General features: G+C 70.0%; 118 protein-coding genes, 1 tRNA gene and 1 pseudogene (1 of these 120 running past the window's edge). 81 read left to right on the forward strand and 39 right to left on the reverse strand.

What is annotated here, in order from left to right; genetic code table 11:
- Positions 1-430: pseudogene (locus JAV51_RS10410) on the reverse strand (hypothetical protein); the annotation flags it as partial.
- 155 nt (positions 431-585) lie between these two features.
- Positions 586-1746, reverse strand: coding sequence for a pyridoxal phosphate-dependent aminotransferase (locus tag JAV51_RS10415; protein WP_197320498.1), 1161 nt, complete (start codon positions 1744-1746; stop codon positions 586-588).
- A 29-nt stretch (positions 1747-1775) separates the two neighbouring features.
- On the opposite strand from JAV51_RS10415, the gene JAV51_RS10420 reads away from it, so the two are divergent.
- The 10 genes from JAV51_RS10420 to JAV51_RS10465 all read left to right on the forward strand — a co-directional run bounded on the left by JAV51_RS10420 (position 1776) and on the right by JAV51_RS10465 (position 8463).
- Positions 1776-3071, forward strand: coding sequence for a DUF445 domain-containing protein (locus tag JAV51_RS10420; protein WP_197320499.1), 1296 nt, complete (start codon positions 1776-1778; stop codon positions 3069-3071).
- A gap of 248 nt (positions 3072-3319) precedes the next feature.
- Positions 3320-3700 (forward strand): VOC family protein, encoded by a 381-nt coding sequence (locus JAV51_RS10425; protein ID WP_197320500.1) that lies wholly within the window; start codon positions 3320-3322, stop codon positions 3698-3700.
- A gap of 71 nt (positions 3701-3771) precedes the next feature.
- On the forward strand, positions 3772-4173 hold the full coding sequence (locus JAV51_RS10430) for a zf-TFIIB domain-containing protein (protein ID WP_197320501.1): 402 nt from the start codon (positions 3772-3774) through the stop codon (positions 4171-4173).
- A 4-nt stretch (positions 4174-4177) separates the two neighbouring features.
- On the forward strand, positions 4178-4828 hold the full coding sequence (locus tag JAV51_RS10435; RefSeq protein ID WP_197320502.1) for an AAA family ATPase: 651 nt from the start codon (positions 4178-4180) through the stop codon (positions 4826-4828).
- Between the two features lie 57 nt (positions 4829-4885).
- Entirely contained in the window at positions 4886-5326 is a 441-nt protein-coding gene (locus tag JAV51_RS10440; RefSeq protein WP_231641888.1) for a helix-turn-helix domain-containing protein, read from the forward strand.
- A 6-nt stretch (positions 5327-5332) separates the two neighbouring features.
- Positions 5333-6079 carry a hypothetical protein gene (locus JAV51_RS10445; RefSeq protein WP_197320503.1) on the forward strand — a complete coding sequence of 249 codons (747 nt, stop codon included), beginning with the start codon at positions 5333-5335 and terminating at the stop codon, positions 6077-6079.
- Between the two features lie 47 nt (positions 6080-6126).
- Positions 6127-6423, forward strand: a complete 297-nt coding sequence (locus JAV51_RS10450; RefSeq protein WP_197320504.1) for a DUF2516 family protein — start codon at positions 6127-6129, stop codon at positions 6421-6423.
- A 28-nt stretch (positions 6424-6451) separates the two neighbouring features.
- Positions 6452-6991, forward strand: a complete 540-nt coding sequence (locus JAV51_RS10455; protein WP_197320505.1) for a YbaK/EbsC family protein — start codon at positions 6452-6454, stop codon at positions 6989-6991.
- A 30-nt stretch (positions 6992-7021) separates the two neighbouring features.
- Entirely contained in the window at positions 7022-7465 is a 444-nt protein-coding gene (locus tag JAV51_RS10460) for an SRPBCC family protein (RefSeq protein ID WP_197320506.1), read from the forward strand.
- Positions 7465-8463: an NADP-dependent oxidoreductase gene (locus JAV51_RS10465; RefSeq protein ID WP_197320507.1), complete on the forward strand. Its 999-nt coding sequence runs from the start codon at positions 7465-7467 to the stop codon at positions 8461-8463. Before JAV51_RS10460 ends, JAV51_RS10465 begins: the two co-directional genes overlap by 1 nt.
- A gap of 17 nt (positions 8464-8480) precedes the next feature.
- Here JAV51_RS10465 and JAV51_RS10470 read toward each other — a convergent pair whose 3' ends face one another.
- On the reverse strand, positions 8481-9431 hold the full coding sequence (locus JAV51_RS10470) for a methionyl-tRNA formyltransferase (protein ID WP_197320508.1): 951 nt from the start codon (positions 9429-9431) through the stop codon (positions 8481-8483).
- 166 nt (positions 9432-9597) lie between these two features.
- Between JAV51_RS10470 and JAV51_RS10475 the strand changes: the two genes are divergently transcribed.
- Together JAV51_RS10475 and JAV51_RS10480 are read left to right on the forward strand one after the other, a co-directional pair.
- Positions 9598-10971: a lysine N(6)-hydroxylase/L-ornithine N(5)-oxygenase family protein gene (locus JAV51_RS10475; RefSeq protein WP_197320509.1), complete on the forward strand. Its 1374-nt coding sequence runs from the start codon at positions 9598-9600 to the stop codon at positions 10969-10971.
- A 32-nt stretch (positions 10972-11003) separates the two neighbouring features.
- Positions 11004-11198 (forward strand): MbtH family protein, encoded by a 195-nt coding sequence (locus JAV51_RS10480; RefSeq protein ID WP_197320510.1) that lies wholly within the window; start codon positions 11004-11006, stop codon positions 11196-11198.
- A gap of 127 nt (positions 11199-11325) precedes the next feature.
- Here JAV51_RS10480 and JAV51_RS10485 read toward each other — a convergent pair whose 3' ends face one another.
- Positions 11326-12060 carry an alpha/beta fold hydrolase gene (locus JAV51_RS10485; protein ID WP_197320511.1) on the reverse strand — a complete coding sequence of 245 codons (735 nt, stop codon included), beginning with the start codon at positions 12058-12060 and terminating at the stop codon, positions 11326-11328.
- Between the two features lie 87 nt (positions 12061-12147).
- On the opposite strand from JAV51_RS10485, the gene JAV51_RS10490 reads away from it, so the two are divergent.
- The 4 genes from JAV51_RS10490 to JAV51_RS10505 all read left to right on the forward strand — a co-directional run bounded on the left by JAV51_RS10490 (position 12148) and on the right by JAV51_RS10505 (position 15965).
- Positions 12148-12750 carry a TetR/AcrR family transcriptional regulator gene (locus JAV51_RS10490; RefSeq protein WP_197320512.1) on the forward strand — a complete coding sequence of 201 codons (603 nt, stop codon included), beginning with the start codon at positions 12148-12150 and terminating at the stop codon, positions 12748-12750.
- A gap of 175 nt (positions 12751-12925) precedes the next feature.
- The gene (locus JAV51_RS10495) at positions 12926-14005 is read left to right on the forward strand and encodes an iron ABC transporter permease (protein ID WP_197320513.1); all 1080 of its coding nucleotides are present in this window, start codon (positions 12926-12928) and stop codon (positions 14003-14005) included.
- Positions 14002-15099, forward strand: coding sequence for an iron chelate uptake ABC transporter family permease subunit (locus tag JAV51_RS10500; RefSeq protein ID WP_197320514.1), 1098 nt, complete (start codon positions 14002-14004; stop codon positions 15097-15099). The genes JAV51_RS10495 and JAV51_RS10500 overlap by 4 nt, the downstream gene beginning before the upstream one ends.
- Positions 15096-15965 (forward strand): ABC transporter ATP-binding protein, encoded by an 870-nt coding sequence (locus JAV51_RS10505; protein ID WP_197320515.1) that lies wholly within the window; start codon positions 15096-15098, stop codon positions 15963-15965. Before JAV51_RS10500 ends, JAV51_RS10505 begins: the two co-directional genes overlap by 4 nt.
- Here JAV51_RS10505 and purU read toward each other — a convergent pair.
- The 3 genes from purU to JAV51_RS10520 all read right to left on the reverse strand — a co-directional run bounded on the left by purU (position 15918) and on the right by JAV51_RS10520 (position 18127).
- Positions 15918-16775 carry a formyltetrahydrofolate deformylase gene (gene purU / locus JAV51_RS10510; RefSeq protein ID WP_374059030.1) on the reverse strand — a complete coding sequence of 286 codons (858 nt, stop codon included), beginning with the start codon at positions 16773-16775 and terminating at the stop codon, positions 15918-15920. The two genes, JAV51_RS10505 and purU, sit on opposite strands and share 48 nt — an antisense overlap.
- A 69-nt stretch (positions 16776-16844) precedes the next feature.
- Positions 16845-17648 (reverse strand): class I SAM-dependent methyltransferase, encoded by an 804-nt coding sequence (locus JAV51_RS10515; RefSeq protein ID WP_197320517.1) that lies wholly within the window; start codon positions 17646-17648, stop codon positions 16845-16847.
- On the reverse strand, positions 17633-18127 hold the full coding sequence (locus JAV51_RS10520; protein ID WP_197320518.1) for a DUF2505 domain-containing protein: 495 nt from the start codon (positions 18125-18127) through the stop codon (positions 17633-17635). Before JAV51_RS10520 ends, JAV51_RS10515 begins: the two co-directional genes overlap by 16 nt.
- Positions 18128-18152: 25 nt before the next feature.
- Here JAV51_RS10520 and JAV51_RS10525 point away from each other — a divergent pair, with 25 nt between their 5' ends.
- Positions 18153-19208 carry a UDP-N-acetylmuramate dehydrogenase gene (locus JAV51_RS10525; protein WP_307845857.1) on the forward strand — a complete coding sequence of 352 codons (1056 nt, stop codon included), beginning with the start codon at positions 18153-18155 and terminating at the stop codon, positions 19206-19208.
- A 9-nt stretch (positions 19209-19217) separates the two neighbouring features.
- Here JAV51_RS10525 and JAV51_RS10530 read toward each other — a convergent pair whose 3' ends face one another.
- Positions 19218-19949: an SDR family NAD(P)-dependent oxidoreductase gene (locus JAV51_RS10530; protein WP_197320520.1), complete on the reverse strand. Its 732-nt coding sequence runs from the start codon at positions 19947-19949 to the stop codon at positions 19218-19220.
- A 76-nt stretch (positions 19950-20025) separates the two neighbouring features.
- On the opposite strand from JAV51_RS10530, the gene JAV51_RS10535 reads away from it, so the two are divergent.
- The 16 genes from JAV51_RS10535 (at position 20026) to JAV51_RS10610 (ending at position 35060) form a co-directional block, all read left to right on the forward strand.
- On the forward strand, positions 20026-20877 hold the full coding sequence (locus JAV51_RS10535) for an alpha/beta fold hydrolase (protein WP_197320521.1): 852 nt from the start codon (positions 20026-20028) through the stop codon (positions 20875-20877).
- 4 nt (positions 20878-20881) lie between these two features.
- A complete protein-coding gene (gene mshA / locus JAV51_RS10540) occupies positions 20882-22177 on the forward strand; it encodes a D-inositol-3-phosphate glycosyltransferase (RefSeq protein ID WP_197320522.1) in 1296 nt (431 codons plus the stop codon).
- Complete coding sequence (locus JAV51_RS10545) at positions 22174-22713, forward strand: YbjN domain-containing protein (RefSeq protein WP_197320523.1); 540 nt, start codon at positions 22174-22176, stop codon at positions 22711-22713. The genes mshA and JAV51_RS10545 overlap by 4 nt, the downstream gene beginning before the upstream one ends.
- A 533-nt stretch (positions 22714-23246) precedes the next feature.
- The gene (locus tag JAV51_RS10550; RefSeq protein ID WP_197320524.1) at positions 23247-24005 is read left to right on the forward strand and encodes a phosphoglyceromutase; all 759 of its coding nucleotides are present in this window, start codon (positions 23247-23249) and stop codon (positions 24003-24005) included.
- A 170-nt stretch (positions 24006-24175) separates the two neighbouring features.
- Positions 24176-25366: a cell wall metabolism sensor histidine kinase WalK gene (locus tag JAV51_RS10555; RefSeq protein WP_197320525.1), complete on the forward strand. Its 1191-nt coding sequence runs from the start codon at positions 24176-24178 to the stop codon at positions 25364-25366.
- Complete coding sequence (locus JAV51_RS10560; RefSeq protein WP_197320526.1) at positions 25363-26052, forward strand: response regulator transcription factor; 690 nt, start codon at positions 25363-25365, stop codon at positions 26050-26052. Before JAV51_RS10555 ends, JAV51_RS10560 begins: the two co-directional genes overlap by 4 nt.
- 92 nt (positions 26053-26144) lie before the next feature.
- Positions 26145-27113 (forward strand): Ppx/GppA phosphatase family protein, encoded by a 969-nt coding sequence (locus tag JAV51_RS10565; protein WP_197320527.1) that lies wholly within the window; start codon positions 26145-26147, stop codon positions 27111-27113.
- A 52-nt stretch (positions 27114-27165) separates the two neighbouring features.
- Positions 27166-28839 carry a hypothetical protein gene (locus tag JAV51_RS10570; RefSeq protein WP_197320528.1) on the forward strand — a complete coding sequence of 558 codons (1674 nt, stop codon included), beginning with the start codon at positions 27166-27168 and terminating at the stop codon, positions 28837-28839.
- A 2-nt stretch (positions 28840-28841) separates the two neighbouring features.
- Positions 28842-29642, forward strand: coding sequence for a sugar phosphate isomerase/epimerase (locus JAV51_RS10575; protein WP_197320529.1), 801 nt, complete (start codon positions 28842-28844; stop codon positions 29640-29642).
- A 90-nt stretch (positions 29643-29732) separates the two neighbouring features.
- A complete protein-coding gene (locus JAV51_RS10580) occupies positions 29733-30659 on the forward strand; it encodes a proline dehydrogenase family protein (protein WP_197320530.1) in 927 nt (308 codons plus the stop codon).
- Entirely contained in the window at positions 30656-31480 is an 825-nt protein-coding gene (locus JAV51_RS10585) for a thioesterase family protein (RefSeq protein ID WP_197320531.1), read from the forward strand. The genes JAV51_RS10580 and JAV51_RS10585 overlap by 4 nt, the downstream gene beginning before the upstream one ends.
- Before the next feature lie 53 nt (positions 31481-31533).
- Positions 31534-32343 carry a pyrroline-5-carboxylate reductase gene (gene proC, locus JAV51_RS10590; protein WP_197320532.1) on the forward strand — a complete coding sequence of 270 codons (810 nt, stop codon included), beginning with the start codon at positions 31534-31536 and terminating at the stop codon, positions 32341-32343.
- Positions 32344-32552: 209 nt separating this feature from the next.
- Positions 32553-32765, forward strand: coding sequence for a helix-turn-helix domain-containing protein (locus JAV51_RS10595; protein ID WP_197320533.1), 213 nt, complete (start codon positions 32553-32555; stop codon positions 32763-32765).
- An 88-nt stretch (positions 32766-32853) separates the two neighbouring features.
- A complete protein-coding gene (locus JAV51_RS10600) occupies positions 32854-32955 on the forward strand; it encodes a 30S ribosomal protein bS22 (protein ID WP_017986394.1) in 102 nt (33 codons plus the stop codon).
- A 151-nt stretch (positions 32956-33106) separates the two neighbouring features.
- Complete coding sequence (locus JAV51_RS10605; RefSeq protein ID WP_197320534.1) at positions 33107-34078, forward strand: NAD-dependent epimerase/dehydratase family protein; 972 nt, start codon at positions 33107-33109, stop codon at positions 34076-34078.
- A 19-nt stretch (positions 34079-34097) separates the two neighbouring features.
- The gene (locus tag JAV51_RS10610; RefSeq protein ID WP_197320535.1) at positions 34098-35060 is read left to right on the forward strand and encodes a lysophospholipid acyltransferase family protein; all 963 of its coding nucleotides are present in this window, start codon (positions 34098-34100) and stop codon (positions 35058-35060) included.
- Positions 35061-35148: 88 nt separating this feature from the next.
- Here JAV51_RS10610 and JAV51_RS10615 read toward each other — a convergent pair whose 3' ends face one another.
- The 3 genes from JAV51_RS10615 to JAV51_RS10625 form a co-directional block, all read right to left on the reverse strand.
- On the reverse strand, positions 35149-36096 hold the full coding sequence (locus JAV51_RS10615; protein ID WP_197320536.1) for an HAD family phosphatase: 948 nt from the start codon (positions 36094-36096) through the stop codon (positions 35149-35151).
- A gap of 61 nt (positions 36097-36157) precedes the next feature.
- Entirely contained in the window at positions 36158-37231 is a 1074-nt protein-coding gene (locus JAV51_RS10620) for a DUF5667 domain-containing protein (protein WP_197320537.1), read from the reverse strand.
- 87 nt (positions 37232-37318) lie between these two features.
- Positions 37319-37969 carry a sigma-70 family RNA polymerase sigma factor gene (locus tag JAV51_RS10625; protein ID WP_307845861.1) on the reverse strand — a complete coding sequence of 217 codons (651 nt, stop codon included), beginning with the start codon at positions 37967-37969 and terminating at the stop codon, positions 37319-37321.
- A gap of 172 nt (positions 37970-38141) precedes the next feature.
- Between JAV51_RS10625 and JAV51_RS10630 the strand changes: the two genes are divergently transcribed.
- The 17 genes from JAV51_RS10630 to JAV51_RS10710 all read left to right on the forward strand — a co-directional run bounded on the left by JAV51_RS10630 (position 38142) and on the right by JAV51_RS10710 (position 54668).
- The gene (locus tag JAV51_RS10630; protein ID WP_197320538.1) at positions 38142-39710 is read left to right on the forward strand and encodes an AMP-binding protein; all 1569 of its coding nucleotides are present in this window, start codon (positions 38142-38144) and stop codon (positions 39708-39710) included.
- Complete coding sequence (locus tag JAV51_RS10635; protein WP_197320539.1) at positions 39703-39951, forward strand: glutaredoxin family protein; 249 nt, start codon at positions 39703-39705, stop codon at positions 39949-39951. The genes JAV51_RS10630 and JAV51_RS10635 overlap by 8 nt, the downstream gene beginning before the upstream one ends.
- Positions 39952-40142: 191 nt before the next feature.
- Complete coding sequence (locus JAV51_RS10640) at positions 40143-40949, forward strand: redox-sensing transcriptional repressor Rex (RefSeq protein ID WP_197320540.1); 807 nt, start codon at positions 40143-40145, stop codon at positions 40947-40949.
- Complete coding sequence (locus tag JAV51_RS10645) at positions 40949-42280, forward strand: glutamyl-tRNA reductase (protein ID WP_197320541.1); 1332 nt, start codon at positions 40949-40951, stop codon at positions 42278-42280. Before JAV51_RS10640 ends, JAV51_RS10645 begins: the two co-directional genes overlap by 1 nt.
- Entirely contained in the window at positions 42264-43244 is a 981-nt protein-coding gene (gene hemC / locus JAV51_RS10650) for a hydroxymethylbilane synthase (RefSeq protein ID WP_197320542.1), read from the forward strand. The genes JAV51_RS10645 and hemC overlap by 17 nt, the downstream gene beginning before the upstream one ends.
- Positions 43245-43317: 73 nt before the next feature.
- Positions 43318-44853 (forward strand): bifunctional uroporphyrinogen-III C-methyltransferase/uroporphyrinogen-III synthase, encoded by a 1536-nt coding sequence (locus tag JAV51_RS10655; protein ID WP_197320543.1) that lies wholly within the window; start codon positions 43318-43320, stop codon positions 44851-44853.
- Positions 44854-44978: 125 nt separating this feature from the next.
- Complete coding sequence (hemB, locus tag JAV51_RS10660; RefSeq protein WP_197320544.1) at positions 44979-45950, forward strand: porphobilinogen synthase; 972 nt, start codon at positions 44979-44981, stop codon at positions 45948-45950.
- Positions 45951-45960: 10 nt separating this feature from the next.
- A complete protein-coding gene (locus JAV51_RS10665) occupies positions 45961-46506 on the forward strand; it encodes a hypothetical protein (protein WP_197320545.1) in 546 nt (181 codons plus the stop codon).
- Positions 46503-46949 carry a hypothetical protein gene (locus tag JAV51_RS10670; RefSeq protein ID WP_231641936.1) on the forward strand — a complete coding sequence of 149 codons (447 nt, stop codon included), beginning with the start codon at positions 46503-46505 and terminating at the stop codon, positions 46947-46949. Before JAV51_RS10665 ends, JAV51_RS10670 begins: the two co-directional genes overlap by 4 nt.
- Before the next feature lie 61 nt (positions 46950-47010).
- Positions 47011-47367, forward strand: coding sequence for a hypothetical protein (locus JAV51_RS10675; protein WP_197320546.1), 357 nt, complete (start codon positions 47011-47013; stop codon positions 47365-47367).
- A gap of 28 nt (positions 47368-47395) precedes the next feature.
- Positions 47396-48700: a glutamate-1-semialdehyde 2,1-aminomutase gene (gene hemL, locus JAV51_RS10680; RefSeq protein WP_197320547.1), complete on the forward strand. Its 1305-nt coding sequence runs from the start codon at positions 47396-47398 to the stop codon at positions 48698-48700.
- Positions 48697-49347: a histidine phosphatase family protein gene (locus tag JAV51_RS10685; protein WP_197320548.1), complete on the forward strand. Its 651-nt coding sequence runs from the start codon at positions 48697-48699 to the stop codon at positions 49345-49347. The genes hemL and JAV51_RS10685 overlap by 4 nt, the downstream gene beginning before the upstream one ends.
- On the forward strand, positions 49344-49943 hold the full coding sequence (locus tag JAV51_RS10690; protein WP_197320549.1) for a TlpA disulfide reductase family protein: 600 nt from the start codon (positions 49344-49346) through the stop codon (positions 49941-49943). Before JAV51_RS10685 ends, JAV51_RS10690 begins: the two co-directional genes overlap by 4 nt.
- A gap of 114 nt (positions 49944-50057) precedes the next feature.
- On the forward strand, positions 50058-50831 hold the full coding sequence (locus JAV51_RS10695; protein ID WP_197320550.1) for a cytochrome c biogenesis CcdA family protein: 774 nt from the start codon (positions 50058-50060) through the stop codon (positions 50829-50831).
- The gene (locus tag JAV51_RS10700; protein WP_197320551.1) at positions 50828-52459 is read left to right on the forward strand and encodes a cytochrome c biogenesis protein ResB; all 1632 of its coding nucleotides are present in this window, start codon (positions 50828-50830) and stop codon (positions 52457-52459) included. The genes JAV51_RS10695 and JAV51_RS10700 overlap by 4 nt, the downstream gene beginning before the upstream one ends.
- Entirely contained in the window at positions 52459-53439 is a 981-nt protein-coding gene (gene ccsB / locus JAV51_RS10705; protein WP_197320552.1) for a c-type cytochrome biogenesis protein CcsB, read from the forward strand. Before JAV51_RS10700 ends, ccsB begins: the two co-directional genes overlap by 1 nt.
- A gap of 89 nt (positions 53440-53528) precedes the next feature.
- Entirely contained in the window at positions 53529-54668 is a 1140-nt protein-coding gene (locus JAV51_RS10710) for a MinD/ParA family protein (protein WP_197320553.1), read from the forward strand.
- 51 nt (positions 54669-54719) lie between these two features.
- On the opposite strand, the gene JAV51_RS10715 is transcribed toward JAV51_RS10710, so the two are convergent.
- Together JAV51_RS10715 and JAV51_RS10720 are read right to left on the reverse strand one after the other, a co-directional pair.
- A complete protein-coding gene (locus JAV51_RS10715; RefSeq protein WP_197320554.1) occupies positions 54720-54905 on the reverse strand; it encodes a hypothetical protein in 186 nt (61 codons plus the stop codon).
- 137 nt (positions 54906-55042) lie between these two features.
- Positions 55043-55252, reverse strand: a complete 210-nt coding sequence (locus tag JAV51_RS10720; RefSeq protein WP_005443050.1) for a BldC family transcriptional regulator — start codon at positions 55250-55252, stop codon at positions 55043-55045.
- 154 nt (positions 55253-55406) lie between these two features.
- Between JAV51_RS10720 and JAV51_RS10725 the strand changes: the two genes are divergently transcribed.
- Together JAV51_RS10725 and JAV51_RS10730 are read left to right on the forward strand one after the other, a co-directional pair.
- Entirely contained in the window at positions 55407-55823 is a 417-nt protein-coding gene (locus tag JAV51_RS10725; RefSeq protein ID WP_307845862.1) for a DUF4229 domain-containing protein, read from the forward strand.
- On the forward strand, positions 55820-56884 hold the full coding sequence (locus JAV51_RS10730; RefSeq protein ID WP_197320556.1) for a PLP-dependent cysteine synthase family protein: 1065 nt from the start codon (positions 55820-55822) through the stop codon (positions 56882-56884). The genes JAV51_RS10725 and JAV51_RS10730 overlap by 4 nt, the downstream gene beginning before the upstream one ends.
- A gap of 15 nt (positions 56885-56899) precedes the next feature.
- Here the strand turns inward: JAV51_RS10730 and JAV51_RS10735 are convergent, their stop codons facing one another.
- The 3 genes from JAV51_RS10735 to JAV51_RS10745 are packed head-to-tail and all read right to left on the reverse strand — an operon-like array spanning position 56900 to position 59891.
- On the reverse strand, positions 56900-57775 hold the full coding sequence (locus JAV51_RS10735) for a 1,4-dihydroxy-2-naphthoate polyprenyltransferase (RefSeq protein ID WP_197320557.1): 876 nt from the start codon (positions 57773-57775) through the stop codon (positions 56900-56902).
- A 24-nt stretch (positions 57776-57799) separates the two neighbouring features.
- The gene (gene menE / locus JAV51_RS10740; RefSeq protein WP_197320558.1) at positions 57800-58951 is read right to left on the reverse strand and encodes an o-succinylbenzoate--CoA ligase; all 1152 of its coding nucleotides are present in this window, start codon (positions 58949-58951) and stop codon (positions 57800-57802) included.
- A 16-nt stretch (positions 58952-58967) separates the two neighbouring features.
- Positions 58968-59891 (reverse strand): 1,4-dihydroxy-2-naphthoyl-CoA synthase, encoded by a 924-nt coding sequence (locus JAV51_RS10745; protein WP_197320559.1) that lies wholly within the window; start codon positions 59889-59891, stop codon positions 58968-58970.
- 120 nt (positions 59892-60011) lie between these two features.
- Between JAV51_RS10745 and menD the strand changes: the two genes are divergently transcribed.
- The 21 genes from menD to JAV51_RS10850 all read left to right on the forward strand — a co-directional run bounded on the left by menD (position 60012) and on the right by JAV51_RS10850 (position 84917).
- Complete coding sequence (gene menD, locus JAV51_RS10750; RefSeq protein WP_197320560.1) at positions 60012-61688, forward strand: 2-succinyl-5-enolpyruvyl-6-hydroxy-3-cyclohexene-1-carboxylic-acid synthase; 1677 nt, start codon at positions 60012-60014, stop codon at positions 61686-61688.
- 59 nt (positions 61689-61747) lie between these two features.
- The gene (locus JAV51_RS10755; protein WP_197320561.1) at positions 61748-63250 is read left to right on the forward strand and encodes a M1 family metallopeptidase; all 1503 of its coding nucleotides are present in this window, start codon (positions 61748-61750) and stop codon (positions 63248-63250) included.
- Positions 63251-63271: 21 nt separating this feature from the next.
- The gene (locus tag JAV51_RS10760) at positions 63272-63790 is read left to right on the forward strand and encodes a DUF3592 domain-containing protein (RefSeq protein WP_197320562.1); all 519 of its coding nucleotides are present in this window, start codon (positions 63272-63274) and stop codon (positions 63788-63790) included.
- Between the two features lie 65 nt (positions 63791-63855).
- Positions 63856-64554 (forward strand): demethylmenaquinone methyltransferase, encoded by a 699-nt coding sequence (locus JAV51_RS10765; RefSeq protein ID WP_197320563.1) that lies wholly within the window; start codon positions 63856-63858, stop codon positions 64552-64554.
- A gap of 9 nt (positions 64555-64563) precedes the next feature.
- Positions 64564-65838, forward strand: a complete 1275-nt coding sequence (locus tag JAV51_RS10770; RefSeq protein WP_197320564.1) for a geranylgeranyl reductase family protein — start codon at positions 64564-64566, stop codon at positions 65836-65838.
- A gap of 583 nt (positions 65839-66421) precedes the next feature.
- On the forward strand, positions 66422-66841 hold the full coding sequence (locus JAV51_RS10775) for an NADH-quinone oxidoreductase subunit A (RefSeq protein ID WP_197320565.1): 420 nt from the start codon (positions 66422-66424) through the stop codon (positions 66839-66841).
- Between the two features lie 7 nt (positions 66842-66848).
- A complete protein-coding gene (locus JAV51_RS10780; protein WP_197320566.1) occupies positions 66849-67397 on the forward strand; it encodes an NADH-quinone oxidoreductase subunit B family protein in 549 nt (182 codons plus the stop codon).
- A complete protein-coding gene (locus JAV51_RS10785) occupies positions 67397-68164 on the forward strand; it encodes an NADH-quinone oxidoreductase subunit C (RefSeq protein ID WP_197320567.1) in 768 nt (255 codons plus the stop codon). Before JAV51_RS10780 ends, JAV51_RS10785 begins: the two co-directional genes overlap by 1 nt.
- Positions 68161-69546 carry an NADH-quinone oxidoreductase subunit D gene (locus JAV51_RS10790; RefSeq protein ID WP_197320568.1) on the forward strand — a complete coding sequence of 462 codons (1386 nt, stop codon included), beginning with the start codon at positions 68161-68163 and terminating at the stop codon, positions 69544-69546. Before JAV51_RS10785 ends, JAV51_RS10790 begins: the two co-directional genes overlap by 4 nt.
- Complete coding sequence (gene nuoE, locus JAV51_RS10795; protein ID WP_197320569.1) at positions 69543-70415, forward strand: NADH-quinone oxidoreductase subunit NuoE; 873 nt, start codon at positions 69543-69545, stop codon at positions 70413-70415. The genes JAV51_RS10790 and nuoE overlap by 4 nt, the downstream gene beginning before the upstream one ends.
- A 109-nt stretch (positions 70416-70524) precedes the next feature.
- Complete coding sequence (nuoF, locus tag JAV51_RS10800; RefSeq protein WP_197320570.1) at positions 70525-71814, forward strand: NADH-quinone oxidoreductase subunit NuoF; 1290 nt, start codon at positions 70525-70527, stop codon at positions 71812-71814.
- Positions 71811-74303 carry an NADH-quinone oxidoreductase subunit G gene (locus JAV51_RS10805; protein WP_197320571.1) on the forward strand — a complete coding sequence of 831 codons (2493 nt, stop codon included), beginning with the start codon at positions 71811-71813 and terminating at the stop codon, positions 74301-74303. The genes nuoF and JAV51_RS10805 overlap by 4 nt, the downstream gene beginning before the upstream one ends.
- 14 nt (positions 74304-74317) lie before the next feature.
- Positions 74318-75685, forward strand: a complete 1368-nt coding sequence (nuoH, locus tag JAV51_RS10810; protein ID WP_231641956.1) for an NADH-quinone oxidoreductase subunit NuoH — start codon at positions 74318-74320, stop codon at positions 75683-75685.
- Positions 75672-76238 (forward strand): NADH-quinone oxidoreductase subunit NuoI, encoded by a 567-nt coding sequence (gene nuoI / locus JAV51_RS10815; RefSeq protein ID WP_197320573.1) that lies wholly within the window; start codon positions 75672-75674, stop codon positions 76236-76238. Before nuoH ends, nuoI begins: the two co-directional genes overlap by 14 nt.
- A complete protein-coding gene (locus JAV51_RS10820) occupies positions 76235-77122 on the forward strand; it encodes an NADH-quinone oxidoreductase subunit J (protein WP_197320574.1) in 888 nt (295 codons plus the stop codon). The genes nuoI and JAV51_RS10820 overlap by 4 nt, the downstream gene beginning before the upstream one ends.
- Positions 77119-77418, forward strand: a complete 300-nt coding sequence (nuoK, locus tag JAV51_RS10825; RefSeq protein WP_197320575.1) for an NADH-quinone oxidoreductase subunit NuoK — start codon at positions 77119-77121, stop codon at positions 77416-77418. Before JAV51_RS10820 ends, nuoK begins: the two co-directional genes overlap by 4 nt.
- Before the next feature lie 22 nt (positions 77419-77440).
- On the forward strand, positions 77441-79339 hold the full coding sequence (nuoL, locus tag JAV51_RS10830; protein WP_197320576.1) for an NADH-quinone oxidoreductase subunit L: 1899 nt from the start codon (positions 77441-77443) through the stop codon (positions 79337-79339).
- Positions 79336-80937 (forward strand): NADH-quinone oxidoreductase subunit M, encoded by a 1602-nt coding sequence (locus tag JAV51_RS10835; protein ID WP_197320577.1) that lies wholly within the window; start codon positions 79336-79338, stop codon positions 80935-80937. The genes nuoL and JAV51_RS10835 overlap by 4 nt, the downstream gene beginning before the upstream one ends.
- 8 nt (positions 80938-80945) lie before the next feature.
- Complete coding sequence (gene nuoN, locus JAV51_RS10840; RefSeq protein ID WP_197320578.1) at positions 80946-82514, forward strand: NADH-quinone oxidoreductase subunit NuoN; 1569 nt, start codon at positions 80946-80948, stop codon at positions 82512-82514.
- Positions 82515-82819: 305 nt separating this feature from the next.
- On the forward strand, positions 82820-83839 hold the full coding sequence (locus JAV51_RS10845; protein WP_197320579.1) for a polyprenyl synthetase family protein: 1020 nt from the start codon (positions 82820-82822) through the stop codon (positions 83837-83839).
- 13 nt (positions 83840-83852) lie between these two features.
- On the forward strand, positions 83853-84917 hold the full coding sequence (locus JAV51_RS10850) for a hypothetical protein (protein WP_197320580.1): 1065 nt from the start codon (positions 83853-83855) through the stop codon (positions 84915-84917).
- A 63-nt stretch (positions 84918-84980) separates the two neighbouring features.
- On the opposite strand, the gene JAV51_RS10855 is transcribed toward JAV51_RS10850, so the two are convergent.
- The 3 genes from JAV51_RS10855 to JAV51_RS10865 all read right to left on the reverse strand — a co-directional run bounded on the left by JAV51_RS10855 (position 84981) and on the right by JAV51_RS10865 (position 88596).
- A complete protein-coding gene (locus tag JAV51_RS10855; RefSeq protein ID WP_197320581.1) occupies positions 84981-86045 on the reverse strand; it encodes a 2-oxoacid:ferredoxin oxidoreductase subunit beta in 1065 nt (354 codons plus the stop codon).
- On the reverse strand, positions 86042-88003 hold the full coding sequence (locus JAV51_RS10860; protein WP_197320582.1) for a 2-oxoacid:acceptor oxidoreductase subunit alpha: 1962 nt from the start codon (positions 88001-88003) through the stop codon (positions 86042-86044). The genes JAV51_RS10855 and JAV51_RS10860 overlap by 4 nt, the downstream gene beginning before the upstream one ends.
- Before the next feature lie 146 nt (positions 88004-88149).
- Positions 88150-88596, reverse strand: coding sequence for an Lrp/AsnC family transcriptional regulator (locus JAV51_RS10865; protein ID WP_040922090.1), 447 nt, complete (start codon positions 88594-88596; stop codon positions 88150-88152).
- Positions 88597-88670: 74 nt separating this feature from the next.
- Between JAV51_RS10865 and ddaH the strand changes: the two genes are divergently transcribed.
- Complete coding sequence (ddaH, locus tag JAV51_RS10870) at positions 88671-89495, forward strand: dimethylargininase (protein WP_197320583.1); 825 nt, start codon at positions 88671-88673, stop codon at positions 89493-89495.
- Positions 89496-89608: 113 nt separating this feature from the next.
- Here the strand turns inward: ddaH and JAV51_RS10875 are convergent, their stop codons facing one another.
- Genes JAV51_RS10875 through JAV51_RS10890 form a run of 4 tightly spaced genes read right to left on the reverse strand, consistent with a single transcriptional unit; the run spans position 89609 to position 93148 of the window.
- A complete protein-coding gene (locus JAV51_RS10875; RefSeq protein WP_197320584.1) occupies positions 89609-90460 on the reverse strand; it encodes a metal ABC transporter permease in 852 nt (283 codons plus the stop codon).
- Entirely contained in the window at positions 90457-91356 is a 900-nt protein-coding gene (locus JAV51_RS10880; RefSeq protein ID WP_197320585.1) for a metal ABC transporter permease, read from the reverse strand. The genes JAV51_RS10875 and JAV51_RS10880 overlap by 4 nt, the downstream gene beginning before the upstream one ends.
- A complete protein-coding gene (locus tag JAV51_RS10885; RefSeq protein WP_197320586.1) occupies positions 91353-92138 on the reverse strand; it encodes a metal ABC transporter ATP-binding protein in 786 nt (261 codons plus the stop codon). The genes JAV51_RS10880 and JAV51_RS10885 overlap by 4 nt, the downstream gene beginning before the upstream one ends.
- Positions 92135-93148 (reverse strand): metal ABC transporter solute-binding protein, Zn/Mn family, encoded by a 1014-nt coding sequence (locus JAV51_RS10890; RefSeq protein ID WP_197320766.1) that lies wholly within the window; start codon positions 93146-93148, stop codon positions 92135-92137. Before JAV51_RS10890 ends, JAV51_RS10885 begins: the two co-directional genes overlap by 4 nt.
- 246 nt (positions 93149-93394) lie before the next feature.
- Here JAV51_RS10890 and htpX point away from each other — a divergent pair, with 246 nt between their 5' ends.
- Positions 93395-94258 (forward strand): zinc metalloprotease HtpX, encoded by an 864-nt coding sequence (htpX, locus tag JAV51_RS10895; RefSeq protein ID WP_197320587.1) that lies wholly within the window; start codon positions 93395-93397, stop codon positions 94256-94258.
- 12 nt (positions 94259-94270) lie between these two features.
- On the opposite strand, the gene rfbA is transcribed toward htpX, so the two are convergent.
- The 6 genes from rfbA to JAV51_RS10925 form a co-directional block, all read right to left on the reverse strand.
- Positions 94271-95152 (reverse strand): glucose-1-phosphate thymidylyltransferase RfbA, encoded by an 882-nt coding sequence (gene rfbA, locus JAV51_RS10900; RefSeq protein ID WP_197320588.1) that lies wholly within the window; start codon positions 95150-95152, stop codon positions 94271-94273.
- 133 nt (positions 95153-95285) lie between these two features.
- A complete protein-coding gene (locus tag JAV51_RS10905; protein ID WP_197320589.1) occupies positions 95286-95966 on the reverse strand; it encodes a DUF4232 domain-containing protein in 681 nt (226 codons plus the stop codon).
- Between the two features lie 613 nt (positions 95967-96579).
- On the reverse strand, positions 96580-97758 hold the full coding sequence (locus JAV51_RS10910; protein ID WP_197320590.1) for a helix-turn-helix transcriptional regulator: 1179 nt from the start codon (positions 97756-97758) through the stop codon (positions 96580-96582).
- 390 nt (positions 97759-98148) lie between these two features.
- Positions 98149-98811, reverse strand: a complete 663-nt coding sequence (locus JAV51_RS20535; RefSeq protein WP_197320591.1) for a DUF4145 domain-containing protein — start codon at positions 98809-98811, stop codon at positions 98149-98151.
- Positions 98812-99355: 544 nt separating this feature from the next.
- Positions 99356-99886: a GNAT family N-acetyltransferase gene (locus JAV51_RS10920; RefSeq protein ID WP_197320592.1), complete on the reverse strand. Its 531-nt coding sequence runs from the start codon at positions 99884-99886 to the stop codon at positions 99356-99358.
- A complete protein-coding gene (locus JAV51_RS10925) occupies positions 99886-100677 on the reverse strand; it encodes a GntR family transcriptional regulator (protein ID WP_037295266.1) in 792 nt (263 codons plus the stop codon). Before JAV51_RS10925 ends, JAV51_RS10920 begins: the two co-directional genes overlap by 1 nt.
- Before the next feature lie 137 nt (positions 100678-100814).
- Between JAV51_RS10925 and JAV51_RS10930 the strand changes: the two genes are divergently transcribed.
- The 3 genes from JAV51_RS10930 to JAV51_RS10940 are packed head-to-tail and all read left to right on the forward strand — an operon-like array spanning position 100815 to position 103800.
- Positions 100815-101219 carry a hypothetical protein gene (locus JAV51_RS10930; protein WP_231641890.1) on the forward strand — a complete coding sequence of 135 codons (405 nt, stop codon included), beginning with the start codon at positions 100815-100817 and terminating at the stop codon, positions 101217-101219.
- A 2-nt stretch (positions 101220-101221) separates the two neighbouring features.
- The gene (locus JAV51_RS10935; RefSeq protein WP_197320593.1) at positions 101222-102595 is read left to right on the forward strand and encodes a replication initiator; all 1374 of its coding nucleotides are present in this window, start codon (positions 101222-101224) and stop codon (positions 102593-102595) included.
- A complete protein-coding gene (locus JAV51_RS10940; RefSeq protein ID WP_197320594.1) occupies positions 102595-103800 on the forward strand; it encodes a site-specific integrase in 1206 nt (401 codons plus the stop codon). The genes JAV51_RS10935 and JAV51_RS10940 overlap by 1 nt, the downstream gene beginning before the upstream one ends.
- A gap of 28 nt (positions 103801-103828) precedes the next feature.
- Here JAV51_RS10940 and JAV51_RS10945 read toward each other — a convergent pair whose 3' ends face one another.
- A complete protein-coding gene (locus JAV51_RS10945) occupies positions 103829-104320 on the reverse strand; it encodes a YajQ family cyclic di-GMP-binding protein (protein ID WP_197320595.1) in 492 nt (163 codons plus the stop codon).
- A gap of 116 nt (positions 104321-104436) precedes the next feature.
- Between JAV51_RS10945 and JAV51_RS10950 the strand changes: the two genes are divergently transcribed.
- A tRNA-Tyr gene (locus JAV51_RS10950) sits at positions 104437-104518 on the forward strand.
- Between the two features lie 99 nt (positions 104519-104617).
- Here the strand turns inward: JAV51_RS10950 and JAV51_RS10955 are convergent.
- From JAV51_RS10955 to JAV51_RS10970, 4 genes are all read right to left on the reverse strand, one after another.
- Positions 104618-106099 carry an amidase gene (locus JAV51_RS10955; RefSeq protein ID WP_197320767.1) on the reverse strand — a complete coding sequence of 494 codons (1482 nt, stop codon included), beginning with the start codon at positions 106097-106099 and terminating at the stop codon, positions 104618-104620.
- A 118-nt stretch (positions 106100-106217) separates the two neighbouring features.
- Positions 106218-107102: a nuclease-related domain-containing protein gene (locus tag JAV51_RS10960; protein WP_231641891.1), complete on the reverse strand. Its 885-nt coding sequence runs from the start codon at positions 107100-107102 to the stop codon at positions 106218-106220.
- A gap of 238 nt (positions 107103-107340) precedes the next feature.
- On the reverse strand, positions 107341-107637 hold the full coding sequence (locus JAV51_RS10965; protein WP_231641892.1) for a hypothetical protein: 297 nt from the start codon (positions 107635-107637) through the stop codon (positions 107341-107343).
- Positions 107634-108749, reverse strand: a complete 1116-nt coding sequence (locus JAV51_RS10970) for a hypothetical protein (RefSeq protein ID WP_231642037.1) — start codon at positions 108747-108749, stop codon at positions 107634-107636. Before JAV51_RS10970 ends, JAV51_RS10965 begins: the two co-directional genes overlap by 4 nt.
- 233 nt (positions 108750-108982) lie before the next feature.
- On the opposite strand from JAV51_RS10970, the gene JAV51_RS10975 reads away from it, so the two are divergent.
- Complete coding sequence (locus JAV51_RS10975) at positions 108983-109285, forward strand: MarR family winged helix-turn-helix transcriptional regulator (protein WP_197320596.1); 303 nt, start codon at positions 108983-108985, stop codon at positions 109283-109285.
- A 22-nt stretch (positions 109286-109307) separates the two neighbouring features.
- Positions 109308-109799 carry an SgcJ/EcaC family oxidoreductase gene (locus JAV51_RS10980; protein WP_197320597.1) on the forward strand — a complete coding sequence of 164 codons (492 nt, stop codon included), beginning with the start codon at positions 109308-109310 and terminating at the stop codon, positions 109797-109799.
- Here JAV51_RS10980 and JAV51_RS10985 read toward each other — a convergent pair.
- From JAV51_RS10985 to JAV51_RS11005, 5 genes are all read right to left on the reverse strand, one after another.
- Positions 109789-110265 carry a DUF309 domain-containing protein gene (locus JAV51_RS10985; protein ID WP_197320598.1) on the reverse strand — a complete coding sequence of 159 codons (477 nt, stop codon included), beginning with the start codon at positions 110263-110265 and terminating at the stop codon, positions 109789-109791. The genes JAV51_RS10980 and JAV51_RS10985 overlap by 11 nt on opposite strands.
- A 30-nt stretch (positions 110266-110295) precedes the next feature.
- Complete coding sequence (gene ctaD / locus JAV51_RS10990) at positions 110296-112062, reverse strand: cytochrome c oxidase subunit I (RefSeq protein ID WP_197320599.1); 1767 nt, start codon at positions 112060-112062, stop codon at positions 110296-110298.
- A gap of 137 nt (positions 112063-112199) precedes the next feature.
- A complete protein-coding gene (locus JAV51_RS10995; protein WP_197320600.1) occupies positions 112200-112448 on the reverse strand; it encodes a DUF2630 family protein in 249 nt (82 codons plus the stop codon).
- A gap of 59 nt (positions 112449-112507) precedes the next feature.
- On the reverse strand, positions 112508-113152 hold the full coding sequence (locus JAV51_RS11000; RefSeq protein WP_197320601.1) for a response regulator transcription factor: 645 nt from the start codon (positions 113150-113152) through the stop codon (positions 112508-112510).
- A protein-coding gene (locus JAV51_RS11005) for a sensor histidine kinase (RefSeq protein ID WP_197320602.1) crosses the window boundary here: on the reverse strand, positions 113143-113657 show its 3' portion. 631 nt of this gene lie beyond the right edge of the window; the window shows 515 of its 1146 coding nt (coding positions 632-1146); its start codon lies beyond the right edge, outside the window; its stop codon occupies positions 113143-113145. Before JAV51_RS11005 ends, JAV51_RS11000 begins: the two co-directional genes overlap by 10 nt.

The following is a 113657-nucleotide window of genomic DNA, read 5'->3' on the forward strand; positions in this document are numbered from 1 at the left end:
GGTCAGTGGGGTTGCTGGGGTTGGTGGGGTTGGCCGGCTCAGCGGGTTCCGCCGGGGTGGAAGGTGTCTCGGCCGACGGTGGGAGGTCGTCGACGGGCTCGGCCTCGGGCAGCAGGTCGAGGCCCTCGTCGACGGGCGACTCCACCGCGTCGGTGTCCTCGGGGTCGGCCGGTGCGGCGGTGCAGTCCTCGTCGGACGGCGTGCCCGTCCGGTCGTCAGCGCACAGCGCGGCGTGGTCGAGTCGGTCGGCGGGCTCACCGGCGACGGCGGAGGCCGACGTGGTCGCCAGGACGGCCGAGACGACCCACCCCCCGACGGCGAGGCCGAGCACGAGCAGCAGCCGCCGAACGACGACAAGCCGGAGCCGAGCCAGGCGACGCGGGCCGACGGCGCGCAGGCGGGCGGTCGCCCGAGAGCGAGTCGCCCTCATCGCCACCACCTGCCCTTGGCTCGTTCGTGTTTCCGCGTCGGAGTTGTCGATCATTGCGCGAGCGCGCCCCGGCTACCCCGTGCGTGCCATTCTTAGCATTGCGCGCGCTCGTTTCACCCCGTCGGTATGCGATCCGCCCCGGACGGCGCAACCCATCACAAGGTACGCAACCGCTCAATAGCCTCGTCGAGCACCTCCTCACGTTTACAGAAAGCAAATCGGAGGAGGTGTCGCCACTCGTTCGGGTGATCGGTGAAGACGCTGACTGGGACCGCTGCAACTCCGATACGCTCCGGTAGGCGCCAGGCCAGTTCCTCCGCGTCGGTGAAACCGAGCGGTCGGACGTCGGCGCACACGAAATACGTGCCCGCACCGGGACGTACCGCGAAGCCCGCCTCGGCCAATCCCGCGCACAGTCGATCACGCTTGGACTCCAGGGAATCGCGTAACGCCTCCACCCACTCCAGCTCGTGACGCAGTGCGTAGGCGACGGCGGGTTGCAGCGGGCCGGCCGAGGTGAAGGTGAGGAACTGTTTCGCCGCGCGCACGGCGGCGGTCAGTTCCCGGGAAGCGCAGACCCAACCGACTTTCCAGCCGGTGCAATTGAACGTCTTGCCCGCGCTGGAGATGGACACCGTGCGCGACGCCATTCCGGGAAATGCGGCCAACGGTTGGTGGGCGACGCCGTCGAAGACGAGATGCTCGTAGACCTCGTCGGTGATGGCGATCAGATCGTGCTCGACGCACAGCTCGGCGAGCCCGGAGAGCTCGTCCGTCGTGAACACCGTGCCCGTCGGATTGTGCGGTGAGTTGACCAGGATCGCTCGCGTGGCCGGTGTGACGGCCGCGCGGACGGCGTCGAGGTCGAGAGCGAACCGGTCGCCGTCCGGGACCAGCGAGACGACCTTCCGCGTCGCTCCGGACATCGCGACGGCCGCGGCGTAGGAGTCGTAGTACGGCTCGACGACGATCACGTCGTCGCCGGGACCGGTGAGCGCGAGCAGGCTGGCCGCGATGGCCTCGGTCGCTCCGGCGGTGACCAGCACTTCGCCGTCCGGGTCGTACTCCGTGCCGTAGCGGAGGCGGTGGTGCGCGATCGCCTCCCGCAACTCGGGACGGCCCGGGCCCGGAGGGTACTGGTTCGCGCCTCCGAACAGCGCTTTCTGGGCTTCGGCCAGCATCGCCTCGGGGCCGTCGGTGTCCGGGAACCCCTGTCCGAGATTCACGGCCGAGTGTCGGGTGGCCAACGCGGTCATCTCCGCGAAGATCGTCGAGGTGAACGGCCGCAGGCGTTCGACGAGTACAGGTTCACGCACGAGCAAGCATCCTCACGGACAATCACCCCATGGAGCAACCGACGTCCACCGCCGTCCCGCTGGGTCCGCCCGGAGCACTCGATCGTGAGGAGGCCAAGCGGCGGAGCCTGCGCAGGATGAAGCTCGTGGCGCTGAGCTTCCTGCTCGGAGCCACGGTGATCTTCCTGCTGGCGAGCTGGGCGCAGTCGGCGGGTTGGCCGAGCTGGGTGGGCTACGTCCGCGCGGCGGCGGAGGCGGGCATGGTGGGCGCGCTCGCCGACTGGTTCGCCGTGACCGCGTTGTTCCGGCATCCCCTCGGGCTGAAGATCCCGCACACGGCGATCATCCCCAACAAGAAGAGCGTGCTCGGCAACAGTCTCGGGGAGTTCGTCGGCACGAACTTCCTGGCGGAGCCGGTGGTGCGGGACAAGCTCCGCCGGGTGGAGACGTCGCGGCGGACCGGTGAGTGGCTGGCGCGTCCCGAGAACGCGGAGCGGGTCACGGCCGAGCTGGCCACCGTCGTGCGGGGCGCCGTGACGGTGTTGCGGGACGAGGACGTGCAGGCCGTCATGGAGCAGGCGGTGGTCAGGAGGGTCCTGGACAAGCAGTGGGGACCGCCGCTCGGCTCGTTGTTGCAGCAGGTCCTGGCCGACGGCGCACACCACCGACTCGTGGACCTCGTCATCGACCGGGCCTACGAGTGGGTTCGGGACAACCACGAGACCGTGTTGCGGGTCGTGTCCGACCGGGCGCCGTCGTGGTCGCCGAGGTTCGTCGACGCGATGCTCGCCGACAAGGTGTACGGCGAGGTGCTGTCGTTCGCGTGGGCGGTGAAGACGGACGTCAACCATCCGCTGCGGCTGGCCGTGGACCGGTTCCTCGTCGAGTTCGCCGAGGACCTCCAGAAGGACCCGGAGACGATCGCGCGGGCGGAGGCCGTCAAGCAGCAGTTGGTGGAGCACCCCGAGGTGCGCAAGGTCATCGACTCGGCGTGGACGACGGCGAAGAAGATGCTGTTGAGCGCGGCGGAGGACCCGTCGAGCGAGTTGCGCAGGCGGGTGTCCACCGGGCTGGCCGCGTTGGGTGCGCGGCTGCAGTCGGACCCGGCGTTGTCGACGAAGGTGGACGGCTGGGTGGAGGACGCGGCGGCGTACGTGGTGCGGCACTATTCCACCGAGATCACGACGATCATCACCGAGACGGTCGACCGTTGGGACGCCGAGGAAACGTCGCGCAAGATCGAACTGCAGGTGGGTCGCGATCTCCAGTTCATCCGCATCAACGGCACGGTGGTCGGTGCACTGGCCGGGTTGGTGATCTACACCGTGGCGCAGTTGCTGTTCTGAGTTCGACTGCCGGAGAATGCGGCGTGACCCGCCGAGTTATCCACAGGTTGTGGAGTTATCCACCGAGTTATCCACAGGATTGCTCCATGTGGGTGGTGATTTTCCCCGATTTCCACGGATTTCCGTCCGCCCGGGGGAAACGTCGCCGGTGTGAGTGTGCTGTCGCGGCACCGTTTCCGTCGGGCCGGTGTTCACGACCGCGGTGACGCGGGACACTGCTCGCACGGCTCACGAGAAGGAGGCGGCTCATGGCGACCTCGGCGTCGATCAAGCTGGACTGCGTGGTGCTCGACTGTCCCGACCCGGCCGCGTTGGCTCGGTTCTACGGCGAACTGCTCGGCTGGGAGGCGGACGAACCCGAAAACGACGGCCGGTGGATCACGTTGCGCAATCCGGACGGCGGTGTGCACCTCGCGTTCCAGCGCGATCCCGAGTACCGGCCGCCCACGTGGCCGTCCCGGGAGAGGCAGCAGATGCTGCACCTGGACTTCCTGGTCACCGACGTCGAACGAGCCCAGCGCAGGGCGGTCGCGCTGGGAGCGACGTTGCTGCAGGATCCGCCTGCGAACTTCACGGTCTATGCCGACCCGGCCGGGCATCCGTTCTGTCTCTGCACGAACAGTGCGTAGCGGCCCGTTCGGTCACCGTGCGTCGAACGACTCCGCCCTGAGGGTGGTCGATCCTGCGTAAGCTGGTGATCGTGATCTGTCCCAAGTGCCAGAACGTGATGACGACGCTGGACAAGAACGGCGTCCACATCGAGCAGTGCAGTGGTTGTCGCGGCATCTTCCTGGATCGGGGTGAACTCGAACAGATCGTCAGCGCGGAGAACTCGTTCTACGCCTCGGCGCCGCCACCGCCCTACACGCCGCCGTCCCCGCCGCCACCTCCGCCGACCGCGCCGTACCACGGCAATGCCCCCGCGCCCGGCGGCTACTACGGCGACTCGCCGCGTCCGTATCGCGGTGCGCCCACGGCCCCTGGCCACCACGGCGGGTACTACGGCGACTCCCCGCGCCCCTACCACGGCGGTTACCACGACTCGCCGCGCCCGTACGGCCACCGCCGGCGCAAGAGCTTCCTGGAAAGCCTCTTCGACTGACTTCGTGCTCGATCTGAAGATCTGCCCCGCGTGCGGCGACAGGGCGGAGCGGCCGGTCGTCGAGGGGAAGACGCGGGTGTGTGCGCTTTGCGGGCACCGCGCCGAGTTCCGTCGGTTGCCGTTGCTCGCCCTCACCGGTCCGAGCGGGGCGGGCAAGTCCACCGTCGGGCCTGAACTCGCCCGCCGGTTGTCGGGCGAGGTCGTGGTGCTGGAACAGGACGTGCTGTGGACCGGGGCGTTGCGTGACGACGTCGACGGACACCCGGCGTTCCGCTCCACGTGGTTGCGGATGGCCGCGATGATCCATCAGAGCGGTCGTCCGGTGGTGCTGTGCGGGACCGTCGTGCCACCCGAGTTCGAGACGCTGCCGGAGCGGGTGTTCTTCTCCGACATCCACTACCTTGCGCTGGTCGCCGACTCCGCGGTGCTCGCGCGCCGCCTGCGTCGCCGCCCGGCGTGGCGGGGGTGGGACGAGTCCCGTATCGCGGAAATGCTGGAGTTCAACGAGTGGTTGCGGCGCGATGCCGCGTCGCTGGCCCCTCCCGTCGAGTTGTTCGACACCACGACCGTGCCGTTGGCCGCCGCCGTCGCTCACGCGGAGCGGTGGGTGCGCCGGGTGCTCGACGTCGACGCTGCTCGCGCTGGTGCGAGCTGAGCGCTTGCAGCAGCTAGCACCCCGGCGTAGCGTCGAGGTCGGAGGTGTGGGGACGTCATGACACAGGTTCGTGCCGACGAGGAACGGGACGACCACGTGGGCGGGCCGATCGACCGGGTCACCGACCTGGGCAAGGACATCGGCTCGTACATTCGGCAGCAACGCAACAACGCCAAGATCTCGCTTCGGCAGCTCGCGAAACTGGCCGGGGTGTCGAATCCCTACCTGAGCCAGATCGAGCGAGGGCTGCGTAAACCGAGCGCGGAGATCCTGCAGCAGATCGCCAAGGGGCTGCGGATCTCGGCGGAGGCGTTGTACGTGCAGGCGGGAATCCTCGACCAGCCCGTCGGAGGTCCGGTGGTCGACGCCGTCCGTGCCGACACCTCACTCACCGAGCGGCAGAAGCAGGTGCTGCTCGACGTGTACGAGTCGTTCCGGCGGGAGAACCGGACGACGACCGCAAGTGACGCGAGCGCAAGTGCCGACGACGAGGAGTGAGCCACGATGACGAGCACGAACACCGAGAACACCCGTGACCTGACCGCGCTGATGCACGCAGCCAGGGAGGGGGTCCGGACGTCGTTGCTGGCCGCGCTGGGTGCGGGAAGCCTGGCGAGCCAGGCGGTGGCGGACGCGGTGGCCAAGGCCAAGGAGCGGGTGAACACCAGCAGCGAGGCGGCCCGCAAGAACATCGAGGACCTGCCGTCGGAGTGGGCGCACCTGCGTGACCGGCTCGACCCGGCGGAGTTGCGCAGGCTGCTCGACGAGTCCGCCAAGGCGGCCACGACCTGGTACCAGGAACTGGTCTCCTCGGGCGAGCGGACCTGGGAACACGCGGTGGAGCCCCAGGTCAAGCGCGGCGTCGAGCAGTTCGAGGAGGCGTTGCGCACGGCGCAGGAGCGCGTCGACGAGGCGACCTCGGACGCACGGGAGCGGGTCGACCACGTCGTCGCGATGCTGACACGGCGTGCACAGGAGGCCGAGGAAACGGTGGACGCCGTCGCCACCGGCCGGACGGACGAGGCGCCCGGTCCGGTGAAGGCCGAGGCGGAGCGTGTGGCAACGGCGCGCGGGCGGACCGCGGGGAAGGCCACCGACTCCGGCGCGCCGGAGTCCCCGACTCGGTCGCAGCGCTCGGCGAAGGCGGCCTCGGCGCGCAAGAAGGCCATGAAGCCCGACGCGGGCTCTGCGACGTCGTCGGCGAAGCCTCGCCGCACCTCTCGGGAGCCGGGGTCGACCGACAAGGCGTGAGCCTGCGAGCTCTCGGCCTCACCCCCGTCCTGACGTAGGCTGGGGGAGTGCCGCCTCTCGCCTACTACATCGTCATGGTCATCGATTGGGCCGGGACGCTCGTCGGCCTGATCGCGTTCATCCACGCCGTGATGCAGCGGTCGGACGCCTTCACCGCCGCCGACCGGCTGACCAAACCCGCGTGGTTGGGCATCACGGGTGGTGCGACCGTGGCCATGGGACTGTTCCAGTTCTACGGCGCGGGCATGATCTTCTGGCTCGCCGCGCTGGTCGCCAGCCTCGTCTACGTCGTGGACGTGAGACCCAAGTTGATCGAGGTCCAGCGGGGCGGTTCGAGCTGGTGAGCTCCTCCTCCGGGCATAGGCTCGCGGTGTGAGTAGTTGGACGATCGCCGGGACGTTGACGCCTGTCCCGGCCTCCGAGCATCCCGAACTCCTGGCCGAACCGGTGGCCGCCGCTCTTCCCTCGCTCGCCGAGCCTGTCGGTGTCGTCGAGATCGACCCCGACCTGGCCGACACGGCGGCGTTCTGTGAGACGTACTCCTCACCGCTCTCCGCGTCCGCCAACTGCGTGGTGGTGTCGGGCAAGCGGTCGGGCGAGGTGCGGTACGCGGCGGCGCTCGTGCTCGCCACGACGCGGGCGGACGTCAACGGGGTGATCAAGCGCAGGCTCGACGTCCGCAAGGCGTCGTTCGCCCCGATGGACGAGGCCGTCGAGCTGACGGGCATGGCCTACGGCGGGATCACGCCGGTCGGGCTGCCGTCGGGCTGGCCGATCCTGATCGACGAAGCCGTGGCGTCGGCACCCGAACTTGTCGTGGGCAGCGGTATCCGGGGTAGCAAGCTGTTGGTCACCGGAGCCGCGCTGGCCGCGTTGCCTGGTGCCGAGGTCATCGACGGGCTCGCCAGGTGAGCGAGCGACACCACGGGAAGGTGGGGCTCCATGGGTAGCGTCACAGCCACGGCCGAACGACACCTCGACGCACCGGCGGAGACGGTGGCACGACTGCTCGCCGACTACCGGTCGGTGCGACCCCGCATCCTCACCGACGACTATCGCGACTACGAGGTCGTCGAGGGTGGCACGGGTGCGGGCACGGTCGTCCGTTATCTGCTGCAGGCGACGAAGAAGCGGGTCCGCGACGTGCGCGCCACGGTGAGCGAACCGGAGGCGGGAACGCTGGTCGAGACCGACCAGGACTCCAGCATGGTCACGACGTGGACGGTGAGGACGGACGGCGATCGCAGCGTGGTGCGGGTCGAGACGACCTGGCAAGGCGCGGGTGGCGTCGGCGGCTTCTTCGAGAAGACGTTCGCACCGATCGGACTGCGACGAATCTACGACGGCGTGCTCGACAAGCTCGCCGAGGAAGTACGAGGTCAGTGATGGCAGCGACGGAAGTACGGCTCGCGTCCCGTCCGGAGGGTGCGCCGACCCTGGACAACTTCGAGGTCGTCGATGTCGACGTCCCGAAGCCGGGCGACGTCCAGGTGCTGGTCCGCAACACGTGGATGTCCGTCGACCCGTATATGCGGGGCCGGATGAACGCGGGCAAGTCGTACGTGGCGCCGTTCGAGGTCGGCAAGGTGATGGACGGCGGGGCGATCGGTGAGGTCGTCGAGTCGAACGCCGACGGCATCGCGGTGGGCGACACGGTGCTTCACGGGCTCGGGTGGCGTACCCACGCGGTGCTCGACCCGTCCCACCTGCGCCGGATCGACCCCGAGGCCGCGCCGGTGCAGACCCACTTGAGCGTGCTCGGCATGCCGGGCCTCACGGCGTACGCGGGGTTGTTCGACGTGGCGCACATGCGCGAGGGCGACACGGTGTTCGTCTCCGGCGCGGCGGGCGCCGTCGGCTCGCTCGTCGGGCAGCTCGCCAAGCTCCGCGGCGCGGGGCGGGTCGTCGGCAGCGCCGGGTCGGCCGAGAAGGTGCGTTGGCTGACGGAGGAACTCGGCTTCGACGCCGCGTTCAACTACAAGGACGGCCCGGTGGTGGAGCAGCTCAAGCAGGCCGCTCCCGACGGGGTGGACGTCTACTTCGACAACGTCGGCGGTGAGCACCTCGAGGCCGCGATCAGCGTCATCAACCTGCACGGTCGCATCGCCGTCTGCGGCATGATCTCGCAATACAACGCCACCGAACCGACGCCGGCGCCGCGGAACCTCGCGCTGATCATCGGCAAGCGGTTCACGATGCGCGGCTTCCTCGTGGGCGACCACGAGCACCTCCGCCCGCAGTTCGTCGAGGAGATCGCCCCGTTGGTGCGGGACGGCCGCATCGTCCACAGCGAGACGGTGGTCGACGGCATCGAGTCCGCCCCGCAGGCGTTCTTGGACCTGCTCTCGGGCGGCAACACCGGCAAGATGCTGGTCCGGCTCTGACGCCGAGGGCGGTTACCTCAAGCCTCGGGGTGCCGGGTGAGGTAACCGCCCATCGCGCGGAAGTAGTCCGTGGCGGCGTGCTCGACACCGTCGTCGGTGCGGAGTCGCTGGATCGCGAGACCGCGGTTGCGGCCGTGGCGCGCGTCGGCTCCGGCGACGATCACCACGCCGTCGCCCTCGCGGATGAAGACGCGCCCCGGCGTACCGCCGTAGGTCTTCTCGGTGACGAACGCTCGCGTGATCCGCAGCCGCTCACCGCGGTAGTACGTGAACGCGTTCGGGTACGGGTCTGACTGGGCGCGCACGAGCCGTTCGATGTCCTCGGCGGGCCAGGTCCAGTCGATGCGGCTGTCCTCAAGAGACCGCTTGTGGAAGAACGTGGCCTTCGACCGGTCCTGGGGCACCGGCTGGAGGCGTCCCGTGGAGATCAGGTCGAGCGACTCGGCGACGAGCGGTTCGATCAGGTCGACGGTCTTGTGGAAGAGGTCGGTCGCCGTGTCGGTGGGTCCGACCTCGACGGCCTTCTGCGCCACGATCGGACCGGCGTCCAACTCCTCGTCCATCAGGTGTGCGGTGACGCCGACCTCCTGCTCGCCGTTGAGCAGCGCCCAGATGATCGGAGAGAACCCGGCGTAGGCGGGCAGCAGCGAGTCGTGCACGTTGAGCGTGCCGTGCTTCGGCAGGGCGAAGATCTCCGGCGGGATCCACGTGCGCCAGTTGTTGGCGACGATGAGGTCCGGGGCGAGGTCGGCCAGGCGGGCGGTGAGCGCGTCGTCGGGGCGTTGACGGAGTTCGACGGGAATTCCGTGGTCGGCGGCGAGGTCGGCGACCGAGTCGGCCCAGATGCGCTCGTAGGCGTGATCGGACGGTGGGTGGGTCACGACCAGCACCACGTCGTGTTCGGACTCGACCAGTGCGCGTAGGGTTCGATGACCCCACGTCTGGTACCCGAACATCGCGATCCGCATCGGACCTCCACTCGTCGACAGCGAAACGCGGCCAGTTAAGCAAGGCTTGCCTAAGTGTGCAACCCTTCGACGGCGTGGCGGGAATCATCCACGAATGGGCTAACTAAGGTGCGGCTAAGTTAGGTTAGGGTTCCCTACGTCCAGCCTGGCGACCGAGGGGACGTGCATGTCGGAGGTGCTGCGAGGAGAGCGCGAGGTCCTCGACCTGCTGGGGATCGGGTTCGGGCCCGCCAACCTCGCGCTCGCGATCGCCGTGTCCGAGCACAACGACACCGTGGGCGAGTCCGAGCGGGTGCGCGCCTCCTTCCTGGAGCGTCAGGAGACCTTCGGCTGGCACCGGGGGATGCTCATCGACGACGCGACGATGCAGGTGTCCTTCCTCAAGGACCTGGTGACGTTGCGCAACCCCACCAGCAGCTTCAGCTTCCTGTCCTACCTGCACGAACAGGGTCGGCTCGTCGACTTCGTCAACCACAAGACCCTGTTCCCGCTGCGAGTCGAGTTCCACGACTACTTCCGCTGGGCGGCCGATCGCGTTGCCGACCTCGTGTCGTACGGCGTCGAGGTCGTGTCGGTGCGGCCGGTGGTCGAGGGCGGCGAACTCGTGCGGTTCGACGTGTCCACTCGCGACGGCACCGTGCACTCGGCACGCAACCTCGTCGTGGCGACCGGGCTGACTCCGTCGCTGCCCTCCGGGGTCGGCGCGTCGGAGCACGTGTGGCACAGCAGCGACCTGCTGCACAACGTCGACGGGGTCGAGAACCCGTCGCGCTTCGTGGTGATCGGCGCGGGCCAGAGCGCGGCCGAGACGGCGGCCATGCTCCACGACCGCTTCGCCGAGGCCGAAGTGTGTGCGGTGTTCTCCCGTTACGGCTACAGCCCGTCCGACGACAGTCCGTTCGCCAACCGCGTCTTCGATCCCGCCGCGGTGGACGAGTTCCACGGGGCGACCCAGGCGGTGCGCGACCAGCTCCTCGCCTACCACGCGAACACGAACTACTCCGTCGTGGACCTCGACCTCATCGAGGACCTGTACCGCAGGCACTACCGGGAGACGGTGCTCGGACGGCAGCGACTGCGCCTGTTCAACACCTCCCGGGTGGTCGAGGTGGTCGAGACGGGCGACGGCGCACGGGTGACCGTGGAGTCGCTCACCACCGGGCAGCGCACGGTGCTCGACGCCGACGTGGCCGTGTGCGCGACCGGCTACCGGCCCAGCGACGTGACGGCGCTCTTCGGGGAGGACGCGACGATGTTCCGGCGCGACGAGGCGGGCCGACCGCTCGTCGCGCGGGACTACCGCATGCTCACCGATTCCGGCGGCGCGGCTGCCGTGTACGTCCAGGGTGGAGCCACCGAGCACAGCCACGGCATCACGTCGTCGCTGTTGTCGAACAACGCGATCCGTTCGCAGGAGATCCTCGACTCCGTCCTGCGTCGTGCCGCCGACCGAGCCACCGACGGCGACGAGGTGCTGGGCGTCGGGGACGTGGTCGCGTTGGAGACGGCGGTCGGTGCCGGTTCCGCCGCCACGGCCTGACCGGCTGCGGGTCGACCGAGAGGGGAAGGACGATGACGAACCCGTTCGACGACGCCGAGGGGCGCTTCCTCGTGCTCGTCAACGACGAGGGACAACACTCGCTGTGGCCGTCGTTCGCCGAGGTGCCCGCCGGTTGGCGGGTGGTCTTCGGTGAGGCCGACAGGCAGGCCTGCCTCGACTACGTCGAGACCCACTGGACGGACCTGAGGCCCGCCAGCCTGAGGTGACCCCGGGCGTGTCCGCAGTTCCCGCACGCGTGTCCGCCGCTCGCGTACGCATGTCCGCCGTCGGGGTGCGTGTGTCCGCACTTCGCGTGCGTGTACCGGCGCTGGACGGCGCCTCGGCGGCCGACTGTCACGCCACGCCGGAGACCGTGCCGTCGTCCACCTGCTCGGCCACCTCGCTCACGAGTCGGGACACGACGCGCGGCGCGGCGATCGGAACCAGGTGACCCACCCGCGGTACGACGACGAGTCGTGCGCGCTCGCAGACGTCGAGGAATCGCTGTTCGTCGACCCGGAAGTGATCACGGCCGCCGTTGACCAGCCACACCGGCCCGCCGTAGCGCGCCACCTCCGCCAGCGGATCGAACCGGACCAGCTCGTCGAGCGCGTCGGGCATCGCCTCCGTCGCGAAGCCGCGTTCGCCGATCACCGTCGCCGCCCGCTCACCCCACAGCGCGGCGAACAGGCGGTGGTTGAGCCGATCACCGCCGTCGGGGAGTCGGCGCAGCAGCCCGCCGGCCACACGCAGCGGTCTCGTGCGTTCGGGCGTGGGCACGGCGGTGCAGCCCATCGCGACGAGCCCGGCGACCCGGTCGCCCAGCCGGGAGGCCGCCGCGATGCCGACGTACCCGCCGAGCGACAGGCCCACGACGAGGGCTCGGCCGCCGAGGTCGTCGATCTCCTGACGAACGAGATCGACGGCGCCTGCGAGGGTGAAATGCTGTCCGCGTCGATGGCCGTGTCCGGGCAGGTCGGGTGCCGAGACGGGACGCCGTTGACCGACTTCGTGGAGCTGTGGGTGCCACATGGTGCCGCTGACGCGGATGCCGTGCAGGAAGAGCACGGGTAGGGGTGCGTGAGTCATGTCGCCTCCAGTGCAACGCAACGTTGCGTTGTGTTCGAGGCTACTCCACATCGCTGCGGGCGATCGAGACCTGCGTACGCTCGGCGCGTGGACGAGAGGCTCCCGGGAAGTCGACGTGCCGGTCGTGGCCCCCGGCAGGCGCAGGGCATCTACCGCGCGACCCTCGAACTGCTGACCGAGGGCGGCTACGACGGGCTCACCGTCGAGGGCGTGGCCGCCCGATCCGGGGTGAACAAGACGACGATCTACCGTTGGTGGCCCGACAAGGACGCCCTCCTCGGCGCTGCGGTGGTGCAGTCCGACCTGCTGCGAATCTCGGTGCCCGACACCGGGAGTCTGCGCGGTGACCTGCGTGGTCTCGTGCGCGAGCTGGTGCGACTCATGACCGGGCAGGCGACGTCCGGTGTCGTCGCGGCCACGCTGGCGGCGGTCGCCGCGCGGCCGGGGCTGGAGTGGTTGGCGCGCGAGTTCGTCGCCGATCGGCTGTCCGGTGAGCGGGTCGTGTTCGAGCGTGCTCTGGTGCGAGGGGAGCTGCGGGAGGCGGTCGACCCGGCGTTGCTCGTGGACTTGCTGGCCGGTGCGGTGTGGTCGCGGGTGATGCTGCGGCAGGAGTCGATCCCCGACGACTTCGCCGAGCGGGTGGTGGACGTGGTGCTGGACGGCTGCCTGGGCGAGCCACGATCGGGGTAGTCCGTCCGGGGGTAGTGCCCGAGGCGTACGCAAGGTGCGGACACGTGTGCGCAACTGGCGGACACGAGGGCGCAGCTCGCGGACACGAGTGCACAACTGGCGGACACGCGGGTTACGCTGCGGAGATGGTCACGTCGTGTGGACCTGGTTTCGGGGGTTCGGTTAGCCTCACCTTATGTCACCGGCCGCGCCTGCCTCACCCGATTCGGCGACCGAATCGGAGGCTCGCGCCATCACTGCTCGTCGCGGGGCGCACCTGTTGCGGGCGGTCGGACTCGTCGTCGCGCTCGCCGGTCTGGTCCTCGTCTGCCTGCTGAGCGTCTGGCTGGGCTCGCGTGACATCCCGTTCACCGACACCTGGGACGTGCTGCTGAGGCCGGACGACTTCGCCGGTTCCGACACCGCAGTGATCATCCACGACTACCGCATCCCCCGCACGCTGCTCGGGCTCATGGCCGGAATGGCGCTGGGCCTGTCCGGGGCGTTGATGCAGGCACTGACACGGAACCCGCTCGCCGAACCCGGACTGCTCGGCGTGAATACGGGCGCCTCCACGGGCATGGTGCTCGCGATCGCCTTCCTCGGTGTCACGTCCGTGACGGGGTACGTGTGGTTCGCGCTGGTGGGAGCCGCGCTCGCGTCGCTCGTCGTCTACGTGCTGGGGGCGACGGGCCGGGGTGCCGCGAGTCCCGAGCGGCTGGTGTTGGCGGGAGCGGCGATCACGGCGGTGCTGTACGCGTTCAACACGGCCGTGCTGTTGTCCGATCCCGAGTCCTACGACGAGTACCGCTTCTGGATGGTCGGGTCACTGGCCGGGCGTTACTACGACGTGCTGCTGCCGTTGTTGCCGTTCGCGGGGGTCGGTGCCGCGATCGCGCTGCTGCTGATGCGGCCTCTCAACGCGCTGGCCATGGGGGACGACCTGGGTCGGGCGCTGGGGGCGCATCCCGGGCTCACGAGGGCCGCGGGTGCCGTCGCGGTGACTCTGCTGTGCGGGGCGGCCACGGCCGCGATCGGCCCGATCGCGTTCGTGGGACTCGCCGTGCCGCACGCGGCACGCCTGCTGGTGGGACCGGATCAGCGGTGGGTGCTGCCGTACTCGCTGGTGCTCGCGCCGTTGCTGCTGGTGGGGTCGGATGTCGTCGGCAGGGTGATCGTCCCGTCCGCCGAGGTGCAGGTCGGCATCGTGACCGCGGTGGTCGGGGTGCCCGTGTTCTGTCTGTTGTGTCGACGACGGAGGCTGTCGAGCCTGTGAGCGACCAGACCACCACCGACACGCCGACCGACGCTTCGGCGGCTCGACCCGTCACCGGCCGCGTGCTGCGCACGCGCGGCGAGACCGTCGCACTGCGGTTGCCCACGCGGAGCGTGGTCGTGGGGACGGGCTTGGCGCTCGCCCTGCTCGTCACCGCCGCCATCACGTTGACCACCGGCGACTTCGAGGTGCCGCTCGGCGACGTGCTCGCGGTGCTCGTCGGGCAGGGTGACGGTGCCGCGGACTTCATCGTGGGCACCCTGCGGCTCCCTCGGTTGCTCACGGCGATCTTCGTGGGCGCGGGCCTGGCCGTGAGCGGGGCCATCCTGCAGAGTCTGCTGCGCAACCCGCTGGGCAGCCCGGACTTCGTGGGCTTCACCAACGGCGCCTCCACGGGCGCGCTCGTGATGATCGTCGTGGTCGGCGGCACGATGACCCAGGTCGCGGTCGGAGCACTGGTGGGCGGGCTCTCGACGGCGCTGCTCGTGTACGCGTTGTCGTATCGCCGGGGGGTGCAGAGCTACCGGTTCGTGCTCGTCGGGGTGGGGATCAACGCCCTGGCGTTGTCGGTGAACTCCTACCTGATCACGCGTGCCGACATCTACGACGCCGTGAGCGCGCAGGCGTGGCTGGTGGGCAGTGTGAACAGCCGCGGCTGGGAGCACGTCACGGTGTCGGGGCTGGCTCTGGCGGTGTTGCTGCCGCTGGCACTGAGCCAGGTGCGGGCGTTGTCGATGTTCGAACTCGGCGACCACACCGCCGCGGCGCTGGGGGTGGGGGTGCAGCGCAGCCGGACGATCCTCATCGCCTCCAGCGTGCTGCTGGCCGGGTTCGCGACGGCGGCGGCGGGACCGATCTGGTTCGTCGCGCTCGCGGCACCGCAACTGGCGCGGCGGCTGGTGCGGGGCTCCGCGCCGGGGCTCGTCACGTCGGCCCTGATGGGAGCGCTGTTGTTGTCCGTCAGCGACCTGGCGACCGACCGGCTGTTCCCCGCGCAGCAACTGCCCGTCGGTACCGCGACGGGCTGCGTGGGCGGGCTCTACCTCATGTGGTTGTTGGCGTCCGAGTGGCGCGGAAAGGGCAGGTACGCGTGACCGACTCGACCGGGACGCGCAGTGGTGCGGGCAGCAGGCTGCGCGCGGAGAACCTCACCCTCGCCTACGACGACGCCGTGGTGGCGAGGAACCTGGGCATCTCGGTGCCCGACGGGTCCTTCACGGTGATCGTCGGGCCGAACGCGTGCGGGAAGTCGACGCTGCTCAAGGCGCTGGCGCGCATGCTCAAGCCCGACGTCGGTGTGGTGCACCTCGACGGGAAGGCGATCAGCGACTACCGCTCGCGCGAGGTGGCACGACGGCTCGGTCTGCTGCCGCAGAGTTCGATCGCGCCCAGCGGCATCACGGTCGGCGACCTCGTGGCGCGGGGGCGCTACCCGCATCAGCGGTTGCTGCGGCAGTGGTCGTCGCAGGACGAGGCCGTGGTGCTGGAGTCGATGCGGCGCACCGGGGTCGCCGAGCTGGCCGACCGCCTCGTCGACGAGCTGTCGGGCGGGCAGCGGCAGCGGGTGTGGCTGGCGATGGTGCTCGCGCAGCAGACGCCGATCCTGCTGCTCGACGAACCGACGACGTTCCTCGACATCGCCCACCAGATCGAGGTCCTCGACCTCTGTGCCGACCTCAACGCCGACGGCCACACCCTGGTGGCCGTGCTGCACGACCTCAACCAGGCCTGCCGCTACGCCACGAACCTCGTGGTGCTCGCCCCTGGTGGCCGGATCGCCGCGCAGGGCGACCCGAGCGAGATCGTCACCGCCGAGCTGATCGCCGACGTCTTCGGACTGCCGTGTCGGGTCATCGACGATCCGGAGACGGGCACACCGCTGATCGTGCCCGCTTCCCGGAGTCGGCGGAGGTCAGAAGACGACGGTCCGGTTGCCGTGCACGAGCACGCGGCTCTCTAGGTGCCAGCGAAGGCCGCGCGCGAGCGTGACCTTCTCGATGTCGCGGCCCTTGCGCACCATGTCGGCCACGGTGTCGCGGTGGTCGACCCGGATGACGTCCTGCTCGATGATCGGCCCCGCGTCGAGGTCCGCCGTCACGTAGTGGCAGGTCGCCCCCACGAGCTTGACGCCTCGCGCGTACGCCTGGTGGTACGGCCGGGCGCCGATGAACGACGGCAGGAAGCTGTGGTGGATGTTGATCGCCCTGCCGCTCCACGCCTCGCACAGCTCGGGCGGCAGGATGCGCATGAAGCGCGCGAGGACGATCGCGTGCGGGTCGTGTTCGTCGACGAGCTTCGCGATCTCCGCGAACGACGCGGCGTTGTCGCCCTCGAACGGCACGTGGTGGAACGGGATGCCGTGTGCCCGGGTGATGTCGGCGAGGTTCTCGTGGTTGCCGATGACGGCGCGCACGTCGGCGTCGAGTTCCCCGGAGGCGACCCGACCCAGCAGGTCGTACAGGCAGTGCCCGTCCTTGGACACCAAGATCACCACGCGACGGCGTTCACCGGTGTCGTCGACACGCCAGTCGGTCTCCGACCCGAGTGAGCGGGCCACCCCGGCGAACCGGGCCCGCAGCTCGTGGACGTCGAAGGGCACCGAGTCGGCCCGCACCGCCTGCCGGGTGAAGAACCAGCCCGTGTCCGGGTCGGTGTGGTAGGCGGCCTCGACGATCCACCCGCCGATCTCGGCGAGGAAGGACGAGATCCGGGAGACGATCCCCCTGCGGTCCGGGCAACCGAAGGTGATGACGTACTGGCGATCCTGCACGGACACGGATTATCCGCTGGTCGTGCCGGGGTGCGTACGGTGGGCGGCCCGATGGTGACGTCGGAGACGTCACCGGGTGCCGTTGGGGCGCACCGTGTCCCACGGCACGGTGAGTTCACCGAGCCGCCAGCGGCGGGGCCTGCCGAGCACGGGCCAGCCCTGGGCAGCGAGCGCGCGCACGGCCTCGGTCCAGCGGGCGCGGGGGCCGAACGCGCCGTAGGGGGCGGCGGCGGCCCAACAGGCGTCGAGGCTCGACAGCAGGTCGTGGATCGGCTCACCCGTCACGTTGTGGTGGATGAGGGCCTTGGGAAGGCGTTCGGCCAGCGTCGAGGGCCGGTCGAGGCTCGCGGTGCGGCAGGACAGTGTGAGAGTGCGCGGTCCGTCGTGGGTCACGGTCACCCACGTGCACAGGCGGCCGATCTCGTCGCATGTGCCTTCCACGAGCACCCCGCCGGGTGCGATACCCGCGAGCATCGCGTCCCAGGACGGGGCCACGTCGGACTCCGCGTACTGCCGGAGCACGTTGAAGGCGCGGACGACCACGGGCCGGGTCCCCGCGAGTTCGAAGCCTCCCCGCCGGAAGTCGAGCCGGGGCGGGTCGGCGACGAGTTCGCCTGCGGCCACGCGGTCGGGGTCCAGTTCGAGGCCCAGCACCCGGACGTCGGCGCGCACGGCCGTCAGGCGTTGGGCGAGTTCCACGGTGGTGACGGGCGAGGCGCCGTAGCCGAGGTCGACCACCAGTGGGTCGGCCGCGTGGAGCAGGGCGTCGCGCACGAGCGGGTCCCACGTCAGCCAGCGGTCGATCCGGCGGAGCCGGTTGGGGTTGGTGGTGCCTCGGGTCGGCGTGCCGACCGGCTTCAGCGCGCGAGCCATCGCTCCGTCGCGCGCGCCTCGCTCTCCAACAACTGCGTCACCTGGTCGACGACGAACTTCTCGATCTTGCCGCCGACGAGGGGCACGCGCACGGACACCTCGCCGCGCGTGGTCTGGACGGCACCGCTGCCGCTGGGCACCAGTTCGACGTCGGCGGTGATCCGGCCCGGTACGTCGGACACCTCGACGGTGACGGTTCCGGTCGCGCGATCGCCCTCGCGGGTCCAGACGTGCCTGCGCCGCACGCTCAGGTCGCCCGAGCGCAGGGAACGGACGATCGAGGGCAGCTTGTCGGCCGGGATGCCCTGCACGAGCGTGTACCGGGCACCGTGTTCGGTCACCTCGTGGTCGCGGAGTTCCGACTGCTCGCCGCCGACCTGGCGCAGCCGGTCACGCAGCGCGTCCGCCTCGGTCTGGGCGGCGTAGGCGTCGGCGACGCTGTGGGAGAACGTCGCCCGGTGCTCGATACGGGTCGCCATGGCGGGGACAGTACCGTCTGAGGGCGTGAGCAGTGTCGAAGCGGTCGGCCGGAACAACCTGTCCGAGTACACCACCCTGCGGCTCGGTGGGCCCGCGCGGCGGGTGGTCGTGGCCGAGACCACCGACGAACTCGTGGCCCAGGTGCGCAAGCTCGACGAGGAGGGCGAGCCGGTGCTGCTGGTGGGCGGCGGCTCGAACCTCGTCGTGGGTGACGCCGGGTTCGACGGCACCGTCGTGCGCATCGCCACCACCGGGTGGAGCGACGACTTCCGCACGGTCGCGGCGGGTCAGGACTGGGACGCCTACGTGGCGGCGACGGTCGCGGCCGGCCTCGGCGGCTTGGAGTGTCTGTCCGGCATCCCCGGCTGCGCGGGGGCCACGCCGATCCAGAACGTCGGCGCGTACGGGTGCGAGACCAGCCAGGTGCTGGAATCCGTCGAGGTGTACGACCGGCGGGCCGGGGAGGTCCGCACCCTGACCGCCGACGACCTCGGGTTCGCCTACCGCACCAGCGTGCTCAAGGGCACCGACTCGGGCGTGGTGCTGTCGGTGCGGTTCCGGCTGTCGGACGACGGGCTGTCCGCGCCCGTGCGGTATGCCGAGCTCGCGCGCACGCTGGGCGTGGAGATCGGGGACCGGGTGCCCGCAGGGCAGGCACGGGAGGCGGTGTTGTCGCTGCGGCGTGGCAAGGGCATGGTGCTCGACCCGGACGACCGTGACACGTGGAGCGCGGGCTCGTTCTTCACCAACCCGATCGTCGCCGACGCCGACGTGGCGGCCGTGCTCGACCGCATCGCCGACGTGGTGGGCCCGGAGGTCGCCGTCCCGCGGTACCCGGCCGACGGCGGGGTCAAGCTGTCGGCCGCGTGGCTCATCGAGCGTGCCGGATTCGCCAAGGGCCATACCGGACCGGGCGGTCGGGTGTCGCTGTCGACGAAGCACACCCTCGCGCTCACCAACAGGGGCGATGCCACGACCGACGACCTGCTCGCCCTGGCCCGCGAGGTCCGCGACGGCGTGCGGGAACGGTTCGGCGTCGAGCTGCGGCCCGAGCCCCTGCTGGTGAACTGCGCGCTGTGAGGTCCGCGCTCACTCCCGGTGGACGCGGCTGCCGTTGTACTGCGCCCTCGGCTTGAGCACGATCTGGTCGAGGTTCACGTGCGAAGGGCGGGTCGCGGCGAACGCGATGACCTCGGCGACGTCCTCGGCCGTCAGCGGGGTCAGGCCCTCGTAGACCTTGTCGGCCCGCTCGCGGTCGCCGTCGAAGCGGACGAGGGAGAACTCCGTCTCCACCATTCCCGGAACGATCTCGGTGACCCGCAACGGGTCGCCGAGGTGCTCCGACCGCAGGGTCCGGTGCAGCGCCGACTGGGCGTGCTTGGCGGAGGTGTATCCCGCCCCGCCGTCGTACACCTCGTGGCCCGCGATCGAGGTCACGGTGATGACGTGGCCGTCACCGGAGGCCAAAAGCGCGGGCAGCAGCGCCTTCGTCACCCGCATGGTGCCGAGGACGTTGGTCTCCCACATCCAGCGCCAGTGCTCCTCGTCGGCGTCCTCCACGCGTTCGAGGCCCTTCGCCCCGCCCGCGTTGTTGACCAGCACGTGGCACTGCTTCACCTGGTCCGCGAACGCGGCCACGGAGTCGGCGTCGGTGACGTCGAGCGGCAGTGCGGTGCCCGACAGCTCCTCGGCGAGCGGGCGCAACCGGTCGAGTCGGCGGGCACCGAGCACGACGTGGAAACCGGCTGCGGCGAGGGCACGTGCGGTGGCCTCGCCGATTCCGGCGCTGGCTCCTGTGATGACTGCCGTTCGCATGTTCATGACAGCTGATGCTGCCAGGTAATGTGACTGTGCTCGGCCAGGGTGTGGGCGACTGCGAAGGGATCTGACGGAACGGATGAGGTCGGAAGTCGTCGGTGCGTCAGGGGTCCGGATCGGAGTTCGGGTCGGAGGCGATCGGCGTGGCCCCGCCGTCGTCCTCGTCCACGGTTGGGCTCAGTCGTCGCGCGTGTGGGACGCGCAGTTCGCCGACCCGGAGCTGGCGCATTTCCGGCTGCTCGCTCCGGACCTGCGAGGGCACGGCAGCTCCGAGGCGCCCCAGGACGGCTACGACGACCCGGCCGTGTGGGCGGACGACCTCGCGGCGGTGCTCGACCTCGCCGGCGGTGACGCGGTCGTGGTCGGCTGGTCCTACGGCGGCCTCGTCATCACGGACTACCTGCGCGTGCACGGCACGCGCGGGCTGGCGGGTCTGGTCTTCGTCGGCGCCATCACCGAGATCGGCAGGAACCGCCCCGGTGGGCGGGTCGGTCCGGCCATGGCGGGTGCGCTGCCCGCCGCGTTGTCGGACGACCTCGACGTCGCGCTGCCCGCGCTCAGGGCGTTGGGTGAGGGCATGGCCGCGCGAGACGTTCCCGGGGAGGTCTCACAGGCGCTGCTCGGCACGAGCCTCGCCGTGCCGCCGCGGGTCCGCTCGGCGTTGTTCCGGCGCGACGTCGGCAGCGAGGACGTGCTCTCCGCGATCGACGTCCCGACGCTGGTGGTGCACGGCACCGAGGACGCGGTCGTGAACGTCACCGCGGGCGAGTACACGGCCGGGAAGATTGCGGGGGCGTCGACGCGTTGGTGGTCGGGTGTGGGCCATCTTCCGTTCGTCGAGTCCGCGCGCGAGTTCGACACCACACTGCGGGGGTTCGCCGAACGGGCCTTCTCCGACATGAAGGCACCCTCGGTCGAACAGGAAAGGTGAATCGGTGACGATCTCCCGGCACCGGGCGGCCTCGCGGCCGCGCCGGATCGCGGTGCTGTCCGTGCACACGTCGCCGCTGGAGCAACCCGGCACGAAGGACGCGGGCGGCATGAACGTCTACATCTCCCAGACTGCGGTGGAGATGGCGCGCCGTGGCACGAGTGTCGAGGTGTTCACGCGCGCGACGTCGTCCGACCAGCCTCCGGTGGTGGAGCTCGCGCCCGGTGTGCTCGTGCGGCACATCCCGGCCGGGCCGTTCGAGCCGCTGTCACGCGGCGAGTTGCCGTCGCAGCTCTGCGCGTTCACCTCGGGGGTGTTGCGCACCGAGGCGTTCCAGGAACCCGGCTACTACGATTTGATCCACTCGCACTACTGGCTGTCGGGCCAGGTCGGCTGGCTGGCCCGTGACCGCTGGGGCGTTCCCCTCGTCCACACGGCACACACGCTGGCGAAGGTGAAGAACGCGGCGCTGGCACATGGCGACACTCCCGAGCCGCGCACGCGCGTCATCGGTGAGGAGCAGGTGGTGGCCGAGGCCGACCGGCTCGTGGTGAACACCGAGGTCGAGGCCGAGCAGCTCGTGCGCCTCTACGACGCCGACCCGGACGCGGTGCGCACCGTCTCGCCGGGCGTCGACCTCGACCGGTTCCGGCCGGGCAGCACGCGGGCGGCACGAGCGGCGCTGGGGCTGGCCGAGGACGCGGTCGTGCTGGCGTTCGCGGGCCGCATCCAGCCGTTGAAGGCGCCCGACGTGTTGGTGAAGGCCGCGGCGGCGCTGGTGCGTCGACACCCCGACCTGCGGCGTCGGCTGGTCGTGCTCGTCGCGGGCGGGGCGTCCGGGACCGGCGTGGGACAGCCCGCGGCGCTGCGGCGGCTCGCGGCCGAGTTGGGGATCGCCGACCTCGTGCGCTTCCTCCCGCCGCAGGGCGGGCAGGACCTCGTCAACGTCTACCGCGCGGCGGACGTCGTCGCGGTGCCGAGCCACAACGAGTCGTTCGGACTCGTGGCGCTGGAGGCCCAGGCGTGCGGGACACCGGTGGTGGCCGCGCGGGTGGGCGGCCTGCCCGTGGCCGTGGAGGACGGGCACTCCGGCCTGCTGGTGCCCTCGCACGAGCCCGACGACTGGGCCGACGCGCTCGCCCGCGTGGCGTTGCGTCCGGACACACGGGCGACGCTGGCGCGCGGTGCTGCTCGGCATGCGGCACGGTTCTCGTGGCAGCGCACCACGGAGGCGCTGCTGGACACGTACGCGGAAGCCACGGCGGCGTTCCGCAACGCAGCATTGGAGGTGGCGGTGTGAGCACCGAGCCCGAGCACGGTCGTCGGGTGGACGAGCTGATCTCCGCGACGCTGGACGCGGCAGGTCTGGACTACAACCGCCGCCGCGCGGGTGTGTACTTCGTCACCCTGCCCGGGACCAAGAAGCTCCAGACCAACTGCTGGCTCATCGCGCGGGAGCACTCACTGGCCGTCGAGGCGTTCGTGTGTCGACGGCCCGACGAGGCGCACGAGGAGTTCTACCGGTTCCTGTTGCGGCGCAACGCGAAGCTCTACGGCGTGCACTACACGCTCGATTCGGTGGGCGACGTCTACCTCGTGGGTCGGTTCGGTTTGGACACCGTCACCGAGGCCGAACTGGACAAGGTGCTCGGCCAGGTGCTGGAGGCCGCCGACGGCGATTTCAACACGCTGCTGGAGATCGGGTTCGCGACGTCGATCCGGCGGGAGTGGGACTGGCGGGTCTCCCGCGGGGAGTCGCTGGCGAACCTCAAGGCGTTCGAGCACCTGGTGCGGCCGGAACAGGCACACACGCCGGGTTCGTTGACCTCCGACTGACGTCGGCGTCGTCACGTCGTACGGCGGGCCGTCCCCGGAAGAGACCCCGGCGGGAACACGAGAGCCGGGCGAAACGTTGATCGACTAACGGAGTGGTGGACACCCGCGGTGTCGCGGGGCGGCTCGAGGGAGGGGGGAGTCGCGAACTCGAGCCGCCCCGCTGACGTTCCCGCCGCGTGGACCCGGTGGCGAGGGGGATGCCAACGGGGCCGGCGGGTCGCAGCTCGGCAGGGGGGAGACGAGCTGCGCCTACTCCCGCGATCGGTCGGGGAGTGCGTGGTGACCGACCGAGCGGGTTGTAGTCAACTTGTCAGACTCGGGTCTGTAATCACAAGACTACGCAGTACCCCAATAGGGTGAAATTCGCCCCCTTGGTTAACGCGACGCGATTTTGCTCGCGCTCTCGTGAAGTTGTTGGCAGCTTGCCCGTGGGAAGGGTGAAGATCAACAGGTCAGAACGGCACCCTGCGTAGAAACTGCAGGTCGGCGCGCGGCTTGAGAACACCCGTTCGGCGGCATGGCAGGCTGGGGACATGGCCGAACTTGGAACCCTGGTGCTGCTGCGACACGGGCAGAGCACGTGGAATGCGGAGAACCTCTTCACGGGCTGGGTCGACGTCCCGTTGTCCGAGCAGGGGCAGGCGGAAGCGCGGCGGGGCGGCGAACTCCTCGTCGAGGCGGGGCTGCTCCCGGACGTCGTCCACACCTCCCTGCTGCGGCGCGCGATCTCGACCGCGAACATCGCACTCGACGTCGCCGACCGTCACTGGATCGACGTGCGGCGCGACTGGCGACTCAACGAACGCCATTACGGCGCGCTCCAGGGCAAGAACAAGAAGCAGACGCTGGAGCAGTTCGGCGAGGAACAGTTCATGTTGTGGCGGCGCTCGTACGACACCCCGCCCCCTCCGATCGAGGCCGACAGCGAGTACAGCCAGGAGGGCGACCCGCGGTACGCCGGACTGGGCGAGGCGATGCCGAAGACCGAGTGCCTCAAGGACGTGGTCGCGCGGCTGCTGCCGTACTGGGAGTCGGCGATCGTGCCCGACCTCCGTGCGGGACGCACGGTGCTCGTGGCCGCGCACGGCAACTCCCTGCGTGCGCTCGTCAAGCATCTCGACGGCATCTCCGACTCCGACATCGCCGGGCTCAACATCCCGACCGGCATCCCGCTGCGCTACGACCTGCAGGACGTCGACGGCGAGCTGAAGCCCACGAACCCCGGCGGCACCTACCTCGACCCCGAAGAGGCGAAGCGGGCCGCCGCGGCGGTCGCGAGCCAGGGCCGCTGACGCTCATGCCGAGGCCGGTGGCCGACAAGGCGGGAACGGTCCGCCTTGTCGGCCACCAGGTGAACGGCCGGTGACCGTCCGGCGAACTCCCGCCCCGTGGATGTCGTGACCGTCACGCCGACCCCGCGAGTACTAGGCCCTCGGGGCCTTCTCGTGCCTACGATGCAGCCGTGACGGCGTCCGCTTCGTTCGCGCTGGCCATCGCCGCGCTGGTGATCGGCCTCCTCGCCGGTATCGCCGTCGGCCGGTCGAACCTGGCCCGCAGACGATCAGGGGCCCGTGGTCCGACGGCGGCCGAACTGCTCGACCGGTTCGTCCGCTCCTCCAACAACGGCGTACTCGTCCTCAACCGCTTCGGCGATCTCGTGCTGCACAACCGTCGCGCCGAGGCGCTCGGGCTCGTGCGGGCCAATCAGGCCGACGCCCGGGCCCGCAAGGCCGCGGAGCGGGTGGCTGAGACGGAGCAGCCGACCGAGATCGATCTGTCGCCGCTCGCAGCACGCGGTCGGGGACCGGCGGCCGTGCTCGGTGAGGTGCGGCCCCTCGGCGACGGGTTCACGGTGGTGGAGGCCGTCGACCACTCCGAGGCCGTGCGGTTGGAGGCGACTCGCCGTGACTTCGTGGCCAATGTCAGCCACGAGCTGAAGACCCCCGTGGGAGCCATGGCTCTGCTCGCGGAAGCGGTGCTCGACGCGGCCGACGACCCCGAGGAGGTGCGGCGGTTCAGCGAGAAGATCCTGCGCGAGTCGACCCGGCTGGGCAGGCTCGTCACCGAACTGATCGCGCTGTCCCGGCTGCAGGGCGCCGAGAAGTTGCCCGAGCTCACCGTGGTGGACGTGGACGCGGTGGTGGCGGAGGCTCTCGGCCGCACCCGGCTCGCCGCCGAGTCGGCGAACATCGACATCACCACCGACGACGTGAGCGGCCTGCGCATGGTGGGCGACCACACGTTGCTCGTCACGGCGTTGTCCAACCTGCTCGACAACGCGGTCGCGTACTCGCCGGCGGGCAGTCCCGTGTCGATCAGTCGCGCGCTCGTCGACGGCGCCGTGGAGATCGCGGTCACCGACCGTGGCATCGGGATCGCCAAGGCGGACCAGGAGCGGGTGTTCGAGCGCTTCTACCGCGCGGACAAGGCGCGGTCCCGCGCGACCGGCGGTACCGGCCTCGGCCTGGCCATCGTCAAGCACGTGGCCGCCAACCACGGCGGGGAGGTGCGGCTGTGGAGCAGCCCCGGCGTCGGATCGACGTTCACGTTGCGCATCCCCGCCGACGCCGCCGGGGTCCCGGCGTTGCGCGCGAGTGAGCAGATCGTGCCCGCGGCCACGCAGGAGAGCACCGAAAGAGGAGGAACGTCGTGACCAGGGTCCTGATCGTGGAGGACGAGGAGTCGTTCGCCGACCCGCTGGCCTTCCTGCTGCGGAAGGAGGGATTCACGACGGCCGTCGCCTCCGACGGCAAGCAGGCCCTCGACGAGTTCGACCGCAACGGTGCCGACATCGTCCTGCTCGACCTGATGCTGCCCGGCATGAGCGGCACCGACGTGTGCAAGCAGCTCCGGCAGCGCTCCGGTGTGCCGGTGATCATGGTGACCGCGCGGGACAGCGAGATCGACAAGGTGGTGGGCCTGGAGCTGGGGGCCGACGACTACGTGACGAAGCCCTACTCGGCGCGGGAGCTCATCGCCCGCATCCGGGCGGTGCTGCGGAGGGGCGCGGACTCGGCGAACGACGGTCAGCAACCCGAGCCGGTGCTCAGCGCAGGTCCGGTGCGCATGGACGTCGAGCGACACGTCGTGACGGTCGACGGCACGGAGGTGGCGTTGCCGCTCAAGGAGTTCGACCTGCTGGAGTACCTCCTCCGCAACGTCGGCCGGGTGCTCACCCGCAGTCAGCTCATCGACCGGGTCTGGGGTGCCGACTACGTCGGGGACACGAAGACTCTGGACGTCCATGTCAAGCGTCTTCGGTCGAAAATCGAGCCTGACCCCGGTTCGCCGCGGCATCTGGTCACCGTTCGTGGGTTGGGCTATAAATTCGAGGGCTGACACGGCACGTTCGGCGCAGCGCGACGACCGCCGAACGGTTCGGGCCGTATGTCACAGCAGTATCACGCGCCCGGACGGTACCGTAGGGCTTTGTGCGCTTAGGGGTTCTCGACGTCGGGTCCAACACGGTCCATCTGTTGGTGGTGGACGCGCATCGTGGTGCGCACCCGACGCCGATGCACTCCGAGAAGACGGTGTTGCGCTTGGTCGAGCAGATCGACGCGAGCGGTGAGCTGGACAAGAAGGCAGCGGACGAGCTGGTTCTTGCGGTCGCTGCTGCTCGCGACGAGGCCGCGCGACTGGGCTGTGAGGAGGTCATGTCGTTCGCGACGTCGGCGATCAGGGACGCGGTCAACGCCGCCGAGGTGTTGCAGCGGGTCGTCGACGAGACGGGCATCGACCTCCGAGTGTTATCAGGTGAGCAGGAAGCGGAGCTGACGTTCCTCGCGGTGCGCCGGTGGTTCGGGTGGTCGGCCGGAAGGCTGCTCGTGCTCGACATCGGCGGCGGTTCGTTGGAGATCGCTATGGGCGTCGACGAGGAGCCGGAACTGGCCGAGTCACTGCCGCTGGGCGCTGGGCGCCTCACCCGCACCCGGTTCACGAACGACCCGCCGACCCGCGCCGAGGTGATCTCCACCATGGCCTGGCTCGACGAGCAGCTCTCGGATCTCTCCGAGCGCGTCGGGCTGGCAGGCGTGCCCGACCGGGTCGTGGCGACGTCGAAGACGTTCCGGACGTTGGCGCGGCTGACGGGCGCGGCGCCGTCGTCCGCAGGCCCGCGGGTCAGCCGTGTGCTCACCCACGCGGGTCTGCGCCAGCTCATCGCGTTCATCTCGCGGATGTCGTCGGAGGATCTGGCGCAATTGGAAGGCGTGAGCCCCAGCCGGGCCCACCAACTCGTGGCGGGGGCGCTCGTGGCGGAGAGCACGATGCGGGCGTTGTCGCTCGATTCCGTGGAAATCTGTCCCTGGGCTCTCCGGGAGGGTGTCATCCTGCAACGGTTGGACCGCTCCGACGGCACAGAACAGACCTTGTTGACCGGCCGGAGGCGGGACGCATGATGCCTGGCTTCACACTGGACGTATCGAACGGGCGACGGGCACGGTGGAAGGGATGACTCGAGAGAGCGACGGCGGGCGACCGCAGAAGACGGTTGCCGAACTCCTCGCCGAGCACGGCGGGCAGGTCGGCGGCACTCCGCGTCGTCGGCGGCGTCGTGCTGCCGAGGACGACGGCCAGCCGGGCATCACCGACACGGCGCCGCAGGCGATCATCGACCGCATCAGGGCCGAGGGACCGCCGCCACCCGGGGTGGGACGACGCAAGGCGCGGCAGGGAGCCGAGGGCGAGGACCAGACGCCGCCCGGGCACCCGCGTCAGCAGCGCACCGGGCCGCAGCAGGCTCCGTCCCGTCCGCCTCAGAATTCGGGTTCCCTCCCGACGGCCGGCAACACCGAGGCACCGGCACGTCCCCCGCTGCCGCCGCGCGGACAGGCGACGCGCTCGACGCAGCCCCCTGCCGGGCCCCCGTCCAGCCTTCCGCCGAGCAACACGCACAGCACCGGCTACGGCAAGCCGACCACCAACGGCTTCCGCCTTCCCGGGAAGCCGCAGCAGAACAGCGGCCCGAACCCGGTGCCGCCGCCTGCTGGCGCGGCGCCGTCCGGGGCCGGCACCGGAACCTCACCCACCCCGCCGCCTCCGGCCGCGCCGGGCGGACAGCCCCCGCAGTCCCCGCAGTCGCCGTCCTCCGGTCCGCAGGCCGGGCAGCAGGACGCCGCGAGCCGGATGACGGCCACCCGGCGGGTCCCCGCCGCACCGCCGCCCCCGTCCGCACAGCAGGAGGGGACGTTGGCGGCCAGGCTCGACGGCCTCACCGAGGCCGACGAGTCCGAGCAGCCTGCCTCGCCGCCCCCCGCCCAGGGGGCACCCCAGCGTTCGAATCGGTTCCCGATGCCGCCGCGTCGTCGCAGGCCACCGCGGGGTGCGCCGGCTCCCGAGCCCGAGCCGCACACCGAGCAGCTTCCGGCCGTGTCCGCCAACGCGGCGGAGAGTGACAGCGAGAAGACCGCGCTGGCCGAGCCGATCCGGCCCGACGAGCCCCCGGCCGGGCTGAGCGGTTGGCCGGGACGGCGAGGTGCCGTCGACGTCGACGACTCGTCGGTGGAGGAGACCCAGATCCACCCGCCCACCCCGTTGGACGACGACGAGGAGGGGCCGGACACCGGGTACTACGTCCCCGACTTCGACGATGATGACGACGACGAGGTGGACGCCACTCGCATCGGCGGAGCCCTGGACGACGACCCGCTGGGTGAGAGCGCCTACGACGCGCGGTACGGCGTCTACGGTGCCGACCCGTACGCCGACGACCTCTACGACGACGACCCGTACGACGACGCGGACGGCGCTCGCGACTCCGACGACCGTGCCACCGACCGCGACGGGGGCGAGGACGCCGAGGCGGACGACGACCGCCGTCGCGAGGCCCGTGAGGACGACGCCGAGCCGGCCGAGGAGGGCTCGCCCGCGAAGCAGTGGCTCGTGCTCGCCGGGCAACTCGCCCTCGGCGTCGCCGGTGGTGCCGGGGTGTGGTTGGGCTTCAACTGGCTGTGGGGCAAGTTGCCCGCCGCGGCCCTGATCGCCGCCCTCGTGGTGACGGTCGGTCTGGTGTGGATCGTCCGCAAGGTGCGTCGGGCGGAGGACACCCAGACCACGGTGCTCGCCCTCCTGGTCGGGCTGGTGGTGACCGTGTCCCCGGCAGCCCTGCTGCTGGTTTCGCGGTAGCGGTGCCCGGCTCGACTGTTCCGGTGGCGCTGTCGACGGCGTCGGTGTGGCCCCTGCGGGCGCATCGGGCGTTCGAGATCGCCGCCGACCTCGGCTTCGACGGTGTCGAGGTCATGGTGTGGGTCGACCCCGACAGCCAGAACGTCGACGCCCTACGCAAGCACAGTCTCGACACCGGCGTTCCGGTGTTGTCGGTGCACTCCCCGTCGCTGCTCATCACCCAGCGCGTGTGGTCACCGGACCCGGAGGTCCGGTTGCGTCGGTCGGTGGAGGCGGCGCTCGAACTGGAGGCGAGGACGGTGGTGGTGCACCCGCCGTTCCGCTGGCAGCGGCGTTACGGAGACCGCTTCTCCGACCTCGTGGCCGAGCTCGAACAGGAGAGCGGGGTGGTGATCGCCGTGGAGAACATGTTCAAGGTGCGGCCCCCCGGAGGTCGCCGCAACGCCCGGATCTCGGCGTTCCGGCCCTCGATCGACCCGACCGAGGTCGGCTACGCGCACTACACGCTCGACCTCTCGCACACCGCGGCCGCGGGTATGGACGCGTTGGCGCTGGCCGACCGCATGGGCGACGGGCTCGCCCACGTGCACCTGGCCGACGGCACCGGTGTGCCGAAGGACGAACACCTGGTGCCGGGGCGGGGCGGTCAGCCGTGTGGTGAGCTCCTGGAACGACTGGTGGAGCGCGACTACGAGGGCGCCGTGGTGTTGGAGATCAACACGCGGTCGGCTCGCTACCCAGCCAATCGGGTGGCCGACCTCGCCGAGGCGCTGTTGTTCACCCGACTCCATCTCGGACAGTGATCGTCAACGTGCGTAGCGTCACCATCGAGGGTTCCGATGTTCCCCCGGGTAGGCATGGCGTTCACGCTCCGGACCCGTAGAGTTTGCTTCGTGGAGCCGCTGCGATCATTCATCCTCGCCGCCGCCGACAACGACCTGATTCGGCGCGTGGTCGCCACGGCCCCGGGTACGCGGCAGATCGTCGCCCGGTTCGTGCCTGGTGAGACAGTCTCCGATGCCCTGAGAGCCGTGAAGGAACTCGCGGCCGACGGCCGTTGTGCGACGTTGGACTACCTCGGTGAGTACACCCGCGACCCGGAACTCGTCGAGCGGACGGTCGACACCTACCTGCGGCTGCTCGACGCGTTGGCCGCGGAGCGGCTGTCCGGCAGCGCCGAGGTGAGTGTGAAGCTGTCGGCGCTCACCGTGGACGGTGACGAGACGATGGCGTCGCGCAACCTGCGTCGTATCTGTGCGGCGGCGGAGGACTGTGGCACCACCGTGACCGTGGACATGGAGGACCACACCACCACCGACGGCACGTTGCGGGTGGTCGCCGAGGCCCGCCGCACCTGGCCGTGGGTCGGCGCAGTGGTCCAGTCCTATCTGACCCGCACGGAGTCGGACGTCGCCACGTTGGCACACAAGGGCTCCCGGGTGCGCCTGTGCAAGGGCGCCTATGCCGAGCCGGCCGACGTCGTGCTGCCCGACGCCCACGCGGTCGACCTCAGCTACGTGCGCTGTGCCAATCTGCTGCTGGAGGGTGGCGCGTACGCGATGTTCGCGACCCACGACCCGCGTCTGGTCGGGCTGTTGCGACAGCGGACGCGCTGGTACGGCAGGGAGAAGGGCAGCTACGAGTACCAGATGCTGTACGGCGTCCGGCCCGACGAGCAGCGTCGGCTGGCGGCGGAAGGGGAAACCGTGCGTGTGTACGTACCGTTCGGGGAACAGTGGTACGGCTACCTGATGCGGAGGCTGGCGGAACGCCCCGCGAACCTGGCGTTGTTCCTGCGCGCGTTGGCCAGCCGTTCGTGAGCGCGGTGGATTCGGAGCCGCTGCCCTTCTCGGCGGCGTGCGAGGTGCGGTCGCTCGGGGACGGGACGTTCACGGCCGATCTCCGGCTGGAATGGTCGATCGGCAGGCATCCCCACGGCGGGTTCCTGCTCGCGCTCGCGGCGAAGGCCGCCGTCCGCGCGTTGTTCGAGGCGGGTGAACCTCCCACCGAACCGTTGGCGGTGAGCGCGGAGTTCCTCCACGCGCTGGCGTTGGGGCCCGTGCTCTTGCGCACCGACGTCCGCAAGGCGGGCAGGCGCACCACGGTGGTGGCCGTGAGCATCGAGCAGCGGGGACGAAGCTGCGTCGAGGCCCGGGTGACGGCGGGCAGGCTGCCGCTGCGGCCTTCCGTGTGGCACGACGTGCCCGCACTTCCGCCGGAACCGCCGCCGAGCGCGATCGCGCTGTCGGGTCGCACCGCCGAGGGCCTCTTCCACCTGAGCAAGGGCTGTGACGTGCGGGTCGACCCCGCCACCGCGGGGTTCTTGACCGGGCGTCACGACGACCCGCCCCGGATGCGGCTCTGGGCCCGCCCGCGGCAGGCCGACCCCGATCCGTTCTTCCTGCTGGTGGCCGGGGACCTCAACCCACCGGTGGTGTTCAATCTCGGGGCGACGGGGTGGGCGCCGACGGTGCAGCTCACCTCGCTCGTGCGGACCCGACCTCACCCGGGCTGGCTCCGGATCCAGGTCGACTGTCGGGCCGTCCACGAGGGGTGGTTCGACTCCGACGCCGTCGTCGTCGACAGCCACGGCCGCATGGTGTGTCAGGCCCGGCAGTTGGCGTTGGCGTCGCTGCCGTGACACAGCCCTCTCACGGTGCGCCCCGTTCGCGGTGAGTGCATAGGGTTGGCGCCATGGGAACCATCGCGGTACTGGGTGCGGGCAAGATCGGTGAAGCGTTGCTGTCGGGGCTGCTCAACGGGGGACGGTCCCCGGAGGAGCTGCTCTTCACCGAACGGCACCCCGAGCGAGCCGCCGAGCTGGAGGCCAAGTACGGCATCACCGGGGTGACCGTCGAGGACGCGGCCAAGCGAGCCGACCTGTTGGTCGTGGCGGTGAAGCCACAGGACATCGACCCCGTCCTCGACAGCCTCGCTGCGGCGCTGGAGGCCGAGACGCTCGTGGTGTCGTTGTGCGCGGGCCTGCCCACGTCCCTGTTCGAGCGCAGGCTCCCGGCCGGGACGCCGGTGGTGCGGGTCATGCCGAACACCCCGATGCTCGTGGGTGAGGCGATGAGTGCCGTCTCCCCGGGCAGCCACGCGGGGCCGGAGCACGTGCGGACCGTCACCGAGCTGCTGAGCTGCGTGGGCAAGGTCGTGGAGGTTCCGGAGTCGCAGCAGGACGCGGTGACCGCGCTGTCCGGGTCCGGCCCGGCGTACTTCTTCTACCTGGTGGAAGCCATGATCGACGCGGGAATCCTGCTCGGGCTGCCGCGGGCCGTCGCCGAACGGTTGATCGTGCAGTCGGCCGTCGGCGCGGCGAAGATGCTCGACGAGAGCGAGAGTCACCCCGTCCTGCTCAGGGAAGCCGTGACCTCCCCCGCGGGCACGACGATCAACGCGATCCGCGAGTTGGAGAACCACGGGGTGCGGGCCGCGCTGCTGGCCGCCATCGAGGCGGCGCGTGACCGCTCGGTCGAGCTGGGTCGCGCGCACGAAGGCTGAGTCCGCACCACCCCGGTGGGTGCGAAGCGCGCACTCACCCGGGTGGTGACCGGCGAGGTGCCTCCGGTCGAGGTCCCCCGTTCGCCTCTGCAGACGTCGCCCACCCCCCGTCGTTCCCGCTACGCTCGAATGCGAGCACGCGCGTGTCGGTACCGCTCGGTGGGGAAGCCGAGCGGCACGGCGCGTGGCAAGGGACACGGTGAATCGCTATGCCGCCGAACAATCACGAGGACGACTCAGGTGGCCACGTGCATTTCCTGACGGTGGCCGAGGTGGCCGCCCTGATGCGGGTCTCGAAAATGACCGTCTACCGGCTCGTGCACTCCGGTGAGCTGCCCGCCGTGCGGGTGGGCAAGTCGTTCCGGGTGTCCGAGAAGGACGTTCATGCCTACCTCGACAACGCCTACTTCGACGTGGGCTGAGCCTCGACGCGGGGAGGGCCACGCACGCTGCATGGACGTGCCCGGGTAACCTGAGGAGCCGTTCGCGACCGACCGTTAGGAGCGTGGTGTGGGCTCGGTAATCAAGAAGCGCCGCAAGCGTATGTCGAAGAAGAAGCACCGCAAGCTGCTTCGCCGCACGCGTATGCAGCGTCGCAAGCAGGGTAAGTGAGGCCGAAGGCCCGCGGGTGTCGGCACGGCCGCGACGAGGGGTTCGTCCGGCGAGGCGTGCGTAGCTCGCCCCGACACCGAGGTGTCGGGGTAGCGTCCGCCCTGGTCCATGCCGACCGGGGTCGCGACCGCGCCTGTCACACGGGGGTCTGATGCCGTCCCATGTCGTCCTCGTCACCGGGGTCTCCGGTGCGCTGGGTGGACGGCTGCTGTCGAGACTGGGTGCGCGTTCCGACGTCGAGCGGGTCGTCGGTGTCGACACCGCGCCGCCCGACTCGGAGGTGCTCCGCGGGCTCGGCCGAGCGGAGTTCGTTCGGGTCGACATCCGCAATCCTCTGATAGCGAAGATCATGACCTCCGCGAAGGTGGACACGGTGGTCCATGCCGGTGCCACCTGCCATCCCGCGGGCTCTGGTCGCCGTTCGGCGACCAAGGAAGCCACCGTCATCGGCACGATGCGGCTGCTGGCCGCCTGTCAGGGCTCGCCGCACGTGCGCAAGGTGGTCGTCGCTTCGACGACCGCCGTCTACGGCGCCTCGGCTCGGTCGCAGGCCGTGTTCACCGAGGACGCCGAACTGTTCCCGGCCACCGCGACCGGCGAGTCGAAGGACGCCGTCGAGCTGGAGGGCTACGTCCGCGGTTTCGCGCGGCGGCGGCCCGACGTGGACGTCACCACGTTCCGGTTCGCCGACATCGTCGCCCCCGACCTCGACACCGTGTTGCGCCGGTATCTCTCGTTGCCGCTCGTGCCCACCGGCCTGGGTTTCGACGGGCGGCTCCAGTTCCTGCATGTCGAGGACGCACTCGCGGTGCTGGAGCGGGCCGTCGCCGAGGACCGGCCCGGCGTGTTCAACGTGGCCGGGGACGGTGTCCTGCTCCTGTCGCAGGCGATCCGACGTGCCGGACGTCTCGGCGTGGCCTTTCCCCGAGCGACGCTGGGGCCGCTCGCGACCGCGTTGCGGCTCACTCGCCGACTGCACGTATCCGCCGATCTGGTGCGACAGTTGAACTACGGACGCGTGGTGGACACGAGCAGGCTCGTCCACGAGTTCGGATACCTGCCGAGGTGGACCACGCGGGAGGCGTTCGACGACGCCGTCGTCGGGCACCGGTCGACGGCCTGACGAGAGGGGCGAGAGCAGCGTGACGGCACACGGGCGGGCGAAGGTGGTGCCGCTGCAGCGCGACGGCCGAGACGACCACTCCGGCGGAGCCGACGCCGAGGGGCGGGCACCCGTCGTCCCGCTGCCCACGGCCGACACCGCCGAGGAGCCTCGGTCGTTCGACGACCTCGTCGACTTCGTGCGACGGCGACTGCGGGGTGACTTCGAGGTCGACGAGTTCGGCTTCGACCCGGAGCTGACCGAGACCGTGTTGTTCCCGCTGCTGCGCCCGCTGTACGAGCGGTGGTTCCGAGTCACCACGATCGGTGTCGACAACATCCCGGACACGGGGAGCGCGCTGCTCGTGTCGAACCACTCGGGCGTGCTCCCGCTCGACGCCGTCATGACGGCCTTCGCCGTCCACGAGGAGCATCCCGAGCGCCGCTTCCTGCGCATGCTCGGCGCCGACCTCGTGTTCGACACCCCGGTGTTGGGCTCGCTCGCCCGGCGGACGGGGCAGACGCTGGCGTGTCACCCGGACGCCGAACGCCTGCTGCGGGACGGGCAGTTGGTGGGGGTGTGGCCGGAGGGGTTCAAGGGCATCGGCAAGCCGTTCTCGGCGCGCTACAAGCTGCAGCGGTTCGGCCGGGGCGGCTTCGTGACGGCGGCGTTGCGGACGTCGGCGCCGATCGTGCCGTGCGCGATCGTGGGGGCCGAGGAGATCTATCCCAAGATCGGCGACATCCGGCCGTTGGCACGTCTGCTGAGGCTGCCGTACTTCCCGGTGACGCCGTTCTTCCCGCTGCTCGGCCCGCTGGGGACGGTGCCGCTGCCGACGAAGTGGACCATCGAGTTCGGCGAGCCGATCCGCACCGACGGCTACGCCGCCGATGCGCATGACGACCAGATGCTCGTGCTGAGCCTCACCGACCAGGTCCGCGAGAGCATCCAGACGATGCTCTACCGCCGACTCGCCCGCCGCCGAGGAATCTTCTCGGGCTGACCCGCGTGTCCTCGGCCCACGCACGGATGTCCGCAGTTCACGTACGGGTGTCAGCGGTTCCCGCACGTCCCGGCGCGGTCGGGGCTGGTCAGGTGCGGTTGCGGTAGGCGATACCGGCGGCGACGGCACCGGCCAGCGCGCCCGCTCCCAGCACCGAGGGAACGCCGATCTTGGCGGCCTTGCGTCCGGTGCGGAAGTCGCGGATCTCCCAGCCTCGGGCGCGAGCGACCTCGCGCAGGCCGGAGTCCGGGTTCACCGCGACGGCGGTGCCGACCACCGACAGCATCGGGACGTCGTTCTGCGAGTCGGAGTACGCCGTGCAGCGGCGCAGGTTCAGGCCTTCCCTTGCGGCGAGCGCGCGCACGGCGTGCGCCTTCGCCCTGCCGTGCAGCAGATCGCCGACGAGCCGTCCCGTGTACACGCCGTCCACGCTCTCGGCCACGGTGCCCAGCGCGCCGGTGAGGCCTAGCCTGCGGGCGATGATCGCGGCCAGCTCCACCGGGGTTGCGGTGACCAGCCAGACCCGCTGTCCCGCGTCGAGGTGCATCTGCGCGAGCGCCCGGGTGCCCGCCCAGATGCGGTCGGCCATGAGCTCGTCGTAGATCTCCTCGCCGATGGCGACCATCTCCTCGACGGTCCGGCCCGCGACGAACGACAGTGCCTGCTCCCGGCTGGACTGCACGCCTTGGTGGCTCTCCCGGCCCCCGACCCGGAACTTGACCTGCTGCCAGGCGAACCCGGCGAGGTCGGAGGTGCTGAAGTACTTGCGTGCCGCCAGGCCCCGCGCGAAGTGGAAGATCGACGCGCCCATCATCATCGTGTTGTCGACGTCGAAGAACGCGGCGGCGGTGAGGTCCTGGGGGACGGCGGCGCGCTCCGGGGTCTCGGGTTCGCCGGCCGGCTCGGTCGGAGCGGTCGAGGTGGTGTCCATCGCGACGGCGGCTTCGGCCGACGCCTCTCCCGCCAGCGCGGCGAGCCGCTCGCGTTCCCGCCCCTTACCGCGGCTCCGCCACCGAGACACGTACACCGCCTCCATACGTTGGTCCGCCTTCGGCGCTTGGTCACAGAGTAACGAGCGGAGCACCGACACCGGAGAGCTATCCGATGGTGACCTCGGGCAATCCGGGTAGCAACGGTGGGATGTTCACCACGGCCGGAGCCGGTGTCGAGTCGGGGAGCCTCGGTCGCTCGGCGGGTGGTGGGGGGTCGCTCGGGCGCGCCGCGACGTCGGTGGCCTGCAGCGGAGGCCGTGGTCCGGCCTGGGCCTCGGGTTCGTCGACTTCCCCTACGACGTCGGCGACGTCGGTGACGGGGAGGTCGCCCGACTCGTGGGGTGACGGCGGGGACGCCTCCGAGCTGCGAGGCGGCGGCGCGGGGAACTCGGGTGGGACGTCAGGGGCCGGGTCGTTCGGCGGGGTGCACTCGCTGGTGGCGGGCAGGACGCCGAGGTCGTCGGTGCGGGCGGCGGTGATCTCGTAGCACCCCATGCGTTCGGCCAGCCGCGACGCCCGGCGCTCGATCCGGTCGAGCAGCGTGGTGACGTCCGCCTCGACGGAGGTCGGCAGCGCGTGACCGGCGAGCCCGCTGGACTGCTGTTCGGCCCACGCGGCGAGCGTGGTGAGCCCGTGACCGTCGGTCCGGGTGGCGAGGGTGGTGAGTCGCGCGGCACCCGCCGTGGCGTGGCGGGTGAAGTCCTCCAATGCCACCCGGTGTCCTTCGCTGTCGCGTTCGTCCAGCTCGGCCATTTCCTCGATCTTGCGCGCGGCGTAGGAGAGCCTGCGGGTCGCGTCGTGCTCGGCGTCGAACGTCAGCCCGAGGGCGGCGGCCTCCTGCACCCGTTTCAACGGGTAGAGCGGGTGACCGGGCAGTGTGTCGCGGGCCAGGGCGAATCCCAGTCCGACCAGCGCCGCGAGCGTGGCGGCCAGGGCGGTCAGCGCGGCCACGGCACGCGGGCGGGTGCGCGAGGCCCTCGGGGCGGACCGCACGCGTCGGGCCATGCGTTCCCGCAGGTCGGGCTCGACGGCCACGGAGTCACCCAGCCGTCGCAGGGCGGCCACCACTGCGAGTTCGGCGTCGAACCCGGTCGCGTCCGGGGCGCTGGGGGAGTCGACGGCGCGGGCGAACCGCTCGTCGTCGCGTCTGCGAGTGCGGAGCCACGCAGTCCTGGTCACCGCGTCCGCCTCCACACCGGTCGTTCGTCGCTCTTTCGCCGTCGCCGGAGCAACGAGTCACGGGCAGGTGCGGTTACGGTGCGTGGCTCACCACACGCCGCGGGGGAGCAGTTTGGCGAGGCGTCGGACGGCGCGGTGCTGCAGCGCCTTCACGGCGCCTTCGTTGCGTTGCATGATCGAGGCCGTCTCCGACACGGAGTAGCCCTGGATGAAGCGCAGGATGATGCATTCCCGCTGGTCGTCGCCGAGGTCGGCGATACATCGCAGCAGTTCGTCGTTGGTGGTCCTGCTGATGACCTGTTGTTCGGGGCCGGGTGGTGCGTCCGAGCTCACGCCGGGTTCGGCGACGTCGTCCGTGACGACCTCAAGGCGGAAGCGGCTCGACTTGACGTGGTCGAACACGAGGTTGCGCGCGATGGTGGTGAACCAGGCACCCACGTCACGGCCCTGGTAGGAGATCGACGTGATACGTCGCAGGGCGCGGAGGAAGGTCTCACTGGTGACGTCCTCGGCGAGGTGGCGGTCGCCGACACGGAGCAACACGTAGCGGAAGACCGCGTCGACGTGGCGGTCGTACAGCGTCGCGAAGGCGGTGGTGTCGCCGCGTTGGGCGGCGCGGACGAGTTCCCAGTTCTCGGCCACGGTCGGATCGGTGGGCTCGGATCGCGCGGAACTCCGTCTCGCTCCTGCCAGCGTCGAGGGTGCTGGACCAGCAGCAACAGCGATCGGCATGCTCACGTGTCGCACCTCCTCCGGGCCCGTTCCCGGCCTCCGCGTGATCATCGCCACTACGTCGCCCGATGGAGCATACGTGTTGTTACCGCCAAGTAGGTAGTGGTGTTCTTGTTGCGAATCGGAGACGGCTCCGGTTCGTGTCCGGTTCGCCGGTGCGCGCTGGGACACTCTGGGGATGGGAAAGGGGCAGGTTGTGACGGGTGAGAGCAGCAACGTCAGCGACCTCGTAGCGGAGGCCGCACGCACGCGGCCCGACACGCCCGCGGTGATCGACACCGCAACGGGAATCACCCGGAACTGGCGCGACGTCGAGCTCGCCGTGCGGGCGACGGCTCGGCGACTCCGCGGCGCCGGGGTCGAGCCCGGCGACCGGGTGGGAGTGCGGCTGCCGACGTCCCCGGCGTTCGTCGTGTCCTTCTACGCCGTGCTGCGGGTCGGCGCGATCGCCGTGCCGCTCAACCCGTACGACCCCGACCTGGACACGATCCTCGACCACAGCGGGACCCGCGTGGTCGTCACCGACCGCCCGGTCGAGTCGGCGGCCCAGGTGACGCGGGTCGAGCCGGTGCTGGACGCCCCGAACGCCGGGGACGCCGCGGACGAAGCGGGGAGCGTCGGCACCGACCGCGGCGGGGAGGACATCGCCGCCCTGCTGTACACGTCGGGTACGACGGGTGCGCCGCGTGGCGTGATGCTGTCCCATCGGGCGCTGCTCGCCAACGTCGCGCAACTCAGGTCTGTCACGCCACCGCCGGTAGAGCCGTCCGACCGCGTGTTCGTGGCCGTGCCCATGCACCACGTGTACGGGCTCGGATGTGGGGTGCTCACCGCGACGGCGGCCGGGGCGACCCTGGTCACCGCGCCGCGCTTCGAGGTGCGCACCGCGTTGTCGGACTGCCTGTACCACCGTGTCACCGTGATCCTGGGCGTGCCGGGCATGTACGTCGAGCTGGCGGACAGACCCGCCGACGAGCTCGGCGAACACCTCTCGACGGTGCGACTGCTGCTGTCCGGCGCGGCACCGCTGCGGCCGAGGGTGCTGGCCGACATCCGCGAGGCCACCGGTCTGCCGGTGTACGAGGGCTACGGCATGACGGAGGCGTCCCCGGTGGTCACGTCCACGCTCGTCACCGGCTACGCCAAGCCGGGATCGGCCGGCAGGCCGCTGCCCGGGGTGGAGGTCGCCCTGGTGGACAGCGACGGCAGCGCAAGCGGTGCACCGCTCGATCCGGCGGACCCCGACGACACGTTCGACGACGCTGACGGCACCGGCCTGGTGGCCGTGCGGGGCGCCAACCTGTTCTCGGGCTACTGGCCGGACGGCGCCCACGGGCCCGACGCCGACGGCTGGTTCCGCACCGGTGACGTCGGCTACGTCGACACCGACGGCGACCTGCACCTCGTCGACCGCGCGGGCGACGTCGTGCTGGTCAACGGCTTCAACGTGTACCCGCACGAGGTCGAGGACGTGATCCGGGAACTGCCCCAGGTCCGCGAGGTCGCGATCGTCGCGATGCTCGACGAACGCAGTGGGGAGGCGGTCCGGGCCGTGGTCGTGCCCGAGCCGGGTGCGGCGCTGTCCGAGCAGCAGGTGATCGAGCACTGCGCGGGACGGCTGGCCGGGTACAAGGTGCCCAAGGTGGTGACGTTCGCCGACGAGCTGCCCTACTCGGTGACGGGCAAGGTGAGTCGGGTCGGGCTCCGCGACGCGCACCAGGTGAGTCAGGATGGTGGACATGCCTGAGTCCCAACACACCGTCGTGGTGATGACGCGCGTCGGCTGCCCGGCGTGCGAGCGTGCGGAGCAGGACGTGGAACGCATCTGTGGCGAACTCGGCGTCCCGTGGTCGACGGCCGACGTGGACACCGACCCCGAGTGGCGTGCCGAGTACGGCGACCGGGTCCCGGTGATCCTCGTGGACGACGCCGAGCACGGCTACTGGTCGGTGGACGAGCAACGACTGCGGGCCGCACTCGCGTCGTGAGCGGCGACACCCGTCGAGGGGCCGTCAGGCGGTGGGTGTGTCCTGCGTCAACGTCCCCACCAGCCGCTTTGTGCCTACGTTCACAAGTTGGCTACCGTAGGCCCATCGCCGCGCGGCGCCCGGCATCGAACACCAACGTGCCCGCTCGGTCAAGAGTTGATTTTTTCGCTATCTGGTGACAGGAGTCCAGCGTGGTGGCACAAGGCCGGCGCAATGGGTCCGCACCCGCGCCGAGGCGCGCTCCCGAGGCCGAGAACGAGGTCGACGAGGGAGCCGCGGCCGACGTCGCCGCCACGGGCTCCGGTGGTTCCGCTCACTCCGCCCGGGCGATTCCCGAGGCGGCCGTCGCCCGGCTCGCCGTCTATCTGCGGGTGCTCTCCGCGATGGCGGAGCAGGGTGCCACCACGGTGTCGAGCGAGGAGCTGTCGGCGGCGGCGGGCGTGAACTCCGCCAAGCTGCGCAAGGACTTGTCCTACATCGGGTCCTACGGCACTCGTGGCGTGGGTTACGAGGTGCAGGTCCTGGTGGGGCAGCTCGAACGCATCCTGGGCCTGACCCGTCAGCACAAGGTCGCGGTCGTGGGAATCGGTAACCTCGGTCATGCGTTGGCCAACTATGGCGGCTTCCCCGGACGCGGTTTCCCCGTCGAGGCGCTGTTCGACATCGACCCCGATCTGATCGGTGTACCGGTGGGTGGGGTCCCGGTGTCGCACCTCGACGACATCCCCACGGTGTGTGCCGAGCGAGGCATCTCCATCGGGGTCATCGCGACGCCGCCGACCGCGGCGCAGTCGGTCTGCGACCGGCTGGTGGCCGGCGGAGTGCAGTGCATCCTGAACTTCGCCCCCGTGGTCCTGCAGGTGCCCGAACATGTCGAGGTGCGAAAGGTCGACCTGGCGGTGGAGTTGCAGATCTTGTCCTTCCACGTGGCGCGAAGGGCGGCCGACGAGGCCGGTGCCGCGGGCGCGGACGGAACGAAGGATGTGGTGGTGTCCTGATGAGTGTCCTGGCGATCGGCCTCTCCCATCGGACCGCCGACCTGACGACCCTGGAACGCGCTGCGGTTCCCGCCGCCGAGGTGAGCAAGGTCCTGCACGACCTCCAGCAGGCGGACGACGTGTCCGAGGTCATGCTGCTGTCGACGTGCAACCGCATCGAGGTCTACGCCGTGGTCGAGACCTTCCACGGCGGACTCTCGGGCATCTCCGAGGTGCTGGCCCGGCAGGCGGGTCTGGAACCCGCCCAGCTCTACGACAAGTTCTACGTGCACTACGCGGGTGCGGCCGTGGAGCACGTGTTCTCGGTCGCGTCCGGTCTGGACTCGATGGTCGTCGGTGAGACGCAGATCCTCGGGCAGGTGCGGGCCGCCTACGCCGCCGCCAGGGAGGCGGGGACGGTCGGCAGCACGCTGCACGAGTTGGTGCAGACGACGTTGCGGGTCGGCAAGCGCGTGCACAGCGAGACCGGACTGGACCGGCTCGGGGCATCCGTGGTCTCGGAGGCGCTGGCCGCCGCGGGTGAACTCGCCGGCAAGCGGGCGCTGGTCGTCGGCGCGGGCTCGATGGGCGCGTTGTCGGCGTCCCAGCTACGCAAGGGTGGCGTCGCCTCGATCACCGTGGTCAACCGCACGCCCGAGCGCGCTGCCCGGCTCGCTGCCTCGATCACCGAGCAGGGGGTGCCCGCCACGTCCGCTCCGATGGCCGAGCTGGCCGAGCAGGTCGCGGCGGCCGACGTCGTGGTGGTGTGTACCGGCGCCAAGAACCCCGTGCTCCTCGCCGAGCACGTCGCGCCGCGTGCCGACCGCCCCGTGGTGGTCTGCGACCTGGGGCTGCCCCGCGACGTCGACCCGGCCGTGGAGCAGGTGGCCGGTGTGTCGCTGGTGGACCTGGAGACGGTGCGCCAGCGCATGGCCGACGCCGGGACGGCCACCACGGACAAGCAGCTCGCCAAGGCTTCCGGCATCGTGCTCGACGAGGTGCGCGACTACCTGGCCGGACAGCGCAGCGCGGCGGTGACCCCCACCGTGACGGCGTTGCGCAAGCGGGCGGCCGAGGTGGTGGACGCCGAGCTGTTGCGGCTCGACCGGCGCCTTCCCGACCTCGACGACGCCGTCCGCGACGAACTGGGTCGCACGGTGCGCCGGGTCGTGGACAAGCTCCTGCACGCCCCGACCGTGCGCGTCAAGCAACTCGCCGCCGAGAAGGCCGACACCGACTACGCGAACGCGTTGCGGGAGCTGTTCGGCCTCGACCCGCAGGCACCGACCGTGGTGTCGAGCCCGTCGGTGGCGTCCAAGCACGAGCAGATCGACGGTGAACGAAGTGACTGACACGGCTGACACGCACGTCGGCAAGACCTCCAGGACCCTCCGCATCGGCACCCGCGGCAGCAGGCTCGCGATGTCCCAGACGGGCACGGTCGCCGCGCTGCTGGAGAAGGCGGGGTGGACGGTCGAGCTGGTGCCGGTGTCGACCCCGGGCGACCAGTCGACCGCGCCGATCGCCGAGATCGGGGTGGGGGTCTTCACCTCCGCGCTGCGCCAGGCTCTCCTGGACGGCGAGGTCGACATCGCGGTGCACTCCTTCAAGGACCTGCCCACCGCGCCGCAGCCCGGTATCGCGCTGGCGGCCGTGTCGGAACGAGAGGACCCGCGCGACGCACTGGTGGCGCGTGACGGGCTCACTCTGGGAGAGTTGCCACCGGGTTCCACCGTCGGGACCGGATCGCCTCGGCGGATGACCCAGCTCCGGGCACTCGGCCTCGGCCTGAACGTCGTGCCGATCCGTGGCAACATCGACAGGCGACTCGGCATGGTGGAGTCGGGCGAGCTCGACGCCGTCGTGCTGGCCCGAGCCGGGTTGGCGCGCACCGATCGGCTCGGGCTGATCACCGAGACCCTCGATCCCCTGCAGATGCTGCCCGCACCGGCGCAGGGTGCGTTGGCGGTCGAGACCCGTGTCGACGACGTGGACACCGAGCACCTCGTCCACTCGGTCGTGGATCACGAGCCGACCCGGGTGGCCGTGACGGCGGAGCGGGCGTTGCTCGCGACGCTCGAAGCGGGCTGCAGTGCGCCCGTGGGGGCGTTGGCCGAGGTCGTCGAGGACGTCGACGGTGACGGCACCGTGGTGGAGCGCCTCTCGATGCGGGGTGTCGCCGCCACCGCCGTCGAGGGTGACTCGGTGCGAATCCTGCGCGCGTCGGCGGTCGCGGAGAAGAACGAGGCCGAGGAACTCGGCCGCAGGCTGGCCACCGAGTTGCTCGACCTGGGTGCCGGCGCTCTGGCGCGCTGACGGTTTTCCCGAAGAAGGAAGAACGAACGCTCGGCCGCGACGACCGCGGTCGACGACGAGGAGAGACGACGTAATGACCCGCGCACGCAAGACCACGGGGCGTGTCGCTTTCGTGGGCTCGGGCCCTGGTGACACCGGGCTGTTGACGGTTCGCGCTCAGGAGCTGCTCGCGAAGGCCGACCTCGTGGTGACCGACCCCGACGTACCGTCGGGGGTGCTGGCCTTCGCGAACGCCGACGCCGAGGTGCGCCCCGCCGTCGGTGAGCCCGGCGACGTGGCGAAGGACCTGGCCGCCGAGGCGAAGGCGGGCAGGCTGGTGCTGAGGCTGACGGCCGGTGACCCGCTGACGCAGCAGGCGATCGTCGCCGAGGTGCAGGCGGTGTCGCGGACGAGCGCGGTGTTCGACGTGATCCCGGGCGTGTCGGCGGGCACGGCGGTCCCCGCGTACGCGGGTGTCGCGCTCGGTGGAACACACGTCGAGGTCGACCTTCGGTCCGGCGAGGCCGACTGGGCGAAGCTGGCCGCGACCCCGGGCCCCATCGTGTTGCACGCGACGTCGAGCCACCTCGCGGAGGCGGCGTCGGCGCTGGTCGAGCACGGGTTGTCGGCGCAGACGCCGGTGGCCGTGACGTCCAACGGCACCATCAACACGCAGCGCACGCTCGACTCGACGCTGGCGTCGCTCGCGGCCGACGCGGGTGAGCTCGTGGGCCCGCTGGTGGTCACCATCGGCGAGGCGGTGAGCAACCGGCAGAAGCTGTCGTGGTGGGAGTCGCGTGCCCTCTACGGCTGGAAGGTCCTGGTGCCGCGCACCAAGGAGCAGGCCGGTGACATGGCCGAGCGCCTGCGCAGCCACGGTGCGACGTCGCACGAGGTGCCCACGATCTCGGTGGAGCCGCCGCGCAGCCCGGCGCAGATGGAGCGCGCGGTGAAGGGCCTGGTCGACGGCCGTTACCAGTGGATCGTGTTCACCTCGGCCAACGCCGTGCGGGCCGTGTGGGAGAAGTTCGCCGAGTTCGGTCTCGACGCGCGGGCGTTCTCCGGTGTGAAGATCGCCTGCGTCGGCGAGTCGACCGCCGACAAGGTGCGGTCGTTCGGCATCATCCCGGAGCTGGTGCCCAAGGGCGAGCAGTCGAGCGAGGGGCTGCTGGAGGAGTTCCCGCCCTACGACGACGTGCTCGACCCGGTCAACCGCGTGCTGCTGCCGCGGGCCGACATCGCCACGGAGACGCTGTCGGCGGGTCTGCAGGAGCGTGGCTGGGAGGTCGACGACGTCACGGCCTACCGCACGGTCCGGGCCGCTCCGCCGCCCGCCGAGACCCGCGAGATGATCAAGACCGGTGGGTTCGACGCGGTGTGCTTCACCTCGTCGTCCACGGTCCGCAACCTGGTCGGCATCGCGGGCAAGCCGCACGCGCGCACGCTCGTGGCGTGCATCGGCCCGAAGACGGCTGAGACGGCCACCGAGTTCGGGCTCCGCGTGGACGTGCGGCCCGAGCGGCCGAACGCCGTGGAGCTGGTCGACGCGCTCGCCGAGCACGCCGCGCGACTGCGTGCCGAGGGCGCGCTGCCGCCGCCGCGCAAGGCCAAGCGCACGCGCCGTTCCTGACGGCCGACGTCCCGAGTTCGACCGAGAGCCACTCGCCTGCCCGGCGGGTGGCTCTCGTCGTTCGTGAGCAGGGCCGCGTCCCGAGCCACGGCCGGTCGTGCGTACCCGCGAGTAGGCTCGGGAGGGTGTTTCCCGAGCATCGTCCCCGTCGGTTGCGCACCACTCCCGCCATGCGACGGCTGGTGAGTGAGACCACGCTGCGCCCGCGTCAGTTGATCCTGCCCCTGTTCGTCGCCGAGGGCGCGTCGCAGCCCCGGCCCATTTCGAGCATGCCGGGCGTCGTCCAGCACACCCGTGACACGCTGCGCAAGGCCGCCGTCGAGGCCGTGGAGGCCGGAGTCGGAGGGCTCATGCTGTTCGGCGTCCCCGAGACCCGGGACGCGGAGGGCAGCGCCGCCACCGACCCGGACGGCATCCTCAATGTCGCGTTGCGCGACCTGCGGGCCGAGCTCGGCGACTCGACCGTGCTCATGGCCGACACGTGTCTGGACGAGTTCACCGACCACGGTCACTGCGGAGTGCTCGACGCCTCCGGCGTGGTGGACAACGACGCCACGCTGGAGCGCTACGCCGACATGGCGGTCGCGCAGGCCGAGGCCGGGGCGCACCTGCTCGGCCCGAGCGGAATGATGGACGGCCAGGTCGGGGTCATCCGGCGGGCGCTGGACGACGCGGGGTACACCGACACCGGCATCCTCGCCTACTCGGCCAAGTACGCGAGCGCGTTCTACGGCCCCTTCCGCGAGGCGGTCGACTCCCAGCTCCAGGGCGACCGCAACACCTACCAGCAAGATCCCGGCAATGCGCGGGAGGCGTTGCGGGAGATCGAGCTGGACGTGGCCGAGGGCGCCGACGCTGTGATGGTGAAGCCCGCGCTCGCCTACCTCGACGTCGTGCGGGCCGCGGCGGAGGCGTCGCCGGTGCCGGTGGCCGCCTACAACATCTCCGGCGAGTACGCGATGGTCGAGGGCGCCGCCGCCAACGGCTGGATCGAGCGGGAGCGCACGATCCTGGAGGTGCTCACCTCGATCCGCAGGGCCGGTGCCGATCTGATCCTCACGTACTGGGCGGCTGAAGCGGCTGCCTGGCTGGACTAGGCTCGCGGCTGTGACTGAACCAGGCGAATCGGACGGCGCGTCGAAGCGTCGCGAGTCGGACGACGAACGCCGGGCCAAGGGGTTGCCGCCCGAGCCGGGTGGGGCCGGTCGGACGGTGACGCCGCCGACCCCGGTGACGGTGGCTTTCTGGCTGTACGTGGTGGGTGGCCTGCTGCTCGTGGCCGCGTTCGGCTTCACGCTCACGCAGCAGGAGACCGTGTCGAACGCGTTGATCGAGCTGAACACCAACGACGGCCTCGACGAGGAACAGATCCGCACCGGGGTGACCACCCTGCTGTGGACGATGTTCGTCGCCGCCGTGGCGTTCGCGATCCTGTTCGCGCTGTTCGGGTGGAAGGCGCGGGAGGGGGCGCGGTCGGCCCGCACGATCCTCACGGTCCTCGCCGCGATCACGCTGCTCATCCAGCTTCTGCTGTTCCCGACCAGCGTTCCCATCCTCGTCGCGGCGTTCCTGACGGTGGTGGCCACGGCCCTGCTCTACCTGCCGAGCGTCACCGACTACTTCCCACGGCCGGGCGGGGGCGGATTGCGCTGAACCCGGCGGAGGACGTCCGTTACCACGAGCCCGGCGCGAGTCGCTGGCCGCTGACGTGGGGGCCCGCGTTCGCGCTCGTCGGCTACCTGCTCGAATTGCTCTCCGGAGCCCCGGCCAACGCGGTGTTGTGGGCCGGGGTGGGCGTCGGGTTGTTCCTGGCGACGGCGTTGTGGGTCCACGCTCGTCGCCGGTTTCTCAGCGTCCGCGTCACGGCCACCGAGCTGTGGCAGGGCGGTGAGCGCGTGGCCGTCGAGGACGTCGCCGCGGTGGAGGACGACGAGGCCCCGCCGGGCACCAGGGTGCTCGGCGGCGGATTCGACGTGCCCCGCAAGTTCACCGGGGTCCCGTTGCGGCTGACCGACGACACGCTGGTGCTCGCGTGGGCCCGCGACGGCGATGCACTGAGGGACGCCCTGCGGGCGAGCCTGGCCGACCGTGCCTGAGGCCTGCCTGACCGCGCACGACCCGACCGCGCACGACCGCCGACGTGAGAGACTGCCCGCCGTGACCGACGCTGCCGAATCCCTCACCACGCCCGGGTTTGGTGTCCCCGTCGACCACCTGCACCAGCCGTGGCGGCTCGTGGTGGCGGCGGTCGAGCTGGTGTTCGTCGTGGCGGCAGGCTGGGCGGCTGTCTGGTGCTGGAGTTCGGCCACCGTCGACGTGAGGGTGCGGTCGGGCGACGGGGAGTTGCTGGTGTCGCACGTGTACCAGGGCGAGTGGGTCGGTCTGGCGTTCGTCGCGGCGGCGGTGGCGGGGGTGCTGCTCGTGGACGCGTCACGGCAGGTCGTGCTCGGAGTGCGGACGCGGCGGCGTCGGAGGCGACGTGCATCGCACCAGGCCCGGCCGGCCGACACCTGACGAAGTCGGTTTTGCGAGACTGGGAGACGTGACAGGAGCAGTCGAGCAGTCCAAGTCCTGGTTCGAGCGGGCCGCCGCCGTCACGCCGGGCGGGGTGAACTCCCCGGTGAGGGCCTTCGCGGCGGTCGGTGGTACTCCGCGGTTCATGGTCCGTGGTGACGGTGCCTACCTGTGGGACGCCGACGGCAACCGCTACGTCGATCTCGTGTCCTCGTGGGGACCGATGATCCTCGGCCACGCGCACCCCGAGGTGGTGGAGGCCACACGCCGGGCGGCCTCGTCCGGGCTGTCGTTCGGTACGCCGACGTCGGGTGAGGTGGAGCTCGCCGAGGAGATCGCGCGCCGTGTGGAGCCCGTGGAGCGGGTGCGGCTCGTGAACTCCGGGACCGAGGCCACGATGAGCGCGATCCGGCTGGCTCGCGGCTTCACCGGGCGCAGCAAGATCATCAAGTTCGCCGGGTGCTACCACGGACACGTCGACGCGCTGCTCGCTCAGGCGGGTTCGGGCGTCGCCACGCTCGGGCTGCCGACCTCGCCGGGTGTCACGGGTGCCCAGGCGGCGGACACGCTCGTGCTCCCCTACAACGACCTCGACGCCGTCCGCGCGGCGTTCGCCGAGAACCCCGACTCCATCGCGGCCGTGATCACCGAGGCGGCGGCGGGCAACATGGGTGCCGTTGCCCCGCTCGACGGCTTCAACGCCGGGTTGCGCGAGCTGGCGCACGAGCACGGCGCGCTGCTGATCATGGACGAGGTCATGACCGGCTTTCGCGTCTCCGCCGCCGGCTGGTACGGCCGCGAGGGCGTCGCCGGTGACCTCTACACGTTCGGCAAGGTCATGTCGGGCGGGCTGCCCGCCGCCGCGTTCGGCGGTCGCGCCGACGTCATGGAACGCCTCGCGCCGACCGGCCCCGTGTACCAGGCGGGCACGCTGTCGGGGAACCCCGTGGCGGTCGCGGCGGGCCTCACCACGCTCAAGCTCGCGGGCGAGTCCACCTACCGCGCGCTCGACCGCAACGCCGAGCGACTCGGCGACCTGCTGGGGCGGGCGTTGTCCGACGCGGGTGTCGCCCACACCGTCTCGTACGCGGGCAATTTGGTCAGCGTGTTCTTCACCGAGACGCCGGTGCGCGACTACGAGTCGGCCGCCGCCTCGGAGACGTGGCGCTTCAAGCCGTTCTTCCACGCGCTGCTGGAGGCGGGCGTGTACCCGCCGCCGAGCGCGTTCGAGGCATGGTTCGTCAACGCCGCCATGGACGACGCCGCGTTCGAGATCATCGAGGCGGCCCTGCCGAAGGCCGCTCAGGCCGCTGCCGCGGCGGAGCGCCCATGAGCCGCCCCATCGGTCGAGGGACCCGCACCGTCGTCCATCTGCTGCGCCACGGCGAGGTGCACAACCCCGAAGGTGTGCTGTACGGCCGGATGCCCGGGTACCGGCTCTCCGCCCGGGGACGCGAACAGGCGCTGCTCGTGGCGGAGGCGCTGACCTCGCACGACCTCGCCCACGTCGTCGCCTCGCCGTTGGAGCGGGCGCAGGAGACGGCCGCTCCCGTCGCGGCGGCACACCGCCTCGACGTGGCCACCGACGAACGCCTCATCGAGGCCGACAACCAGTTCGAGGGCCTGAAGGTGAGCGTCGGCGACGGCGCGTTGCGTGAGCCCAGGCACTGGCCGAAGCTGCGCAACCCCTTGCTGCCGTCGTGGGGCGAGCCGTACCTGGAGATCGCCCATCGCATGCTGGGTGCCGTGCACGCCGCCAGGGCGGCGGCCGAGGGGCAGGAAGCGCTCTGCGTGTCGCACCAGCTCCCGATCTGGACGCTGCGCCGGTACCTGGAAGGCAAGCGGCTGTGGCACGACCCGCGCCGGCGGCAGTGTTCGCTCGCCTCGCTCACCAGCCTTGTGTTCGAGGACGAACAGCTGGTGGACATCGTCTACAGCGAACCGGCGGGCAGGACCGACCCGAAGGTGACCGGAGCATGAGTTCACGCACGCGCAAGGTCGTCGCCGCGGCGTTCGCCGCGCTGGCGGTGCTCACCGGCTGCACCACCGGCGACGACGCGGTGGTCAGCGGCGGTGGCGAATTCAGCTTCGTCGCACCCGGTGGCCAGAGCGACATCTACTACGAGGGCGAGCAGCGTCAGCAGCTGCCCGAGGTGGCGGGCGAGGACCTGTTCGAGGAGGGCAAGCGCATCGCCGCGTCGGACTACGAGGGAAAGGTCGTCGTCATCAACCTCTGGGGCCAGTGGTGCGGCCCGTGCCGCACGGAGGCGCCCGAGCTGCAGGAGCTCTACGACGACACCAAGGACGACGGTGTCGTGGTGCTGGGCATCGACGTGCGCGACCACGACCGGTCGGCGCCGCAGGACTTCATGCGCGACCGCGGGCTCACCTACCCGTCGATCTACGATCCGTCGGGGCGGTCGCTGGTGAACCTGTCCGGCTACCCGCGCAGCTTCGTGCCGTCGACCATCGTCGTGGACCGGGAGGGCCGGGTCGCGGCGGTGTTCCTGCGGGCACTGCTCGCCGACGACCTGCGTCCGCTGATCGACCGGTTGGTGGCGGAGAAGGCGTCCTGACAGGGTGTGCCGGACTTCGCTGACCTCGGCTGAGTCCGGCAATCCGGTCATCCAGCTCACTCGCCGTACCAGCCAGTGGGCTTCACGGGAACCACATTCCCTACGCTGAGGCGCGTGAATGCGGTAACCGAGCTGGCGGCCTCCGGGCCGCTGCTGCTCGCCGCGGGACTGTCGCTGCTCGCGGGAGCGATCTCGTTCGCCTCGCCCTGCGTGGTCCCGCTCGTGCCCGGCTACCTCGCCTACCTCGCAGCACTGGTGGGCGCCGACGCGCCCGCCGTGAGCGCCGACGAGGGGCGCAAGAAGGGGCGACTCGCCGTCGTCGGTGCGGCCGCGCTGTTCGTGCTCGGGTTCACCGTGGTGTTCGCCGCGAGCGTCGGCGGCCTGGTGTGGCTGGCCGACGCCCTCTGGGTCAACGAGGACTTGTTCCAGCGCATCGGCGGTGTGGTGATCATCGCGATGGCGTTCGTGTTCCTCGGTTTCTTCCCGGCTCTGCAGCGCGACGCCCGCATCCACCGGGTGCCGAAGATGGGTGTCTGGGGTGCTCCGGTGCTCGGGGCGGTGTTCGGGCTGGGCTGGACGCCCTGTATCGGCCCGACGCTGTCCGGCGTGCTCATGCTGGCCACGGCGAGCGGCGCCACGGGCGTGCGAGGGCTGTTTCTCGTCCTGCTGTACTGCCTGGGGCTGGGCCTGCCGTTCATCCTGCTGGCCGCGGGAGCGCGATGGGCCGTCGGCGCCGCCGACTGGCTGCGCCGCCACGGCCGCACGGTGCAGATCGTCGGTGGGGCGATGCTGCTCGTCGTCGGTGTCCTCCTCGTGACGGGCCTGTGGGCCGAGCTCACGGGCTGGATGCGGGACGCCTTCATCTCGGACGTGGTGATGCCGCTGTGAGCCAGACGACCACCGAACCACCGGAGACACCGCGTCCGGTCTACCGGCAGACGCCGCTGCGTCGGGGCTGGGCGTTCGTGCGGAACACGTGGCGTGGGCTGACGTCCATGCGCACCGCGTTGGTGCTGCTGTTCCTGCTGGCGTTGGCCGCCCTGCCGGGGGCGCTGCTGCCGCAGTGGGATCTCAACGCGCAGAAGACCGAGGAGTACATCGCCGAGCACGGTTGGTGGGGCGAGCTGCTCGACCGGCTGCAGTTCTTCGACGTCTACTCCAGCCCGTGGTTCTCGGCCATCTACCTGCTGCTCATGGTGTCGCTCGTCGGGTGCCTCGTGCCGAGGACGGGCGACTACCTCCGCGCCATGCGCGCGGGTCCGGTGTTGACGCCGAGGAACCTGGCGCGGCTGCCGCACCACGTCAGGGCCGAGATCGAGGCCGACCCGGACACGGTGCTGGGCGAGGTGCGCCGCAGGCTGCGCGGCTGGCGGGTCGTCGAGCGGACGGAGGCCGACGGGGTCCGCACCATCAGCGCCGAGCGCGGTTACCTGCGGGAGACCGGGAACCTGCTCTTCCACTTCGGCATGCTGGGCCTGATCGCCACGTTCGCGCTCGGCGCGATGTACTCGTACGAGGGCCAGGTGATCGTCCACGCCAACGGGCACGAGTTCTGCAACTCCGGTGTCTTCGCCTACGACTCGTTCAACCCGGGCCTGCAGGTCGACGGCACCCAGCTCTCGCCGTTCTGCGTGAAGGTCAACGCCTTCGAGGCGGAGTACACCGACGTCGGGCAGCCCGTCAGTTACGAGGCCGACATCCAGTACCAGTCCGGCGAGGACCTGACCACGGGCACGTGGCGCGACCATCACCTGGAGGTCAACGAGCCGCTGCGCACGGCGGGCGACCGCGTCTACCTGCTCGGCCACGGGTACGCGCCGACGTTCACGGTGACCTGGCCGGACGGCGAGACGCGGACGCAGACCGTGCAGTGGCGGCCCACCGACACGACGACGATGCTCTCGCAGGGGGCGACGAAGTTCGACCCGCCCGGGATCACCGACTCGGCGGAGCGCCGGAAGAACCAGCTCGCGATCACGGGGCTGTTCGCGCCCACGGCGTTGTTGCACGGCAACATCCTGTCGTCGTCCTATCCGGAGCTCACCGATCCGGCCGTGGCGGTCGACGTCATGCGTGGGGAGCTGGGAGTCGACTCCGGACGTTCGCAGTCGATCTTCGAGATCGACCAGCGCATGGTCGACTCCGGACGACTGGAGCGGGTGGCCCGCGAGAACCTCAAGGTCGGTGAGAGCATCACGCTCGACGACGGCACCGAGATCAGCTTCGACGGTGTTCGGCGGTGGGTGTCGTTGCAGGTCTCGCACGATCCGACGCAGGGCTGGATGCTCGCCTTCGCCATCGTGATGTTCGCCGGGCTGGGCGCGTCGTTGGCGGTGAAACGCCGCCGGTTCTGGGCGCGCGTGTCTCCGGCCGCCGACTCCGGCGACGGGGATGTCCGACGCTCTGTAGTAGAGTTGGGCGGGCTCGCCCGCACCGACCAAGCCGGGTACGGCGAGGAGTTCACCGCGCTCTCGCGGGACATCCTCGACCTCACGCAGGACAGAAAGGCACGCTGATGCCGGTGAACGAGACGCTGTCTCAGTACAGCGACTGGTCGTACACCACCTCGGTCGTGGTGTACGTGCTGGCGATGATTTTCTTCCTCGTCGAACAGGCATTCGGCAAGCGCGGTGTGCAGGCCGCCGAACGCACGAGGCAGAAGGAGTTCGCCGGCGTGGGGGGCGGCTCGACGGCGACCGCGTCGACCTCGGACACTGCCACCGGGGCGCGGCAGGCCCGGACCCGCACCGAGCGCATCGGTCGCATGGGTGTGGCCCTCACCGTCCTCGGCGTCGGTCTGCACCTCGCGGCACTGGTGCTCCGCGGGCTGGCCACCAGCCGGTTCCCGCTGGGCAACATGTACGAGTACATCACCGCGATCACTCTCGTCACCGTGGTCGCGTGGCTGGTGATGATGGCCCGGCACCCCATTCGTCACCTGTCGTCCTTCGTGCTGCTGCCCGTGGTCATCCTCATGTTCGTCGGCGGCACGCTGCTCTACGCCGTCGCGGCTCCGGTGCAGCCCGCGTTGCAGTCCTACTGGCTCGTGATCCACGTGACCGCCGCCGCCGTGGGCTCGGGCATCTTCCTCGTGCCGGGCGTGGCGAGCATCCTGTACCTGATCCGGTCGGCCTATGACCGGGACCCGGTGAAGTTCGGCAAGCTGGCGCCGAAGCTGCCGAGCGCCGACGTGCTCGACCGGGTCGCCTACCGGACCACCGTCTTCGCGTTCCCCGTGTTCACTTTCGGCATCCTGTGCGGTGCCGTGTGGGCCGAGGCCGCTTGGGGTCGGTTCTGGGGCTGGGACCCGAAGGAGACCGTCGCGTTCGTCGCGTGGGTCATCTACGCCGCCTACCTGCACTCGCGGGCGACCGCGGGGTGGCGAGGCACGCGCGCCGCGACGATCAACGTCGTCGGCTTCGCGGCCACCGTGTTCAACCTGTTCTTCGTCAACCTCGTGTCGACCGGACTTCACTCGTATGCCGGAGTCGGCTGACGTACCTGTTCAGGGGCGGTTACCGTCTTCCGTGTGACGCGTGAGGGGGACGTTGGTCCACCCAGCCAACCCATCGGAGGACTGACGCGGTGACCACACCCAACGAACCCGGCGTGCCGGATCATCCGCTCTATTCCGAGGCGAGCACGGACTCGACACCTCACCCGACGGCCTGGCAACAGGGACCGTCCGGTCCGTGGCAGGCGCCGATGCCGCCCGTCGTACCGAACACCCAGCACGGAGTGTCGGTGCCGGGAGGATTGCCCGCACCGCAGTACCCGGTGACCGGTCCGCAGCCGGCGGGATTCGACGGGGCGCAGTTCGTGCGCAAGCCGAAGCGCGAGCCCAGGTCGGGGTGGCGCAGGGCCGTCTACGTGGCAACCGGGAAGCTCGTGAACCCGGGTGAGGGCCCCGCCGACCGCCACCACAGGGAGCTGGTGTCGCGGGTGAACCAGCCGCTGCGCGGCTGCTACCGGATCGCGATGCTGAGCCTGAAGGGCGGCGTGGGCAAGACCACCATGACCACCACGCTCGGCTCGACGTTCGCGTCGTTGCGCGGCGACCGCGTGATCGCCGTGGACGCCAACCCCGACACCGGCACGCTCGCGCAGAAGATCCCGATCGAGACCACGGCGACGGTGCGTCACCTGCTGCGCGACGCCGACCGCATCGCCCGTTACAGCGACGTCCGGGCCTATACGTCGCAGGGGCCGAGCAGACTGGAGGTGCTGGCGTCGGACGCCGACCCCGCCGTCTCCGAGGCGTTCTCCGAGCACGACTACCTTCGCGTGTTGTCGGTGCTGGAGCGGTTCTACAACGTCGTGCTCACCGACTGTGGCACCGGACTGATGCACTCGGCGATGAAGGGCGTGCTCGACTCCGCGGACGCGCTCGTGGTGGTCTCGTCCAGTTCGTTGGACGGCGCGCGCAGCGCCTCCGCCACGCTCGACTGGTTGGAGGCCCACGGCTACGGCGACCTGGTGTCCCGCTCGGTCGCGGTGATCAACTCAGTGCGGCCCCGGACGGGTTCGGTGGACATCGACCGGCTGACCGCCCACTTCGCGGCACGCGTGCGCGGGGTGGCGAGAATTCCGTTCGACCCGCACCTGGAGGAAGGCGCCGAGATCGAGCTCGACCGCCTGTCGAAGGAGACCCGGTCGGCTCTGCTCGAACTGGCCGCGACCATCGCCGACGGCTTCGACGCGCCGGGACGGCCGTTGCCGAGCTGAACCCGCATACGGACGCTCCCGGGGCTCGGAAGCGGCGCCGGGAGCGCGGGATCAACTGGAGGACTCGTCGTCCTTGTTCTTCTTCTGCTGCTCGGAGAGACGACGAAGGAACTCGGGATCGTCGTCGGGCGCAAGGGGTTTCTGCTGGGCGGTCACCCCGACACGTTCGGCGCCGAGCATGCGCCACAGGAGGACAGCGACAGTGGCGGCGCCGATCGCCGCGAGCAGGTAGATCATGCTCGCTCCCTTCGGTGTGTCGCGCAGATGACCCACACTACTGCACCCGAGATTAACCCTTTTGTCCATTGCGCTGTCCGGGGTGTCCTTCGCAAGGCAGGGGACCGGATGGCAGACGAAGGACACCCCGAAGGGGGTCAGTTCCGGGGGCGTTCACTCGCGTCCGTGGTCAGCTCGGCCAGCAGCTGATTGACCTCGGACTCGCGGAAACGGCGATGTCCCCCAGGGGTGCGGATCGATCCGATACGACCCGCAGTCGCCCATCGCGTCACCGTCTTCGGGTCCACTCGGAACAATGCGGCGACTTCGCCCGGCGTCAGAAGCCGGCCTCCAGTGCTCGCGGTCACTCTTCGCCTCCTTCACTACTCGGAGGTCACAATCGTGTCACTTCACCCTGCGAGTACTCGAACGGTTGTCCGAGGGTAAAGAGGTAGTAAGGGACAAACGGTGCTGTTCGGGCGTCGGACGGGTGGCCGAGGACACGGCGTAGCCTCGGACGATGTGAGCGACCGCCGATCCGACACGCTTGTTCGTGACCTCAGCCTGTACGTGCTCGCCCGGTTCGCGCTGGTGGCGGTGATCGCGGCGATTCTCGTGGCGCTGCAGGTCCCGCTCCTCGTCGGCCTCGTCATCGGGCTCGTCGTGGGGCTTCCCCTCGGCCTGTTGCTGTTCCGATCCCTGAACGCGCGCGTGACCGAGGGGCTCGCCGTGCGCAACGAGCACCGGGCCCGCGAACGCGCCCGGCTGCGGGCAGAGCTTCGCGGGGAGCAGTGGGAGGCCGGCTCCGACGACACCTCCGGGTCGGACACGGGCACGGAAGGCTCCGGCACCACGGAGCAGACCGAGCAGCAGGAACAGCAGGAGCCGCCGTCGCCCGAGGACGGCGCCGACGGTGAGCGCGCGGAGGGCGGTCGATGAACGACGCCTGGGTGCGGGAGGCCGTCCGCATCATCGAGGCCGACGCCAACCGCAGCGCCGACACCCACCTGCACGTGTTCCCGCTGCCTCCGGAGTGGGGGATCGACCTCTACCTCAAGGACGAGTCCGTGCACCCGACGGGCTCGCTGAAGCACCGACTCGCGAGGTCGTTGCTGCTCTACGGTCTGGTCAACGGGCGCATCGGGCCGGACACGGTTCTCGTGGAGGCCTCCAGCGGCTCGACAGCCGTGTCGGAGGCGTACTTCGCCCGTATGCTCGGTCTGCCGTTCGTCACGGTGGTGCCGCGCAAGACGAGCCGGGAGAAGATCGAGCTCATCGAGTTCTACGGCGGACGGTGCCATTTCGTCGACCGGCCGCCGGACATGTACACGGAGGCCGAGCGGCTCGCGGCGGAGTGCGGCGGCCACTATCTCGACCAGTTCACCTACGCCGAGCGGGCCACCGACTGGCGTGGGAACAACAACATCGCCGAGTCGGTGTTCAACCAGCTTCGCGCGGAGCGGCATCCCGTGCCGTCGTGGATCGTGGTCGGTGCGGGTACCGGGGGTACGAGCGCGACGTTCGGGCGGTACGTCCGCTACCGCAGGTACGACACGAAGATCGCCGTGGTCGACCCGGAGAACTCCGCGTTCTACTGGGCCTGGCGGACGGGCGCGCGGGACTACCAGACGGGTCAGCCGTCGCGGATCGAAGGAATCGGGCGGCCTCGCGTCGAGCCGTCGTTCGTGCCCGAGGTGATCGACGAGATGATCCAGGTGCCGGACGCGGGGTCGCTCGCGGCGATCCGCTTCCTCCGCAGCCACACCGGTCACTGGGCGGGTGGCTCGACCGGTACCAACCTCTACGGCGCATTCACCCTGATCTCGCGCATGCTCGCCAGGGGCGAGCGTGGCAGCGTGGTGACGTTGCTCTGTGACGGCGGCGAACGCTACGCCGGGACCTACTACGACGACGCGTGGCTGGCCGAACGGGGACTCGACGTCGAGCCCCACCTTGCGGCGTTCGAGAAGTTCCTGAACACGGGCGTCTTCCCCGGGTGAGTCGGGGCGGCCGGTTCAGCCCGCGAACGCGAGCGCGGCGCCCGTGAGGATCGCCCAGGCGAGCATGGCGAAACCGGTGTCGCGAAGCACCGGGATGAGCTGCAGCCCGGTGCTGCCGGACAGCACGGTGCGGACCGGGGCGATCAGCAACGCCACCGTGGCGAGCCCCACCAGGGCCACCGGATGGGCCACCCCCAGCGCGATCGTCACCAGCAGCGGCACCACCACGAGCACGGCGTAGAAGCGGCGAGTGCCGGAGTCGCCGAGCCGGACGGCCAGGGTGATCTTGCCTGCCACGCGGTCGGTCGGGATGTCCCGGAGGTTGTTGGCCACGAGCACCGCCATCGACAGGCAGCCGACGGCCACGGCACAGCCCAGCGCCTCCCAGCTCACACGCTCTGCCTGTACGTACACGGTGCCGAGCACGGCGGCGAGGCCGAAGAACACGAACACGGCGACCTCGCCGAACCCGGCGTAGCCGTAGGGGCGCGACCCGCCGGTGTAGAACCACGCGCCGGCGATGCAGGCGGCCCCGACCAGGAGCAACCACCACTGTCCGGTGACGGCGACGAGCACGAGGCCCAGCACTCCGGCCACCGCGAACGAGGTGAGTGCTGCGGCGAGGACGGCCTTCGCCGACGCGGCGCCCGAGCCGACGAGGCGCAGCGGGCCGACGCGGTCGGAGTCGGTGCCCTTGACGCCGTCGGAGTAGTCGTTGGCGAAGTTGACGCCCACGATCAGCGCGAGGGCGACGAGCAGCGCCAGCAGCGAACGCCACCACGACAGCGCGTCGAGCTGGGCCGCGACTCCCACCCCGGCCAGCACGGGTGCGACGGCGTTCGGCAGGGTGCGGGGTCGGGCGCCCTCGATCCACTCAGCGACGGTTGCCATGCGCCTCATTCTTCGACATGGGCGCTAGGCGTGATCGACGTGGCCGAGCAGAAGGCGGCGCAGGGCACTGCGGTCGACCTTGCCGGGACCGATGAGCGGGAGTTCGTCCACCACCGACACCTGCTTCGGGGTGGCGGCGGCGCCGAGTTCGGCCCGGACGGTCTCCCGGAGCGCGTCGACGGCGACGTCGTCGCTGGTGGAGACCACGGCGGCGACCCGTTGGCCCCACTCCGGATCGGGCAGGCCGACGACACCGGCGGCGCGGACCGCGGGGTGCCGCAGGAGCGCGTCCTCCACCTGGCGGGCGGGCACCTTCACGCCCCCGGTGTTGATCATGTCGTCGACGCGGCCGAGCACCTGCAACCGGCCGTCGTCGCTCCAGCGGCCGACGTCGCTCGTGCGGAACCAGCCGTCGACGAACGCCTCGGCCGTCGCCTGCGCATCGAGGTGGTAGCCGTGGGCGAGCACCGGCCCGGACACCTCGATACGGTCGTCCGCACCGAGCCGGACCCGCACCCCGTCGAGCGGGACGCCGTCGTAGACGCACCCACTGGCCGTCTCGCTCATGCCGTACGAGGGCACGAGCGAGACACCCGCCGCCTCGGCCCGCCGACGCAGTGCGTCGGGGCAGGCCGCACCTCCGAGGACGATCGCGTCGAACCGCGCGACCTCCGCGCACCCCGCGTCGAGCAGCCGCGCGAGCTGGGTCGGGACCAACGCCGTGTAGTGCGGTCCGGAAGCGGACAGGACCTCGCGGGCGGCGTCGGCGAAGGCGTCGGGGCGGAACCCTCGGCTCAGGTCGACGACCCCGGGCGTGGTGCCCGCGAGGTGTGATCGCACGAGCACCTGGAGGCCGCCGATGTAGCCCGGCGGCGTGGCGAGCAACCACCGGCCCGCTCCGCCGAGTCGGGCGTGGGTGGCGTGGGCGGAGGCGAGCAGCGCTCGGGCGGACAGCAGAGTGCCCTTCGGGCGTCCGGTCGAGCCCGACGTGGTGATGATCACCGCGGTGTCGGGTTCCACCGGTTCGTCGGGACGCATCGCGGCACGCACGGACTCCGCCGCCGGATTGCGGGGGTCCAGGGGCAGCACGGCGGGACCGCCGTCGAGCGCGGCGAGCACGGCGCGGGTCAGTTCGGCCACCGACTCCGCGCTGCCGTCCGAGGCGATCACGCGCATGCTTCACGATCCCCGGTCAGTAGTAGTACGGGTAGTCCGACCAGTCGGGGTCGCGCTTCTCCAGGAAGGCGTCACGGCCCTCCACCGCCTCGTCCTGCTGGTAGGCCAGCCGCGTGGTCTCGCCCGCGAACACCTGCTGGCCGACGAGGCCGTCGTCGACGAGGTTGAACGCGTACTTGAGCATGCGCTGCGCGGTGGGCGACTTGCCGAGGATCTCCCAGGCCCACTCCAGCGCCTCGGCCTCCAGCCGCTCGTGGGGAACGGCCTGGTTCACCGCGCCCATCGCGTGCGCCTGCTCGGCGGTGTAGGTACGGCCGAGGAAGAAGATCTCCCGCGCGAACTTCTGCCCGACCTGGCGGGCGAGGTAGGCCGAGCCGTAGCCGCCGTCGAAGGAGCCGACGTCGGCGTCGGTCTGCTTGAACCGCGCGTGCTCGGCGGAGGCCAGCGTGAGATCGCACACGACGTGCAGGGAGTGCCCGCCACCGGCGGCCCAGCCCGGCACGACCGCGATCACGACCTTCGGCATGAACCGGATCAGCCGCTGCACCTCCAGGATGTGCAGGCGGCCCGCACGGGCGGGGTCGATCGTGTCCGACGTCTCGCCGCTGGCGTACTGATAGCCGGAGCGCCCGCGAATACGCTGGTCGCCACCGGAACAGAACGCCCAGCCGCCGTCCTTGGGAGAGGGACCGTTGCCGGTGAGCAGGACGCATCCCACGTCCGAGCTCATCCGGGCGTGGTCGAGCGCCCGGTACAGCTCGTCCACGGTGTGCGGGCGGAAGGCGTTACGCACCTCCGGCCGGTCGAACGCGACGCGCACGACGCGTTTGCCCGATCGGCTCTTCCGCGAACGGTGGTATGTGATGTCGGTGAAGTCGAAGCCGGGGACCTCGTCCCACTCGGCGGGGTCGAACAGCTCCGAAACCTGGGTGTGGGGCACGCCTGGGAGAATAGGCCGTGTGCTTCCTCTGACCGACACCCCGGCGCGGCGCCGTGAGTCGACCCACCGTGTCGCCGGGATCGCCGTCGGCGCGGTCGGCGCCGTCGAGGGGGCTGCCCGGTGAATCCCTCCACTGCCCAGGCCCGCGTGCTCGTGGACGAACTCGTCCGCAACACGGTGTCCCACGTGGTACTGAGCCCGGGCTCCCGTAATGCGCCCCTGTCGTTCGCGCTGCACGATGCCGCGGCGGCGGGCAGGCTCACGCTGCACGTGCGCATCGACGAGCGCAGCGCGGCGTTCCTGGCGTTGGGGATCGCGGCCCGCACCGGCAGGCCGGTCGCGGTGGTGTGCACGTCGGGAACGGCTGCTGCGAACTTCCATCCCGCGGTGCTGGAGGCCGACCGGGCCGGAGTGCCGCTGATCGTGCTGACCGCCGACCGGCCGCCCGAGTTGCGCGCCGCCGGGGCGAGCCAGGTCGTGGAGCAGCGGCACCTGTACGGCAGCGCGGTGCGGTACTTCGACGAACTCGCCGTCGCCGAGCGCAGGCCGGGCCAGAACGCGTACTGGCGCAGCCAGATCTGCCGGGCGTGGAACGCCGCGTACGGCGAGTGGCGGTGTGGACCGGTGCACCTGAACATCCCGTTCCGTGAGCCGCTCGTCCCCGACCCCGCCGACGAATCCGACTGGCCCGAGTCGCTGGACGGCAGGCCACAGGGTGCGCGGTGGACGGAGCTGCCCGACTTCGGCGCGTTGCCGTCGTTCGTGGTGCCGTCGGCGCGGCACGGTCTGGTGATCGCGTGCGACGCGGGCGTGCGGGCCGCCAGCGAGTGGGCCGAGCTGCACGGGTGGCCGGTGATCGCCGAGACGGGTGGCCTCGGCCTCGGCGGCACGACGGCGATCTCCGCGGGCGTGTGGCTGCTCGGGCTGGAGGAGTTCGTCGCCGAGCACAAGCCGGAGCAGGTGCTGTGCATCGGCAGGCCCACCGTCTTCCGGCAGGTGCAGCGGATCTTGTCCGACCCGGACGTCGAGGTGCTGTTGGTGCGGCCCGACTCCGACTGGCCCGCCCCGGCTCACAACGTCCGGCAGGTCGGGCAGTGGTTCGACGAACCGGCGAAGCCCGCCGACCCGGAGTGGTTGCTGCGGTGGCGCCGCGCCGACGCCGCCGCGAGGGATGCCGTGCGGGACAGCCTGGCGGCCGCGCCGTGGCCGAACGGGTTGAGCGTGGCGAACGAACTCGTGGCGGCGTTGCCCGGGGACTCCCTGCTCGTGGTGGGTTCCTCGAATCCGACGCGGGACGTCGCGCTCGTCGGTGGGTGCAGGCCGGACGTGCTGGTGCACCGCAACCGCGGTGTCGCCGGGATCGACGGCACGCTGTCCACGGCCCTGGGCGCGGCACTGGTGCACTCGGGACCGGCGTACGCGTTCGTGGGTGACCTGACGTTCCTGCACGACGTCAACGGCCTGCTCACCGGCCCGGCCGAGTGCAGGCCCGACCTCACGATCGTGGTCCTCAACGACGACGGTGGCGGCATCTTCTCGCTGCTGGAGCAGGGTGAGGACCAGTACCGGGACAGCTTCGAGCGCGTCTTCGGCACCCCGCACGGCGCCGACCTGTCGGCGCTGTGCACCGGGTACGGCGTGCCGTACACGCTGGCGGACTCGCGGGCGGCGTTGCGGGAGGCGTTGCGGCCCGAGCCCGGACTCCGGGTCGTGGAGGTGCGGGTGGACCGCTCGCGGCACCGGGAGCTGCACACGGGGCTCCGGTCGGCGGTGGCCAGAGCCGTCGGCACCCGGTAAGGCGACACGCCACTTTCGCCCGTGTCGCGGCGGTCGTCGCCGCACTACCGTTCGTGAGCATGCGCAACCAATCACGTGTCTACGCCGTCGGCGTGGCGTCGAGCCTGGTGGCGGTGCTGGTCACCACCTCGGCGAGCGCCGCGCCCGGGCCGGGCGCGCCGGGTGTCGGCGACCCGTACTACCCCGGTGACGGCAACGGCGGCTACGACGTCACGCACTACGACATCAGGCTCACCTACGAGCCCGAGACCGACTTCCTCTCCGGCACCACGACGATCCTCGCGACCACCACGAGCGAGCTGTCGAGCTTCAACCTCGACTTCGCGTTGGACGTCGAGTCGGTGCGGGTCAACAACAGCCCCGCGCGAGTGGACCGCGACCCCGACGACCCGACCGAGGTGGTGGTCACTCCGGCCACCGAACTCGGGGAGGGCGAACCGATGACGGTGGTCGTCCGCTACGCCGACACCCCGTCCGAGGTGGAAGTCGACGGCTTCACCGCGTGGAAGCGCACCGAGACCGGCGCGCTGGCCGTCGACCAGCCGCACATCGCCGAGTGGTGGTTCCCGTCCAACGACCACCCGACTGACAAGGCGACCTACGACGTGTCGGTGGCCGTGCCCGACGACGTGGCGGCCCTGTCCAACGGCGTGCTCACGGGTCGGAGCAAGGTCCGCGAGGGCTGGACCCGCTGGAACTGGCGCAGCACCGAGCCGCAGGCGACCTACCTGACGTTCCTCGCCGTCGGCGACTACGAGGTGCGCTCGTCCACCACGCCGAGCGGGCTGCCGATCGTCAACGCCTACGAGGCCGGGCTGGGCGAGCTGCGTCCGGCGGCGGAGGCCAGCATCGAGCGCACGCCCGAGGTCGTGGAGTTCCTGGAGCTGATCTTCGGTCCGTACCCGTTCGAAGCGCAGGGCGGGGTCGTCACCAGCGGTCTCGGCTTCGCGCTTGAGACCCAGACGCGGTCGGTCTACGACGCCGGGTTCTTCCGTCAGGGCACGAACATGTCGGTCGTGGTGCACGAGAACGCGCACCAGTGGTTCGGCGACGCGGTGTCGCTCGGCTCGTGGGCCGACATCTGGCTGAACGAGGGTTTCGCGAGCTACGCCGAGTTCCTGTGGTCGGAGTACAACGGGGAGGGCACGGCCGCCGAGCTGGCGCAGTACCTGTACGACTCGATTCCCGCCGACGACCCGTTCTGGCAGGTCCTGCCCGGCGACCCGGGCGCGGAGAACCAGTTCGACGCGGCCGTCTACGACCGGGGCGCGCTCGCGGCCCACGCGCTGCGCACGGCCGTGGGTGACGAGACGTTCGTCGAGATCCTGCGCACGTGGCTCGACACCTACCGGGGCGGCGACGCCACGCTTGCCGACTTCGTCGCGTTGGCCGAGGAGGTGTCGGGCACGGAGCTCGACGAGCTGTTCGACACGTGGCTGTTCACGAAGGGCAAGCCGGAGATCGGCCCGAACGGCGCCGAGGTGAGGACCACCGCGGTGACCGAACCGGAGTCGTTCCGCGAGATCGCCTTCACCCACGAGCAGCTCGCGAAGCACCACTAGCTCGCTCGATATGCTCGCCGAGTGAACACCGACGGCCCCGAGTCCGCCCAGGGCGCACAGCAGTCCGAGACGCGCCGCGCGCACGCTCTGCGTCTCGGTTCCTGGGGGGTGCTCGGGGCCGCGTCGGTGATCACGTTGCTCGGAGTCCTGCTCGTGCTGGGCGCCTTCCGCAACGACCAGGTGATCGCTGACAACCACGGCACGGCGACGGCCCTGGTCGAGCAGGTCATGTTCGACCGCACCCTCATCCGCTACGACACGCCCGACGGGGTGTCGCACAGCCCCGAGAACGGCGTGCTCTACCCGGACGGCCTCACGGCGGGACAGCTCATCCGCATCGAATACGACACCACCGACCCGGAGCTGGCGAAGGTCGCGGGGCGGACGTGGTTGCTCACGCTGCTGCCCGTGTCGACGACCTTGCTGTTCACGTGGCTCGTGGCAGGACCGCTCGTGTGGTTCCTCCGCTCCCGGTTGCGCGCGCTGACGGCGACGTCACCGGCCGCGCGCTCCACGGTGTCGTCCGGCACGTCGGCGTAGGCCGCACGCTCCCTCGCGCAAGCGGGCTCACGTTCCGGTCGAGGCGGCCCGACTAGACTCCCGACATGGCCCGAGCGAGCCTCGACAAGGACCCAGCCGACGTCGCCGCGATGTTCGACGGCGTCGCGAAGCGATACGACCGCACGAACTCCGTGATGACGTTCGGCTTCGACCGCCGGTGGCGGGTCATCACGGGCCGGGTGCTCGACGGCCGCCCGGGGGAGAAGGTGCTCGACCTCGCCGCGGGCACGGGCGTGTCCACCGAGGAGTACGCGCGGGGCGGCGCGTGGTGCGTCGCCGCCGACTTCTCGCTCGGCATGTTGCGTGGCGGACGTCACCGTGGGGTGCCGATGGTGGCCGCCGACGCGCTGCGGCTGCCGTTCGCCGACGAGTCCTTCGACGCGGTCACCATCACGTTCGGCCTGCGCAACTTCGTCGACACGTCGGCGGCGTTGAAGGAGATCGCGCGCGTGGTCAAGCCCGGCGGCAGGCTGGTCGTGTGCGAGGTGTCGACGCCCACGTTCGCGCCGATCCGGTTCGTCTACCGCAAGTTCGCGCTGCGACTGATGACGTGGTTCGGCAGGCGGGTGTCGTCGAACCCCGAGGCGTACGTCTACCTGTTCGAGTCCATGCTGACCTGGCCGAACCAGCGACGGCTCGCGGAAATCATCGCCGACTCGGGCTGGCGCAGCGTCGAGTGGATGAACCTCACGTTCGGCGTGGTCGCCATCCACCGTGCATGGAAGGCGAAGAGCGCCTCGTAGACTCGCCGCATGACTCACGACGCGGAGGTCATCGTCGTCGGTGCGGGCCCGGCGGGCTCGACCGCGGCCACCTATCTCGCCCGGGCGGGCGTCGACGTGCTCCTGTTGGAGAAGACGAGCTTTCCCCGCGAGAAGGTGTGCGGCGACGGTCTGACGCCGCGTGGCGTGAAGCAGCTCATCGACCTCGGCATCGACACGAGCCAGGAAGCCGGGTGGGTGCACAACCGGGGGCTGCGCATCCTCACCGGTGAGCTGACGCTGGAACTCGACTGGCCCGACCTCACCGCCTACCCGCCCTACGGGGTGTCGCGTACGCGCCAGGACTTCGACGACCTGCTCGCGCGGACGGCCGTGAAGTCCGGGGCCCGACTCCTCGAACGCACCACCGTGACGGGCGCGATCACCGACGAGCGCACCGGCCGCGTGGTCGGCGTGCAGGCGAAGCAGGGGCCCGAGCGCAAGCCGGTCAGCTACCGCGCGCCGCTGGTGCTGGCGTGTGACGGCGTGTCGGCGAGGCTCGCGTTGTCGGTCGGCATCCAGAAGAACGACCGCAGGCCCATGGGCGTCGCGGTGCGCCGCTACTACCGCAGCCCCCGCCACGACGACGCCTACATCGAGGGTCACCTGGAGCTGTGGGACCGCAGCGACCCGCGCAACCCGGCACTGCTGCCCGGGTACGGGTGGGCGTTCCCGCTCGGGGACGGCACCGTCAACGTCGGGTTGGGGATGCTGTCGACATCGAAGTCGTTCCGCAACATCGACTACCGCGCGCTGCTCAAGTCGTGGTTGGACTCCACTCCCGAGGAATGGGGCTACCGCGAGGGGAACGCGGTGGGCCGTATCGGTGGGGCGGCCATCCCCATGGGGTTCAACCGCACGCCGCACTACCGCGACGGGCTGCTGCTGCTCGGCGACGCGGGCGGCATGGTGAGTCCCTTCAACGGCGAGGGCATCGCGGCGGCGATGGAGTCGGCGAGCCTGGCCGCCGAGCACGTCGTTCAGGCGCTCGCCCGCCGGGAGGGCCCGTCGCGGGAGCGGGCGTTGCAGGGCTACCCGCGCGCGGTGGCCGACCTGATGGGCGGCTACTACCGCCTCGGCAACCTCTTCGCGAAGGCCATCGGACATCCGAAGGTCATGCGCGCCGCGACGAAGTACGGGCTGCGCATCCGGCCGCTGATCCCGCTGGTCTTCAAGGGCCTGTCCGGCTGCTACGACCCGAAGGGCGGCGACGCTGTCGACCGCCTCGTGGCCACGCTCTCGCGTATCGCTCCCGCCCCGCGCTGACGGGCGGACCACTCGCCGCGCCGGGACCGGTGTCCCGGTGCCGGCACCTCGTGCTGCCCGTCGTCCCCGGGCGTTCGCCGGCGCCGTCCGTCCGTGCCGATCCGCGCGCGGACGAACGGCTCGGACGCACCCTCCGACGCGTCGCTCACGCCCCTCCGAGGGGCCGTTCGACGTGCTGTTAGCTCAGTGTGAAAGATCACAGTACGCTCGTACTTCTATGTGGCGGGGGCCTCGTCTCGGAGCGTTTTGTGCAGGTCGCACACGGTGTCCACCGAGGGGCCAGAATGCCCCTGACGTCGGACTACCTACTTTGGTTGCGTCGGGGGGCTAGCGACAAGGTGTGAGTTGCGTCTTACACTGCACCCATGTTTTGTGAAGGGCTTCACAACCGTCACGCGGGACGGCTTGTGAACGGCTTCACAAGCCGGGTTGGTTGCGCCGCTCGTGACAGAGGTGGTGGAAAACACAAAGTAAGGCGGTCCTTACCCACAGAGGTGTGGCGTAGGTCCCTTAGAGTCTCGCCACGACAGTCAGATGTCGACCATGTCCGTTACGCAGCGGCGCGTGAAAGGATGGTGCCGCAGTGATCCCCTCGGTGTCCGCGGTAGAGGTTCTGGCGCAGGAGAGCGCGGATTCCGGCCTCGGCGTTTTCCTCCCACTCGTTCTGTTGTTCGGGCTCGCCCTCGCGTTCGCGCTCTTCTCCGTCCTCTTGGGACCGTTGCTCGGTCCGAGCCGCTACAACAAGGCCAAGCTCTCCGCCTACGAGTGCGGCATCGAACCGTCCCCGCAACCGCTGGTGGGCGGTGGCCGCATGCCCATCGCCTACTACGTGACGGCGATGCTCTTCATCCTCTTCGACATCGAGATGGTGTTCCTCTTCCCCTACGCCGTGTCGGCGGACTTCCTGGGGTTGTGGGGCGTCGCCGCCGTCTCGGTGTTCATCGCGACCTTCTTCATCGCCGACATCTACGTGTGGCGGCGCGGCGGGCTGGATTGGAACTGATCGAACCATGGGTCTCGAAGAGAAGCTCCCGAACGGCATCCTCCTGACGACGCTGGAAGGCGTGGTCAACTGGGCGCGCAAGAACTCGATGTGGCCTGCCACGTTCGGGCTCGCCTGCTGCGCGATCGAGATGATGACGGTCGGCGGCTCGCGCTACGACATCTCGCGCTTCGGCATGGAGCGCTTCAGCGCCACGCCGAGGCAGGCCGACCTGATGATCGTCGCGGGCCGGGTGACGCAGAAGATGGCGCCGGTCCTGCGGCAGATCTACGACCAGATGGCCGAGCCGAAGTGGGTGCTCGCCATGGGTGTGTGCGCCTCCTCGGGCGGCATGTTCAACAACTACGCCGTCGTGCAGGGCGTCGACCACATCGTCCCGGTCGACATGTACCTGCCCGGCTGTCCCCCGAGGCCCGAGATGCTGCTCGACGCCATCCTCAAGCTCCACGCCAAGGTGCAGGACGAGCCGATGGGGCCGCGGCGGGCAGCCCTGCGGGCCGAGAGCGGGAAGCAGACCGAAATCGTCCCGTCGTCGATCAAGTTCGCGAAAAAGTGATGGGCATGCCTGACGAGAAGCCAGAGACCGGCGGCGAACTCTCCAGCGCCGAACACAGCGAGAACGGCCTGCGCCCGCAGGGTGCCGAGCCGGCGCGTCCCGCCGAGCCGGTGGTCGCGGGCCGGGAACGCCGCGGCATGTTCGGGGTCGCGGGAACCGGTGACACCTCGGGTTACGGCGGACTCCGCCTGCCCGCCTACTCGCCGCCTCCCGCGGAGCGGCCCTACGGCGGCTGGTTCGACGAGTTCGCCGACGAGTTCTACGCGGCGTTGTCGGACAACGGAATTCCCGCCGACGCCATCCAGCAGGTGACGATCGACCGCGGCGAGATCACGTTCTACGTGAAGCGTGAGCACCTCGTGGAGATCTGCCGCACGCTGCGCGACGACGAGGGGCTGCGCTTCGAGCTGTGCGCCTCGGTGTCCGGTGTGGACTACGGCGTCGACGTCCCCCAGCGGTTGCACTCGGTGTACCACCTGACGTCGATGACCTACCGGCGACGCATCCGACTGGAGGTCACGCTCGACATCGACGACCCGCACGTGCCGTCGATCGTCGAGGTCTACCCGACGGCCGACTGGCAGGAGCGCGAGGCCTACGACATGTTCGGCATCGTCTACGACGGCCACCCTGCGCTGACCCGAATCCTCATGCCGGACGACTGGGAGGGCCACCCGCAGCGGAAGGACTACCCGCTGGGCGGCATCCCGGTGGAGTACAAGGGCGCGGAAATCCCGCCTCCCGACACGCGGAGGTCCTACTCATGACCACGAGCGACCGCATCGCCGACGCGAGCACCGGCACCGACACCACGGCCGAGGGCAGCGCGAGCACGCAGCACGACGCTCGGTACGCCGAGCACCGCGAGACCACCGAGGGTCGGGTGTACACGGTCAGCGGCGGCGACTGGGACGACGTCCTCTCCGACGCCGACCAGTCCGAACGCATGATCATCAACATGGGTCCGCAGCACCCGTCGACCCACGGCGTGCTGCGTCTCGTGCTGGAGATGGAGGGCGAGACCGTCACCCAGCTCCGCTCGGTGATCGGATACCTCCACACGGGGATCGAGAAGAACACCGAGTACCGCACGTGGACCCAGGGCGTCACGTTCGTGACGCGCATGGACTACCTCTCGCCGCTGTTCAACGAGATGGGCTACTGCCTGGCGGTGGAGAAGCTCCTCGGCATCGAGGTGCCCCGTCGGGCGCAGTTGCTGCGGATCATGCTCATGGAGCTGAACCGCATCGCGTCCCACTTCGTCTACATCGCCACCGGCGGCATGGAGCTGGGCGCCACCACGGCGATGACGCTCGGCTTCCGCGAGCGTGAAGAGGTCCTGCACCTGCTCGAACACCTGACGGGTCTGCGCATGAACCATGCGTTCATCCGGCCCGGTGGCCTCGCGCAGGACATGCCGGACGACTTCGACGAGAAGGTCACCGAGTTCTGCAAGGTGATGGACAAGCGGCTGCCGCTGTACGACAAGTTGTTCACCGGGCAGCCGATCTGGCGCAACCGTCTCAAGGGCGTCGGCTACCTGCCGCTGGACGCGTGCCTCGCGCTCGGCGTCACGGGGCCGGTGCTGCGCTCGGCCGGTCTGCCGTGGGACCTGCGCAAGGTGGAGCCGTACTCGGGCTACGACGAGATCGACTTCGAGGTGCCGACGTCCACCGAGGCGGACTGCTGGGCGCGCTACCTCCTCCGGGTGGAGGAGATGCACCAGTCGCTGCGCATCGTGCGTCAGGTGCAGAAGATGCTGGAGCCGGGTCCGGTCATGGTCGAGGACCGCAAGATCGCGTGGCCTGCCCAGCTCTCCGTCTCCAGCGACGGCATGGGCAACTCCCTCGAACACGTCCGCAAGATCATGGGCCAGTCGATGGAGTCGCTCATCCACCACTTCAAGCTGGTCACCGAAGGGTTCCGGGTTCCCCCGGGCCAGGTGTACACCGCCGTGGAGTCGCCACGCGGCGAACTCGGCTTCCACGCCGTGTCCGACGGCGGCACCAAACCGCTGCGGGTCCACGTGCGTGAACCGAGCTTCGTGAACCTGCAAGCGATGCCTGCCATGGCGGAGGGCGGCCTCGTCGCCGACGTCATCGCAGCCATCGCCTCGATCGACCCGGTGATGGGGGGAGTGGACCGATGACCACACCGTCGCAGCAGCCGTCGCAGACACCGAAGCCCGGTTCGCAGCCGGCCGAGCAGACCTACGCGGCCGCGTCGGACGACGTGGACGTCACGGCCATCTCGCCGGTGAGCGACGACGAACAGCGCCCCGAGGTGCCCGCCGCCGACCCGTTCGGCCCCGAGGTGGAGGCCGAGGCGCAGGAGTTGGCGTCGCGTTACCCGCAGGCGCGGTCGGCGTTGTTGCCGATGCTGCACCTGGTGCAGTCGGTGCAGGGGTACGTGAGCCAGGAGGGCATCGCGTTCTGCGCCCGACAGCTCGACCTCACCGAGGCCGAGGTCAGCGCCGTCGCCACGTTCTACACGATGTACAAGCGCAGGCCGTGCGGCCAGCACCTGGTGAGCGTGTGCACCAACACGCTGTGCGCCGTCCTCGGTGGTGACGACATCTACAAGCGACTGTCGGAACACCTGGGCGAGGACGGCAAGCCCCTCGGTCACGAGGAGACGGCCGGTGAGCCGGGCGAGGTCGGCTCCATCACGTTGGAGCACGCCGAGTGCCTGGCCGCGTGCGACCTCGGGCCGGTGCTGCAGGTGAACTACGAGTACTTCGACAACCAGACGCCGGAGTCGGCGGTCGAGCTCGTCGACGCGCTGCGCCGTGGCGAGAAGCCGCAGCCGACGCGCGGCGCGCCCCTCACCGACTTCCGCTCGGTGGAGCGCCAGCTCGCGGGCTTCTTCCCCGAGGAGGAGGACGTGTTCCGCTCCGATGTGGACGCGCCTTCCCAGGCGGTGGAGACGCTGCGCGGCGCGCAGCTCGCCGCGGATCGCGGGTGGACGGCGCCGGTGATGCCGGAGAACGCGCCCTTGCCGGAGGTGGAGGCGAAATGAACGACGCTGGTTTCTCGCGTTCGTGGAGCCGACTGGGGTGGGCCCCCGCTGTGGCAGATGCGTCTGCCGCAGTAGGGGAGGGTGTCCCGCAGAGCGGAGTGGAGGCGAAATGACAGCGGATGCTCTGACCCCGGTCCTGACGAAACGGTGGCTCTCACCGCAGTCGTGGCGGCTGGCCACCTACGAGAAGCTGGAGGGCTACACGGCCCTTCGCAAGGCACTGTCGGGCACGCCGGAACAGCTCGTGCAGCTCGTGAAGGACGCCGGGCTGCGCGGGCGTGGTGGTGCCGGGTTCCCGGCGGGTGTGAAGTGGTCGTTCATGCCGCCCAACGAGGACAAGCCGCACTACCTGGTGATCAACGCCGACGAGGGCGAGCCGGGGACGTGCAAGGACATCCCGTTGATGATGGCCGACCCGCACTCGCTCATCGAGGGCTGCATCATCGCCGCCTACGCCATGCGGTCGCACCACTGCTTCATCTACGTGCGTGGTGAGGCCCTGCACCCGATCCGCCGACTCAACTCGGCGGTGCGCGAGGCGTACGCGGCGGGGTATCTCGGCAAGAACATCCTCGGCTCCGGTTTCGACCTCGACATCACCGTGCACGCGGGCGCGGGCGCCTACATCTGCGGTGAGGAGACGGCACTGCTCGACTCCCTGGAGGGACGCCGTGGTCAGCCGCGGTTGAAGCCGCCGTTCCCGGCCGCCGCGGGCCTGTACGCCGCACCCACCACAGTGAACAACGTGGAGACCATCGCGAGTGTTCCCTACATCGTGAACGGGGGCGCCGACTGGTTCCGCATGATGGGCACCGAGAAGTCGCCGGGCCCGAAGATCTACTCGATCTCCGGCCACGTCGAGAAGCCCGGTCAGTACGAGGCTCCGCTCGGCACCACGCTCCGACAGTTGCTGGAGATGGCGGGCGGCATGAAGGACGGCATCCCGCTGAAGTTCTGGACTCCGGGCGGGTCGTCCACGCCGTTGTTCACCGCCGAACACCTCGACGTGCCGCTCGACTTCGAGGGCGCGGCCGAGGCCGGGTCGATGCTCGGCACCACGGCCGTGCAGGTGTTCAACGAGACGGTGTCCGTGCCGTGGGCCGTGATGAAGTGGACGCAGTTCTACGAGCACGAGTCGTGCGGCAAGTGCACGCCGTGCCGCGAGGGCACCTACTGGTTGGCGCAGATCCTCGAACGCATGGTGGCCGGGAAGGGCACCGAGTCGGACATCGACACGCTGCTCGACGTCTGCGACAACATCCTCGGCCGGTCGTTCTGCGCGCTCGGCGACGGTGCCACGAGCCCCATCACCAGCGGCATCAAGTACTTCCGCGACGAGTTCGTCGCACTGTGTGAGAAGAACCGGGCGCGCTCGCCCGAATTGGTGGGAGCATCATGACCATCGCACCCGAGGCCGCCTCGAAGGACGAGACCCCGGTTCCCGAGGGCCACGTCAAGCTCACCATCGACGGTGAGGAGGTCATCGCCCCGAAGGGCGAGTTGCTGATCCGCACCGCGGAGCGGATGGGCACGGTCATTCCGCGGTTCTGCGACCACCCGCTGCTCGACCCGGCAGGCGCCTGCCGCCAGTGCCTGGTCGAGGTGGAGATGGGCGGGCGGCCGATGCCGAAACCGCAGGCCGCGTGCACGATGACCGTCGCCGACGGCATGGTGGTGAAGACGCAGCGCACCTCGCCCGTGGCCGACAAGGCCCAGCAGGGCGTGATGGAGCTGCTGCTCATCAACCACCCGCTGGACTGCCCGATCTGTGACAAGGGCGGCGAGTGCCCGTTGCAGAACCAGGCGATGGCGCACGGCCGTCCCGAGTCGCGCTTCCACGACCGCAAGCGCACGTTCCCCAAGCCGCTCCCGATCTCGTCGCAGGTCCTGCTCGACCGCGAGCGCTGCGTGCTCTGCCAGCGGTGCACGCGGTTCTCGTCGCAGATCGCGGGCGACCCGTTCATCGACCTGCTGGAGCGCGGCGCGCAGCAGCAGATCGGGACCTCGGAGACGGCGGACGTCCTCGAATCGGCGTCCACCACCAGCGGCGGCACGCCATTCCAGTCGTACTTCTCGGGCAACACCATCCAGATCTGCCCGGTGGGTGCGCTGACCAGCGCCCAGTACCGCTTCCGGTCCCGCCCGTTCGACCTCGTGTCGTCGCCCAGCGTGTGCGAGCACTGCTCGGTGGGCTGCGCGATGCGGACGGACTTCCGGCGCGGCAAGGTGATGCGCCGACTCGCGGGTGACGACCCTCAGGTCAACGAGGAATGGCTCTGCGACAAGGGCCGCTTCGCCTTCCGCTACACCGGGGCGGCGGACCGCATCCGGCACCCGCTCGTGCGCAACCCCGAGACGGGCGAGCTGGAGCGGGCGTCGTGGACCCACGCGCTGCAGGTGGCGGCGGAGGGGCTGGCGAAGGCCCGTGACGGCCAGGGCGTCGGCGTGCTTCCCGGCGGCAGGCTCACGGTCGAGGACGCCTACGCCTACAGCAAGTTCGCCAGGGTGGCGTTGCGGACCAACGACATCGACTTCCGGGCCAGGGCTCACTCCGCGGAGGAACTCGACTTCCTGGCATCGCACGTCGTCGGCACCACGCCGGAGAACGGTGTGACCTTCGCCCAGCTCGAAACCGCGCCACTGGTGTTGTGCGTGGCGTTCGAGCCGGAGGAGGAAGCCCCCGTGCTGTTCCTGCGGTTGCGCAAGGGCGCCCGCAAGCGCGGCATGAAGGTCGTCCACATCGGCCAGTGGACCACGCCCGCGGTGCGCAAGACGCTCGGCGAGCTGCTGGCGTGCGCTCCGGGCGGGGAGGCGAACGCGGTCGACGCGCTGGCGGAACACGCCCCCGACGTCGACGAGCAGTTGCGCGCGGAGGGCTCGGTCGTGCTCGTCGGCGAGCGCGCTGCCGAGATCCCCGGATTGTTCTCGGCCCTGCACCGGCTGTCCGAACGCACCGGCGCCCCGATCGCGTGGGTGCCGCGCAGGGCGGGTGAGCGGGGCGCGCTCGACGCGGGTGCGCTTCCCACGCTGCTGCCCGGCGGGGCGGCCGTCACCGACGACGCTGCTCGCGCGACGCTCGAACGCGCGTGGAACCTCGACGCCGGATCGCTGCCCGCACAGCCGGGCCGCGACACCACCGGCATCCTCACCGCCGCCCGCAACGGCGACCTCGACGGTCTGCTCGTCGGCGGCGTGGAGCCGGCCGACCTGCCCGATCCTCAGCTCGCACTCGAAGCGGTGCGTCGCTGCAAGTTCGTGGTCAGTCTCGAACTGCGGCACAGCGAGGTCACGGGCCACGCCGACGTGGTGCTGCCGATCGCACCGGTCGACGAGAAGGCCGGCACCTTCCTCAACTGGGAAGGACGTCCGCGCGAGTTCTCGGTGACGCTCGACGGTACCGGGGCGCTGCCCGACTGCCGCGTCCTCGACACCCTCGCCGTGGAGATGGACGCCGACCTGTTCACGCAGACCCCCGCCGCCGCGGCCGGAGACCTCGCCCGGAGCACGAGCGACCTCGCCCACGCGCCGCACGCGGCACCCGACCTGCCCAGCCCGACGGTGTCGGCGCCCGAGCCGGGCAAGGCCCTGCTCGCGACGTGGCGGCAGCTCCTCGACGACGGCGTGCTGCAGGACGACGAGCCGCACCTCGCGGGCACCGCGCGGCGTGTGGTCGCCAGGATCTCGCGGGCCACGGCCGACTCGCTCGGCGGCCCGTCGTCGGTGACGGTGTCCACCGACCGCGGTGCGGTGACGCTGCCCGTGGAGGTCGCCGACCTCCCCGACGGGGTCGTGTGGCTGCCGGGCAACTCGCCGGACTCGAAGCTCCGAGCCACGCTCGGGGTCGGACACGGCGCCGTGGTCTCGATCGCTGCCGGAGGTGAACGGTGAGCCCAGCGACCTCGATGGTCCTCGCGCAGGCTCAGGAGCCGATGACGAGGGCGGAGCTGCTCGCGGACGACCCGCTGTGGCTGATCCTGCTCAAGGCCGTCGTCATCCTCCTCATCGGACCGATCATGACGGTGTTCCTCATCGTCATCGAGCGCAAGGTCCTCGGCCGGATGCAGAACCGGCCCGGCCCCAACCGCGTCGGGCCGAACGGGTGGTTCCAGTCGTTGGCCGACGCGATCAAGCTGCCGTTCAAGGAACAGGTCATCCCGGACACGGCCGACCGGAAGGTCTACTTCCTCGCGCCCGTCATCGCGGTGGTGCCCGCCCTCATCGGCCTGGCGGCGATCCCGTTCGGGCCGGAGGTCACCATCTTCGGTGAGCGCACCGTGTTGCAGCTCATCGAACTGCCGGTGAGCGTGCTGCTGATCCTCGCGGGTGCGTCGGTCGGCGTGTACGGCATCGTGCTCGCCGGGTGGGCGTCCGGATCGCCGTACCCGCTGCTCGGTGGGCTCCGCTCCGCCGCGCAGGTGATCTCCTACGAGATCGCGATGGGCCTGGCGATCGTCGGTGTGGTGCTCTACGCGCAGTCGTTGTCGACCGGCGAGATCGTCGATGCGCAGGCCGACGGCTGGTACTTCTACCTGCTGCTGCCGAGCTTCGTCATCTACCTGATCTCGATGGTCGGCGAGACCAACCGCGCGCCGTTCGACCTGCCCGAGGCCGAGTCGGAGCTGGTCGGTGGTTTCCACACCGAGTACAGCTCGATGAAGTTCGCGATGTTCTTCCTCGCCGAGTACACCAACATGGTCATCGTCTCGGCGTTCGCCACCACGCTCTTCCTCGGCGGCTGGATGTTCCCGTTCGTCGGGCTGGACTCGCCGCTCAACCAGGGTTGGTGGCCGGTCCTGTGGTTCTTCGGGAAGATGGCGCTCCTGCTGTTCGGCTTCATCTGGCTGCGCGGCACGCTGCCCCGGTTCCGCTACGACCAGTTCATGAAGCTGGGGTGGAAGGTCCTCATCCCGGTCGGTCTGGTGTGGATCCTCGTGATCTCGGCGATCAGGGCGCTGCGCACCGACGGCAACGTCTCCACGAGCCAGATCCTGATCGTGGGCGGCATCGTCATCGCCGTCCTCGTGCTGCTGACCCTACTGCTGCCGGAGAAGCAGGAGCCCGAATCGGACGCCGTGCCCGTCACGGGCAGCGACTACCCGCTGCCGCCGCTGGACCTCACGGTTCCCACGACGACGCCACGGCAGAAGGCGTTGAAGAAGGCGCGTTCGGCCCCCAAGGCCGTCGCCGAACGGTCGGAGGGCGAGCAGGCCGAGCGGGCGGAGCCGGCGTCGGTCACCTCAGGTAAGGAGAACAGCGATGGGGATGTTTGATCCCATCAAGGGCTTCGGTGTCACCTTCGCGATGATGTTCAAGAAGGTGGCCACGGAGGAGTACCCGGAGATCGGGGCCCCGGCCGCGCCGCGCTACCACGGCCGTCACCAGCTCAACCGGCACCCGGACGGACTGGAGAAGTGCGTCGGCTGCGAGTTGTGCGCCTGGGCGTGCCCCGCCGACGCGATCTTCGTCGAGGGTGGCGACAACACCGACGAGGAGCGGTACTCGCCGGGCGAGCGGTACGGCAAGGACTACCAGATCAACTACCTGCGCTGTATCGGCTGCGGCCTGTGCGTCGAGGCGTGCCCGACGCGGTCCCTCACGATGATCAATTTCTATGAGCTGGCGGACGACGACCGGCAGAAGCTGATCTACACCAAGGAGGACCTGCTCGCGCCGCTGCTGCCCGGCATGGAGCAGCCGCCGCACCCGATGCGGCTCGGTGACGACGAGCAGGACTACTACGTGCGCGGACCCGAGCTCGCCCGGCAGCGTGGCGTGCCGTCCGGCGAGGTGGTCGAGACGTCCGGAGAGAAGGCGGTGCAATGACCACCGGATTGACGTACGTGGCGTTGACGAACACCGTGCTCGCGCAGGCCGACGCCGGTGTGTCCACGGGTGAGGCCGTCGCGTTCTGGATCCTCGGGCCGCTGGCGTTGGCCGGTGGGCTCGGAATGGTGTTCGCCCGCAACGCGGTGCACTCGGCGTTGTGGCTGGTGCTGACGATGCTGTCGCTGGGGATGCTGTACCTGACGCAGGACGCGCAGTTCCTCGGCTTCACGCAGATCATCGTCTACACCGGCGCGATCATGATGCTGTTCCTCTTCGTGCTCATGCTGGTGGGACGCGAGTCCTCCGACTCGGTGGTCGAAGTGCTGCGAGGGCAGCGGCTGATGGCCGGACTCGTCGGCGTCGGTGTCGCCGTCCTGTTGGCCACCGCGTTGACCCGCGCCATCGCGAACGTGACGCCGGCCGAGCCGCTCGACCCGTGGAGCAACGAGGGCGGCGGCGCCGGTGGTCTGGGCCGCATCATCTTCACCGATTACCTGTTCCCGTTCGAGCTGACGGCGGCGTTGCTGATCACCTCCGCGATGGCGGGCATGGTGCTGTCGTTCACCACCCGGCACATGAAGGGCGGCAAGCGCAGCCAGCGTGAACTCGTGGTCGCCCGCTTCCGCGGCGAGTACGAGCGCCCGTCGCCCAAGCCCGGCCCCGGTGTGTTCGCCACGTCCAACTCGGTGGCCACACCCGCGCTGCTGCCCGACGGGTCGGTCGCCCCCGAGTCGCTGTCGGAGCTCATCGAGTCGACGCCCACCGCGAAGCTCCAGGCGCACAAGCCGATCACGCCGAGTCCGGAGAAGCCGGGCCCGAAGGCGCTCGTCGGCTCCGACAGCTCCGAGGGCGCCGGTTCCGACGAGGGGGAGGACAAGTGAGCCCCACGTACTACCTGCTGCTGTCGGCGCTGCTGTTCACGATCGGCGCCGTCGGCGTCCTCGTGCGTCGCAACGCCGTCGTGGTGTTCATGTGCATCGAGCTGATGTTGAACGCCGTGAACCTGACCCTGGTGACGTTCTCGCGCATCAACGGCTCGATCGACGGTCAGGTGATGGCGTTCTTCGTGATGGTCGTGGCCGCGGCCGAGGTCGTGGTCGGGCTGGCGATCATCATGTCGATCTTCCGGACCCGGCGTTCGGCCTCGGTCGACGACTCCAACCTGCTGAAGTACTAGCCTCCAACCACAGGGAACTACCTTGATCGCATCATCGTGGCTGCTGGTCGCGTTTCCCGCGCTCGGCGCCCTCGTCCTGTTGGTCGGTGGTCACCGCACCAACGCGTGGGGGCACCTGCTGGGCTGCGCGACGGTCATCGCGTCGTTCGTCTACGGCTTGGCGCTGTTCTTCAGCGAGTCGCTGTCCGAGGCCGCCGACACGACGGTCTACTCGTGGATCCCGGTCGAGTCGTTGCAAGTCGACTTCGGACTGCGGATCGACCCGCTGTCGGTGACGTTCGTCCTGCTGATCACCGGTGTGGGTGCGCTCATCCACGTCTACTCGATCGGCTACATGTCGGACGACGCGAACCGGCGTCGGTTCTTCGGCTACCTCAACCTCTTCGTCGCCGCGATGCTGGTGCTGGTGCTCGGCAACAGCTTCGTGATGCTGTACCTGGGTTGGGAGGGCGTCGGTCTGGCGTCGTACCTGCTCATCGGGTGGTACCAGGACCGGCCTTCGGCGGCCACCGCCGCGAAGAAGGCGTTCCTGATGAACCGCGTCGGCGACGTCGGCCTCGCGCTGGCGATCTTCCTGATGTTCAAGTACATCGGCAGCACGAGCTACGCCGAGGTGTTCGCCGGGATCGGCGAGTTGTCGCCGGGCGTGATCACCGCCATCGCGCTGCTCCTGCTGCTGGGTGCGTGCGGTAAGTCGGGTCAGTTCCCGCTCCAGGCGTGGTTGCCGGACGCGATGGAGGGTCCGACCCCGGTGTCGGCCCTGATCCACGCCGCCACGATGGTCACCGCCGGTGTGTACCTCATCGCGCGGTCGTCGCCGATCTACAACCTCACCGAGGACGGCCGGTTGGTGGTCACCATCGTCGGTGCCTTCACCCTCCTGCTCGGGTCGATCATCGGCTGCGCCTACGACGACATCAAGAAGGTGCTGGCCTACTCCACGGTGAGCCAGATCGGTTACATGATGCTGGCCGTCGGTCTCGGCCCGGTGGGGTACGCACTCGGTATCGCGCACCTGCTGACGCACGGCTTCTTCAAGGCGGGCCTGTTCCTCGGCGCGGGGTCGGTCATGCACGCCATGAACGACGAGGTCGACATGCGCAAGTTCGGTGGGCTGGCGAAGAAGATGCCGATCACGGCCGCCACGTTCGGGCTCGGCTACCTCGCGATCATCGGTTTCCCGTTCCTGTCCGGTTTCTGGACCAAGGACGCGATCATCGAGGCGGCGTTCGGCCAGGAGGGCTGGCGCGGCTGGGTGTTCGGCGGCGCGGCGCTGCTGGCCGCGGGCATCACCGGCTTCTACATGACGAGGCTCGTGCTGCTGACGTTCTTCGGCAAGGAACGGTGGCGTGAGACGACGTCGGCGGACGGTCGCGCGTTCCACCCGCACGAGTCGCCGCCGGTGATGACGATCCCCATGATCGTGCTGTCGGTCGGATCGGTCGCCGCGGGCTTCCTGCTGATGGCGGGCGACACCCTCGCCGAGTTCCTCGTGCCCTCGGTGGGCACGCTGGTCGAGTCCGAGGGCGGCGTCCTGCCGCACGCCCTGGTGCCGTGGCTGACCGTGGGCCTGTCCGCGGTGGGTGTGCTCGTGGCCTGGTTGCTCTTCGGTCGGCGGCCCACGCCGGTCGAGCGCCCGGAGAACGTGTCCTGGCCCGTGCGGGCCGCCCGTAAGGACCTGTACGGCAACGCCCTGAACGAGGCGCTCGTCGCCAGGCCGGGCCTGTGGTTGACCCGGTTCGCGGTGTTCCTCGACAACCGCGGGGTCGACGGCGCGGTGAACGGGCTCGCCGCGGTGTTCGGCGGCGGTTCCAGCCGCCTGCGCAGGATGCAGACCGGATTCGTGCGGTCGTACGCGTTGTCGATGCTCGGCGGGTCGTTCCTGCTCGTCGCCGCACTGCTGTTGGTGAGGTTCTCATGAGTTGGCTCGTTGCCCTGATCCTGCTGCCGCTGGTCGGCGCCCTCGCGGTGGCCGGCCTGCGGAACAACGACCGGGCGGCCACCCTGACCGCGCTGGGCGTGTCCGTCGCGGAGCTGCTGCTGGTCGTGCCCACCTGGCTCGCTTACGAGCCGGACGGCGACCGCATCCAGCTCGTCACGTCGGTCGACTGGATTCCCGCGCTCGGCGTGCACCTGTCGTTCGGGGTGGACGGCATCGCACTCGTCATGATCGCGGTCATCGCGTTGCTGGTGCCGGTGGTGATCGGTGCGCTGAACTCGACCGACCGGTTGCCCGAAGGCCGCAGCGCGGGCGGGTTCCTGTCGCTGATCCTGCTGCAGGAGGCACTGACCGTCGCCGTGTTCGCGGCGACCGACGTGTTCCTCTTCTACGTGCTGTTCGAGATCATGCTCGTGCCGATGTACTTCCTCATCGGCTTCTACGGCGGGCCGAAGCGGCAGTACGCGGCCGTCAAGTTCTTCCTGTACTCGTTCCTGGGCGGGCTCATCATGCTCGCTTCCGCCATCGGCGCGTACTCGCTGGCGGCCGAGGAACTGGGTGAGGGGACGTTCGACTGGGCCACGCTCGTGGCGGTGGTGAGCGACGCTCCACTTCAGACCCAGATCTGGCTGTTCCTCGGCTTCTTCCTCGCGTTCGCCATCAAGGCTCCGCTGGTGCCGTTCCACACGTGGCTTCCGGACGCCGCGGGCCAGGCGCCCATCGCCGTCACGGTGCTGCTGGTGGGTGTGCTCGACAAGGTCGGCACGTTCGGCTTCCTGCGCTACAGCCTGCCGATGTTCCCGGACGCGAGTGTGGAACTGGCCCCGCTGGTGCTTGTGCTGGCCGTGCTCGGCGTGATCTACGGGTCGATCCTGGCGGCGGGTCAGCAGGACATGAAGCGGTTCGTGGCGTACGTGTCGATCGCCCACTTCGGATTCATCGCGCTCGGCATCTTCGCGTTCACGCCGCAGGCCACCGTCGGCTCGGCGACGTACATGCTGAACCACAGCCTCGCCACGGGCATGCTGATCCTCGTGATCGGGATCGTCGCCGCGCGCGGCGGCTCGACGCGCATCTCCGACTACGGCGGCATGTTCAAGCTGACCCCGATCCTCGGCGGCATGCTGCTGCTGGCGGGGATGTCCACGTTGTCGCTGCCCGGCACGAACTCGTTCGTCAGTGAGTTCCTCGTGCTGCTGGGCGCGTTCGACTCGCGTCCGGTGTACGCGATCATCGCCACGGTGGGCATGGTGCTCGCCGCCGCGTACGTCCTCTGGCTCTACCAGCGGATCATGACCGGACCGGTGCGCGGTGCCGCGCTGGTGGACGTGTCGGACGACTCGCTGCCACCGGCCGGTGGCAGCACCGGAGGCGGGGACGGCGGGACGGCGACGGCCGTCGCCCCGGAGAAGACCGAGACCACGACCCGCAAGGCGATCCGTGACCTGACCGGCAAGGAAATCGCGGTGCTCGCACCGCTCGTCGTGTTGATCGTCGGCCTCGGGTTCTACCCGCAGCCGGTGCTCGACACGGTGACACCGTCGGTGGAAGCGACACTGCAAGCGGTGCAGGAAAGGTAATCCCAGCCGTGTTGAACCTTCATCTCGCCCAGGGGCCGATCGAGGCGCCCGCCATCGACTTCCCGGCCGTCATGCCGCTGGTGATCGTGCTCGGGGTGGCGTGCGTCGGGGTGCTGCTGGAGGCGTTCCTTCCCAAGCACCAGCGGTGGGCGGCACAGGTGGCGCTGAGCCTGCTCGCCGTCGTCGGTGCCGGTGTGGCCTTGGCGTCGTACCTGCCGAACGCTCCCGAGCACGGCACCACGACGCTGAGCGACACGCTCGCCATCGACACGCCCGCGCTGTTCCTGTGGGGCACGCTGCTCGCCCTGTCCGTGGCGGCGCTGCTGCTCATCGCCGATCGGACCGTCGAGAAGGGCGGCGCGTTCGTGGCGGAGGCGGGCATCAGCCCCGGCACGTTCCAGGACAAGGAACAGGCCCGCAGCCAGTCGATGTCCACGGAGGTCTTCCCGCTCACGCTGTTCGCGCTCGGCGGCATGATGGCCTTCACGGCGGCCAACGACCTGCTGACGATGTTCGTCGCGCTCGAAGTGCTGAGCCTGCCGCTGTACCTGATGTGTGCGCTGGCCCGCAGGCGGCGTCTGCTGTCGCAGGAAGCGTCGGTGAAGTACTTCCTGCTCGGTGCGTTCGCGAGCGCGTTCTTCCTGTACGGCCTCGCGCTGCTCTACGGCTACGCCGGTTCGGTGCGGCTGTCGGACATCGCGACCGCCACCGCGGGCACCGACCGCTCCGACACCCTGCTGTTCGCCGGGCTCGGCCTGCTCATGGTGGGTCTGCTGTTCAAGGCGTCCGTCGGCCCGTTCCACACCTGGACCCCGGACGTCTACCAGGGAGCGCCGACCCCGGTCACCGCGTTCATGGCGGCGTGCACGAAGGTGGCGGCGTTCGGCGGCATGCTGCGGGTGCTGACCGTCGCGTTCGAGTCGACGCACTGGGAGTGGCGCGGGGTGCTCTGGGGCGTCGCCATCGTGTCGATGGTCATCGGCGCGGTGCTCGGCCTCACGCAGACCGACGTCAAGCGCATGATCGCGTACTCCTCGATCGCGCACGCGGGCTTCCTGCTCATCGGCACCATGGCGCTGACGGACGCCGGGTTGTCGGGCACGTTGTTCTACTTGCTCGCCTACGGCTTCACGACGCTGGCGGCCTTCGGGGTGATCTCGCTCGTGCGCGACGGCAGCGGGGAGGCGACTCACCTGTCGGCGTGGGCGGGGCTCGCGAAGCGTTCGCCGGTGCTGGCCGCGACGTTCACGTTCCTGCTCTTCGCACTCGCGGGTATCCCCCTGACGAGTGGATTCGTGGGCAAGTTCGTGGTCTTCTCGGCCGCCCTGTCCGACGGCATGGCGCCGCTGGTGGTGATCGGTCTGGTGTTCAGCGCGGTCGCGGCGTTCTTCTATCTGCGCGTGGTCGTGCTGATGTACTTCTCGAAGCCGGCCGAGGACGGCCCCACGGTGAGTGTGCCGGGCACGTTCACCACGGCGGCCATCACGCTGGGCGTGATCGTGACGCTGCTGCTGGGCATCGCGCCGACGTTCGCGCTCGACTGGGCCGGAGCGGGCGGGTTCTCGCTGGCGTCCTGACGCGTCGTGGACCCGATCCCGGACATGACGAGAAAGGGCACCCACCTCCGTTCGGCGGGGGCGGGTGCCCTTTCGGTGTGTCGCATGACGTGCCGGCCGTCGACCGGCGCTTTTCCAGTACTTCCGCGGGTGACGACGGGCGGCGTCACCCTTCGGGTCGCCGTCGCCGGGTGAGAGAAGGCCGACGAGCAGGTGGTGTCGTCGTTCTCACGAAGTGGCGAGCTACCTGCGGGTCATCAACCCGCGACCTCCGCCCATTAGGCTGGTGAGGACCGTGACCACAGGGCCGAAAGGGCGGAGCCGACGTGTCAGTGCGTGATGGCACCATCGACGAGTTGCGCGCTGCAGTCGGGCTGCAGATCGCGGACGAGGAGCTGCTGAGGACACTCGTCGCGGGGCTGGACGACGTGGAGGACGTCCTTCGTGGCGTCGCCAGCAGCGACGTCGCGGCCATCGACGAGGCCGCACGCCACCTGGTGGACGCCGGAGGCAAGCGCTTCCGTCCCATGTTCACGCTGTTGGCGTCGCAGTTCGGTCCCGGCGGGAGCCGGGACGCCGTGATCACTGCGGCCGCTGCCGTGGAACTCGTGCACCTCGCCACGCTGTACCACGACGACGTGATGGACGAGGCGACGATGCGCAGGGGCGCCCCGAGCGTCAACGCGCGCTGGGACAACAGCGTCGCGATCCTGACGGGCGACTACCTCTTCGCGCACGCGTCGCGGCTGGTGGCCGACCTGGGCACCGACGCCGCGCGCATCATCGCCGAGACGTTCGGTGAGCTCGTGACGGGGCAGATGCGGGAGACGGTCGGGCCGCAGCCCGGCGACGATCCCGTGGACCACTACCTGTCCGTCATCGGGCAGAAGACCGGGTCGTTGATCGCGACGGCGGGGCGGTTCGGCGGCATGTTCTCCGGCGCCACCCCGGAGCAGATCGAGGCGCTGCGCCGGTTCGGGGAGATCGTGGGGACGGCATTCCAGATCTCCGACGACATCATCGACATCGCGTCGCCGCCCGAGGCGTCCGGCAAGGCGCAGGGGACCGACCTGCGTGAGGGCGTGCGGACACTGCCGATGCACTACGCGTTGTCGAACGATCCGGACCCCCGGCTCGTGGAGCTGCTGGCGGGACCGCTCACCGACGACGCACTCGTGGAGGAAGCTCTCGACCTGCTCCGCCGATCGGGTGGGCTCGAACGGACGCGGGACACGCTCGCCGACTACGCTCGGCGCGCACAGCAGGAGCTTGCGGCGTTGCCGCCCTCGTCGGCGAGGGAGGCGTGCGAGTCGGTCGCCGACTACCTCGTCGCACGGACTCACTAGGAAGGCAACCGTCATGTCCGTTTTCGGTGAGGTCTGGGTCTACAGCGCGGTCGCGTTCGTGCTGGGGGCGTTCCTCGCCTGGCTCTTCCTCGTGCGGCCCGCGCAGAAGCGCATCGGCGAGTTGGAACGGCGGCTCGCCTCGGTGGCGGGCGCGTCGAGGTCGGACTCGGCGCAGCGTACCCGCGTCGCCCCGCCGGTGCGGTCCGGCAACGAGTTCGACGAGCCCGGCGAGTCCACGACGCCCCCCACGCGGCACTTCGACCCCGCGCCGGAGCCCTCGGGCGAGCGTGAGGCCACCGAACACCTCGCCGCCGCGCCGAGCTGGCCCGAGCGCGACAGTCTCCAGGGGCGCAAGCCGAAGTCCGAGATCGACGACCTCGACGAGGACTTCGCGCGCGTCGACGACCTGGACGACGAGGACGACACCGGCGGCCTGCTGGGCGGTCTGCCCCCGCACGTGGACGAGCCCACGCAGATCCACAGCGCGCGTGGCGGCGATCTGGGGCTCGGTGTCGAGTCTGCGGATGCCGCCGACTCCGCTGGTGGCCGTCGCGGCGGCAGCCTGTTCGAACCCGCTCCGGTCGACGAGCCGGAGGACGCGCCGCCCACCTACGCGTTCGGCGACCGGCTCGCCGGTCTCGACGCCGACGACGCGGAACCGGTGGAGCGCACCACGATGCTGCCCAAGCGGCAGCCCGGTCGCACGCAGATGGAGAGCTTCGAGCCGGTGCGTCCCAGCCAGCCGTCGATGCGCCCGATGGAACGCCGGGAGCCCGGTCCGCAGAAGAGCGGTTCGTTGTTCGAGCCCGCGGTCGCGCCGTCGAACACGGCACCGCCGGCGCGTGAACCCGCGGCCACCACGTCGCTGCCCGGTCCCTTCGGACCCGGCTCGGCGATGCCCAAGCCCGGCGGTGGGCAGCCGTCGGACGAGTTCCCGGTGAAGGCCAGCGTCACCGACCTGCGTTACTGCACCGAGGACTCGCCGGACTACGAGCACATGGTGGCCGAGGTGTGGTTCCGCAGCCCGGCCGACGCGGAGCGCGTCGGTTTCCGGCCCCTGCCCCCGTCGCGGTCCTGAGCACGAACGAGGAAGGGGCACCCACCACGCCGGGTGGGTGCCCCTTCCTCGTGTCCTGACGGGTCAGTCGACCGTCCAGGTGTCCTTGCCGGTGAGCAGCGCCTGCAGATCGGCGGGCTTGGCTTTCGCGGCCTCCTCCACCTGCGTTCGCGCGAGGTCGTCGTACGTGGGACGGCTGACCTGCCGGAAGATGCCCGTGGGCGTGTAGCTCAGGGACTCGTCGCTCAACCGGGACAGAGCGAACGCGTACGAGCTGTCGGCGATGGTCGGGTCGTGCACCACGACGTTGTCCTCACCGATCTCGGAGACCTTGCCGACCTCCAGACCACCCCAGCCGGACCGGCCGACGGCGAACTCGCTCTCGGGGCCGAACCGGATGGGTTCGCCCGCCTTGAGCGGGATGAGCCGACGGGCGGACTCGTCGGCGTCCTTCAGCATGTCGAACGCGCCGTCGTTGAAGATCGGGCAGTTCTGGTAGATCTCCACGAACGCCGAACCGCGGTGCTGGGCCGCGGCGGTGAGCACCTCGGTGAGCCCCTTGCGGTCGGAGTCCAGCGCGCGTCCCACGAACGACGCCTCCGCGCCGACGGCGAGCGAGATCGGGTTGAACGGCGTGTCCAGCGACCCCATCGGGGTGGACTTCGTGACCTTGCCCGACTCGCTGGTGGGCGAGTACTGGCCCTTCGTCAACCCGTAGATGCGGTTGTTGAACAGCAGGATCTTCAGGTTGACGTTGCGGCGCAGCGCGTGGATCAGGTGGTTGCCGCCGATCGACAGGGCGTCGCCGTCACCGGTGACGACCCACACCGAGAGGTCGGGCCGGGCGGTGGCCAACCCGGTCGCGATCGCCGGGGCACGCCCGTGGATCGAGTGCATCCCGTAGGTGTTCATGTAGTACGGGAAGCGGCTCGAACACCCGATGCCGGAGACGAAGACGATGTTCTCGCGCTTGAGCCCGAGAGTCGGCAGGAACGACTGGATGGTGTTCAGCACGACGTAGTCGCCGCAGCCCGGACACCACCGGACCTCCTGGTCGGACTTGTAGTCCTTGGTCTTCTGCTTCTCGTCCGTCGTGGGAACGAGGTCGAGCCCGCCGAGGGTCGGCAGACCCAGGTCGACTTGGGTCACTTGACCGCGGCCTCCTTGCTCGCTGTGCGGTGGGCGATGTCGGTGAACACGTGCTCCAGCTCCTCGGCCTTGAACGGCAGCCCCGCGATCTTGGTGTGGGAGTGGACGTCCACGAGGTACTTCGCGCGCAGCAGCGCGGCGAGCTGCCCCATGTTCATCTCCGGCACGACCACGGTGTCGTACGAGCGCAGCAGCTCGCCGAGGTTCGCCGGGAACGGGTTGAGGTGACGGAGGTGGGCCTGCGCGATCGGGATGCCCTTGCGGCGCACCCGCCTGCAGGCGGCACCGATCGGCCCGTACGTGGACCCCCACCCGAGCGCCAGCACGCGAGCCTGCCCATTGCTGGGGTCGTCGACCTCCACGTCGGGCACGTCGATGCCGTCCACCTTGGCCTGGCGGAGGCGGACCATCTTGTCGTGGTTCTCGGGGTCGTACGAGATGCTGCCCTTGCCGTCGGCCTTCTCCAGACCACCCACGCGGTGTTGCAGACCGGGCGTGCCCGGGACCGCCCACTCGCGGGCCAGCGTCTCGGGGTCGCGCACGTAGGGCCAGAACTCGTCCGAACCGTCGAGCGCGTTCGGCTTGTCCGCGAACGTCACCCGCAGGTCGGGCAGCTTCTCCACGTCGGGGATCAGCCACGGCTCCGAGCCGTTGGCGATGGCTCCGTCGGAGAGCAGGAGCACCGGCGTGCGGTAGGTGAGGGCGATGCGGGTGGCCTCCAGCACGGCGTCGAAGCAGTCCGACGGCGAACGCGGCGCCACCACCGGCACGGGCGACTCGCCGTTACGGCCGTACATGGCCTGCAGCAGGTCGGCCTGCTCGGTCTTGGTGGGCAGCCCCGTGGACGGCCCGCCACGCTGGACGTCGATCACCAGCAGCGGCAGCTCGATCATCACGCCGAGGCCGATGGTCTCGGACTTCAACGCGAGCCCGGGCCCGGAGGTCGACGTGACCCCCAGGGCACCGCCGTAGGAGGCGCCGAGCGCGGCACCGATGCCTGCGATCTCGTCCTCGGCCTGGAAGGTGATGACACCGAAGTTCTTGTGCTTGGACAGCTCGTGCAGGATGTCCGACGCCGGGGTGATCGGGTAGGTGCCGAGCAGCACCGGCAGGTCGGACAGTCGTCCCGCGGCCACGATGCCGTACGCCAGGGCCGTGTTGCCGGTGATCTGCCGGTAGGTGCCCTTCGGCAGCTTCGCGGGCGCCACCTCGAACGTCGTCTTGAACGCCTCGGTGGTCTCGCCGTAGTTCCAGCCCGCGCGGAACGCCAGGATGTTGGCCTCCGCGATCTGCGGCTTCGCGGCGAACTTCTCCCGCAGGAACGCCTCGGTGCCCTCGGTCGGCCGGTGGTACATCCACGAGAGCAGCCCGAGCGCGAACATGTTCTTGCAGCGCTCGGCGTCCTTCTTGCCGAGCCCCGTGTCCGCGAGCGCGCCCTGCGTCAAGGTCGACATCGCGACCTCGTAGACCTCGAACGCCGACAGCGTGTCGTCGGTCAGCGGGTCGACGTCGTAGCCGACCTTGCTCAGGTTGCGTTTGGTGAACTCGTCGGTGTTGACGATGACCATGCCGCCCTGGGGCACGTCGCCGATGTTGGCCTTCAGCGCGGCCGGGTTCATGGCCACCAGCACGTCGGGTCGGTCGCCCGGGGTGAGGATGTCGTAGTCGGCGAAGTGGACCTGGAAACTGGAGACGCCGGGGATGGTGCCCTGCGGCGCCCGGATCTCGGCGGGGAAGTTGGGCAGTGTGGCGAGGTCGTTGCCGAACGCGGCGGCCTCGGAGGTGAATCGGTCACCCGTCAACTGCATGCCGTCGCCCGAGTCGCCCGCGAACCGGATGACGACGCGGTCCAGTCGGCTGACCTCGGTCGAACGGGGCCCGCTGGCGACGTTTCCCCCCTCCGGGGCGTCGGCGTCCCTGACGCCGTCCCCGCCGCCTGCGCCTGCGCTAGTGGTCATGGGTCAGCAAATCCCTCTCTCCGGACTCCGGCGCGCGACGCGCTCATACCTCGAGATTACTTGTCGTTCCACAGCGTCGTCGGACGCTGTGATCCGACTTACCTGTAACCGGCGGTAACACCATACCCCTGTCCCAGCCGCTGGAATCAACGCCCTGGATCCGGTGGCCTTTCGAGCAGCGTCGACAGCACCACGGTGGACACCGTCCTGTCGATGATCTCCAACCCGCGAAGGCGCTCCAACGCATCCTCCAAATGGTGAATGTCGGCCGCCCGCAGGTGCACGATCGCGTCCGCGGCCCCCGACACCGTGTAGGCGGCCACGACCTCGGGCAACGGCTCCAGGTGCGACCGGATGCGGGCCGGTGAGACGTTGCCCTGGCAGTGGACCTCGACGAACGCCTCCGTGCCCCAACCGAGCGCTTCCGGGTCCACCACCGCGGTGAAACCGCGCAGCACGCCCGTCTCCAGCAGACGGTCGACCCGTCGCTTCACCGCGGGAGCGGACAGGCCGACGACCTTTCCGATCTCCGCGTAGCTCGACCGCGCGTTGGCAACCAAGCACGAAACGATGCGTTGATCCAGCGTGTTCATGCGCAACAAATAGCACACCGATGCGCAATCAATGACAATTGATCGCCGGATAACGCTGCGCATACATTCGATGCATGCGCGTACCCCTGCCTCGTCACTACGTGATGTGCCCGCCCCGGTACTTCGCCGTGGACTACGCCATCAACCCCTGGATGGACCCCGACGCGCCCGTCGACCCGGAGCGTGCTCTGCGCCAGTGGACGGAACTGCGGGACACGTATCGCAGGCTGGGACACCTCGTGGACGAGGTGGAACCGCAGCCCGGACTGCCGGACATGGTGTTCGCCGCCAACTCGGGCACCGTCGTGGACGGCCGTGTCCTCGGTGCCAAGTTCGCCAACCCGCAACGCGCCGCCGAGGCCGAACACTTCCGTCGTTGGTTCGTCGAGCACGGCTTCCACGACGTGACGATGCCGCAGGAGACCAACGAGGCCGAGGGCGACTTCACCTGGACCGGGCGGCTGATGCTCGCCGGGACCGGGTTCCGCACCGACCCCCGCGCCCACGCGGAGGCCCAGGAGGTGCTGGGCGTGCCCGTGGTGACACTGCGCCTGGTGGATCCGCGCTACTACCACCTCGACACCGCGTTGTTCGTGCTCTCCGAGGCCACCGACGAGCGGCCCGCGCACATCGCCTACTACCCGGAGGCGTTCTCGCCGGGGTCGCAGGCCGCGCTGCGCAGGCTCTTCCCCGACGCGGTGGTGGCCGACGCCGACGACGCCGCGTGCTTCGGCCTCAACGCGATCTCCGACGGCCGCCACGTGGTGCTGCCCGTGGAGGCGACGGCGCTGGCCGAGAAGGTCGCCGCACAGGGCTACGAGCCGGTGTTCGTGGACATCTCCGAACTCCGTAAGGCCGGCGGTGGCCCGAAGTGCTGCACGATGGAGATCCGCAAGTAACCCTGTGGGTCCCCGACGTCGTGTCCGCGAGCTGCGCACGCGTGTCCGCGCCGCACGTCGCAGGCATGCGTGCGCAGGGCGCCAACACGCGTGCACAGGGTGCGGGCATGCGTTCAGGAGGCGCGGACACGCGCCAGGCGGTTCAGCACCAGCGCGGCGGCGAACAGGGCTCCGGCCGCGAGGCCGATGGTGCCGGGCACCGACGAGTCGAGTTCGAGGGCGGCGCGGTGGCCCAGCACCGAGCTGATCCAGCCGACAGCCACCGCGACCACGAGCATCGGGCCGAGGCGACGGGTCACCAGGCGGGCCGTCGCGGCGGGCACCACGAAGAACGTGATCACCAGGATCGCGCCGACACTGTCGAACGCCACCACGGCCGTGCCCGCCACGACGACGAGCAGCAGCCGCCCCACCAGCGCGCCGCGCAGGCCGGACAGCTCGGCGAAGTCGGGGTCGAACGTCGCCGCCGTCAGTGGCCGCCACAGCAGGGTCACGAACGCGGTGGTACAGACCGCTGTGAGCCCGGTGACCAGCAGTGACGTCGGCACGGCCGTGCCGAGGACCTCGACGGTGCGCAGCGGCGCGAACGTGATGTCGCCGTAGATGGCCGAGTCCAGGTCGATGTGCGCGCCCGATGCGAAGCCGCTGATCCCGAGCACGCCCAGCGAGAACAGCGCCGGGAACGCCAGGGCGAGCGCGGCGTCACTGGCCACGAGACCGGTGCGGCGCAGCCACTCCGACCCGGCGACGCAGGCCACGCCGAACGCGGTGGCGCCGAGCACCGTGGCCGCCGAGGCGCGGTCGCCGGTCACGAGGAACACGAGCACGATCCCCGGCAGCACGGCGTGGCTGACGGCGTCGGGCAGCAGCGCCTGACGCCGCAGCAGCAGGAAGCTCCCGAGCAACGCGCACGACGTCGACAGCAGTCCGGCGATCACCACGATCAACACGTCGTCGCCGCTCATGAGACCCGCTCCGATCGCGTGCCCGAGCGTCCTCGACGCAGCCGGGCGAGCACTCCCCGCCTCGGCGCGAACAGCACCGACAGCAGCGCGACTCCGGTGGCGAGCAGCACGATCACCGGGCCCGCGGGCAGCTCGGCGCGGCCGGACAACACGCCGCCGACCGCTCCGCAGGCCGCCCCGATCGCACCGGACAGCGGCACGAGCGCGCCCAGCCGTTTCGTCACCTGCCGCGCGGCCACCACGGGAGCCACGAGCAGCGCCACCATCAGGATCGCCCCCACGGTGCGGACGCCGAGGACGACGGCCAGCGCGAGCAGTCCGGTGCTCACCACGTCGACGAGCCACGTCGGCACTCCCGCCACCGCCGTGAAGCCGGGGTCGAACGCGGCGCTGCGCAACAACCGGAAGCCCAGCGCCACGATCACGCACCCCACCGCGCCGAGTGCGAGCGCGATTTCGATGTCGCGTTCGGACATTCCGGCGGTCTGACCGAGCAGGTAGGTCGTCAACCCCGCCTGACCACTGTTGCCGGAGGAGGCGAGGTGGGTGAGCAGCACGATGCCCAGCGACAGCGATACCGAGAGCACCACGCCGATCGCGGCGTCCGGCCGGAGGCGCCCCACGCGTTCGAGCGCGATCATGGCGAAGGCCGCCAGCGCCGCCGACACGGTGGCGCCGAGCAACAGCACCTCGGGGACCTTGGCGCCGGTGACGAGGAAGGCGACCGCGACCCCGGCGAGGGTGCCGTGGCTCATCGCGTCGCCGAACATGCTGCGCCGCCGCAACACGGAGAGCGGCCCCAGGACACCGGCGATGAGTCCCACCACGGCGGTGCCCACCACGACCACCGCGTCGGGATACGCCAGCGGTAGACCGGACAACACCGTCTCGATCATGAGTCGAGCACCAGGGGAGCCATGCCGTAGGCGCGTTCGAGGTGTTCGGCGGTGAGGACCTCCGAGGTGGCCCCGGCGGCGACCACGCCGCCGGCCAGCAGCACCGCGTGGTCGAACCGGCGCAGCACCGTGCGCAGGTCGTGGTGCACGGCGATCACCGACACCCCTCGCGCGCACAGGTCGGTGAGCACGTCGAGCAGCGCGGACTCGGTGCGGGCGTCCACGGCCGTGAACGGCTCGTCCAACACCACGAGGTCGGCGCGTTGGGCGAGCGCGCGGGCGAGGAACACCCGCTGACGCTGACCGCCGGACAACTCGTCCAGGGGCCGATCGGCGAGTTCGAGCGCGCCGACCTGCTCCATCGCCTCGGCCACGATGACGTCATCGGAGTGCGTGAGCCGTCGCCACCAGCCGCGATGCGGGTAGCGGCCCATCTCCACCACCTGGACGGCGGTGATGGGGAAGTCGCTCGTCACCGAATCCTGCTGCGGCACGTACGCCACTCGCCGCCGCACTCGGGACAGCGGTTGCCCCAACAGCCGCACGTGTCCTCGTACCACCGGAACGAGCCCGAGCGCGGCCTTCACGAGCGTCGACTTCCCCGCGCCGTTCGGCCCGACGACGGCGGTGAGAGTGGCGGTCGGGACCTCCACCTCGACGTCGGAGAACACGGTGCGGCCCCCGTAGGCCACGGTGAGGTCGGTGACGCTCAGCGCGGTGGTCGACTCGGTCGCGCGGCGCGACGTCCACCGGGCTCGGGACGCTTTCGAGGTCGACGTCATCGCAGTCCCTCCGCTATGCGTTCGGCGTTGGCTCGCACCATGCCCACGTACGTGCCGTCGGGGGTGCCGTCCTCACCCGTGGAGTCGGAGTACAGCGGCGCACCGAGCCGGGTCTCGCCGCCGCGCTGCCGGACGGCCGCGAGCACGGCGTTCACCGTCCGGTCGGACATGCTCGTCTCCACGAACACGGCGCCGACGTCGCGCGCGGTGACCACGTCGGCGACCCGCCCGATGTCGGCCGTGCTTGCCTCCTGCTCGGTCGAGATGCCCTGGATCGCCACCACGTCGAGGTCGAACGCCCTGCCGAAGTAGCGGAACGCGTCGTGCGAGGTCACGAGCACCCGCGAGCGTTCGGGCACGGAGCGCAGGAGCGCGCGGACCTCCTCGTCCAGCGCGAGCACCTGCTCGCGGTACGCATCGCCGCGTCGCCGGTAGTCGGCAGCGTGGGCGGGGTCGAGCTCGCCGAGCTGCGCGGTGATCGCGTCGACGACGTGCACCCACAGGCGCGGTTCGAACCACACGTGCGGGTCGTGCTCCTCCTCCGGTGCCGCACCCGCGGGCGGGGACAGCAGCAGGTGCTCGGGCACGGCCTCACCCGCGAACAGCACGGGCTTGCTCTCGGCCACGGCCTCCAACGTGCGGGTCAGCGACCCCTCCAGGTACAGGCCGACGGCCACGACGGCGTCGGCCCGGCGCATCTCGGAGAGGTCGCTCGCCTTCGCCCGGTACAGGTGCGGGTCGACGCCGGGGCCCATGAGCCGCACCGTGGACACGTGCTCGCCGCCGATCCGGCGGACGGTGTCGTCGAGGAACGTCGTGGTGGTCACCACGCGGAGCGGGGTGCCAGGCGGTTGACCGGCCGAGGCGGGCGAGTCCGAGGAGAGCGCGTACGTCACGGCGAGCGACACGGCGAGCGCGGTCGTCAGCACGACCGCCAGCAGCGCGCGCACGTCCCTGCGTCGCGCCCGCCGACGTCGACGGGCGAGGGACACCGCGTCGTCGGACCCCACGATCACCCCGTTTCGCTACACCGAACTTCAGCGTAAGCCGAACCGAACTTCCTGGCCATGGTGATGCGGGCCGCACTGCGCCACGGCACCACCCTCGGCGGGGTACCCGGCGGAGTCCTGCGTCACGATTGCGGTGAGGTCCCGGACAGCCGCGGAACACCATCCCGAACGGACTCGTTCGACTCGTGGGGGACGAATGCTCGACAGCAGGCGTCTCACCAGGTCGGGGAAACGGAGGCGGAGTACGTGCACAGTCATCGCAACGGGTTGAAGACTGCCGTGCTGCTCGGCCTGCTCAGCGCGCTGATCATCGCGATCAGCGGTCTGTTCGGCCGAGGCGCACTCGTCATCGGGCTGCTCGTCGCGCTCGCCGTCAACGGCTACGCGTACTTCAACTCCGACAAGCTGGCCCTGCGCGCCATGCGAGCCAGGCCGGTGTCGGAGGCGGAGCAGCCCGTCATGTTCCGGATCGTGCGCGAGCTGGCGACGTCGGCCCGGCAACCGATGCCCCGCCTCTACGTGAGCCCCACACAGGCCCCCAACGCCTTCGCCACCGGCCGCAACCCGCGCAACGCGGCCGTCTGCTGCACCACGGGCATCCTCCGGCTGCTCGACGAGCGCGAGCTGCGCGCCGTCCTCGGCCACGAGCTCTCCCACGTCTACAACCGCGACATCCTGATCTCCAGCGTCGCGGGCGCGCTCGCGAGCGTGGTGAGCTTCCTGGCGAACATGGCGATGTTCGCCGGCGCGTTCGGCGGCAACCGTGGCGGAGGCGGAAACCCGCTGGCCACCCTGTTGATCGTCATTCTCGGGCCCATCGCCGCCGGGATCATCCGCATGAGCGTGAGCCGGTCACGAGAGTTCCAGGCCGACGCGTCGGGCGCGGAACTCACCGGCGATCCGCTGGGGCTGGCGTCGGCGTTGCGGAAGCTCCAGCAGGGCACGCGAGCCCTGCCGTTGGCTCCCGAGCCCAAGGTGGTGTCGCAGTCGCACCTGATGATCGCCAACCCGTTCCGCCCCGGCGAGCGGATGTCGCAGTTGTTCTCCACCCACCCGCCCATCGAGGAGCGGGTCCGCAGGTTGGAGGACATGGCCCGCCGCCCGTTCTGACGGCGGGAACGGTCAGCCGATGGCGCCCGCGTCGCGCGCGACGCCCATCACGTAGTCGCCGTACCCGCTCTTGGCGAGCTTCGCGCCCAGTCGGTAGCACTCGTCGGCGGTGATGAACCCCATCCGCAGCGCCACCTCCTCCAGACACGCGATGCGCACGCCCGTGCGGTGCTCCAGCACCTGCACGAACTGGCCCGCCTCCAGCAGCGAATCGTGCGTGCCTGTGTCGAGCCAGGCGAACCCGCGGCTCAGCCGGTGCATCCGCGCCTTGCCCTCGCGCAGGTAGGCGAGGTTGACGTCGGTGATCTCCAGTTCGCCACGCGCAGAGGGCGTGAGTCCCTTCGCGATCTCGACGACCTGGTTGTCGTACAGGTAGAGGCCCGTGATGGCGAGGTTCGACTTCGGGTTCGCGGGCTTCTCCTCGATCGACAGCAGGTTGCCGTCGGCGTCCACCTCACCGACGCCGTAACGCTGCGGGTCCTTCACCTCGTAGCCGAACAACGCGCACCCGTCGAGGTTCGCCGCTTCGGACTGGAGCAGGCCGGAGAAGCCGCGCCCGTAGAAGATGTTGTCGCCGAGGATCAGGGCCACCGAGTCGTCACCGACGAAGTCCTCGCCGATCACGAAGGCCTCCGCGAGCCCGTTGGGGCTGGGCTGCTCGGCGTAGCGCAGGTCGAGGCCCCACTGGCTGCCGTCACCGAGCAGTCGCTCGAAGTTCGGCAGGTCGCTCGGCGTGGAGATCAGCAGGATCTCGCGAATGCCCGCCAACATCAGCACCGACAGCGGGTAGTAGACCATCGGTTTGTCGTAGACGGGCAGGAGCTGCTTCGAGGTCGCCTGGGTGATCGGGTGCAGCCGGGTTCCGCTTCCGCCGGCCAGCACGATGCCTTTCATGCGACCCTCCCGCGTGTCGTGGCCCTGCCGGTGGGCAGCGTATCGCGGCCACCGGCAGGGTGACGGGAACGTCGGCGAGCGTCACAGTCACGGTTCGCCCTGGTCAACCACCCGGCCAGGGCGAACCGACCGCTCAGCGGTATCCGGCGCCCTTCTCGATGCTGGTGACCGTGAGCTGGTTGCCGCTCAGCTCGGTGCGAGCACAGCCGGTGCCGGGCACCTCCACGAACATCGACGCGGTCTCGTGCGGCGGATAGACGCGCAGCCCGCGCACCTCGGTGGGAGAGCACGTCTGCGGGTCGTAGTTGCGAACCTGGGCGAAGCCCACGTCGGCGTGCGCGACCTCACCGGGGTTCAACGTGATGGCGGGGCTCTTCTCTCCGGTGTGCTCGGCGGGTTTGCCGACCTGGTGTCCGTCGTCCCCGGCGACGTACGACACCCCGGGGAACCCGTGCAGCACACACGGCACGTCGCCGACGTTGGTGAACACCAGCGGCCGGTACACCGTCCCCGCCGCGCCCTCACCCTGCCCGAGCGACAGCGACAGATTGGCGGACGTGCAGTAGTCCGGGTCCTGCGGCGGCTGCTGTGCCTGAGGCTTCGGCGCCGCGTGGGCGCTGTCGGCCGCACTCGACGCGTCGGCGGGAGCGTCGGTCTGCTCCGAGGTCGGCGGGGCGGCCGACGTGGTCTCCGACGTGGCCGGCGCGTCCGGTGAGGGACCACCCGCCTCGTCGCTGCCGGAACTGCATCCGGCCAAAGCGAGCACGATGCCCGTCGTGGCCAGCAGCGCGTGTGCCGTGTTGATGCGTTTCATCGTCGCCACCCCCTTCTTCCGGGTCCACACCACAAGACGCGGGTACCGACCCGCGAGGTTGCCTCCCCGGCGCAGGACCCTCCGAACGGACTGTCGACCGTCCGCCCGGGTGAGAACAGCGAGGTCACGGCCACCGAGCGTCGCGGAAGCCCCGGCGAGCGACGTCCACCGGCCCGGTGGCCGCAGTGGCCCGAGGAGGTGGAGGTGTGACGGATGGCGACGTGGGGGCGGGGTGGCGGAGGTCGGTGAGGCAACAGCGCAGTGGGTCCATCCCCGCGCGTGCGGGGCCGACCGTAGGAGAGGGCGTGATTCGCCAGCGCCTGCCGGTCCATCCCCGCGCGTGCGGGGCCGACTGTCAGGAAACCCTGACAACCTGGATGTCAGGGGGTCCATCCCCGCGCGTGCGGGGCCGACACTTCCTGACCTGCGACTTTGCTCGGTCAATGGGCGGTTTTCATTCAGTCTAGAGCCCGCGGAAACCGGCGAGGGCAGGCGCGAGGGATCGTGCCGAACGAGAAGGTATGGACCTGGTTCCGTGGTCATGCCGGAAGGTTCGGGCACGCGGGCGGGAAATCGTTGCCACCGTGGCAAGGTCCCCGCGTGACCACCCGGGCTAAAGGTCCAGTCCGGCGCGGGAGGCGAGGCCGCGCAGCTCGGTCCCGGTGGCGTCGGCACGTGAACGCTCGATCAACTCGCACACCAGGCCCCGGGCGACCCGCGAGCCGTGGACTCGCGCGGGTGCGATGCGCTCGGCTGCTCGAAGGGCGTCGACGGCGTCCGAGCGGCGGTGTCGGATGCGTGTGCAGGCGCGAGCCCGCGCGAGGTGGTACGCGACGCGCCGCGTGGGATTGGGGAGCTGGTCGGGTTCGATGCGGTCGGTGAGGGCAGCGGCGGCGACGTGATCGCCGCGTTCGAGGGCGGCACTCGCACGCCAGAGGTCGACGTTCGCGGGGCCGAACCCGAACCAGCCGAAGTCGGGTCCGTCGACGCGCCGGGCGAGGTCGGCGGCGTGGTCGAGCGCGGACGTCTCGGCGGTGGTGTCACCGCTCGCTGCCGCGGTGAGCGAGTGCGCCAACGCGAGCATCCCGGACAGATGGACGCCACCGACCGTGCCGGTGCCGGGGGCGGCGGCCGTGAGCACGTGGGAGGCGAGGTCGAACGAACCTCCGCCGAGGAGCCCGAGACCCATCCCGAACGCACTCACCGCGATGCTGACGGGGTCGTCCGCGCGTTCCGCCGCGTCGCGGGCGAGTGTGCAGGCCTGCCACGCGAGATCGCGCGTTCCACCGACGTCACCGAGCCACGCGGCGGTGCCTTGGATGTGCAGCAACGTGGCGATGCGGAGCAACTCGCGGACGTCTCTCCCGGCCTGGACCGAGCTGTGGACGTCGCGCACGAGTCGTGGGAGATCCGCACCAACGCTGCGGTAGTCGCAGGCCCGCTGCGCTTGCAGCAGGACGTTCGTGCGCTCCCGAAGGACGTCGACGGGCACGACGTCGCCGCCGGGGATGCCGACACTGACGGCGAGGAGCGCGGAGCGGACGGCGTTCACGTGGCCGTCGGCGAGGCCGGAGTCAGCGGTGACGGGGACGGCGGGTCCGGCGATGTCGGCAGGGGTGACGTCGAGGGCGCGGGCGAGGGCGGCGATCAACGACCGGCGGTCAAGCGCTCGTTCGCCTCGTTCGATGCGGGAGAGATAGCTGGGGCTGATTCCCGCGAGCCCTGCGACGACGTCGAGAGAACGGCCTCGTGCTCGGCGGATGCGGCGGATCGCGTGTCCGGGGTGCTGCATCTGGTCTCCTGTGTGCTGTCCAGGGATCCAGTGTGCAGGCGGGGAGGGGGTTCGGGTACCTCGTTGCGGGGCACATCCCCGGCACGAATGCCATCGATCTCCGTGGAGACACGGTGAGATGCGATGTCCCCTGATTTCAGGGGCGTGCCGGGGACGTAGCGAGCATCACCGGTAGTTGGTGAACTGCGTCCGGCCTGGGGCGATGCCTTCCAGGTGGCTTCTGACCTGCTGGTTCGTGGCGATTACTTGTCGTTGGTGATGGATGATGGTGAGTGGCATCTGTACCCAGTTTGTACCGACGGTTTGTCCCTGTCGTGAGTTCAGGCGTTGATATGGAACACGCTGGGCCCTGGATGCCACTCAACGATTGAAAAGGCTTCCTGGGAGTTACTACATTGGCATCCCGCTTCTTGGGGGAAGGGGCGCATGTACGGCATCGTCATCTTGGTCCGACATGAATTGCTTGGCTCGATATTCCATTTCGTAGATCGAGCGAAGCAATTGGGTTGTGAATGAAAGTGTGCCTAGTGCTTCCCTTTTGTTGCTGGCAGGGAGCTCGTGTGTGGCTATATTTCCCCTTTTTCGAATCAGGTCAACCCAGGGCTTCATGGGTGGCGTAACAAATCCTTGACTCTCCAGAAATGACAGGTATTCCGCGAAGGTGTCTCCCTCTTTGGCTCCCTTATTTACGGCTATGTGCATAAGAATCTTGCGACACATCAACTCTGCCGAGGTGTAGGCGCTTGCAGATATGTTCCGCCGTGCTTCGTTATAAGCCTGCTCCACGTCCTCCGGCAAGCCTTCAACTTCTTCGCCAGCTCCTCTCGCGGGGGAGACGGTATCTCCATTAATCACCGCTCCGAATAGGCATCCAGGGCATCTCACCCATGTGACATAGGGCCCCTTTTTGGTGCGTGCGATTACGGCAGCAGAGCATACTTTGCCGCAGTGTGGGCACACTATTTCAGTGTATGCATATTCGTTGGATGTGTCGATGTGCTCAGAATTTGGCGCACCCATCGAGGTGAAAACTATATTGCTATGCCCGGCCATTTAGCCTCCTTTGTCTCGGGTTGGGTATCGACAATAATGCCCTCGTTGTTACAGGATCAGGTGATTATGTTGCTGCAAAGTTTCCATTGAAGTTGCCCTTTGGGCAGCAGAACAGGGTCGATGTTGTGCCATCCCGTCTGACCTGGCGTAGCCCGATCACGCTGTGTCAAGGGGGCAACCTTCGTGCTGTGGTGAGGGATGTTGCCAGGCTTGCCCCCTTGACGCGGCGTGATAGCCCTCGGGGAGGTCAGACGGGATGGCACACGCACCGGACCACCAACGAACCGGAACGTGCGTGCACGACCCCAGCCATCCCGGAGACCTGCCCGCCCGGCGAGGGCATCTTCTTCCTTCTGGCGGTCCCGCCGTGGTTCCCGGACCGCCTGCCTTCCGCTCCTGGGTCCGCGTGCGGGACGGCGGGACCGGCGTCAGCCGCACGCCCGGCGGCCCGCTGGCGCGGGCCCACAGGCAGCAGGCAGGCGGCCCCGGCGGGGCCGCCCTTGACCATGTAGAGAAAGTCCTCACCGGATGTGCGCCGGGTGAGCTACGGGGCGGGGCTGACGTAGCAGTACGCGGGCACGAGGCCGTGGCCTGAGTCGTGCTCGGTCACTCCGATCCTGCGCCATCCCAGACGTTCGTAGAGCCGAATCGCGGCCTGGTCCTTCTCCATGACGTCCAGCACGAGGCGTAGCCCTTCACTGGCTGCGTGCTCCATCACGGCACGGGTGAGCAGTTCACCGGCTCGATGGCCCCGCGCTTCGGGGTGGACGAACAGACGGCCCAAGACGGCGATGCCCGCGACTACACCTTCGGTTGTCTCGCGGAACATGACGGCCGCTGCGTCGGCATCCGTGGGCTCGGTGATGCAGACGTGGCCGATCACCTCACCGGCCAGCTCGGCAACCCACGCCTTCACCAGTCCGGCGGGCCTGAGCCAGGCTTCCGGGTCGGCGACTCCTTCGACGGGGTAGCCGTCGGCCTCGTGCACGGCCACCAGGGCGGCAGCACACGCGGGGAGGTCGTCATCACGGCGGGGGCGGACCACGGGGGTCGGCTGTTGGTGCGGCTGGAACATCAGTCCTCCACGGGCATGGCGTAGTCCAGGCCGGTCAGGTCGGCGCGCATGACGAACCTCGTCACCTCGAACGGTCGGCCGAGGTGGTCGATGCCGGTGTGCAGCACATCGAGCACCGGAACACCGTCTGGGATGGACAGTCCCGTGGCTTCCTCGTGGGTGGGCATGCGGGCGGACACCTCTTCGCGGACGCGCGTGATCGGGTGCCCGAGTTCCTCGAACCGCGCGTACAGGCTGCCCTTGCCCATCTTCGCCGACGTGGCCAGCACCGAACCTTCCGCGATCTCCCACGGGATGTAGGTGACGCCGACCTGAACGGGGTCGTTGTCGGCGTAGTACCAGTTCTCCCGGCGCACCACCGATGCCTCGGCAGGGTCGACGTCCAGGCGCTCGGCGACGTCCTCGGGGGGCTGGACCCGCTCGATCGATGTGCAGTCCACGCGGGCCGTGCGGCCCTGCTTCGCCACCTCGGCGCGATAGGGCGACAGCCCTGTCTCGTTCCGAAGGCTGTGCGAGTAACGCTCGCTGCCGAAACGGAGGAGGCGCCGCTTTTCGCGGACGAACACGCCCTTGCCGTGGTGTGCCGTGACCAAGCCTTCGTCGGTGAGCAGGCGAATGGCCTCGCGGGCGGTGTTGCGGGCCACGCCGTGCTGAGCGGCCAACGCGCGTTCCGACGGCAGCTTGGCGCCGGGCGGCAGGTCACCTGAGGCGATCGCGTTACGCAGCTCGCTCGCCACCTGGCGGCTCGGGAGCTGTGTCCCTTCGCTGGGACGGCCTGCGGAACTGTTCACGACGCCTCGATTGCTGTCGGTGGACCTGTCTTCATCGCGGTCAGTGTACTGGCTCAAGCCAGCTATTGACGGACGACGCGCGACGCGCTTTACTGGCTTAAGCCAGCAACTGGCTCAAGCCACTTCACTGGGAGGACATGGTCATGGGTGCGCTCGCGTTGGTCATCGATGAGCCGACTGTGGTGGAGGTTTCCGAGCGGTTCCGGTTCTCGGATGAGAACCCGCTGACCTTGGAGCCGTATGCACGGGGCCGGTTCGGGGATCTGCCGCCGTACATCGAAGACGTGATCGTCGAGCAGTTGGGACTGGCTCCGACACGCTGGAACGCGCTGGTCGGTGCCGGAGAGGTCTACTCGGTGGTGGGGCCGTTCCAGGAGTTCTCACTGGCGGGCTTCCTGCGTTCGGTGCAGGAGCGCGATGTGTGGGACGGGTCTGAGGACGTGTGTGGTGACTGCTGGGGCACCCTGGCGGCCAAGGACTACGACGGGTCGGTGACTGGCCGTATCGACGGCGTCTACGTCTGCTTCTGTGCGGTGCACTGAGCATGGCCGAACACGCGAGGTCGGCCCGGCTGGTGGCGGAGTTGCCGGGCGAGGACGAGCGGTTGGCACTGCTGCTGCGAGGTTCGGGGTTCCGTTCGTGGCGGGCCAAGGTGCAAGCGGTCGGCGGGTGTGCGAAGCCGGTGCGCCTGGCCGGATCGGCTTCGTGGGAGACGGCTGACGGTCAGCGGGTGCGGGAGTTGGAAGGCACGCTGTTGGCCGCGTGCGGCAACCGGCGGGAGTCGGTGTGCCCGTCGTGCGCGGATCGGTATTCGGCAGACACCTTCCACTTGATCCGCTCGGGTTTGTCCGGCGGCAAGGGCGTGGCGGACACGGTGACGGGGCATCCCCGGCTGTTCGTCACGCTGACTGCGCCGTCGTTCGGGCCTGTGCACAACCAGCCGACCACCGGCACCGGGCAGCGTCGTTCGTGCGCCTGCGGGACGACTCACCACGACTACGACCCCGCGTTGGGCACGCCGCTTGATCCGGATGCCTACGACTACGTGGGCGCGGTGTTGTGGCAGGCGCATGCCTCGGAGCTGTGGCGACGGTTCACCATCACTTGCGCCCGACACCTCGCCCGCGCCCTCGGGGTACGGCCCACCGCGCTGAAACACCACCTGCGGCTGTCCTACGCCAAGGTGGCCGAGTATCAGCGGCGGGGTCTGGTGCACTTCCACGCCGTGGTTCGCCTCGACGGCCCCGACGGTCCCGACACCGCACCTCCGGCGGCGGCCACGGTGGACCTGCTGGAACGGGTGGTGCGCTCGGCAGCTCGCGCGGTGGCGGTGGACTCGCCACCCTCGGAGGCGGTGGGGTCGCGGCGGCTTGTGTGGGGGCGTCAGATCGACTGCCGCGCCATCACCGACGCTGAGCCGGATGACCCGGCGGCGTTGGTGCGGGGCTCGTCGGTGGCGTCCTACATCGCCAAGTACGCCACCAAGGGCACTGGCCACGCTCCAGGCGCAGATACCCCGATCCGTTCCGAACAGCACATCGCCGACCTCAACGTCACCGACCACACCCGCACCATGATTCACACCGCCTGGCGGCTCGGCGGGCTGCCCGAGCTGGCGGGACTGCGGTTGCGGAAGTGGGCGCACATGCTCGGCTTCCGCGGGCACTTCCTCACCAAGTCCCGCCGCTACTCCACCACCTTCACCGCCCTGCGCGGCGCTCGCCGGGAGCACCGTTTCGCCCAGGAGCTGGCCGACCTCGGCATTCACGACCCTGGCGAGGTCACCGTCATCAACGACTGGTCGCTGACCGGCATCGGCTACCGCAGCGCCGCCGAACGCGATTTCGCCGAAGCCATTGCCGACGCAGCCATCCAACGGCGGAAGAACCGCCGATCCGACAGCATGGCGGTGGCGTGATGGCGGTTGATGACCTCTGGTACCACCGCGCTCGTGATCCCGAGACGGGAGAGCGGTTGCCCACGAAGCGCCACGGCCGTGGCAAGCGGTGGCGGGTCCGCTGGATCGACCCTGAGACGGGCCAGACTCGCACGCAGTTCTTCGAACGGCGGGCCGACGCCGAGCGACACGACGCCAACATGCGCGCGGACATCTCGCGCGGCCAGTACGTCGACCCTCGCGCGGGCAAGCTCACCGTCGCCGAGTACGCCGATCACTGGCGTCGGACCCAGCTCCACCGGCAGAGCACGGCCGAGCGAACCGAGCGGGTCATCCGGCGGCACATCGTGCCCGTGCTGGGTGCCTTGCCGCTGGCACAGGTGCGGAACTCGCACATCCGGGGATGGGTCAAGGATCGCGCGGAACGTCTCGCGCCGAGCACGCTGGCGACCGTCTACCACGGCACGCTCGTGCCGCTGTTCAACGCGGCCGTCGCCGACAAGCGCATCGGCAGCACGCCGTGTGTCGGCATCCGGCTGCCGGAGATCCCGGACTCCCGGTACTACATCGCCAGGCCAGAGCAGGTGCATGCGCTTGCGGAGGCGCTGCCCGAGCGGTACCGCGCGATCGTCTACCTCGCCGCTGGCTGTGGCTGGCGCGGCGGAGAAATCTTCGGCCTCGAACGCGACGCGATCGACTTCGAGCGCCGTGAGGTGCACGTCCGTCACCAACTCACCGTCGTGACCGGGCGGAACCCGTTCCTCGCTCCGCCGAAGACCAAGACCAGCATCCGGACGAACGAGCTGCCCGTGGTCGCGACGGAGGCGCTGCGCCACCACCTGGACACGTTCCGGCCGCTGCCCGAGGAGATCGACGACGAGACGGACCCACGCCGGCCGATCCGACGCCCGGTCGATCTCGTGTTCACGCGCGGAGACGGCCGGCCGATCCACCGGTCGGACTGGTCGTACATCTGGCGGCCCGCGGTGGGGAAGGTGGGACTGCCGAAGGGGTTCGGCCTGCGTGACCTGCGGCACTACTTCGCCACGGTGCTGATCTTCGGCGGAGCCAACGTCAAGACGGTCCAGCTCGCGATGGGGCACACGACGCCGACGGTCACGTTGAACACTTATGTCGGCTACTGGCCGGACGCCGTGGACCAGACTCGCTCGCTGGTGGACTCCGCCCTCGGTTGTACCGGGGATGTACCCGGCGGCACCGACTAGCGCATCACCGCAGGTCACGCAGCGAGCATCACCGGTAGTTGGTGAACTGCAACGCGATGCCGAAGTCCTCGTTCTTCAGCAGCGCGATGACCTCCTGGAGGTGGTCCTTCTTCTTGCCGGACACCCGGAGCTGGTCGCCCTGGATCTGGGCCTGGACGCCCTTGGGGCCCTCGTCGCGGATGAACTTGGCGATCTTCTTCGCCTTGTCCGACTCGATGCCCTCGATGATCTTGCCGTTGATCTTGTAGATCTTGCCGGACACCGCGGGCTCACCGGCCTCGAACGCCTTCAGCGAGATGCCTCGCTTGATCAGCTTCTCCTTGAAGACCTCCACCGCCGCCTTCGCGCGCTCCTCGGTCTCGGCCTCGATCGTCACGGCATGCTCACCGGCCCACTCGACCTTGGCGCCGGTGCCGCGGAAGTCGAAGCGCGTCGACAACTCCTTGCTCGCCTGGTTCAGCGCGTTGTCCACCTCCTGACGGTCGACCTTGCTGACGACGTCGAAAGAGGGATCGGCCACGTCACACACCTCGTCGTTTCGGCTGTTGGATGGCTCCACCCTAGCCACCGCCAACCCCACCGATCGGGCGAGTTGCGCATTCGCTATCCTGAGTACCGGCCGGGATGACCGGACACGGCGGGTTACCCGAGTGGCCAAAGGGATCTGACTGTAAATCAGACGGCTCAGCCTACGGGGGTTCGAATCCCTCACCCGCCACAAGCAGGCGAAACGCCCCGCTGACCTGGGAGACCAGGCGGCGGGGCGTTCGTCGTTCGTGGGGCGCTCGGCGGGTGGCCGGAGCCACGCCGACCCCGGTCACAACGCCGGTTCGTCCTGCGCCCACGGGTGTTCGGCTTCGAGTTGGGTCGCCAGCGCCAGCAGGGTCGGTTCACTGCCGAGCCCGCCGACGAACTGCACGCCGAGCGGCAGACCCGACGCGGTGCGGTGCAGGGGCACCGACATCGCGGGCCTGCCGGTGATGTTCGCGAGCTGCGTGAACGGCACGGGCGCGAGGTTCGCGAGGATCTGGTCGTTCCACAGCTTCGTCTTGGTGGCGATGCCGGTGAGCCGCAGCCGCAACAGCAGCTCCCCACCGAGCCGCAGCAGCGGGGGAGTGGCCAGCTCGCCGACCCGCACCGGGGGCCGCGCCAGCGTCGGCGTCAGCAGCAGGTCGAACCGCTCGTGGAACGCGGCCAGCGCGCGGGTGTGGATGTTCCAGCGCTCGCGGGACATTGCGTAGTCCGCTGCCCGCAACCCTCGCGCCGCCGCGGCGAGCAGGCGGTTGTCCACCTCGAACTCGCGGTCGCGGGCGCCGGTGAACTCCTTGATCTGGTCGATCGTGGCCGCCGTCTGCGCCGACCACATGGTCATGAAGTCGCGCGCCAACGCCACGCCGTCGATGCCGGGGTCGGCGGGCTCGACGTCGTGTCCCAGCTTGTCGAGCAGAGCGGCTGCCTGCTCGACGGCGGTGACGGCCTCGGCGTCGACGGGGGTGCCGAGCGGGGAGCGAGTGGTGAAGCCGATGCGCAGTCGCGGCGGGGTCCGGCGGGCGAGTTCGGCATACGGCGTGTCGGGCACGGCGGGCAGGTACGGGCCGCCGAGGTCGGGCGTCCGGGTCAACACGTCCAGCATTGCCGCCGTGTCGCGCACGGTCCGCGACACGACGCCGTCGGTGGCCGCACCGGAGAGCGCTTCGGCCCGGTCCGGACCCGACGGGACGAGCCCTCGACCCGGCTTCAGCCCGAAGATGCCGCAGCAGGCTGCGGGGATGCGGATCGACCCGCCGCCGTCGCTCGCCCCGGCCATCGGCACGATCCCCGCCGCGACCGCCGCCGCCGCGCCGCCGGACGACCCGCCGGGCGTGTGCGCGAGGTTCCACGGATTGCGGGTCACGCCGGTGGCCTTCGGCTCGGTGACCGCCTTGGTGCCGAATTCGGACGTGGCGGTCTTGCCGAAGATCACGAGCCCGGCGTCCAGCCACCGCTGCACCACCACACTGTGTCGCGAGGCGGAATGGCGCTGCAACGACCGCGAGCCGCTGCCCGTGGGGACTCCCGCGTAGTCCTGGGACAGGTCCTTGAGCAGAAACGGCACGCCCGCGAACGGTCCGGACAGGGTGTCGGCCGTCTGCCGACGGGCGAGGTCGTCCATCCTGCGCACGATCGCGTTGAGTCGGCCGTCGACCCGGTCGGCGCGCGCGATCGCCGCGTCCAACAACTCGGCGGGGGACACCTCACCTCGGGCCACCAGTTCCGCCAACCCCACCGCGTCGTACGACCGGTATTCCTCGTAGGTCATCGCTGCCATGTGCGTCACCCGCCTTCGTCGCCTCCTGATTCAACGCGTCACACCACGCTTCGTCACGCTCCGGGGCCGGAATGTGTCTACGCGTCGCGTCTCTGTGCGCTTCGCGCGGTCAGTGACCGTGGAAGGCCTGGTAGATCACCACGCAGGCCACGGTGGTGAGGACCGCGATGACGGCCAACACCACGAGGGTGGGCCAGCCCCGCCTGGCCGAGGCCGTCGCCGACGCGGCAGCGGGGGCAGGCCGTTGTGCTGGTGGGCGTGGGCTTGCGGGTGAGCGGTACTGCGGCACGGGCGACACCTTTGTCGGTGCCGGGCGTGGTGCCGATGTGGCCTTCTTTGTCGGAGTCGGGCGTTGCACGGGCGGCGCGGCTGGCTTCGCGGGCGGGGTCGGCTTCGGCGCCGTCGGAACAGCCGGCACGGAGGTGGGACGGTCGGCTGTGGGGAGGGTGTCGGGGAAGCCGTCGGCGAGTAGCTCCTCGCGGGTGGGGGCGAGGGTGTGCAGGTCGAGAGCGCGGCAGGCGTCGAGAACGGTGTCGGCACTCCAACCCGGGCGCCCGGTCCGGTCGCGCATCTGGTGCACCAGCCGCCGCAGCATCTTGCGTTGCGCCAGCACCACGTCGATACCGGGGCCGACATTGCGGGTGTCCCCGAGCTTCAGTTCGGTTTTCGGGATGACGACGAGGACCACCGCCCCTCGGACGAAACCCACGTTCAACCCGGCGGCTTCGAGCGCGTTCTTGGTGTCGAACAACCCGCCACGGAGCTGTTCGTGCGGATTCGCCGTGGCCAGCGTGTGCAGGGCAGCGGGCTCGCCGTCGACCAACCACGGCCCGTTCAACGGCACCGTCAACACGCCGGGCTGAGACCGAGTGAAGCCCTTGATCTCGCACACCAGCAGCCCGTGCGGAGTGAACAACAACGCGTCCACCTGCCGCACCCCGGCTTTGCTGGGCACGTTGACATTGACCAACGCCAACCGGCAACGCGTACTCACCAGTCCACCCCCGCCACAGCCGTACTACCCGAGCCTCCGCTCTCGACAGGCCTTCGCCCGAGGTCCTCGGCCCCTTCTGCACACGCACCAGCACAACCGTCGACCGTAGTGATCACCAGATCACGCACGGTCCCGCCGAACGAGTGCACCTGCTCGGGAGGCGTCCGTCACGACGTCAGTCACCCGCACGTCAGCCTTCGCGTACTACCGGCTGCTCTGGGACCTCGGGTGAGTCGGTTCAGCGGCCGGGGTCGTCGTCCGGCAGCGAGCACTCCAGCCGGTAGTCCACGGTCACGTCACGGTAGGTGTGCCGCGCTCGCACCGACGCGGGCAGGTTCACCCGGCGGCTGTCCGAACGCGAGCGGAACCCTTCGATGCCGTCGAAGGACACCTCGGTGTCCGGGTCCTCGTGCCAGCGCAGTCGTCGGCCGGTGACGTGCGCGGTGAATGCGATGTCGGCGGGCCCGTCGCGATCGGGAGCGTGGGCGTCGTCGGCCTCGGGGGTGCGCTCGGAGGTGGATTCGGAGTCGGTCACGGCCGAGGCCTGCGGCGTTTTGGGGCGGCGCGGCGGCGCGACTCCCTGGGCGACGACCTCCGGTGTCTGGGCCTCGGCTGGGGCCGAGGTTCGGGTTCGGAGTCCTCGTCGGATTCCCACTCGTCGTCGGACTCCCACTCGTCGTCGGCTTCGGGCTGGTCGCGCGGCGGGGCCTCGTCGTCTGCGTCGTCGGTGACATCCTCGTCGTCGCCCGTGAGTGGGCCCGTGACGTCGTCGAGCGAGTCGGTGACGTCGCGAGCGGTACCGCCGACGTCCTCCACGGCGCGTCCGGTACCGCGTCCCACGTCCTCGGCAGTGCGAGCGGCTCCGGTGCTCACGTCTTCGACGCCGCGTCCGGTACCGCGACCGACGTCGTCGACGGCACTTCCGGCTCCACGGCCGACGTCTTCCACGGCACCTCCGGCTCCGTGACCAACCTCGCCGACGGCGCGTCCGGTACCGCGGCCGACCTCGTCGACGGCACTTCCGGCTCCGCGACCGACGTCTTCGACCGCGCCGCCGGCGCCACGACCGACGTCCTCGACGGCACCTCCGGCACCGCGGCCGACCTCGTCCACGGCACTTCCGGCTCCGCGACCGACGTCCTCGATCGCGCGGCCTCCGCCCGCGCCGAGTTCGCCCACGGCGTCGCCTGCCCCACGCAGCACCGGTTCCGCGGCGCGGATGACGTGTTCGAGGATCTGCGGATTGCGGTCGATCGTCGTGAGGACGCGGTCGATGATCTGGGCGACGCGGTCGAGCCGGACTCGCAGTTGGGCCTGCGCTTGGACACCGGTGATCGTCAACGCCACCCTGCCCAACGCCACGTCCGCGCCCACGTGCAGCTTCAGCAGGTCGAGCACGTCGGCGTGCAGCGACACGTGGGCGCGCAGGTCCTCGACGTCGAGGTCGATCTCGTCGACGGACAGGTTCGGGACGTCGAGGAACACGTCGGGTGCGGTCTCGCCGACCGGGGCGCCGCCCGGCTCGCGAGTGTGCGGGGTGCGGTCGGCCGCCGTGCCGGAGGACTCGGGGGACGAAGCTGACTCGGGGGACGGAGCTGACTCGGAGGACTCGGCGGCCGCGTCCGGGTCGTCGTTCCATCGGCTCACCAGGAACCACCTCTCACGGGGGAGGGACTCCTTGTCGAATACCCGTTCCCGGCGGCGTACACGACGTCGCTTGACCTGAGATGGTTGGTGCCGACGAAGCGACGCACTCAGGACCTCGGCGGTCGTGTCTGCCCGTCATCGGACCTCGCTCCAGGACCAGATCGAGGCACTTGTGATCGGCGGGCCCCAGCCCCAGCCGTTCGGCGACAGCGTGGTGGAACAGCACGGTCGCCGTGCTTAGCGAGCTGGCCAGGATCACCGGGCTCACCAGCGGAGCGATCACCGGTGTCGTGGCTCGGTTGGAGGCAGCCGGTTTCCTGCGTCGCGAACCCGATCCTCAGGACCGGCGCAAGCAGTTGCTCCACTGCACGGAGCAGGCGCGACAACGCATCGGCGAGGTGTTCTCCGAGCTCGTCGACTTCTCGACGTTGTTGGCCGACTTCGATGCCGACCAGCTCGCCACTGTCGCTCGCTTCCTCGACCGAGCGACCGAGGCCGCTCTCCGACAGGTCGCGCTGTTGCGCGCCATCCGATGACCGAACCTTGAAGGAGACCAGCATGAACCGCGATGAAGCCGAGGTGCGGGACCTTTTCCAGCGCATGTGTGCGGCGTGGACGGCAGGCGACGCCCACGCCTACGGCGAGCTGTTCACCGAGGACAGCGACTACGTGAGCTTCGACGGCACCCGCGCGGAGGGACGCGCGCCGATGGTGGAGTCGCACGACCACCTGTTCCGCGGTGTGCTGGTCGGAAGCGCCCTGGTCGGTGAGGTGGAGTCCGTCCGGTTCCTGTCGGACGACGTCGCGCTCGTCCACAGCACGGGTTCCGTACTCGCGGCGTGGCGTTCCTCGATCCCGAAGCGGCGGCTCACACGCAACACCATCGTCTGCGTGCGCACGCCCGTCGGGTGGCGAATCGCCGCCGTCCACAACGGGCGGGTGCGGCCGATGTCCGTGCCGTCGGCGGACTCGCTTCCGGCGCGGATGGCCAGGGCGCTGGTCCGTCTGTCCGCGAAGTTCGGGCTGGGGCGAGCGGGCGTCACGGCCTGAGTCGAGGGGCGAGCGCGGCGGGGTCGGGTGGCGTGTCGTGGTGGGGCACGCTCTCGGCCAGCGCGGCGGCCCAGCCGCACAGGGCGGCGACCTCGATGCCGTGCGGGCGGGCGTCGGCGAAGGGGGCGATGTTGTCGGCACCGCGCCGCAGCAGCGCGACCGCGCCCGTCCGGTTGCCTCGCGCCGCGTGCGTGATCCCCACTGCGAGTTGTGCGAGACCTCGCCACAACTGGCGCTCGGTGTCCGGCCCGGACTTCCACGCGTCCTCGAACACCTCGTGAGCGTGGAACGGCTTGCCCTCGTCGAGGAGTTGCTGCGCCTCCCGCAGCGTCTCCTCGGGAGTGCGGGTGATCCCCTCGGGCTGGCGGGGAACTCCCGTCGCACCTCGCGGCAACGGCCTGCCGAGTCCGTCCCTCGGCCGCGCGTTGCGGGCCCGTCCTTCGGTGTCTCGGTCGCGGTCGGCCACGGATCGAGTGTGGCACACGACCGGCCGTGCTCAGCCCGTCTCGCCCTTCGTGGCGTCGGAGGCCTTCACCTCGGGCGGCGTGATCCGCGAGTCCTCCACCGGCACGGCCCTCCCGGTGAACGAGATGTGTCCCTCGGCGTGCATGCGTTCGGTCATGTGCGGATAGTGCAGCTCGAACGCGGGTCGCTCCGAGCGGATGCGCGGCAGCTCCGTGAAGTTGTGCCGCGGCGGCGGGCAGGTCGTGGCCCATTCGAGAGAGTTGCCGTAGCCCCAGGGGTCGTCCACTGTCACCGGGTCACCGAAGCGGTAGCTGCGGATCACGTTCCACAGGAACGGCAGCATCGACAGTCCCAGGATGAACGCGCCGATCGAGGACACCACGTGCAGCGTCGTGAACCCGTCGGTCGGCAGGTAGTCGGCGTAGCGGCGGGGCATGCCCTCGTTGCCGAGCCAGTGCTGCACGAGGAACGTGGTGTGGAAGCCGACGAAGGTGAGCCAGAAGTGCAGCTTGCCCAACGGTTCGTTCAGCATGCGGCCGGTGAACTTCGGGAACCAGAAGTAGATCCCGGCGAACGTCGCGAAGACGATGGTGCCGAACAGCACGTAGTGGAAGTGCGCCACCACGAAGTACGAGTCGTGCACGTGGAAGTCGAGCGGCGGGGCGGCGAGGATGACCCCGGTGAGGCCGCCCAGCAGGAACGTGATGAGGAACCCGATCGAGAACAACATCGGTGTCTCGAACGTGAGCTGGCCCTTCCACATCGTGCCGATCCAGTTGAAGAACTTGATGCCCGTCGGCACGGCGATGAGGAACGTGGCCATCGAGAAGAACGGCAGCAGCACCGCGCCGGTGGCGAACATGTGGTGCGCCCACACCACGATGGACAGGCCCGTGATGCCCATGGTCGCGAAGACCATCAGCCGGTAACCGAACACCGGTTTGCGGCTGAACACCGGGATGATCTCGGTGACGATGCCGAAGAACGGCAGCGCCACGACGTAGACCTCGGGGTGCCCGAAGAACCAGAAGAGGTGCTGGTACAGGATCGCGCCGCCGTTGCCGGGGTCGAAGATGTGGCCCCCGATCAGACGGTCGACGGCCAGACCCATCAGCGCGGCGGTGAGGATCGGGAACGCGATCAGGATCAGCACGCTCGTGAACAGGATGTTCCACGTGAAGATGGGCATCCGCCACATCGTCATTCCGGGCGCGCGAAGACACGCCACCGTGGTGACCATGTTGACCGCGCCGAGGATCGTGCCGAGACCCGAGACGACGAGCCCCATCACCCACAGGTTCCCGCCGATGCCGGGGGAGAATGTGGCACCGGACAGCGGGGTGTAGGCGGTCCAACCGAAGTCCGCCCCGCCGCCGGGCGTGAGCAGGGACCCCATCACGATCAGCCCGCCGAGCAGGAACAACCAGTACGACAGGGCGTTGAGCCGGGGGAACGCGACGTCGGGGGAACCGATCTGCAGCGGCAGCACCAGGTTGGCGAACGCGAAGAGCACGGGTGTCGCGTACAGCAGCAGCATCAGCGTGCCGTGCAGCGTGAACATCTGGTTGTACTGCTCGGTGGAGAGGAACTGCAGTCCCGGCTGAGCGAGCTCGGCGCGGATGAACAACGCCATCACGCCGCCGATCATGAAGAACACGATCGACGTGACCATGTACATCTTGCCGATCACCTTGTGATCGGTGGTGCGCAGCAGGGTCAGCAGGGCCTGCCAGCGCTTGCCCCCCGTGGGGGCGGGCTGCTGGATCCGCGTCGGGCGGACGCCGATCTGCGTGTCCACGAAGCACCTCCGCTCGCGACTCCCGCCCTGGCAGTTCTCGCATCACCGCAGGTCCGGGGCGTGTCACGAATCACGCTAGACGGGAGCCTGCACCCCCGCACGTCGGCGCGGCACCGAGCGGTGCCGTTCGCGTACTCCTATTGCCGGTACGACTCGACCTCGCTCACCGGACGCGGTTCCGCCTGGTCGGGGTCGGCCCCGAACTCGCTGTTGGCGCGGCGTCTGCGCAACAGGTCCCAGCACTGGTCCAGTCGCTGTTCGAGTTCCCGCAGCCGTCGTCGGCCCGCGTCGTCGAGACCGGACCCGGTCGCCTGCGACCGCAGCTCGCGCTCCTCCGCGATGAGGCGGTCGATCCGGGCCAGCGGATCGGTGTCGCTGCTCGCCATCACTCGCTCCCTTCCCGCGTGAGGGGCGTGCCCGGCGAGGAAGAGGTCGAAACCGCCGACTACGACTGCAGGTAACGCAGCACCGCGAGGACCCGGCGGCTGTAACCGGTGACGTGTGCGAGGTCGAGCTTGTCGAAGATCGCCCCGACGTGCTTCTCCACCGCGCTGCGCGACACGTACAGGGTCTCGGCGATGCTCGCGTTGGTGTGGCCCTCGGCCATCCTCTCCAGCACCTCCCGCTCCCGCTGGGTCAGCCGGGCCAACGGGTCGACACGGTTGCTGCGCGCCAACAACCGGCGCACCACCTCGGGGTCGAACGCGGCCCCACCCGACGCCACGCGTTCGAGCGCGTCGAGGAACTCGCCGACCTGTGCGACCCGGTCCTTCAACAGGTAGCCCACGCGCCCGACCTCGTCGCTGATCAACTCGGCGGCGTAGCGGCGCTCCACGTACTGCGAGAGGACGAGCACGCCGATCTCCGGAGCCGACCGCCGGATCTCCAGCGCCGCGCGCATGCCCTCGTCGGTGTGGGTGGGTGGCATCCGGACGTCGGTCACGACGACGTCCGGCCGATGGCGTCGAGCCTCCGCCACGAGCGTCCGGGCGTCCGACACCGCCGCCACCACGTCGTGACCCTCTTCGGCGAGCAGGCGCACCAGGCCCTCCCGCAGCAGGATCGAGTCCTCGGCCAGGATCACGCGCACGGCAACTCCGCTCTCACCACGGTCGGACCACCGGGGGGACTGGCGACGGTGAGGGTCCCGTCGGCCGCGGCGACGCGGCGACCGAGCCCCGTGAGCCCCTCGCCCGCGACGTCCGCCCCGCCTACGCCGTCGTCGACCACCCGCACGACGACGATCCTGTCGTCCCGGTGCACGTCGATCTCGACCCGGGTACATCCGGAGTGCTTCAACGCGTTGGTGACGGCCTCGGAGACCACGAAGTACGCCACCACCTCGGTGGCCTCGTCCACCCGGTCGGCGAGGGCGTAGTGCAGGGAGATCGGCACGGTCGACCGCTCGGCCAACGCCTCCAACGCCACCCCGAGACCGCCCGTCTCCAGCGCGACCGGGTACACGCGCCAGGCCACCTCGCGTAGTGCGCGCAACGCGTCCTGCGACTGCTCGTGCGCCTGGCGCAGCAACTCGGCCACGCGGTCCGGGCTCGTCGTGCGACGAGCCCGACCCAGCACCATCCCCAACGCCACCA

The organism is Saccharomonospora sp. NB11, assembly GCF_015910535.1.
Lineage (GTDB): Bacteria > Actinomycetota > Actinomycetes > Mycobacteriales > Pseudonocardiaceae > Saccharomonospora.

Bases quoted from the DNA above. Each gene is read 5' to 3' on its own strand.
- JAV51_RS10420 (WP_197320499.1), top strand. From the start codon at position 1,776: ATGGAGCAACCGACGTCCACCGCCGTCCCGCTGGGTCCGCCCGGAGCA.
- JAV51_RS10425 (WP_197320500.1), top strand. From the start codon at position 3,320: ATGGCGACCTCGGCGTCGATCAAGCTGGACTGCGTGGTGCTCGACTGT.
- JAV51_RS10440 (WP_231641888.1), top strand. From the start codon at position 4,886: ATGACACAGGTTCGTGCCGACGAGGAACGGGACGACCACGTGGGCGGG.
- JAV51_RS10445 (WP_197320503.1), top strand. From the start codon at position 5,333: ATGACGAGCACGAACACCGAGAACACCCGTGACCTGACCGCGCTGATG.
- JAV51_RS10460 (WP_197320506.1), top strand. From the start codon at position 7,022: ATGGGTAGCGTCACAGCCACGGCCGAACGACACCTCGACGCACCGGCG.
- JAV51_RS10465 (WP_197320507.1), top strand. From the start codon at position 7,465: ATGGCAGCGACGGAAGTACGGCTCGCGTCCCGTCCGGAGGGTGCGCCG.
- JAV51_RS10470 (WP_197320508.1), bottom strand. From the start codon at position 9,431: ATGCGGATCGCGATGTTCGGGTACCAGACGTGGGGTCATCGAACCCTA.
- JAV51_RS10475 (WP_197320509.1), top strand. From the start codon at position 9,598: ATGTCGGAGGTGCTGCGAGGAGAGCGCGAGGTCCTCGACCTGCTGGGG.
- JAV51_RS10480 (WP_197320510.1), top strand. From the start codon at position 11,004: ATGACGAACCCGTTCGACGACGCCGAGGGGCGCTTCCTCGTGCTCGTC.
- JAV51_RS10485 (WP_197320511.1), bottom strand. From the start codon at position 12,060: ATGACTCACGCACCCCTACCCGTGCTCTTCCTGCACGGCATCCGCGTC.
- JAV51_RS10495 (WP_197320513.1), top strand. From the start codon at position 12,926: ATGTCACCGGCCGCGCCTGCCTCACCCGATTCGGCGACCGAATCGGAG.
- JAV51_RS10515 (WP_197320517.1), bottom strand. From the start codon at position 17,648: ATGGCTCGCGCGCTGAAGCCGGTCGGCACGCCGACCCGAGGCACCACC.
- JAV51_RS10520 (WP_197320518.1), bottom strand. From the start codon at position 18,127: ATGGCGACCCGTATCGAGCACCGGGCGACGTTCTCCCACAGCGTCGCC.
- JAV51_RS10530 (WP_197320520.1), bottom strand. From the start codon at position 19,949: ATGAACATGCGAACGGCAGTCATCACAGGAGCCAGCGCCGGAATCGGC.
- JAV51_RS10535 (WP_197320521.1), top strand. From the start codon at position 20,026: ATGAGGTCGGAAGTCGTCGGTGCGTCAGGGGTCCGGATCGGAGTTCGG.
- JAV51_RS10550 (WP_197320524.1), top strand. From the start codon at position 23,247: ATGGCCGAACTTGGAACCCTGGTGCTGCTGCGACACGGGCAGAGCACG.
- JAV51_RS10570 (WP_197320528.1), top strand. From the start codon at position 27,166: ATGACTCGAGAGAGCGACGGCGGGCGACCGCAGAAGACGGTTGCCGAA.
- proC (WP_197320532.1), top strand. From the start codon at position 31,534: ATGGGAACCATCGCGGTACTGGGTGCGGGCAAGATCGGTGAAGCGTTG.
- JAV51_RS10595 (WP_197320533.1), top strand. From the start codon at position 32,553: ATGCCGCCGAACAATCACGAGGACGACTCAGGTGGCCACGTGCATTTC.
- JAV51_RS10605 (WP_197320534.1), top strand. From the start codon at position 33,107: ATGCCGTCCCATGTCGTCCTCGTCACCGGGGTCTCCGGTGCGCTGGGT.
- JAV51_RS10615 (WP_197320536.1), bottom strand. From the start codon at position 36,096: ATGGAGGCGGTGTACGTGTCTCGGTGGCGGAGCCGCGGTAAGGGGCGG.
- JAV51_RS10630 (WP_197320538.1), top strand. From the start codon at position 38,142: ATGGGAAAGGGGCAGGTTGTGACGGGTGAGAGCAGCAACGTCAGCGAC.
- JAV51_RS10635 (WP_197320539.1), top strand. From the start codon at position 39,703: ATGCCTGAGTCCCAACACACCGTCGTGGTGATGACGCGCGTCGGCTGC.
- JAV51_RS10645 (WP_197320541.1), top strand. From the start codon at position 40,949: ATGAGTGTCCTGGCGATCGGCCTCTCCCATCGGACCGCCGACCTGACG.
- JAV51_RS10655 (WP_197320543.1), top strand. From the start codon at position 43,318: ATGACCCGCGCACGCAAGACCACGGGGCGTGTCGCTTTCGTGGGCTCG.
- JAV51_RS10685 (WP_197320548.1), top strand. From the start codon at position 48,697: ATGAGCCGCCCCATCGGTCGAGGGACCCGCACCGTCGTCCATCTGCTG.
- JAV51_RS10690 (WP_197320549.1), top strand. From the start codon at position 49,344: ATGAGTTCACGCACGCGCAAGGTCGTCGCCGCGGCGTTCGCCGCGCTG.
- ccsB (WP_197320552.1), top strand. From the start codon at position 52,459: ATGCCGGTGAACGAGACGCTGTCTCAGTACAGCGACTGGTCGTACACC.
- JAV51_RS10715 (WP_197320554.1), bottom strand. From the start codon at position 54,905: ATGATCTACCTGCTCGCGGCGATCGGCGCCGCCACTGTCGCTGTCCTC.
- JAV51_RS10730 (WP_197320556.1), top strand. From the start codon at position 55,820: ATGAACGACGCCTGGGTGCGGGAGGCCGTCCGCATCATCGAGGCCGAC.
- JAV51_RS10735 (WP_197320557.1), bottom strand. From the start codon at position 57,775: ATGGCAACCGTCGCTGAGTGGATCGAGGGCGCCCGACCCCGCACCCTG.
- menE (WP_197320558.1), bottom strand. From the start codon at position 58,951: ATGCGCGTGATCGCCTCGGACGGCAGCGCGGAGTCGGTGGCCGAACTG.
- JAV51_RS10755 (WP_197320561.1), top strand. From the start codon at position 61,748: ATGCGCAACCAATCACGTGTCTACGCCGTCGGCGTGGCGTCGAGCCTG.
- JAV51_RS10765 (WP_197320563.1), top strand. From the start codon at position 63,856: ATGGCCCGAGCGAGCCTCGACAAGGACCCAGCCGACGTCGCCGCGATG.
- JAV51_RS10770 (WP_197320564.1), top strand. From the start codon at position 64,564: ATGACTCACGACGCGGAGGTCATCGTCGTCGGTGCGGGCCCGGCGGGC.
- JAV51_RS10780 (WP_197320566.1), top strand. From the start codon at position 66,849: ATGGGTCTCGAAGAGAAGCTCCCGAACGGCATCCTCCTGACGACGCTG.
- JAV51_RS10785 (WP_197320567.1), top strand. From the start codon at position 67,397: ATGGGCATGCCTGACGAGAAGCCAGAGACCGGCGGCGAACTCTCCAGC.
- JAV51_RS10790 (WP_197320568.1), top strand. From the start codon at position 68,161: ATGACCACGAGCGACCGCATCGCCGACGCGAGCACCGGCACCGACACC.
- nuoE (WP_197320569.1), top strand. From the start codon at position 69,543: ATGACCACACCGTCGCAGCAGCCGTCGCAGACACCGAAGCCCGGTTCG.
- nuoF (WP_197320570.1), top strand. From the start codon at position 70,525: ATGACAGCGGATGCTCTGACCCCGGTCCTGACGAAACGGTGGCTCTCA.
- JAV51_RS10805 (WP_197320571.1), top strand. From the start codon at position 71,811: ATGACCATCGCACCCGAGGCCGCCTCGAAGGACGAGACCCCGGTTCCC.
- nuoH (WP_231641956.1), top strand. From the start codon at position 74,318: ATGGTCCTCGCGCAGGCTCAGGAGCCGATGACGAGGGCGGAGCTGCTC.
- nuoI (WP_197320573.1), top strand. From the start codon at position 75,672: ATGGGGATGTTTGATCCCATCAAGGGCTTCGGTGTCACCTTCGCGATG.
- JAV51_RS10820 (WP_197320574.1), top strand. From the start codon at position 76,235: ATGACCACCGGATTGACGTACGTGGCGTTGACGAACACCGTGCTCGCG.
- JAV51_RS10835 (WP_197320577.1), top strand. From the start codon at position 79,336: ATGAGTTGGCTCGTTGCCCTGATCCTGCTGCCGCTGGTCGGCGCCCTC.
- JAV51_RS10850 (WP_197320580.1), top strand. From the start codon at position 83,853: ATGTCCGTTTTCGGTGAGGTCTGGGTCTACAGCGCGGTCGCGTTCGTG.
- JAV51_RS10860 (WP_197320582.1), bottom strand. From the start codon at position 88,003: ATGACCACTAGCGCAGGCGCAGGCGGCGGGGACGGCGTCAGGGACGCC.
- JAV51_RS10865 (WP_040922090.1), bottom strand. From the start codon at position 88,596: ATGAACACGCTGGATCAACGCATCGTTTCGTGCTTGGTTGCCAACGCG.
- ddaH (WP_197320583.1), top strand. From the start codon at position 88,671: ATGCGCGTACCCCTGCCTCGTCACTACGTGATGTGCCCGCCCCGGTAC.
- JAV51_RS10875 (WP_197320584.1), bottom strand. From the start codon at position 90,460: ATGAGCGGCGACGACGTGTTGATCGTGGTGATCGCCGGACTGCTGTCG.
- JAV51_RS10880 (WP_197320585.1), bottom strand. From the start codon at position 91,356: ATGATCGAGACGGTGTTGTCCGGTCTACCGCTGGCGTATCCCGACGCG.
- JAV51_RS10885 (WP_197320586.1), bottom strand. From the start codon at position 92,138: ATGACGTCGACCTCGAAAGCGTCCCGAGCCCGGTGGACGTCGCGCCGC.
- rfbA (WP_197320588.1), bottom strand. From the start codon at position 95,152: ATGAAAGGCATCGTGCTGGCCGGCGGAAGCGGAACCCGGCTGCACCCG.
- JAV51_RS10905 (WP_197320589.1), bottom strand. From the start codon at position 95,966: ATGAAACGCATCAACACGGCACACGCGCTGCTGGCCACGACGGGCATC.
- JAV51_RS10910 (WP_197320590.1), bottom strand. From the start codon at position 97,758: ATGCAGCACCCCGGACACGCGATCCGCCGCATCCGCCGAGCACGAGGC.
- JAV51_RS20535 (WP_197320591.1), bottom strand. From the start codon at position 98,811: ATGGCCGGGCATAGCAATATAGTTTTCACCTCGATGGGTGCGCCAAAT.
- JAV51_RS10920 (WP_197320592.1), bottom strand. From the start codon at position 99,886: ATGTTCCAGCCGCACCAACAGCCGACCCCCGTGGTCCGCCCCCGCCGT.
- JAV51_RS10930 (WP_231641890.1), top strand. From the start codon at position 100,815: ATGGTCATGGGTGCGCTCGCGTTGGTCATCGATGAGCCGACTGTGGTG.
- JAV51_RS10935 (WP_197320593.1), top strand. From the start codon at position 101,222: ATGGCCGAACACGCGAGGTCGGCCCGGCTGGTGGCGGAGTTGCCGGGC.
- JAV51_RS10940 (WP_197320594.1), top strand. From the start codon at position 102,595: ATGGCGGTTGATGACCTCTGGTACCACCGCGCTCGTGATCCCGAGACG.
- JAV51_RS10955 (WP_197320767.1), bottom strand. From the start codon at position 106,099: ATGACCTACGAGGAATACCGGTCGTACGACGCGGTGGGGTTGGCGGAA.
- JAV51_RS10980 (WP_197320597.1), top strand. From the start codon at position 109,308: ATGAACCGCGATGAAGCCGAGGTGCGGGACCTTTTCCAGCGCATGTGT.
- JAV51_RS10995 (WP_197320600.1), bottom strand. From the start codon at position 112,448: ATGGCGAGCAGCGACACCGATCCGCTGGCCCGGATCGACCGCCTCATC.